Below are 104,572 nucleotides of genomic sequence, written 5' to 3' on the forward strand. Positions count from 1 at the left end.
AGCTCGTCCCAAGTCGCCGGCGGCTTGTCGAAGCCGGCGTCCTTGAGCATGCACTTGTTGTAGAACAGCAGCCCTGAATAGTTGTCGAAGGGCAGGCCGTAGAGCTCCTTGTTCCAGGTGCCGAAGCTTTCCAGCAGAATCGGGAAGAAGCCTTTCAGGTTCAGGTTCGGGTCGGCCAGTGCCGGATCCTCGGTGAAGGTCTTGAGCGGCACCAGCCAGCCGCTGTCGGCGTATTCGCCGATCCAGACGACATCGGTCAGCACCACATCGATCTCGCCGCCCGCCGTGAAATCAAGCACCTCGCGCTCGCGGCTGTTCTCATAGGGCAGGATCTCGTATTCGACCTTGATCCCGGTCTCCTGCTCGAATTGCGGCAGCAGCTGGATCGCGGCGCGATAGCCCGGCCGGTCAAGGAAGATCGCCTTGATCGTGGTGCCCTTATACGGCTCCGCCGCCTCCTTCAGGCTCCAGGCCATGGCTTGGCCGGTGGTCAGCAGCGCGGCGATCGCGGCACCGGAAAACAGAAGTTTCTTCATGAGGTTAGCCTCCCTTTCTGACACATCATGCCCGGCCGGTGCCGGCCGGACGGTTCTCCCGCCCGTTCGGATGGACGATGCTCTTCATCGCGTGGTCGCGATAGTCCGCCTGCATGGCAAACGCCTCCGCCGTCTGGTCGAGGTCGAAATGATGGCTGACCAGCGCATCGACATCGACCCGGCCGGCGGCAACCAGCGCGATCGCCCGCGGATAGACGTTGCCCATCCGGCGCGAGGTCTTGATCTTCAGCCCTTTGCGGCGGATCAGCGACGCCTCGACCGTGTAGCGATCGCCCTCCGGGATGCCGACCAGCACGATCCGACCGCCGATCGCCGCCGCCTCCGCCGCGTGCTGGAAGCCTTCCGGCGCATTGGTGGCCTCGATCACCAGATCGGCACCGCGGCCGTCGGTGTCGTCCAGCACGGCCCGATAGGACGGCGCCGTCGCATCCGCGCCCAAGCGCCTGGCCGCGGCAGCGCGGTAGTCGAGCGGGTCGATCGCCCAGATCCGGCCGACGCCGGACAGCTTGAGGAGCTGCAGGATGCCGAGGCCGATCGGGCCGCAGCCGAGCACCGCCACGGTCTCCAGGAGGCGCGGCTTGGCCAGGTCGATCGCATGGATAGAGACGCCCAGCGGCTCCAGCATCACCGTCTGGGTCGGGGTGAAGCGCTCCGGCACCGCGAGGATCTGGTCGGGCCGGGCGGTGATCCGTTCGGTCATGGCGCCGTTCTGCGGCGGCGCGCCGGCGAAGACGGTGTCGGGACAGAGATTGTGGTGGCCGCGGTGGCACCATTCGCAACGGCCGCAGGGCCGGGCCGGATCGACCGCCACGAGCTGGCCGGCGGCAAGGCCGAGATCCGGCCGATCCTCGGCCAGCCGGGCGGCGAATTCATGGCCGGGGACGAAGGGCCGGCGCACCTGCGCGGCCCCGATTCCGCCCTCCAGATAGTAGTGCAGGTCGCTGCCGCAGAGGCCGACGGCGCTGACCGTCAGCAGCACGTCGCCCGGCTCCCGCGCCGGCAATTCGAGCTCGCCCAGGCGGATATCCCGGATTCCATGCAGAAAGGCGGCTCGCACGCTGCGCTCTCCTCCCGCGCCGTCGAAGAACTTTTGTATCTCGTCTGATACAATCGTCCAGCAATCGTGCGAGAGTCAAGCCGGGCCGCTACCGCCGCAACACCGCGCGGCAGGCGCCGAGGCGCGACTGCCAGCCTTCGCGCTCCAGCTCCGGCACCGTCTCCTCCGTTTCCGGATAGCCGAGGCAGAGATAGCCGATCAGGCGCCAGTCCGGCGGCACCTCCAGCAGCGCCGCCACCGCCTGCGGGTCGAGAATCGAGACCCAGCCGAGCCCGACCCCCTCGATCCGGGCGGCCAGCCACAGCGTGTGGATCGCAGTGACCGCGGAATGGTCCAGCGCCTCCGGCATGGTCTGCCGCCCAAGCCCGTGCCCCTGCCCGGTCGAGCGGTCGCAGAACACCGCGAGCTGCACCGGCGCCTCCTCCAGCCCAGCCAGCTTGAGGCGGCGGTAATGGGCCGCCTGCTCGCCGCCATACCCCGCCGCGGCGGCGTCGTTGCAGCGGGCGAACACCGCCCGCACCGCGGCCCGCCGCGCCTCGTCCTCGACCAGGACGAAGCGCCAGGGCTGGCTGTTGCCGACCGATGGCGCGAGGCAGGCCAGGTCGAGCAGGCGACCGAGCAGGCCGGGCGGCAGCGGGTCGCGGCGGAAGCGGCGCACATCGCGGCGCCAGCGCAGCAGCTCGGTGAATCGGTCGCGGAACTCAGGTGGGAAGTCGGGGGCGGCCACAGCGGTCCTCCGGGCGGCGACGGCCCAGCTATAGCCGCCCGGTCACGGTCTGGGAAACAGCGCGTCGATGCGACCTGTCGCCCAATAGGCGAGAAGTCCAATCCATTCGTGCAGGGCGGTACTCAGCACGTCGATCTGCTCCCCCAGATCGGACCGGGGCAAGAGAGCCGGCGGCAGACCGCGATAATCGACCGGCCAGGGCACCACGGCCCATCCTGCCTTGGCGAACAGCCCCATCGCCCGCGGCATGTGGTAGGCGCTGGTGACCAGTACCCAATGCTGCCCGGCCTGGGGCTGCACCAGCTGCTTCAGCAGCAGCACGTTCTCATCGGTGTTGCGGGCCTGGCCTTCGAGCACCAGCCGCTCCTCCGGCAGCCCGGCCATCCGCATGACGTCGCGGAAGATGTCCGATTGCGCCGGGACGCCGTTCCACGAATCACCCAGCCCGCCGGAGAACACCACCTGCGCCTCTGGAAAGCGTCGGGCGAGGTCGAGCCCGGCAAACAGCCGCTCGGCGTTGCCGTTCAGCATCGGCTCGCCCCGCGCGCCGGACAGCACGGTCAGCTCGGCCCCGCCGAGGACGATGATACCTTCCACCGTGGCCGGAAGCTCGCGCGGCTTCGCGAAGCGATTCTCCAGCGGCAGGATCATCAGGTCGCCGACCGGCAGCAGGCAGATGACGGTGAAGGCCAGGGTCAGCGCGATCACCAGCCGCCGGGCCAGGCGCCGCGAACGATAGATGAAACCGGCCGTGGCCAGCAGCAGCGCCAGCAGCACGAGGCCCAGCGGCTGGATGAAGAACCAGATCAGCTTCGACAGGAAAAAGAACACTGGTCCCCCACCTGGCCCTACGGCCGAGGAATGGCGGATCGCAGCAGAAGATGCAACCGGCCGGTTCGGCGCGGCTTGAAGCGGAGGCACGCCATCCGCACATGGGCTAGGCTGCTGATCCCACGGCCACCGGAGTCCGCCGCCCGTTCATGGAGCTGTTTCCCACCGACCTTCTCGATCGGGCCGGCGAGCTGTTCGACCGTCGCATCCGTCTCGGCGTCACGGGGCTGAGCCGCTCCGGCAAATCCGTGTTCATCGCCGCCCTGGTGCATGGGCTGACCGACCCGCGGCGCTTCGGGCTGCTCGACGCCGTGGCCGAAGAGCGGCTGCGCGCCGCGGTGCTGCGGCCGCAGCCGCATCTCGATCTGCCGCGCTTCCCCTATGAGGAGGCGGTGGCCCGGCTGACCGGCGCCGGCGGGCATCCGGACTGGCCGGCCAGCACCCGCAACGTGGCGGAGCTGCGCCTGTCGCTGCGCTTCGCCCCGAAGGGCGGGCTGCGCAGCCTGCTGGGCGACCAGGTGCTGCATCTCGACATCTTCGACTATCCGGGCGAATGGCTGATCGACCTGCCGCTGCTGCAGCGCGACTACGCGGCCTGGGCGGAGGAGGCGCTGGCCCTCTCCGGCACCGGGGTGCGGGCGGCGCTGTCACAGGCTTGGCGCGACGCCATCGCCAAGCTCGACCCGGCCGGGCCGGCGAAGGAGACCGACGCGATCGAGGCGGCGCGGCTCTACACCGACTATCTGCGCGGCTGCCGCACCCATGCGATTCCCCTGAGCCGGCTGCAGCCCGGGCGCTTCCTGCTGCCGGGCGACCTGGAGGGGTCCCCCGCCCTCACCTTCTGCCCGCTGCCGCGGCCGCGGGAGGCCCCGCGCGGATCGCTGTGGCGGCTGATGGAGGAACGCTTCGAGGCCTACAAGGCGAAGGTCATACGCCCCTTCTTCAACGACCATTTCAGCCGGCTGGACCGCCAGATCGTGCTGGTCGACCTGCTGGCCCATCTCGCCGCCGGGCCGGAAAGCCTGCAGGATCTGGGTCGTGCCATGGACGACATCCTGACCTGCTTCAAGACCGGCGGCATCAATTGGCTGTGGCCGTTCGAGACACGGATCCGCAAGGTGCTGTTCGCCGCCACCAAGGCCGACCATCTGCCGCGCGAAGGGCATGAGCCGCTGGTCGGGCTGATGGACGAGCTGCTGCAGCAGAGCGTCCGCCGCACCGCCTTCCAGGGCGCCACCGCCCGGTCGATGGCGATCGCATCGCTGCGCGCCACCCGCGAGGTCGACGTCAAGCATGAGGGCGAGACTTTGCGATGTGTCGCCGGGGTGATCGAGCCGGGCGGCAAGCCTGTCGCTGCCTATCCCGGGGCGCTGCCGCGCAGCCTGCGCGAGGCCCGCGGCGGCGGCCGCTTCGGCGCCCAGCGCTTCCTGCCGCCGGCCGATCTCGGCGCCGACGGCCAGCCCTGGCCGCATATCCGGCTGGACGGGGCGCTGCAGTTCCTGCTCGGGGAGGACCTGGCATGAGCCGGCCGCCCTTCATCCTGGACCAGCCGCCGGAGCCGGAGCGCGAGCCGGGCCGGGCGCCGGCCGTGTTCGCGCTCGAGGAGGCCGAGACGGTGCCGGTGGAGGACGCCCCCGCCCCGGCCGCGCCCGAGCTGGTCGAGCCCGGTCTGCGCCGCCGCCGCAGCCCGGGCAGCGTGGCCCTGCGCATCGCCTTCGGCGCGCTGGTCGGGTTGATCGGGCTGGGCGTCGGCCTCTGGGTCGAGCGGCTGGTCACCGACCTGATGAGCCGGGGCGGTCCGCTGCAGGCGGCGGCGCTGGTGCTGCTCGCGGTCGCCGGGGGTGGGATCCTGGTCTGGGCCGGCTGGGAGCTGCTGGCGCTGCGCCGGCTCGGCCGGGTCGAGGAGATCCGCAGCCTGGGCCGGGCGGCGGCGGGCGGCGACGCCGCCGCGGCCGATGCGGTGATCGCCCGCTTCCGCCGGCTGCACAGCGATGGCCCGGCAGCCGATGGGCTGGCGCGGCTGGAGCGCGAGCGCGACGAGCTGCGCGACCCGGAGGAGCTGATCGGGCTTCTGGAGCTGCACGCCCAGCGGCCGATCGACGCCGCCTGCCGTGCCGCCATCGCGGCCACGGCGCGGCGCACCGCGCTGATCACCACGGTCACGCCCTTCGCCGTCGTCGACATGGTGGCGTCCGGCGCGCTGAACCTGCGGATGATCCGGCGGATCGCCGAGATCCAGGGCTTCCGCCCCGGCCTGTTCGCGACCCTGGCGCTGGTCCGGCGGGTGGCGACGACGCTCTTGATCGCCGGCGGCATCGAGGCCGCCAACGACTATCTCGGCGACTTCCTGGGTGCCGGCCTCTTGCGCGCCTTCGGCCGCCGCGCCGGCGAGGGCGCGATCAACGGCATCCTGACCGTGCGCATCGGCGTCGCCGCGATGAAGGTGTGCCGCCCCCTACCCTACCTGCGCGACACCCCGCCCGGCGCCATGGGCCTGGCCAAGGCGATCTTCGGGGTGGAGGCGGCGCCGAAGGGGAAGGGTTAGGTCGGAGGATCGCCGCGGGTGCCAGCAATCTCCTGCTGGAGTTCGTCCAGGCTCCTCGTGACTTCCTTGGCGGTGAGCCGCTGTCGGTTGGCCACCGCCGCCGCGAGCTGATCTTGGATTGTGGCCAGCCGAGCGTTCTGGCCTGCCTGAAAGCGGTCCATCGGCTTCATGCCGCCATCATCGCTTGAATCGCTGCACCCCTCAAGGCATCTCACATTAAAGATCGGCTCTCCGGCCCCTTCCCGTCATCGCGAGGTGCGAAGCACCGTGGCGATCCAGGGGGCCGGTGCCACTGGATGGCCACGCCCCTTCGGGGCTCGCCATGACGGGTTAGTAGTTTCGGTTGCCAGCCTCAGTTCTGCTTCATCCCCGCGACCAGGGTCGAAATGTTATACCGAAACATCTTGGCGTAAGTTGAAGCCGGTCCGTCCTCGGTCGACAGGGACTCAGCGTAGAGTTCGCCGCCCATCTGGGCGCCGGAGGCCTTGGCCACCTGCTGCACCAGGCGCGGGTCGGTCGCGTTCTCGATGAACACCGCCTTGATGTGCTCGCTCTTGATCTGGTCGATCAGCTTGGCGATGTCGCCGGCCGAGGCCTCGCTCTCGGTCGAGAAGCCGACCGGGGCGTGGAACTCGATGCCGTAGGCGGCGCCGAGATAGCCGAAGGCGTCGTGGCTGGTGATGACCTTGCGCTTGCCCTCGGGGATGGTCGCCACCTCGCGCCGGGCCCAGGCGTCGAGGTCCTTCAGCTCGGCCACATATTTGGCGCCGTTGGCCTGATAGGTCGCGGCATGGGCCGGATCCGCGGCCTCCAGCGCCTTGGCGATGTTGGCGGCGTAGATCGCGCCGTTCGCCGCGCTGTTCCAGGCATGCGGGTCGAGGCCCTCATGGTCATGGCCCTCGTCGTTGTGGCTCTCGTGGGCTTCATGAGCCTCGTGGCCTTCCTCTTCCGCGTGCAGGGTCGGCACCCCCTCGCTCGCGACGACCACCTTGGCCTTGGTGCCGGAGGCGGCGACCAGCCGATCCATCCAGCCCTCGAGCTCCAGCCCGTTGACGACGACAAGGTCGGCCTTCGCCATGGCCTCGGCATCCTGCGGCGTCGGCTCGTAGACATGGGCGTCGCCATTGGGGCCGACCAGGCTGCGGACCTCGACATCGGCGCCGCCCACCTGCCGCACCATGTCGGCGAGGATGGTGATGCTGGTCACGACCGACAGCTTCTCCGCTGCCATCGCCGGCAGCGACAGGGCGGCAAGGGACAGGCCGAGCAGGCCGGCACGGAACGATACTCTCATGCGATGGCTCCGATTGCGGAATGAACTACTGCGCGAAATGGGGCGTCGGCAGGTATCGGGCCCGCAGGCTGTCATGCGTCCCGAAGACCAGCGACAGCACGTAGAAGGCGCCGGCGGTCAGCACGATGCTGGGGCCGGAGGGCAGGCTGCCGTGATAGGAGACGAGCAGGCCGGAATAGCCGGACAGCAGCGCGATCCCGGCGGCCCAGGCGAAGAGCGACCACAGGGAGCGGCTCCAGAACCGCGCCGCGGCTGCCGGCAGCATCATCAGCCCGACCACCATCAAAGTGCCGAGCGCCTGGAAGCCGCCGACCAGATTCAGCACCACCAGCACCAGGAAGGCGAAATGCACCAGGGCGCCGACGCCGCCGACCATGCGGAGATAGCCGGGATCGAAGCATTCGACCACCAGCGGCCGATAGAGGAGCGCCAGCGCGATCAGTGTCACCGTGGCGATGCCGGCCATCAGCAGCAGCGCCGCGTCATCGACCGCGAGGATGGTGCCGAACAGCACATGGATCAGATCGACATTGCTGCCGCGGGTCGAGACGATCAGCACGCCCGACGCCAGCGCGATCAGGTAGAAGGCGGCGAAGGCGGCGTCCTCGCGCAGCGCCGTGACCCGGGTGACCGCGCCAGCCATCAGGGCAACGGCCAGGCCGGCGATCAGCCCGCCCAGCCCCATCGACCACAGCGACAGGCCGGAGACCAGGAAGCCGACCGCGGCACCCGGCAGCACCGCATGCGACATGGCATCGCCGACCAGGCTCATCCGCCGCAACACCAGCAGCACGCCGACCGGGCCGCAGCCGAGCGCCAGCGCCAGACAGGCCACCAGCGCCCGCTGCATGAAGGCGTAGTCGAGGAAGGGCCGGACCAGGAAGTCCCAGAGATCGATCACGCCGCGCTCCGCCGGCAGGGCTCGCCACGCTCGGACCAGGCCTCGGCCATGGCCCGGGCGCGCAGCAGGTTCTCGGCGCACAGCACGTCGCCGGTGCGGCCCCAGCCGACCGGGTCGCGGGCCAGCAGCAGCGTCTCCGGGCAGACCTCGCGCACCTGGTCGAGGTCGTGCAGCACGGTGATCACCGTCCGGCCCTCGCCATGCCAGCGCCGGACCACGTCGACCAGATCGCGCGTTGTCTTGGCGTCGAGCGCGGTGAAAGGCTCGTCGAGCAGGATCACCCGCCCGTCCTGCAGCAGCAGCCGGGCGAACAGCACGCGCTGGAACTGGCCGGCCGAGAGGCTGCCGATCGGCCGTGCCTCGAACCCGCCGAGGCCGACCGCCTCCAGCGCCTCGGCGGCGCGACGGCGCAGATCCTTCGACGCACCGCCGAAGATCCCAATCTTGGCCCAGCCGCCGAGCAGCACGGTATCGGCGACGGAGATCGGGAAGCTGCGGTCGATCTCCGCCAGCTGCGGCAGATAGGCGATCTCGCGCCGGCGCAGCCCGCCGAGATCGACATGGCCGGACAAGGGTGTCAGCAGGCCGGCGATGGTCTTCAGCAAGGTCGACTTGCCGGCCCCGTTCGGGCCGACGATGGCGGTCAGCGTGCCGGGCTCGAAGCTGCCGTCGACATGATGCACCGCCGGGTGCCGCTCATAGCCGGCGGTGAGGTTGGCGAGGCGGATACGGCCGGCGGTCATGGCGCCGCTCCGAACCAGCCCATGGCCCAGGCCACGGCGAGCCACAGCACGGCGATCAGCGCGAAGGCGACGAGCAGCCGCGCCCCGACCGGCGCGGCCAGCGCCGACGGCCCGATCTCCCCGGCCCGGCGGGCGGCGTGGGCGGGATGGTGATGCGTCACGGTCATGGGTCAGCCGCTGGCTTGAAATGGTCCGGCACCTTAGCGCCCGGCGGGCGCGGCACCATTGACGTTAATGTATAACATCTGTGCGATATCGGAAAGCGCCGGCCGGGCCGATCGGCTCGTTCCTGGGGAGAAGACCGGCGTCGCGCCGATTGCGGCGTCAGTCGGCCGGCTTGCCCGGCAGGTCCTTCAGGTGATGGATCCAGGGAAGCGCCGAGCGGCACCACATCTGCCGCTTCGGCACCAGCCGGTCGCGCTGGCGGATGCTGCCCCAGCGGATACCCCAGATCTCGGCATCGGCGCCCTCGCCGCTGGTGAAGAGCGGCGATCCGCATTCCGGGCAGAAGTACTGCAGCCGCCGGCGACCGCTGTCGCCGGTCTTGATATAGACCTTCGGCTCGTGCGCGGTCAGCCGGATCCGGTCGCGCGACGCGGTCACCGTGACCCGGAAGGGCGAGCCGGTCAGCATCTGGCAATCGGTACAGTGGCAGACCCCCACCCGCTCCGGGTCGATCTCCGCCTCGTAGGCCACATGGCCGCAATGGCACCGGCCGTCGATCCGCATCATGGCGCACCCCGCCCCGCATGGACCAGCGTCCCACCCTAGCCTATCGCCCGCCGGCCCGCAGCCGGCGCAGCACCAGATGCTTCAGGGCCGGTGGGATATGGCCGGGCGACGGCCAGTCCACCGCCAGGCCGAGGGCGGCGCATTCGGCCGCGATCTGCCGCCCGTTCTCGTAGCGGATCTGGCCGAGACGCGGCAGGGCGTCGGCGCGGCGATGATCGAAGGGGCGGCCGGACTGGGCCTCGCGGAAGCCGTGGTGGAAGTCGGGATGCACCAGCACCCGCCGCGCTTCCGGCCAGTGCCGGGCCAACCGCGTTGCGACATCGGACGGATCCATCATGGCCGCAGATCGACCAGCGCGGCACGGCCGCCGGCATCGCCCGCTGCCAGCCAGCGCCCATCCGGCGAGAAGGCCAGGGCCTCGACCGCCGCGCCGTTCGGGCGCAGCACCGGGACATAGCCACTGCCGTCGAGCGGCATCAGCGCGACGAAGCCATCCTTGGCGCCGGCGGCCGCGACCGGCAGCTGCGGATGCGCCGCGACGCGGGTGATCGGCACGCCGCGGGCCCAGCCGCTCTCGCTGGCGGTGCCGCCCATCGGGCCGTCGCGGCCGGCGAAGCGCCAGGACACCACGCCTTCGGAGCCCGAGGTCAGCAGCGCCTTTCCGCCCTCGGCCCAGGCCAGCGACCGCGGCTTGGCCGGATAGCCCGGCATCTGCATGTGCACGCCGTCCGACAGGCGCCAGGCGTGCAGCGCCTTCTCCTGCATTGCCGAGACGACGAAGCGCGACCGCGGATGCCAGGTGACGGCGAGATGCGCCCCCTGCCAGGCGAACAGCTTCGCGGTCCACTCGCGCTTGCGCGGCGTCCAGACGGTGACACCGCCGTAATGCGCCGCGGCGATGCGCCGGCCGTGCGGGTCGAAGGCGGCGCCGTCGATGGCGGCCGGGCCCTGCAGCTGCGTGACCGGTGCGCCCGCGGCGTCGAACACCAGCACCTCTCGCCCGGCGACGGCCAGGCGGCGCCCGGTGGCGGGGGCTGCATCGACGGTGACGATCCAGCGGCCCGGCACGGTGGCGATCTCCGCCACCGACCCGTCCGGCCCGATGCGCAGCAGGCGGCCGTCGTCGCCGCCGCTGAGGAAGCCGCCGGCGACATCCGGCCCCAGCGCCAGGACGGCACCGCCGTGTGCCGGCACGGCGGTCGCCTCCGATGCTGCGGGGTCCGCCAGCCGGACGGTACCATCGCCCAGGCCGAAGGCGACATTCCCGGCCGCATGGAAGGCGGCGGCCACGACCGGCGCCGGCCAGGCCCAGATCGTGCCCTTCTCCTCCGCCAGGGCCTTGGGCGGCAGCAGCAGGCTCATGCGACGGCGCAGCCCTCGAAGCCGGCGCGCAGCACGGCGGCCTCGAGCTTGCGGCCGATCAGCACGAGGCGGCTCTCCCGCGGCTGGCCAGGCCGCCAGGCCGGGGCGAAATCGCCCTCCTGCAGCATGTGCACGCCTTGGAACACGAATGGCCGGTCCTCGCCGGCGAAATCGAGGATGCCCTTGCTGCGGAGGATGTCGGCGCCGCGGATCGCCAGCAGCATGCCGATCCAGTCGACGAAGCGGCGGCCGTCGAGTGGCCGGTCGAGCCGGAACGAGACGCTGCCGACGCCCTCGTCGTGCTCGTGATGATGGGCATGGCCGTCGAGCAGGTCGGGGTCGAGCGCCAGCAGCCGGTCGAGGTCGAAGGCGCCGCTGCCCATCACCGCGCCGAGGTCGACGTCGCAGCGCCGCGTGCGCAGCAGCCGCGCCATCGGGTTGATGGCGCGCAGCCGCGCTTCGACCGCCGCCAGGCCGCCCTCGTCCGCGAGGTCGGTCTTGTTGATGAGGATCGTGTCGGCGAAGGCCACCTGCTCCTCCGCCTCGTCGCTGTCGTGGAGCCGGGCCTCGATGTGCCGGGCATCGACCACGGTGACGATCGAATCGAGGGCGGTGCGCTCGCGCACCTCGTCGTCGACCAGGAAGGTCTGGGCCACCGGGGCCGGGTCGGCCAGGCCGGTCGTCTCGATCAGGATGCCGTCGAACCCGCCCGCCCGCTTCATCAGCCCGCCGATGATCCGGATCAGGTCGCCGCGCACCGAGCAGCAGAGGCAGCCATTGTTCATGGCGAACACCTCCTCGTCGGCGCCGACCACGAGGTCGCAGTCGATGCCGATCTCGCCGAACTCGTTGACGATCACGGCGTAACGCTTGCCATGCGCCTCGGAGAGGATGCGGTTCAGCAGCGTGGTCTTGCCGGCGCCGAGATAGCCGGTCAGCAGCGTGACGGGGATGCGGGACATGACGGGCCTCAGGGTTCCGAATTTAATTGTTACTATATAACATATAGCAGAACGCAAGCCTATCGCCCATTGGCCGATGGGATGCTATGCACAGGAATGCATCCGGCGTCGGTCGCTGCATCGTGCCCCAGAATCGCCCAGATTTTCCGCGAGGCACGAGGCGGGACGGCCAGTTCCGCCGTCCCTGCAAGCCGAGGACCGACATGCCCGCTTCCGCCCCGTCCCGCCGCGCCTTCCTGTGCGGTTGCGCCGCCGGCCTGTCGCTGGCCCTGATGCGGCCGGTTCGGGCGCAGGACGGGGAGGCTCCGCCGCCGCTGGGGTTCCGCGAGCTGGCCGACGGCATCTGGCTGCACACGAGCTGGAAGAAGTTCGAGCAGGGGTGGGTCCCGACCAACGGCCTGGCCCTGGTCGGGCCCGAGGAGGTGCTTCTGATCGACACCGCCTGGACGCCGGTGCAGACCGTGATGCTGCTGGGGCGTCTGGCTGAGGTGGCGCCGAACCGGCCCGTCAATCTGGTGGTGACGCATGCCCATGACGACCGGCTGGCCGGGCTGGCGGCGGTGCATGCCCGCGGCGGCTGGTCGCTGGCCCGCGACGAGACGGTCAAGGCGGCCGAGGCCCAGGGCGCCGGCACGATCCAGCGCAGCTGGAGCGGCGAATCGACCACGATCACCGTGGGCGGCCGGGCGGTCGAGCTGTTCTATCCGGGTCCGGCGCACACCCGCGACAACACCGTCGCCTTCCTGCCGGAGAGCGCCCTGCTGTTCGGCAGCCGCATGATCCGGGCGGCCGAGGACAACACTCTCGGCACTATCGCCGAATCCGACATCTGCCGCTGGCCGCAATCGGTCGAGGCGGTGGTCGCCCGTTATGGCAAGGCGGCGAAGATCGTGGTGCCCGGCGATGGCGAACCCGGCGACGCCGAGCTGCTGGCCCACACCCATCAGCTGGCCAAGGCGGAAGCCGCGAAGAACTGCAGCCCGGCCGGCTAGACCGCAGCGGCCCCCGTGCGGGCGGCGCAGTCGCGGCAGCGGCCGAGGATCTCGATGGTGCGGCTGTCAGCGACGAATCCGATCCGCCCGGTCCAGGCTTCGATCAGCCGGTCGACCGCGGGATCCGTGATCTCCTCCACCCGGCCGCAGTCGCGGCAGATGGCGAATTGCGCCGGATGGGTGTGGTGGTGGTCCGGCCCGCCGCACACCACATAGGCGTTGAGCGATTCGATCCGGTGCACCAAGCCGCGGTCGAGCAGCCCCTTCAGCGCCCGGTACACCACCGGCGGCGCGGTGATGCCGTCGCCCTTCATCTCGCGCAGGATATCGTAGGCGCTGGCGGGCTCGGCGCTGGCCCGCACCAGGTCGAGCACCCGCTGCTGCCAATGCGACAGGCCGGCGCGCGGGGGCCGGCCCCGGCGGGCGGTTTTCGGTACCGCGGCGGCCTTGCCCTTCGGCGCCGCCGGCGAGCCTTCCAGCTTCTGTCTCATGCTGCGAGTGATAGCATGCGGCATCGCCCGAGCGCCACGTTTCGCCGATCTTGAAACCGACCGGTCACCCCCCAATTTCCTTACTAACGGGAGAGGGATGCCGCGTGGTCCTTCTCCGCAGGCGCCGGGGAACCGGGCCGCCCGAGCCGGGGGTTCCGGCAGCTCGCTCTCAGGAGGAGTGACCATGACGCGGGTGTCGCTGTTCAACAGCCCGCTCCTGCTCGGCTTCGAGCAGTTCGAGCGGACGCTCGACCGGATCGGCAGGACGCCGAGCGACGGCTATCCGCCCTACAACATCGAGCAGATTGGTGAGGACCAGCTTCGCATCACCTTGGCTGTGGCCGGCTTCACCGATGCCGACTTGTCGGTGCAGATCGAAGACAACCAGTTGGTGATCCGTGGCAAGCAGACCGACGACAAGGAGCGAGTTTTCCTGCATCGCGGCATCGCCGCCCGCCAGTTCCAGCGCGCCTTCGTGCTGGCCGAGGGCATCGAGGTGACCGGAGCGTCGCTCGACAACGGGCTCCTGAACATCGACCTGCGCCGGCCAGTGCCGGAGGCCAAGGTCCGGACGATCGCCATCAACCGCGCCGCGGCGAAGCCCAACGGCAAGACCGCGATCGACGTCACCACCGACGTCGAAGGGTGAACCGAAACCGGTGACAACCATCATGAACACCAACGCCATTCCCACCTTCACCGAGATGTCGCCGACCGACTTCGCGGCGCTGGGCCTGAACCAGATCGCCTTCGTCAAGCCGGTGGTGGTCGATGATCAGCCCGCCTTTGCCGTGCACGGCGCCGACGGCACCCCGCTGGCCGTGGTCAAGGACCGCGACCTGGCCTTTGCCGTGATCCGGCAGAACGATATGGAGCCGGTCAGCGCGCACTGACCCGCAGCCCTCCCGCTGAACCGACACGAAAGCCCCGCCGCCGGCGGGGCTTTCTATTTCACGGCGCCCGCGGTCAGGCCGGCGATGAACCAGCGGCCGACGATGCCGAACAGCAGGACCACCGGGATGGTCGCCAGCGTCGCCCCGGCCAGGAGCAGGCCCCAGTCGATCTGGTACTGGCCGATGATGCCGGCGAAGCCGACCGGCAAGGTGCGGTTGGCGTCGGACAGGATCAGCACCGAGGCGAAGAGATATTCGGTCCAGCTGGCGATGAAGGCGAAGATGGCGACGCTGGCGATGCCGGGCGCGGCCAGCGGCACCATGATCCGGACCAGGATGGCGAGGTGCGAGGCGCCGTCGATCAGCGCCGCCTCCTCCAGCTCCGCCGGGATCGCGGCGAAGAAGCTGCGCATCATCCAGATCGCGAAGGGCGAGGCGAAGGTGACGTTGACCACCACCAGCGCCGCCGGCGTATCGATCAGCGCCGCCTGCGACATCATCCCGTAAAGCGGGATCAGGATCAGGATGCCGGGGAAGGCATAGGCCACCAGCACGGCGCGGAACAGCAGCTCACGCCCGGGAAAGCGCAGCCGGTAGAAGCCGTAGGCGGCGAGCACGGCAAGCAGCACGGTGATCGCGGTCGAGCCGAGCCCGACCACGAGGCTGTTGCCGAGATAGCGCGGATAGTCCGAGGCGCCGAGCAGCTTCTCGAAATGCCGCAGAGTGAAGGATTCCGGCACCAGCGTCGGCGTGCGGGCGATGATCTCCCGCGGCGCCTTGATCGAGCCGGTGATGATCCACCAGAAGGGCAGCAGCACCAGCACGGCGAGGCCGAAAAGCCCACCGCCGATCGCCAGGCCCCGGCCGAGGCTTCGCCTCACCCCTCCGAGGCTCCGCCTCACCCCTCCCCCTTCGGCGCCAGGGCCCGGGTCAGGAGGACGGCCAAGACCATCAGCAGCAGACTGACCAGCACCGACATCGCCGCCGCCTGCCCCAGCCGGTAGGACTTGAATGCCGTCTCGTAGATCAGCACCGGCAGGGTCTGGGTCGCGCCGGACGGGCCGCCCGCCGTGGTCAGCCAGATGATGTCGAATACATTGAAGGACAGCAGCGTGCCGACGACGCCGAGCACCAGCATGGTCGGCTGCAACAGCGGCCAGGTGATGCGGCGGAAACGCTGCCAGGGCCCCGCCCCGTCGATCGCCGCGGCCTCATGGAGATCGGCCGGGATGCGCTGCAGCCCGGCCAACAGCATGACCGCCACGAAGGGGAACCAGCGCCAGGAATTGATCACGATCAGCGAGGCCATGGCGCTGCCCGGCCCGGCGAAAAAGCCGACCGGTCGATCGGTCAATCCGAGCGACACCAGGAGATAATTCACCACGCCGCCCGAGGTGCCGAGCAGCCAGCGCCAGATGATGACGACGACGATGGTCGGCACGATCCATGACAGGATCACCCAGACGCGCACCAGCCGCACGCCACGAAAGTGCTGGTTCAGCAGCAGCGCGGTGCCAAGGGCGAGCAGCGTCTGCAGCACGGCGTTGCCGGCCACCCAGATCAGGCTGCGGCCCAGCGCCGTCCACAGCCGGGCCATGCCGAGAACGTCCGCGTAGTTGCCGAACCCGACGAACCCGCCGTCCGAGCCGATGACGCGGATGTCGCGCAGGCTGATCGCGACCGCGGCGCCGAGCGGATATAGGATGGTCGCCGCCAGCCAGACCAGCACCGGCGCGACCATCAGCCCGCCGGCGATCGCATCAGACCGGGCTCGTGTTCGCGAAGACCTCATGGGCCGGTGCCGCCCCCTCACCCGGAACCGCTGACGCGGTTCCGACCTCTCCCCAGGGAGAGGTGTGGAGCCGGTGCCCTGTTCCCCTCTCCTCGGGGAGAGGGAGGGGCCCGGCCCGTCAGGGCCGGGAGGGTGAGGGGGTGGAGCGGAACCACCGGTAGTCCGCTCCCCTTACCGAACCGCCTCCTGCATGCGGGCTTGGCCTTGCTTCACCGCCTCCGCGGCGGGCACCTCGTCGATCACCACCTTCTGCAGCGTCTCGGCCAGGATGTTCTGGGCCGAGATGGCGGCGATGCTGGGGAAGGTGTGCCCGCCGGTGAAGCCGAACAGCGCGCCGTTGCGGCTGTTCTCGATCATCGCCTCGATCTGCGGCCGGTACTTCACCACCAGCGGGTCGTTCCACAGGCTTTTCGCCTTGGCGCCGTCGGCGGTGACGGGCAGGAACAGCCCCGGCTCCATGTTCAGGAAGCGGCCATAGGTCTCCGGCTCCAGCAGCCAGGCGATGAAGGTCTCCGCCGCCTTCCGCTTGGCCTCGTCCTTAGCCAGGATCATCACCGCGTTGGAATAGGCGATGGTGCCCGATTCCTTGCGGTCGTCGGCATGCGGGATCGGGGCCACGCCGAGATCCTGGGCGTCGCCCTCGGCCTGGCTGTCATAGGTGCTGATGACGGTGAACTGCAGGATCATGCCGCAGCCGCCGCTCGCGAAGCAGGCCTCGGCTTCGCCCCAGGTCCAGCCCGGCGCGTCGGCGGAGGAGAACTGGTAGAGCTCCTTGTAGAAATCGTAGGCCTGCACCGTTTGCGGATTGTCGAAGCGCAGTGTGCCGTCGGGATTGTAGATGTCGGCGGCGCCGGCATTGACCATCAGGTCATAGACGGTCTGGTCGGTGTAGAGATGCTTGTTGGCCGGCAGGCCGATGCCGAAGCGGCCGTCCGCGGTCAGCTTCTCCGCCGCCGCCTTCCATTCGCTCCAGGTCTTCGGCGGCTTCAGCCCAGCCTCTTCGAACACGCTCTTCCGGTACCACAGCGACATCGCCATGTTGTACAGCGGCACCGCCCAGACGCCGCCGTCATAGCTGTAGGGCGCCAGCGCGCTGGGCACGAAATGGTGCTGGGCGTCGAGCTGCTTGACGAAGCCCTCGACCGACTGCAGCGCGCCGAGATCCTTCAGGATCGGGGTGAAGTCCGGGATCGCGAACAGCAGGTCCGGCGCGTTGCCGGCAGCGAGCGCGGCCGGCGCCTTGGCGTAGATCTCGCCCCAGCTCTGCGGCTCCTGTTTCACCGCGATATCGGGATGGCTCTTGTTGAAGGCGTCGATCAGTTCCTGCACCCGCGCCACCCGGTGCGGCGGCTGCTCCATGTGCCACAGCACGAGTTGCACCGGCGCCGCCTGAGCGGCAGCGCTCCAGACCAGCACAGCCGCGGCCATGCCTGTCACGATCGACCATTTCGTCGCCATTACCTCTCTCCCCTGTTTGTCCCGCGGCCCGGATCCGGCGCTCGTTGGCCGAGCGTCCGCCGAGGCCGTCTGTTGTTTCGTTACAGATGCGGGTTCCGCGTCCGGTAACGTTCCACTAGCGCGGCGTTACGCTCCTTCGCCCCTGGCATGTTGGCGCTGACATAGGCCGGCGGCACCTCGCCCGACCGGACCAGCCGCGCCACAGTCTCGGTCAGCACCGCGTTCCAGATGGCGGCGCCCAGCACTGTCGAGATTGGCCCGACCGTCAGCCCTTCCGCCGCCGTCACCGAGGCGTCGCCGGGCGGCCCCTGGTTGTCGATGGCGATGTCGGCGGTCTCGGCCAGGGTCGGGCGGCCGGCGGCCGCGGCCCGGGAATAGGCGATCGAGGTCACGGCCACCACCCGGGCCCCCTTCTCCCGACCGTAACGCGCGGCCTCCACCGGCACGGCGTTGACGCCGCTGTTGGAGAAGACGAACAGCGTGTCGTCCGGCCCGATCGGATAGCGGCCGAGCAGCGGAGCGGCCAGGCCGGACATCCGCTCCAGCGCCCCCGAGACCACCGCCCCTTCGTGCAGCATCACCGAGGAGGCCAGGATCGGCACCACGCAGGCCAGCCCGCCGGCGCGGAAATGCCCTTCCTCCGCCATCAGATGCGAGTGGCCGGTGCCGAAGATGTAGATCAGCCCGTCGCGCCGGATGGTCTCGACGCAGGCCGCGGCCGCGGCGCCGATCGCCTCGCCCTGGGTCGCGGTCAGGGCGGCGATGCGGTCGGCGATGCCGGCGAGATAGGCGGCGGCGCCCGAAAGCGTAGCGGCTGCGGTCATGGCTCCGTGGTGTCCGGTGGGGAAAGACGCGCCCGCATCTTGTAGCGGTCGCCGCGATAGGCGGAGCGGACGAATTCGATGACCTGGCCGGCGGCGTCGACGGTGTGCCGGGTGAAGACCAGGATCGGCGCGCTGCGCGGGATGTCGAGGGCGCCGGCGGTCATGGCGTCGGGCAGGTCGGCCTCGACCGTCTGCTCCGCCTGCCAGGGCACCAGGCCGTAGTCGCGGCGCAGCACCTCGTATAGCGATGCGCTGCGGAAATCGTGACGGTCGAGGATGCCGGGCACCAGCGCCTCCGGCAGCCAGGTGATCTCGAAGGCCATCGGCACGGCATCGGCCAGGCGGACGCGCTCCAGCAGCACCAGCGGTGCCCCTTCGGCCACGCCCAGCGCCTCGCGCGGCTCGCCTGTCGCCGGCACCACGGCCTGGCGCAGGATCACGCTGGCGGCGCGGCGGCCGAGGCGGGCCATGTCCTCGCTGAAGCCGGTCAGCCGCTGCAGCCGCTGGTCGACCTTCGGCCGGGCGACGAAGCAGCCGCGGCCGATCCGGCTTTCGATCAGCCCGGCATCGGTCAGGCTCTTGAAGGCCTGGCGCACAGTCATCCGGCTGATGCCGAGCTGGTCGGCCAGATCGCGCTCGGAGGGCAGCCGGTCGCCGACGGCGAAGCCGCCGCGGCGGATGCGGTCGGCCAGATCCTCGGCGATCTGCTGATAGATCGGCTTGTCCGTCGGCGTGGGCTGTAGGTCGGTCATGGCAGGCCCTGGTGGTCTAGACCACAATTGGCATGATGGAACTCGATCCGCACCTCGTCAAGAAAGGTCGGACATACCGGCAGGCATGCGCAGCAAAGCGTCACGATGTCCGCCGTAGCGCATATAGGCGGCATCGTATTCCTCCCGCAGCGCCGGATCGGGACGATGCGTGCGCCGGATGGTGCGGACCCGGCGCGACGCTTCGCCGATCGAGGGATACCACCCGATGCCGGTCCCGGCCAACAGGGCCGCGCCGCAGGCCCCGTATTCGCCGCCGTCCGGGATCTCGACCGTCAGGCCGAGCACATCGGCGATCATCTGCGCCCAGAAGCGGCTGCGGGCGCCGCCGCCGGACAGCAGCACGCTCTGCGGCCGCTCGGTCATCACCGCGAAGCAGTCGCGAATGGCGTAGGCCAGCCCTTCATAGACGGCGCGGACCAGCTCGGGCCGGCCATGCCCCGGGGCCAGCCCAGCGAACTGGGCCCGGGCGGCCGCCGAGACCGCCGGGGCGATGATGCCGACCTCGCTGAGATAGGGCAGATAGACGGCGCCGCCGGCGCCCGGCCGGGCGGCTTCGGCCAGCGCCTCCAGCGCGGCATAGGGGTCGGGGTCGCGGGCCAGATCGGGGCACAGGCTGCGCAGGCACCAGTCGAGATTGCTGGTGCCTGCGACATTGACCATGCAGCGCAGCCACAGCCCGCCCGGCAGGCTGAATAGCAGGCCGAGATCGGGCGGATCGAAGGATGGGGCGGCGAGGACGATGCCGTTGAGGCAGGTGGTGCCGAGCACGGTGCAGGCCGAGCCGGCGGCGAGCCCGCCCGAGCCGATGATGCTGGCGGCGACGTCGCCGGCGCCGGTGACGACCGGCGTGCCGGGGTGCAGCCCGGTCTCCGCCGCCGCCTCCGCGGTGACCGCACCGGCGATCGATTCCGAGGGCAGCACCGGCGGCAGCAGGTGGCGATGCGGGCCGAGGCCGAACAATTTCAGCATCGCTTCGCTGCGGCCCTGGGACCGGGCGTCGCCAGGCGCGACCGCCGCCTCGGTCGGATCGGTCGTGCGCGTCCCGGTCAGGCGGAAGCGGAGATAGTCCTTGCAGCCGAAGACGCAATCGGCCTCGGCCATGACCTCGGGTTCGTGATCCAGCAGCCAGCGCAGCACCGGCAATGTACAGCCCTGCTGCATGACCGAGCCGGAGGAGGCGAAGATGCGCGACAGGAAGCCGGGATCCCGGGCCCGCATCGCTTCGATCCAGGGCTGGCTGCGGCCGTCGTCCCACAGGATGCCGGGGCGCAGCGGCCGGCCTGCGGCGTCGATCACCCAGGCCCCGACCATGGCTCCGGTGACGCCGATCGCGGCAACGGCGGTCCCGTCCACGCCTGCCTGGGCCAGCACCTCACGGATGACAGCGGCCGTAGCGGCCCAGGCGGTCTCCGGATCGCTCTCCGACCAGGCGGGCTGCGGGTGCGAGATCTGCGTTCGCCGGGCCGCGGCGGCCTGCTGCCGGCCGTCGCGCCCGAACAGCGCGGCCTTGATGACCGAAGTGCCGGCGTCGAGGCCGAGCAGGAACGGCGGCATGGCGAAACCGCAGGCGGGGACCGATCCGCTTCGGCTAGCGGAGCGGAGGCCACCGGGTCAAGCGGCGTTCACCGACTCGCTCTGGGACAGGAGGGCATAGATCGCGTCCGCGCTCTGGCAGCCGCGCAGCTTCTCGCACAGGCCCTCGTCGCGCAGCATGCGGCTGATCCGGGCCAGCGCCTTCAGATGGTCCGCCCCGGCCCCTTCCGGGGCCAGCAGCAGGAACACCAGATCGACCGGCTGCTCGTCGACCGCGTCGAAATCGATCGGCCGCTCCAGCCGGGCGAAGGCACCGAACACCCCCTGCAGGTTGGGCAGCTTGCCGTGCGGGATGGCGATGCCGCGGCCGACGCCGGTCGAGCCCAGCCGCTCGCGCTCCAGCAGCACGTCGAAAATGAAGCGTTCGTGCTGGCCGGTCAGTTCGGCGGCACGGCGGGCCAGCTCCTGCAGGGCCTGCTTCTTGCTGGCAGCCTTCAGATTGGCGAGAATCGCCTCGGGGCGAAGGAAATCGATCATGACGGATCGGATGCGCCACCCTCAGGCGGCGACATCCTCGGTCCCTTTCGGATCGACCCAGCCGATGTTCCCGTCGGGACGGCGGAACACCATGTTGAGCCGGCCATGGGCCTGGTTGCGGAACATCAGCGCCGGCAGGTCGCCGAGGTCGAGACGCATCACCGCCTGCAGCACGGTCATGCTCTCGATCGTGGTCGAGACGTCGGCGATCACGATCGGCTGGTTCGGCTCCTCGCCCTCCAGCCACTCTTCGGACTCGGCCTCGAGAATGTAGGCTTGAGCCGGCAGCGTCGGCTGGGCGTCGCCGTTGTGGTGGTCGCGCAGCCGACGCTTGTACCGGCGCAGGCGCTTGGCCAGCCTGTCGGCGGCGGTGTCGAAGGCGTGGTACGGGCTCTCGGCCTCCGCATTGCTCTGCAGGAGGATGTTGCGGCCGACATGGACCGAAACATCGCTCCGGATCAGATGGGCGTTGCGGGAAAAAACGACATTCGCCTCGATCGCGTTGTTGAAGTACTTCGCGGTCGTGCTGGTGAGGGCGTCGCGGACATGGGTGCGCAATGCGTCACCCACGTCGATCTGCTTGCCTCGGACGGTCAGTTGCATGGCTGTCGCTTCACTGCTGCACGATGAAAAATCGGCGCCCAAAAACAACGGGGCGGCCGTGGGGGGCCGCCTTCGGGCGGCGACCATAGGGACGGGGCGCCTTCCTGTCAACGAAGGGGGCCCGGCTCCGGGCTGCGGAGGAATCTGGGGGAGCACTCATCGGCTCAAACCCTTCTCACGCCGTCGCTGGACGGAGGATGGTATCCGCATCCCCTCACGGTACTTGGCGACGGTCCGCCGTGCAATGTCGATCCCCTCGCCGCGCAGGATTTCGACGATCCGGTCGTCGGACAGGACCGCATCCGCCGGCTCGGCATCGATCAGGGCCTTGATGCGGTGCCGCACCGCCTCGGCCGAATGCGCGTCGGCGCCGTCGGCCCCCTGGATCGCCTGGGTGAAGAAGTATTTCAGCTCGAATACGCCGCGCGGGGTAGCGATGACCTTGTTGGTGGTCACCCGGCTGATCGTGCTCTCGTGCATGTCGACCGCCTCGGCCACGTCCTTCAGCGTCAGCGGCTTCAGATGCTGCACGCCGCGGACGAAGAAGGCGTCCTGCCGGCGCACGATCTCGGAGGCGACCTTGAGGATGGTGTTGGCGCGCTGGTCGAGGGCGCGCACCAGCCAGTTGGCGTCGGCGAGGCAGGTGCCGACATAGTCGCGCTCGACCTTGCTGCGCGTGCCGCGGCTGATCTCGGCATGGTAGCGGCGGTTGACCAGCACCCGGGGCAGCGTATCGGCGTTCAGCTCGATCACCCAGCCGCCTTCCGGCTTCGGCCGCATCAGGATGTCGGGGATCAGGGTCTGTGCCACCTCGTGGTCGAAGGCGGCGCCGGGCTTGGGATCGAGGGCGCGGATCTCGGCGATCATCTCGGCGAGGTCCTCGGCGTCGACGCCGCACAGCCGCATCACCGCCGACAGGTCGCGCCGGGCCAGGAGGTCGAGATGATCGAGCAGCGTCTGCATCGCCGGGTCCAGGCGATTCCGCTCGGCCAGCTGGATGGCCAGGCATTCGGCCAGGTTGCGGGCGAAAATGCCGGGCGGGTCGAGCCGCTGGCAGCGACGCAGCACCGCCTCGACCCGCTCAGGCGGGCAGCCGAGGCCGGCCGCGACCTCCTCGACCGAGACGCCGAGATAGCCCGTCTCCTCCAGCAGATCGACAAGGCGCGCCGCGATCAGCCGGTCGGCCGGGCCGGGGATCTCGATCGCGATCTGGCTCAGCAGGTGGTCGCGCAGACTCGGCCGCTCCGCCAGCGTCTCCTCGAGGCCCGGCAGGTCGTCGGCGAAATCCGTCCGGCCGCGCCCGGTGCCGGCGAACTGAGCCTCGCCGCCGTAGTCGTCGTTGCGGTCGGTGGCGCTGGACCCGGTGAACACGTTGCTCCAGTCGGTGTCGAGCGGGGCGTCCTTCGAGACGATGGCCGGCGGCTCCGGCGCGGTCAGCGCGACATCGGCCGCCACCGGCCCCCCCGATACGAAATCAGGGGGCTCGGTTTCGATCCGGTCGCCGGTGCTGTCGCCGCCGTCTTCATCGCGCTCGCCCTCCTCCCGTTCCAGGAGCGGGTTGCGCTCGAGCTCGGCCTCGACGAAGGCCGAGAGCTCGATATTGGACAGTTGCAGCAGCTTGATCGACTGCTGCAGTTGCGGCGTCATGACCAGCGCCTGGCTTTGCCGAAGCCCGAGGCGTTGCGAGATGGCCATGGTCGCCCGATGGTTTACAAGCTGAAGCGTTCGCCCAGATACACGCGCCGCACCTCCTCATTGCCGACGATGTCGGATGGCTTGCCCTCATCCAGGACACGCCCATCATGGAGGATATAGGCCCGATCGACGATATCGAGCGTTTCGCGCACGTTGTGGTCGGTGATCAGCACGCCGATGCCGCGGTCGCGCAGATGCGCCACCAGGTCGCGAATATCGCCGACGGCGATCGGGTCGATGCCGGCCAGCGGCTCGTCCAGCAGCATGAAATGCGGATGGCTGGCCAGCGCCCGGGCGATCTCGACGCGCCGGCGCTCGCCGCCCGACAGGGCCAGGGCCGGGGTCCGGCGCAGATGGCTGATCGAGAACTCGGCCAGCAGGTCCTCCAGCACCGCCTCCCGCGTCGAGCGGTCCGGCTCGGAGATCTCCAGCACGGCGCGGATGTTCTGCTCGACCGTCAGGCCGCGGAAGATCGAGGCCTCCTGCGGCAGGTAGCCGATGCCGAGCCGGGCCCGGCGATACATCGGCAGCTCGGTCAGATCCTGGCCGTCCAGGAGGATCGTGCCGTAATCCGGCTGGATCAGCCCGGTGATCATGTAGAAGCAGGTGGTCTTGCCGGCGCCGTTCGGGCCGAGCAGGCCGACGGCCTCGCCGCGCTGCACCTGCAGGCTGACGCCGCGCAGCACCGGGCGCTTCTTGTACTGCTTGCCGAGATTGCGGGCGACGAGCCCGTCATTCTTCGCGACGAGGCGCGGCGTGGCTGTGGTCTCGGGGGAATGCGGCGGAGTGATCGGTCTGGCCATGCCCGCCCCCTACTTCTTCGGCGCCGGCTGAGCCGGCGCGGTCTGGCCCGGCGCCGCGGGCTGCCCGGGTGTCTTCTGGTTCTCGTCCGGCACCAGCAGGGCCCGGGCGCGGCCGCCCTGACCCGGCCGGGTCAGCAGCCTGCTGACGCCGCTGGCCATGTCGACCTCGGCATAGTCGCCGTTCAGCTGGTTGCCGCCGCGGGTCATGCGCACATTGTCGGTGATGGTCGCGAACTGGCTCTTGACGTCATAGCGGCCGGTCTGGCCAGTGACCACGTCGGTCGCCGTGGTCAGCTTGACATTGCCCTCGGCGTCGACCACCGACAGCTCCTTCTCGCCCTTCTCGTTCGGGGCGAAATGGCCGATCAGCGTGTCGGCGCGTAGCGTCTTCTGCTCCTTGGCGCGCACCGCCGTGGCGTTGCCGCGGGCGATCGCCACGTCCTCGGCCTGGCGGTACTGCATGCTGTCGGTCGCGGTGATCACGTCGTCGTTGTTGACGAATTTCAGGTTGCCACCGGTCAGGGTGACGGTCTGGGCGTCGACCTCGTAGACCGCCTTGCCGCCGGTGGCGCTCGTGGTCTCGCCACGGGTGATCAGCACATTGCCCTCGGCCGTGGCCCGGAAGATCTCGGTGCTCTTGTCCGGCAGCTCGCGATAATAGGCGGTCAGCACGTCGGCCTTCACCGTCAGGTCGCCGCGCTTGTACACGGCGTTGCCACGGGCGATGTAGGTCTTGTCGTTCTGGTGCCACTCCAGCGCGTCGTCGGCCTGGATCTCCGACGGCTCGCCCTTGCCGCCGCCGAGCTGCAGCTGCTGTTGCGCCGCGGCCGGCACGGCCACGGCGGCGAGCAGGACAGCGAGAATCAGCGGACGGATCATTGCGACGTTCCCTGGAAGGCCTTGTCGGCACCGGACTTGAGCAGCAGCTTGGTCGGCCCGGTGAAGATGATGACGTCGCCCTGCTGCTCGACCTTGAAGCCCCCGGCCGACAGCGTACCGAAAGGCCCCTCCGCCGTCACGGGCGTGCTGCTGCGCGCGCCCTTGTCGGCCAGATCGATATCCGCGGCGTCGGTGACCATGGTGGTCCCGTCGCTGCGGCGCAGGGTGACGTTGCCGCTGAGATGCACCGATTTGGCGCCGCGGTCCAGCTTGCCGGTCTGGGCATCGAGATTCAGCACCAGGCCGCTTGGCAGCTTCATCTCTCCCTTGGGACGGTTCAGGTCGAACACCTCGTCCTGCACCTGCTTCGCCAGCGTCGCCCAGACGGTGTAGGGCCGGGCCGCCTCGTCGATGCCGCTGTAGCGCGGATTCTGGATCTCGCCCGCGGCGGCGGCCGGGCGCGGGGTGCCGTCGGAGATGTCGACCTGGGTGTGCTGCAGCTCCGGCCACAGCACGATCAGGGCGACGATCACCAGGCCGATGGCGGGCAGCGCGTATTTCAGCACACCGACCATGCGGCTGTAGGACCGGCTGAGGCTGCCGGCGCGGCCAGCCGCGGCCAGGCGCGCGCGCCGGCCCGCAGCGGTCGCGCTGCGGTTTGCCCCGTCCGGGCCTGGCGTCTGCGGCGCCACCACCATGCCTAGCTCAGCCCCGCCCGCAGGCAGTCATGCACCCTGAGGATGCCCACCGGCCGATCCTCCGTCGTGACGAAGAGGTTGGTCACCTTGTAGCGGTTCATCAGCCCCAGCGCCTCCGCCGCCAGCGCCGTCGGGCGGATGGTGCGCGGACCTGGGGTCATCACCTCGCCGGCGATCTGGCCGAGCAGGCCGGCGCTCATGTGCCGGCGCAGGTCGCCGTCGGTGATGACGCCGACCAGCCGGCGGTCGCCGTCGACCACGCCGACGCAGCCGAAGCCGACGCGGCTCATCTCGATGATCGCCTCGTCCATCCGCGTCTGCGGGGCGACCAGCGGCAGCTCGGCCGCGGCATGCATGATGTCCTGCACCCGGATCAGCCTGGTGCCGAGCGAGCCGCCGGGGTGGAACACCCGGAAATCGTCAGAGGAGAAGCCGCGGCGCGTCATCAACGCCACCGCCAGGGCATCGCCCAGCGCCATCATCATGGTGGTCGAGGTGGTCGGCGCCAGGCCGGTCGGGCAGGCCTCCGGTGCCGGCGGCAGCAGCAGCACAGTGTCGCACTGGTCGGCGAGCGTCGAGGGTACGCGGCTGGTGATGCCGATCAGCGGGATGGCGAAGCGGCGGGTATAGGCAATCACATCCGCCAGTTCGGCGGTGTTGCCGGAATTGGACAGCGCCAGCACCACGTCCTGGTGATGGATCATGCCGAGGTCGCCGTGGCTGGCCTCGGCCGGATGCACGAACAGCGCTGCAGTGCCGGTCGAGGCCAGCGTCGCCGCGATCTTGCGCGCGACATGGCCGCTCTTGCCGATGCCGCTGACCACGACCCGCCCTTCGGCGCCAAGGATCGTATCGATGGCCCGGTCGAAGCTGGCGTCGAGCGATTCGGCGAGGCGGTCGAGCGCGTCACGCTCAACCAGCAGCGCCTTGCGGCCGGCCTCGATCCCTGCAGTTGCCACCATGCCTTCTCCCAAATGGTTCACGCCGCGGCTGCTGTAGCCGGTCTGGAAGGCGTGAACCACGAACCATCGATTCCGGATCGAACCGGACGAAACCTGCCGCCCGGCCGACCCACGTACCGCCACAAGACGGCACGAATGTGACCCCATATCGGGCTAGTGGGCGAAGATATCCAGATCCGCCCAGCCGCCGAGGTCGAGCGCCGCGCGCGCCGGCAGGAAGTCGAAGCACGCCTGGGCCAGCGCTTCCCGCCCCTCGCGCCGCAGCATCTCGTCCAGCTTCGCTTTCAGCGCGTGCAGATACAGGACGTCGCTGGCGGCGTAGCGCAGCTGTTCGGGCGTCAATTGGTCGCTGCCCCAGTCCGAGCTCTGCTGCTGCTTCGACAGCTCGACCCCCAGCAGGTCGCGGCACAGATCCTTCAGCCCGTGCCGGTCGGTGAAGGTGCGCACCAGCCTGGAAGCGATCTTGGTGCAGTAGACCGGGGCCGTGACCACGCCGAGATAGGCCTGCAGCGCGGCGATGTCGAAGCGGGCGAAGTGGAACAGCTTCAGGCGCGCCGGATCGGTCAGCAGCGCGGCCAGGTTCGGCGCATGATAGGCGCCGCGGCGGAACTGGACGAGATGGACCTCGCCGTCGCCGGCGCTGAGCTGGACCAGGCACAGCCGGTCGCGCACCGGGTTCAGCCCCATGGTCTCGGTGTCGATCGCGATCACGTCGCCAAGATCGAGGCCGTCGGGCAGATCCCCGTCATGCAGAATCGGTTCGGACACCGGTCGCCACCTTCCGTCTTCGGCCGCGGCACCTGTATGGCCGCGGCGCATATCCGGCCGCGGCCCTGGGCCTCCCCCGAAGCTGGGCGTCGGCCCCAAAAGGAAAGACCCGCTTGGACAAGCGGGTCGTTGCCACTACATCGCATCGTCGGGCCCATCAGGAAGATGGTGCCCAGGAGAAGACTCGAACTTCCACGACCTCTCGGCCACAGGTACCTGAAACCTGCGCGTCTACCAATTCCGCCACCTGGGCGATGCGGCGGGCCGTGATGTAGGATGCCGCCCCACCCCCTGTCAACAGGGGAATTCGCGCTTTGTGAAAGATTGGTGATTTTGCCGGCGAAGGCGCTCGTCCCTTCGCGTCGCATCGCTTGTTCCCCCGGGGCCGCATGGGTACGGTACGGGCGGATTCGGCGACCGGGCCGGCACGGACCACCTCTGGAACAGGCGCATGATCGTCATCGACCCTCTCTTCCGCATCATCGACATCGTGCTGCAGATGTATGTCTGGGTGGTGATCGCCGCCGCCATCCTGAGCTGGCTGGTCGCCTTCAACGTCGTCAACGCCCGCAACCAGGTGGTCTACCAGATCGGCAACGCTCTCTATCGGCTGACCGAGCCGGCGCTGCGGCCGATTCGCCGCTTCCTGCCCAATCTCGGCGGCATCGACATCTCGCCCGTGGTGTTGCTGCTGATCATCTATTTCCTGCAGATGGTGCTGCGGAACATCTACGTCGAACTGATGACGGGATGAGCTGGCTGTGGCCAGCCCGCTCTTCGTCGCCGGACCGCGCGGCGTGCGCGTCACGGTACGGCTGACGCCGCGGGCCGGGCGCAATGCGGTGACCGGGCGCGCGGTCGACGCCGATGGTGCGCCGCTGCTGAAGGCCGCGGTGACGGCGGTGCCGGAACGCGGCGCCGCCAACGAAGCGTTGATTGCGCTCCTGGCCAAGAGCTGGCGCCTGCCGAAGACAGCGCTGGCCATCGTCGGCGGCGCCACCGACCGCACCAAGCTGATCGAGATCGACGGCGACGACGACCTCGCCGCCCGACTCGAAGCCTGGGCTGACAGCCTCGGCAGTTAGACTGCCGGGCTACAGCCGGGCGGTGGCCCGGCAGCGGTGCACCGTCCCGTCGTCAAGGTCGCCACGGTCGCCGACCCAGCGGACGGTGCAGTTCATCACATCCGGCGCCGCGGCCAGCGGCGAGGAGAAGATGGTGACGCAGCTGTCGCCGACCTCGCTGCGGCTGAGCCGGCCGGTGCAGACGGTGCCGTCCTCGAACCGCCAGTTGCCCTCGCGCTGCAGGACCGGTCGGCCGTTCGCGTCGAAAGAGCTGAGCGTGTACTTGCCGTTGCGGCGGTATTCGAACAGGCGGTCCGGCCCGCCGAACACGCCCTGCACGAGGAACGGCCGGCCCAGCACCTGGCGGTCGAACTCCGCCCTGGTCATGCGGACATATTGCGGGTTGGTGTCGAGCGCCGAGGGCGGCGTGCAGGCGGTGAGCCCGAGAACGATCGCCAGCCCGGCGACCATCGCGACCGAACGCATCTTGGCCTCCATTCACGTCCCGCCTTTTCGGAGCGGTGCGGCAATTATCTTACGCCGCGCTCCACGTCGGCACCAATATTTCAATAAGCGCCTCTCAGGGGCAGCCTTCATTCATCAGACGATAAATTGACAAGCACCCCGCGGAACAGGACCATAGGTGCAGCACAACCTCAGCCTGTAATCGATTGCATTGCACGTCACCCAGACGGGACGTTAGGCTCGGACGGTCAACGCATCGAACAATTCATCGCCCAGGGAGGAGGTGCTACGGCACCCCACGGAGGAGGAAGACATGAGAGAGATCAAGGGACCGGCCATCTTTCTCGCCCAATTCGCCGGCGACTCACCCCCCTTCAGCAGCCTCGACGCGATTGCCGGCTGGGCCGCGGGCCTCGGCTACAATGGGGTGCAGATCCCGTCCTGGGACGCCCGGCTGTTCGACCTGAAGCGCGCGGCCGAAAGCCAGGATTATTGCGACGAGGTGCTGGGCACGCTGAAGAAGCACGGCTTGGCCCTGACCGAGCTGTCGACCCATCTGCAGGGCCAGCTGGTCGCGGTGCATCCGGCCTATGACGAGGCCTTCGACGGATTCGCGGCGCCGGAGGTGCGCGGCAACCCGAAGGCGCGGCAGGAATGGGCGGTGCAGCAGCTGCGCTATGCCGCCCAGGCGTCTCGGCGCCTCGGCCTCAAGGCCCATGCCACCTTCTCCGGCGCGCTCGCCTGGCCCTATGTCTACCCCTGGCCGCAGCGCCCGGCCGGGCTGATCGAGACCGCCTTCGACGAGCTGGCGCGGCGCTGGACGCCGATCCTGAACGCCTTCGACGAGGCCGGGGTCGATGTCTGCTACGAGATCCATCCCGGCGAGGACCTGTTCGACGGCCACACCTTCGAGATGTTCCTGGAGCGGGTCGGCAACCATCCGCGCTGCAACATCCTGTACGACCCGAGCCACTTCGTGCTGCAGCAGCTCGACTATCTCGGCTACATCGACCGCTACCACGAGCGGATCCGCGCCTTCCATGTGAAGGATGCCGAGTTCAACCCGACCGCCAGCCAGGGCGTCTATTCCGGCTACGCCTCCTGGGCCGACCGGGCCGGGCGGTTCCGCTCGCTCGGCGACGGCCAGGTCGATTTCGGGGCCATCTTCTCGAAGCTGACGCAGTACGGCTTCGACGGCTGGGCGGTGCTGGAGTGGGAGTGCTGCATCAAGCATCCCGAGCAGGGCGCGGCCGAGGGCGCCGACTTCATCGCCTCGCATCTGATCCGCGTCACCGAGCGCGCCTTCGACGATTTCGCCTCCGGCGGCACCGACGAAGCGGCGAATCGCCGCCTGCTCGGCATCGACCGCTGAGCGGCCAGAGATAGGCCAGGAACTAGGGAGGACACCATGGTTTCCGGAACCGCGGAACGGGCGCCGAGCCGGCGCCTGCGTCTGGGCATGATCGGCGGCGGCCGCGACGCCTTCATCGGCGCGGTGCATCGCCTGGCGGCGCGGATGGACGACCGCTGGGAGTTCGTCGCGGGGGCGCTGTCGAGCGATCCGCAGAAGGCCCTGGCCTCGGCCGCCGACCTGCGGCTCGAGCCCAGCCGCGCCTATCCGAGCTGGCAGGCGATGCTGGAGGGCGAGACGAAGCTGCGCGACGGCGGCGGGCCGGCGATCGATGCGGTCGCCATCGTCACCCCGAACCACGTCCACCACGCCCCGGCCAAGGCCTTCCTCGAGGCCGGCTTCCACGTCGTCTGCGACAAGCCGATGACGACCACGGTGGCCGACGCCGAGGACCTGGTGGCAACGGTGCAGAAGAGCGGCCAGGTCTTCGCCCTGACCCACAACTACACCGGCTATCCGATGATCCGGCAGGCCCGGGCACTGGTGGCCGAGGGTGCGCTGGGCAGGATCCGGCTGGTCCAGGCGGAATACGCCCAGGACTGGCTGGCGACCAAGACCGAGGACACCGGCAGCAAGCAAGCCGAGTGGCGTGTCGACCCGGCCCGCAGCGGCCCGGCCGGCTGCGTCGGCGACATCGGCACCCACGCCTACAACCTGGCCGGCTTCGTCCTCGGCGAGGCGGCGGAATCACTCGCGGCCGACCTGCAGAGCTTCGTCCCCGGCCGGCGCCTGGACGACAACGCCCATATCCTACTGCGCTACGGCAGCGGCGCCCGCGGCATGATCTGGGCCAGCCAGGTGGCGAGCGGCAACGAGAACGGGCTGCGCCTGCGCATCTATGGCGAGAAGGCCGGTCTCGAATGGGCGCAGGAGAACCCGAACTACCTGACCTTCATGCCGCTGGGCGAGCCGCATCGCCGCCTGACCCGCGGCGGCCCCGGCAGCGGCCCGGCCGCGGCCCACGCCACCCGCGTGCCGCCCGGCCATCCCGAGGGCTATCTGGAGTGCTTCGCCCAGATCTACAGCGACGCGGCAGAGCAGATCCTGGCCCGGCTGGAGAAGCGCGACCCGGCGCCGGACAGCCTCCTGGTGCCGACCGTGGCGGACGGCCTGGCCGGGGTGCGCTTCATCGCCGCCTGCGTCGCCTCGTCCCAGAAGGACGCGGCCTGGACGAAGATCTGAGGCCGCGCATCGGGGAATGTCGTGGGTTGGGTTCGCCGGATGGCGAACCCAACACCCCGCCGTCGGTGCTTGTGACTGTTGGGTTCGCTGGCGCGAACCCAACCTACGCCTGCCATGCGGTCACCGCCGCCGGTCGAGGACGCCGAGCTCCTCCCACATCCAGGAGAAATCGTAGCTCACCAGCGCGTCGTCCGAATCGCGGTGGCTCTCGAGATATCTCAGCCAGGTGACGACCTTCTCCTTGCCCTCGGCTGTCCGCGCCGCCTCGCGCGGGGACATCCCGCCCAGCATCCTCATGGGCAGGTCGAGCATCTCCCGGTAATACGCGTCCAGCTCGTCACGGAAGCGCTCATCGGCCTCGGATGACAGGTCGCTCGGTTCGGGAGCGTCGTTGACGATCGTCGGCCACTGCAGGCCGAGCAGGCGCGGTATATTGTGCTCGAGCCAGACCCGGCTGAACACCGGCGCCGCGCGCATGCTGACGAGTATCTGCGACGCGCTCCGCGCGGCGGCAACGGACTGGGGCTTGCCGGCGTTCTTCGCGATTTCCCCGAGTTCCTGCTGCATCCGCTTCTGCATCTCGGCGAGAACATCGAGGAGCCGGTCCGCGGCCTCGGCATCGAACACCAGCACGCCGCCGGTTGTTATGGTCCTGCCGCCGTATTCGATCAGCCGAGCCCCGATCCTGTCCCCGCGCTCGGGCGTACGGATCTCGCGGCGCTCGCTGACACGGATCGGTTCGCCGCCGCCCCGGATCAGGTCGCGGGCAAGAAAGGAATTGCCCGGGACGATATCGCTGACCTCGTAGAGGCCCAGCGAGGTTTCGAGCTCCCCTATGTAGCGCTTCGTGGGCACCGTCTCCCTCCAGCCCCGGCGCTTGATGTAGTCGGCGGCGATCGTCTGCCCGTCCGACTCGCGGCTGCGGGTCAGGAAGTCCTCGAAGGCGCATCGCCACAGCATCATGAAATGATGCTCACCGATGATCGCCATGAGCTCGTCCGGCTCCAGATCGAACGAGTCGCAGCCCGGCCGGACGTGCTCGAGGAACACGTCCTCCCAGAGAGCTTTCCAGTCGTCGCGCTGGCCCCACTTGATCAGGCCCGAGATATCGATGCCGGTCGCCATGGGAGATCCCTCGTCAGAGGTCGGGGGAGTCCGGTAGCATGCAAAGCCACGAGCTTCCAGACCCCGATCTCGATCCACCGGCCCGGTTGCGTCGCGGCGGCCTCTGTGGTTCGGTGCCGGCGATCTTGTCCCCCAGACCAGAGAGCCGAGCCGATGAGCGCCTTCAAGACCCTCGACGACGTGGATGTGCGCGGCAAGACCGTGCTGGTGCGCGGCGACCTGAACGTGCCGGTCGAAGACGGCCATGTCAGCGACACCACCCGCCTGGACCGGCTGGCCCCGACCATCGCCGAGATCGCCGACAAGGGCGGCCGTGTCGTGCTGCTGTCGCATTTCGGCCGGCCCAAGGGCGTGACCCCGGAGTTCAGCCTGAAGACCATCGTGCTGCCGGCGCTGGAGGAGGTGCTGGAGCGGCCGGTCGCCTTCGCCGAGGATTGCGTCGGGCCGCAGGCCGAGGCGGCGGTGAAGGCGCTTAAGGACGGGCAGATCCTGCTGCTGGAGAATGTCCGCTTCCATCCGGAGGAGGAAAAGAACGACCCGGCCTTCGCCAAGGCCCTGGCGTCGCTCGGCGACCTCTACGTCAACGACGCCTTCTCGGCGGCGCACCGCGCCCATGCCTCGACCGAGGGCATCGCCCACCACCTGCCGGCCGTCGCCGGCCGGCTGATGCAGGCCGAGCTGGACGCGCTGACCGCGGCGCTGGAGGCGCCGAAGCGGCCGGTGCTGGCGATTGTCGGCGGCGCCAAGATCTCGACCAAGCTGGACCTGCTCGGCAACCTCGTCGCCAAGGTCGACCAGCTGGTGCTGGGCGGTGGCATGGCCAACACCTTCCTGGCCGCCCGGGGCGTGAATGTCGGCAAGAGCCTGTGCGAGCACGACATGGCCGACGCCGCGCGGACGATCGCGCAGAAGGCCGCAGCCGCCGGCTGCGAGATCGTGCTGCCGGTCGACGGCGTGGTCGCCCGCGCCTTCGAGGCCGGCGCGCCGAACGAGGCGGTCGACGTCTCGGCCATCCCGGCCGATGCGATGATGCTGGATGTCGGGCCGAAGACCGTGGCGCTGCTGCGCGACCGGCTGGCCAAGGTCGCGACCGTGGTCTGGAACGGGCCGCTGGGCGCCTTCGAGAAGCAGCCCTTCGACGCCGGCACCGTGGCGGTGGCGCGGGCGGCCGCGGACCTCACCCAGGCCGGCAAGATCCTGACCGTGGCCGGCGGCGGCGACACCGTCTCGGCCCTCGGCCATGCCGGGGTGGAGGACCGCTTCTCCTACGTCTCCACCGCCGGCGGCGCCTTCCTGGAATGGCTCGAGGGCAAGGACCTGCCCGGGGTCGCCGCGCTGAAGCGCTGACCGCGACGGGGAGGGCCCTGCCCTCCCCCTACTCCTGCCGGCCGAACTGTCGGTCGAGCCAGTCGAAGGCTTCCGCCTGTTCCTCGGCCCGGAAGATATGGGCATTCGGCCAGACCTTGGCGGCGAAATGCTCCGGCGCGCCGGCATCGGCCCACACCTTCTCCATCCTGGCGAAGGCGTCCCGCACCGCGGCCACCGGGAACAGGTGGTCGGTCTCGCCGGCATAGAACAGCATCGGCTTCGGCGCCGCGATCGAGGCCGCGTCGGGGTAGTCGAACCAGCGGAACATGCCGGGGTGGAGCATGTTGAAGGCCGACTGGCCCTTGAGCTGGTTGTTGCCGGGCACCATCAGCCCGTCCAGCGTCGCCATCCAGTTGACCGCGACGCCGGCCGTGACCGCATCGGTCAGGGCCGCGATCTGCCAGGCGCGGAAGGCGCCCATGGAGAAGCCGATCGCGGCGACCCGGTCCTTGTCGACCTCCGGCAGCGCGGCGAGATAGCGGGCGGCGCGGACATCCTCCACCGCGATGGTGCCGGCCAGGGACGAGCCGAGGTTGAACAGGTTCGAGGCCAGCGCCTGCTGCGACTCCCGGCCGTTGTTCTGCCGGTCGCCCCAGCCCAGCGCGTCGGTCGCCAGCACGACATAGCCGCGGCGGGCGAGGTCGTCGCCGATGAAGCGGCCGGAATAGTACTTCTCGACCCAGGCCTTCGCCGAGGCCAGCCGCGCCTCGTCGCCCCAGGGCTCGACCATCTTCTCCTTGCCGATGTTGAACTTGCCGCCATGGTCGTGCAGCACAAGAGCGGCCGGGAACGGCCCCTGCCCCTTCGGCACCAGGAGGATGGCGGCGACGCGGCTGTTGCGGGTGATCGACAGGACGATCTTCCGCGCCACATAGGCGCCGCGGTCCTGCTCCTCGACCACCTGCGCGTCGAGGGGCGTCTGATCGTCGGGCTGGATCAGCAGGTCCCAGAACTTCGCCCGCGCCTCCGCCCGCCAACGCGAGAAGTCGCCGCCGCCGGCCTGGTCCCAGGCCAGGGCGAAATGCAGCTGGTCCTTCAGCTTCTGATAGAAGACCGGGAGGTTGTTCTCGGTCACCCCCTTCGTCTCGTGATCCGCCTCGGCCGCCATCGCTGCCTCACTCGCGATCAGCAGGGCCGCGGCCGCGGCAACCCGCAGAAGATCCCGGAAGCACATCGGACATTCCTCCCCTCGCTATCCTGCCATACCCATGGCACTCGGATTCAGGGCGAGACCGTGCGCCCCCCTCACCCTCCCGCCGCCTTCGGCGTCGGGCCCCTCCCTCTCCCCGAGGAGAGGGATTTCGAAGCAGCACTGGCTTCACCTCTCCTCGGGGAGAGGTCGAAATCGCGGCAGTGATTTCGGGTGAGGGGGCGGCGCCGGCCCCTCCATTCAGTTGAACCCCTCCCCTATTGCGGCGTCGGCCGCATGACGCCGTCGGGGCCGCGGCGCAGCGGCGCGGTCTGCTTTGGCAGCGGCGCGCCCGGGGCGTCGGCGATGGTGACGCCGTGCGGCCAGTCGGCCGGGGCGATGGCGATGTAGCGGGCGTAGCCGCCGGTGCCGCCGAGCGGCTTGGCGAAGCCGATCGTGATCAGCGCCCCGGCCTCCGGCACCTGGTCGAGATTGGCCACCCCTTCCGCCTGGGTGAAGTGGTTGTGCATCAGCCAGGCCTCGCCCTCCAGAGTCGGCGTGGCGTCGGTGTCCAGCGGCTCGTGCCCGTGGAACAGGATGCGGCGCTCGAGATGCAGGAATTTCAGCGCGTCCAGCGACACGCCGGGAAACGGCTTGTCGTTGAAGTGCTCGACGTCCTCCCACTTCTTCGACCAGTCGGTGCGGACCATGACGACGCTGCCTTCCGGAATGGTGCCGTGCTTGCCCTCCCAGGCGGCGATGTCCTCCACCGTCATGGCGTAGCTGGGGTCCTTCGCCACCTTCTCGTGGATGTCGATCACCACAAGGGGCCGCACCGCGAAGGTCGGCGGCAGATCGCTGATCGTGGCGCCGTATTCGTCCCAATGCGCCGGCGGGTCGAGCTGGGTGCCGTACTGGTCGGTCGGCAGCGCATAGGCCGAGGCGACGAAGCCGTGCTTGGCATAGGTGAACTCGTCGCCCTTCTTGGCGTAGTTCGGCAGCTCGTTGCCCGCGATCGCAGGCTTGAACTCGGCATTGCCGAAGCCCGGCCAGACCGGCTGCACCGGCGCGAAGGCATGGGTCAGGTCGATGTATTTCGCGCTCTTCAGCGTCGAGTCATAGACGCTCCACAGCCCCTCCGCCGCCTGCGCCGCCGGCGCGGCCGCGAGCACGAGGGACAGGACGGCCGTCGCGGCCGGGATCCGCAGCATGGAAGCCCCCTTCGATGGTTCGCGCGGACGAGCATCGCCCGAGCTCCGGCCGCGCTCCAAGCACGAAGTCGCGGGCTGGCTTGACGCCCCGCCCCCGTCGGCATAAGGCTTGAGGCGTCCCGTGAACGGCCCGGAAAGGAGGGTGTGACGATGACTGTCCTTGTCCGCGCGCTCCGCGCCTCCCTTCGCCGCGCCGCCGTTCCGACCGTCTGAACATCCAGGGTCCATCGGCCGGCGCCTGACAGGCTTCCGATCGAGGATCCGACATTGATCGACCACTATGGCTGGAGCCCGGCGCTCCAGCACGATTTCCGTCCCTTCGCCGCCCGCGGCCTCCAGCCCGCGCGCGTCACCGTGCAGCAGCGCGGCGCCTATCGCCTCGTCACCCCTCTGGGCGAGATGACCGGCCAGCTCTCCGGCCGCTTCGCCCATGAGGCGCTGGAGGGCGACTATCCCGTGGCCGGCGACTGGGTGGCCGCCGCCCTGCGCCCCGAGGAAGGCGGCGCCACCATCCAGGCGCTGCTGCCGCGGCGCAGCGCCTTCACCCGCAAGGCCGCCGGCCCCGGCCGGCCGACCGGCCAGGTGGTGGCGGCCAATGCCGACGTCGCCTTCCTGGTCACCTCGCTGAACGCCGATCTCAACGCCCGGCGGATCGAGCGCTACCTGGCCACCGCCTGGGAAAGCGGCGCCGCCCCCGTCGTGGTGCTGACCAAGGCCGATCTGTGCCCCGACCGCGACGGGACGCTGGCCGAAATCGAGGCGGTGGCGCTGGGCGTGCCGGTGCATGTCGTCTCTGCCGTCACCGGCGAGGGTATCGAGGGCCTGCGCGACGGCTTCGCACCGGGCCGGACGGCGGTGCTGCTGGGCAGCTCCGGCGTCGGCAAGTCCAGCCTGGTCAACGCCCTGGCCGGGACGGCGCTGATGGCGACGGCCGCGATCCGCGAGGACGATGCCCGCGGCCGTCACACCACCACCCATCGCGAGCTGGTGCTGCTGCCCGACGGAAGGCTGGTGCTGGACACGCCGGGCATGCGCGAGTTGGGGCTGTGGGACGCCGGGGACGGCGTCACCGCGACCTTCGCCGATATCGAGGCGCTGGCGGCGGAGTGTCGCTTCGCCGACTGCCGGCACGAGACCGAGCCCGGCTGCGCCGTGCGCGCCGCCCTGGAGGACGGCCGCCTGGACCCGGAGCGCTGGCGCGCCTGGGGCAAGCTGCAGCGCGAGCTGGCGCATCTGGAGCGCAAGGAGGACCCGCTGGCGCGGGAACGGGCGCGCAAGGTCTGGATCCAGCGGCACAAGCAGTACCGCGCTGGCAAGAAGCGGGGAGACTGGGGCTGAAGCACGGGTGGGCCGTCATGTGCGCATAGCGAAGCGATCCAGGGCCCGCACTGGCCCTGGATATGGCTTCGTCGGCTTCGCCTCCTCACGATGGCGGCGAGGAAGGATGGCTTGAAGGGTCTCGGCCCTGGAATGGCGGACGGACCGCGGGCCGCGTTCAGCCGCTGCCCGGTTTCGGCAGCCAGGGTGCGCGGTCGAGCCGTTCGCCGGTCTCGATGTCGTACCAGCCCTGGACCGGGATCTTGTCGCTCGCGTCGAGATGCCAGTAGCGGCCGGCATCCGGGCCGTCCTCGGGCCACCAGGGCACGGGAGGCTTGTCGCCGTCCTTTCCGTCCTTGGCCGCCTTCTTCCGCCGTCCGAACCAGTCGGCGCCGGAATACTCCGGGTCCAGCCAGGCCGGGTCGGGGCGGATGCGCAGGTCGCGGCAGAGCTGGAAGACGATCGCCTCCAGCGAATGCTCGGAAAGGGCGAGGTCGGCGTCGATCACCGGGTCGTCGACCAGCCGCTTCCACATCGCGGCGATCTGCGCCTCGCAGGTCTCGGCATCGAGGTCGCGGTTGGCGGCGACCGAGCAGGCGACGGCGCGGGCCACCCGGTGGCGGCGCGTCTCCTTCGCCGCGGCGCTGTCGCGGGCGTGGATAGCGGCCTTTTCCGCCATCTCCTGGCGCTTCCGGGCGAGATGAAGCTTGAGCGCCAGCATGCGGCTGACACCGCGGCCGGCGCGCTCGAAAGCCAGCCCGAACTCCCTGGCCTTGGCGGCGTCGTCGGCCTTGATGGCGGCCATGGTGGCCTGATGCATCGCCTCCGCCTGCTCCATCGCCATCTCGGCCAGCCGGTCGAGCATGCGCGAAGCCTGCTCGGCATCGGCCCGATCGGGGGCCGGCGCGGCGAGCTGCGGGGTGGGGATGGAGTGCGGCTTGTTCATGGAACATATCATGAACGAGGTGCGCGGAGTTAAGCAATGAACATTGCGTTAACCCGCGCGCAAGGCCGTCCGGAGCGCCATACCCCAGTATCGCCGCGGCCCTCTAATGGTGCTGGCCACGGATCGCCGGAACCGTGAACGAAACGGCCTTGCCAGTGATCACGCGGTGCTCAGGCGTGGCAATCTCGATCAGCACCTTGTGCTCGCCTGCCGGGAGCCCCGCCAGGACAATGGCGCCCGTGGCACCGGCGTCAGCCCAGTGCCAGGGCAGATCATCGACCGTGACATGCAGATGGCCCGCTCGGGGCGATACATCGCTTGCGCCTGAGCCGAAGATAGGCAGGATCCGGAAGTTCTCCGTCCGATACGGGATGATGGCCGTTCCGCCGGTGGCGAGCGGTTCGGCGACGGGCTGGTCGACGTGGAGTTTCGGTTCGGGCTCGTTCTGGATGGGAAGATACTGCGTCGGCCCGCTGCTCGGTGTTTCAGCCTGGACCGCCGAGCCCGCCACGATCAGAAGGGCGGTTGCGGCGAGTCCGAGGGCGGTGATCATGGCAAGCTTCGACATCTCAGTGCTCCTTGATCTTGCGTGTCGGCAGGCCCAGTAACGGGCTGCCGCGAACGGCGAAGATCTGGGCTCGCCAAAGATGGGCCGGTACCTGGAGGAAATGAGAGCCAGCCTCTCGGTTCGCCTCGCCGCATCGGACTTGTCGGATCCGAGAGGTTGCCTCTCACATTCCTGCTCTCCGGCCTGGGGACGCGATGCGCGATATTCGGTGCCGACCAGCCGCCGGATCGCGAACCGTCGTGTTCAACGACGGCAGACTGGTCTCATCGGCATCAGCAAACGTCCGTGAGGGAGACATGAACACGCAATTGAAACGGAAAATCGCCTTCGCTCTGTCGATGGGCATCGTGACGACGGGAATCATCTCCTTCGTCCTTCTGGGTCTCAATTTGGGATTCCCGGAAGGATTCGCCCTGACATGGCTGCGTTCCTGGGCCACCGGGTATGTGATCGTCATTCCCGCCATCCTGCTGATCGGCCCGCGGCTGCAAGCGCAACTCGATCGCCTGATCAGCTGAGCTGGTCTCCGGAGGGGATCCGACATGCCAATGCCAAGTGGATTTGGCGAGCCCAAGACCCCGACTCTCGACTGCAGCTAAAGCGGCCCCGAAAGATCGTTGAGCCCATAACTGCCGCAGGCCGCGCGAAGCCGCGGCAGGGCCCAGTCGATGAAGGCGCGCACCTTCAGGGCGAGAAGCCCTTGGCGCGAATAGATCAGATGGATCGGCCTCGGCTCGCCGCCATAACCTTTCAGGATCGGCACGAGCGCGCCTGAGGACAGCTCCTCGGGGATCTGATAGTCGAACAGGCGCGCGACACCGACGCCGGCCAGCGCCACGGCGACACAATTGGCCGCGGTATTGACCTCGATCCGGCCGCGGGGCACGGCTTCGATCTGCTCACCGTCGACATTGAACGCCCAGAAGAACGATCGGTTGTTGAACATGATGCCGTGATGGTTCGGCAGATCGGTGGGGTGTTGGGGCACGCCATGCCGATCCAGATAGGCCGGGCTGGCACAGGTCAGCAGGCGGAATTCGCCGGCCTTGACGGCGTAGAGGGAACTGTCGGCGAGCTCGCCGAGCCGAATGGCGATATCCACCTGCTCATTCACGAGATGGACGGAGCGATCTAACGACAGCAGGTTCAATGTCACGTCCGGGTGCTGATCCATGAATTGCAGCGCAATCGGCAGCACATACCGGGCGCCGAACTCCACGGGCATCGTAATCGTCAGCGTGCCACGCGGCGCCTGATATTCGCCGGTGGCACGACGCTCGGCCTCCTCAAGGTCTGCCATGATTTTCCGAGCGGCTTCGACATAGTCGCGCCCCGCGTCGGTGAGTTGCAGGTTACGACTCGTGCGAATGATGAGGTTTGTGCCGAGGTGCCGCTCAAGATCAGCGACCTTGCGACTGACGCTGGGCAAAGGAGCGTTCAGCCGCCGGCTGCCAGCCGATAAGCTGCCGGCTTCAACCACCGCAAGCAGAACCCGCATCGCATCGAATCGATCCATCCGGCCCCGACGACTGGATTTTGATCGTCAAGGTAGCCCGATCGACTGTCGACGCCTAGGCTCGAGCGGCGGCCGGGCGGTCGGTCGTAAGATGGCTCCTCATGTGAAGCGTTCGATGATGCCGCAAAGACGGTCGCATGATCTCGCGAGGTGTTTTTGTGGCGCCGTCGCGATGCCCAAGAGCAGGCCGGACCGCGCGGAAGCCGGCGACGCGTACCAGAGCGACAGCGGGACGGGCGCCAATCCGAAGGCCAGCGCCTCCCTGGCGATGGACAGATCCGGTGTGCCGGCCGGCAGCCACAACAGCACGGCCAGTCCGGCGACCGCGACCTCCCCGGCGCGCGGCCGAAGGCAGTCCAGCAATGCGTCGCGTTGGGCGGAATAGAGGCGCTTCGTCCGCCGGAGATGCCGTAGATAGTGGCCCTCGCGCATGAACGCCGCGGTTGCCAGCTGTATTCCTGGCCCAGGGGCCGGGGAGAGACACGCCGCGACCTCGGCGAACCGGGCCGCCAGTTGCGCCGGGGCGACGACAAACCCCAGGCGCCAGGTCGGGCTGATGGTCTTGCTGAAGGAGCCGATGTGAATCACGCGGCCGGCGCGGTCGAGCGAGGCCAGGGCCGGCGTGGCCCGCCCCTTCAGCTGCAGCTCGCCCAGATAGTCGTCCTCGATCACCCAGGTGCCTTCCTGGGCCGCCCAGTCGAGAAGGCGGAGACGCCGAGCCAGCGACAGGGTCGAGCCGAGAGGCGCCTGCTGACCCGGAGTGACGACAGCCAGCGCTGCATCCGGAGCGTGCTGCAGACCGTGGTCGACATCGATGCCATCGGCGTCGACCGGGATCGGCGCGAGCGACAGCCGCGCGAGTTCCAGGCCATGCCGGGTGAACGGGAAACCGGGATCCTCCATCCAGGCCTTCCGCCCCTCGAGGCCGAGCACGCGGAGCGCCAGCCCGAGACCGCTGCTGTATCCGGCGGTGATGACGACCTGGGAGGGCGAGCACTCGACGCCGCGCGCGACGGCAAGGTAGGCGGCGATTTCCCGCCGCAGCTCGAACTCGCCGCGAGGATCGGGGTACATGGCCGGGGCGCTCGATTCCGCGCGAATGGCGTGTGAGCGGATCCTGGCGAAGAGCTTGGCGGGCAAGGTCTCCTGTGCGGGCACGCCCATCTGGAAGATCGCCGGCCCCGCGGTGAGTTCCCGATACATCTCCATGAACGACCCGGGATCGGGCGGTTGCTCCTGCCGGACACCAAGGGGCGGCCGATCCGCGACGCGGGTGCCTGTGGCGCGCGACGCGACGATGAGCTGTGCGGCCGACAGCCTTTCATAGGCCGAACGCACCGTGCCTCGGGCCACGCCGAGCTGAGCCGCCAGGTCGAGCCAGGACGGCAGACGCGCTCCCGGCGCCAGCACGCCGCTCTCGATCGCGGCGCTGATGCCCTTGCGGATCTGCTCGGCCAGCGGCGTCTTCGCGGATCGATCGAGCTCCAGGGGCAGGGTCTCGGTCATGGTTCCTTGGTACACGAGTTTTGTCGATTCCTGGTGCTGTTTTATGAACCAGGCAGAGGTCACCTACGCGGGGGAAAGGAGAACCACCGCCATGACCATCAAATCGATCATCCTCGCGGCCTCTCTCGCCGTCGCCGCGCCGGCTGCGGCCCACGGCCCGGGCGAGACCGTCACGACGAATTTCGAGCACGCAATCCCCAACATCCCGGGCAAGTCGCTGGTCGCCCTGGTCGTCGACTACGCGCCGGGCGGGGCCTCGCCGTCCCACATCCATGCGAAGTCGGCGTTCATCTACGGCCATGTCCTCTCGGGCGAGATCGAGTCCCGCGTGAATGACGGGCCCAGCCGGGTCTACCGCGCCGGCGAGAGCTTCTACGAGCCGCCGGGGTCCAGCCATCCCGTCAGCCGCAATGCGAGTGCGACCCGGCCTGCAAGGCTGCTCGCCGTGTTCATCGTCGATACCGACGACAAGGTCCTGACCACCCCCGTCAACTGAATGCCGTTTCGCAAGGAGTGCGGTCACATGAGCAAGCGTCTCGACTACAATCAGATTGCGCCGGCAGGCGTGAAGGCTCTGGACGGCGTCTATGGCTACGTCATGCAGAGCGGCCTGCCCGCGACGCTCGTGGAGCTGGTCTACCTGCGCATCTCGCAGATCAACAACTGCGCCTACTGCCTCGACATGCACATGCGCGACCTGCTGAAGAAGGGGCAGAAGATCGAGAAGCTCGCGCTGGTGCAGGCCTGGGCGGAAGCCGGGAAGCTGTTCGACGAGCGGGAGCGTGCCGCCCTCGCCTGGGCCGAGACGGTGACGCGCGTCTCCGAGACCGGCGTGCCCGATGAGGCCTACGAAGCCGCGCGTGCGGTGTTCGAGGAGCGGGAGCTCGTCGATCTCACCATCGCGATCGGCCTGATGAACACCTACAACCGCATGGCGATCAGCTTCCGCAACACGCCCCAGGCGGTCCTGGCCGCTCAGTAACAGGGAGGTGCTCGTGAAGATCTTCGTTGCAGGCGCCACGGGCGCCATCGGCTTGCCGCTCGTGCGCGCGCTGTGCACGCTCGGCCACCAGGTGACCGGCATGACCCGGGCCGGCCGGGGCGTGGATCGGCTGCGCGAGCTGGGGGCCACGGCATCCTTCGCGGATGCCTTCGACCCGAAGGCCGTGCGAGCCGCGATCGAGGCAGCCTCGCCCGATGTCGTGATCGACCAGCTGACCTGGCTCCCCGCCAATCCCGCCGACATCATCAAGTCCCTGCCGAACGACACGCGGCTCCATCGCGAGGGCGGCGGCAATCTCCTCGCCGCCGCCCGGGAGCTGGGAGTCGGACGCTACATCCTGCAGTCCCGCGGCTTTTACCTGGATGCTCCCGCGGGCCGGCTCGCCGATGAGAGCGCCAGGCTCAGATACGATGCGCCCGGCGAGATCGGCGAGGGCACGCGCGTCATGGGCGAGTACGAGGACCGGGTCCTCGGGGCGCCGTCGATGGACGGGGTCGTCCTGCGCTACGGCTTCTTCTACGGCCCCGGCACCTGGTACCGGCCGGACGGGGCGATTGCGGATCAGGTGCGCAAGGGCGAGGCGAGGATCATCGGAGACGGAAATGCCGTCTGGTCGTTCGTCCACATCGATGACGCGGTCGCGGCGACCGTCGCCTCGCTGACGGCCGATCCGGGCGTCTACAATGTCGTCGACGACGATCCGCAACCCGTCGCGGAATGGCTGCCGGCCTTCGCCCGCTGGGTCGATGCGCCGGAGCCGCCGCGGATGAGCGTGGAGGAGGCACTGACGACCGCCGGCGAAGAAGCCATCTATTACCACACGCGCCTGACCGGGGCTTCCAACAGCAGGGCGAAGACGGAACTCGGGTTCAAGCCGCGGCCGCTGCTGTGGAAGTGGTCTGGGGCATAGACGGAGTTGTCGGGCGCGGGAACCACCCGTGCCGTCCTTTCCAGATCATCCTCCGCTTACGAGCGGAGAACCGGATCGGGCGTTGTCGCCTCGACTGGGCGCCAACTAGGCCCGGCTCAGGACATCCCGGAGCGGTCGGGGCTGGCGGTCGAGGTCCAGCGCGAGAACGAAGAGGCTTGCGTAGCGCAGCTTCCGGCGTGCGCCTGCCCCCAGGAATCTGCGAAACTGATCGACGAAGCAGGCGTCCCGCCATGCGGCTTGCCTCTGGAGCGTGCGAAACGAAGCAAGGTCTCCCTCTTCCGCCAGTATCGTTTCAATGGCGTCGGGTCCGACCGCGCGAATGAGCTCGTCTTCCAGGTCGCGGTCGCAAACGAAGAATCCCTCTCTTTCGAGTTCACTGCGTGTATCGGGCTGCGCGTAGCCAGCCCGCGCCAATTCACGGCAAAAGTGCCGCTCTTCGGCAGCATCACACAAGCCGCTGACGCGCAGTCCGACGCCAGTCGGCCCGAAACGAGCAAGGAACCTCGACACCGACCGAGCGCCGCCGATGGGTACCACGACCACGCCTTCCTTCGTCAGGTCTCTTGCCTGGAGGCTTGCCAGAGTCTCGACTGCAATCTGGTCGCTGATCCCCTCGACCAGCACAATGGAACGAGCGTGTCGGGCGCATTCCAGCGCAGCTGCGGTTGCTCGAAGCGGAGCATCAGCCCCGCTCGCGTATCCGGGAACGGAAAGCTCCCGGCGGCGGCGCCCCGCGCCGGTGAGGTGGCCCCTCGATCGCGTCGGCGCCATATCTGCGGCTTTACTGGTCAACCCGGCCCCCCTTGCTTTCCGACGGGTTCGGAAATGTACATATCTCGGGGGCCCCCTGGCTACGGATGAGGGGATCGAAAGTGCTCGGCTGGTCTCACAGCCCCCATGCGCGTCGCCCTGGCGCCGCTCTCTAGTACTTCGACCAGATGGCGGTCTAGCTCGTGATCGTTTCAGGCCAAAGCGATGACGCTTCGGCCTGAAACCACGAGGAAGGTCCGATCAAGGGCTCGTCGGCCTCACACCGGATTCGAGATCTCGATCAGGTTCTCGTCCGGGTCGCGGAGATAGACCGAGCGGATCGGGCCGGTGGCGCCGGTGCGGGGGACCGGGCCTTCCTCGATGGCGATACCGAGGCCCTGGAGATGGGCGATGACCTCGTCCAGCGGCGTCGCGGCGATGAAGCAGAGATCGGCCGAGCCCGGCGTCGGCCGCAGCGCCTTCGGCTCGAACTCACGCCCCGCCTGGTGCAGGTTGATCTTCTGGTCGCCGAAGCGCAGCGCCTTCCGGCGACTTCCTTCCGGTGTGTTGGGGCCGAAGGTCTCGACCGTCATGCCGAGCGCGCTTGTGTAGAAGTCGCAAGTCCTCTCGATGCTGGCCACGGTCAGCACCAGATGGTCGAGATGGTCGATCCGGATCATGCGGGTGTTCCTTCAGCGGTCCGATACCTCGAAGGTGGCGAAGCCTCCTTGCGAGCACTACCCCGCTGCGACCGTCAGCGCCACCGGCCCTCGCGGCGGAACACGTCGCCCCCGACCTCGAGCACCCCGTCGGCGACGGTGCCCAGGGCGGTGAACCCGGAATCGTCGGCGAAGAAGAGCTGGCCCGGACCTCGGATCTCCCAGCGGCCGGTATAGGCGCTGCGCCGGGCGCCGCGCGCCTCATCGTAGCGGCCGCCGGGCAGCAGCTCGAGCCGGATGTGACCGTTCTCGGTCACCCACATGCCGACGAGATCGGCTTCGAAGACAGGGCGGTCGGAGCTGGTCATGTCGATGGCCTGCGCTGGAATGGTTTGGGACCGGGCCTCGGCGGCCGGAGCGGACAGCGCCGCCCAGGCTGCCAGGGCGATGCGGGAGAACGCCACCGCGGCCTCCTCAATAGGCCTGGGCGGTCGGGCGCACGACCAGCTCGTTGACGTCGACCTCCGGCGGCTGGCCGATCGCGTAGCCGATCGCGCGCGCGATGGCCTCGGCCGGAATCAGGTCGCGCCGGTAATCCTCGATCGCGGCCTGGCGCAGCTCCGGGTCGGAGATGCCGTTGGCCAGCTCGGACTCCGTGGCGCCGGGCGCCACCACCGTGACGCGGATGCCGCCGCCGACCTCCTGCCGCAGGCCCTCGGAGAAGGCGCGGACCGCATATTTCGTGGCCGAGTAGACGGCGGCCGTCGGGACCACCCGGCGGTCGGCGATCGAGGTGACGTTGACGACGTGGCCGGAGCCCTGGGCCTGGAACACCGGCAGCGCTGCGGCCACGCCGTACAGCACGCCCTTGAGATTGACGTCGACCATCCGCTCCCATTCCTCGACCTTGAGGTCCGAGACCGGGGACAGCGGCATCACCCCGGCATTGTTGACGATGACGTCCAGGCGCCCGAACTGCGCCACCGCGGCCTGGACGAAGGCCGCGACATCCTCCCGACTGGTGACGTCCAGGCGCTGCAGCGCCACCCGCCCGCCATCGCGGCGGATCTCTTCGGCGACCGCCGCCAGCCGGTGCAGGCGGCGGGCGCCAAGCATCACCGCGGCGCCGGCCCTGGCGAGGTGCCGGGCTGTTGCCTCGCCGATGCCGCTCGACGCGCCGGTGATGGCGACGACTTTGCCTTCGATGCTCGACATGGGGTTCTCCATCAGCCGCGGCGTCCTTCGCCGCTGCCGGGATCCTATGGCTTGACCAAGCAGGACACGAGCGCATAGTGGACATCATTTCGATGACTGAAAATCGTGCTCATGACCTTCGACGGGCGCCTGCTGAGCGGGATCAGCGCCCTGGCCGCTGTGGTCGAGGCCGGCAGTTTCGTGCGGGCGGCCGACAGCCTGGGCCTGACCCAGTCCGGCGTCAGCCGCGCCATTGCCCGGCTGGAGGCACGCCTGGGCGTGCGCCTGTTCGACCGCACGCCGCGCGCGATCACGCTGACCGAGGAAGGACGTCGCTTCTATGACGGGGTGATGCCGCATCTGACCGGCATTGAGGAGCGGGCGGCGGAGGTTTCGGGCGGCGCCACGGCGGTGCGCGGGCGACTGCGGGTCAATGCCGACGCCGCCTTCGGCCACACTGTCCTCGCGCCGCGCCTGGCCGCCTTCATGGCGCGCCATCCGGAGATCCAGCTGGAGCTGGTGGTCCGCGACCGCATCGGCGACCTGGTGGCGGAGGGCTTCGACATCGCCCTGCGCTTTGGCGAGCCGGAGCCCTCGGGCCTGAACAGCCGCCTGCTGCTGGAGACGCGGGTCCTGACCTGCGCGTCACCTGACTATGTCGAGCGCCGGGGCCGCCCGCGGCACCCGGAGGATCTGGTCCGCGACGGCCATGAATGCATCCTGGTGAAGGAGGCCGCCACCGGCCGGCCCTATGAGTGGGAGTTCCGGCGCAGGACGGAGGTGGTGTCGGTGCCGGTGCGGGGCCGGCTGACGGTCAACGATTCCGGCAGCCTGATCGGCGCCATGCTGGGCGGGCAGGGCATCGGCCAGCCGCTGGAGTTCAGCGTGCGCGACCTGCTGGCGTCGGGGCAGCTGGTCCGGCTGCTGCCCGACTGGTCGGACGAGCGCTTCCCGGTCTACGCCTATCACCGCTCGCGCGGCCTGCCCCCGGCCCGGGTCCGCGCCTTCCTCGACTTCGTCTTCGAGATCACGGTGTAGGCAAAAGAAGGGGCGCCGAAGCGCCCCTTCCCGTCTCGTTGTCAGGCTGCGGCGGCGAGTGGCTGGGGTTCGAGCACCAGCCCGTCCTCGCTCGCGGTGACCTTGACCGTGCTGTCGTCGGCGACGCGGCCCTCCAGGATCGCGGTCGCCAGCGGGTTCTGCAGCTCGCGCTGGATCACTCGCTTCAAGGGCCGCGCCCCGTAGATCGGGTCGTAGCCCTGCTCCGCCAGCCAGCCCTTCGCCCGGTCGTCGAGCTCGAGCACGATCTTGCGGTCCTCGAGCAGCCGGCGCAGGCGGCCGAGCTGGATCTCGACGATGCCGGTCATGTTCGCCCGGGTGAGCCGGCGGAACACGATCATCTCGTCGAGCCGGTTCAGGAACTCCGGCCGGAAGTGCTGGCGCACCGCCATCAGCACCTTCTCGCGGCTGACGAAGTCGATCTCGCCCTCGTCGTCCTGTTCGATCGAGGCCACGGCGAGATGCTCCGAGCCCAGATTCGAGGTCATCACGATCAGCGTGTTGCGGAAATCGACCGTCCGGCCCTGGCCGTCGGTCAGGCGGCCGTCGTCCAGCACTTGCAGCAGCACGTTGAAGACGTCCGGATGGGCCTTCTCGACCTCGTCGAACAGCACCACCTGGTAGGGCCGGCGCCGCACCGCCTCGGTCAGCGCACCGCCCTCGTCATAGCCGACATAGCCCGGGGGCGCGCCGATCAGCCGGCTGACCGCGTGCTTCTCCATGTATTCCGACATGTCGACGCGGACCATCGCCGCCTCGTCATCGAACAGGAACTCGGCCAGCGCCTTGGTCAGCTCGGTCTTGCCGACGCCGGTCGGGCCCAGGAACAGGAAGCTGCCGATCGGCCGGTTCGGGTCCTGCAGCCCGGCGCGGGCGCGCCGCACCGCATTGGAGACCGCGGTTACCGCCTCGTCCTGGCCGACGACGCGGCTCTTCAGCTTCTCCTCCATGTGAAGCAGTTTCTCGCGCTCGCCTTCCAGCATCTTGTCGACCGGCACGCCGGTCCAGCGGCTGACCACCGCGGCGATGTCGTCGGCCTGCACCTCCTCGCGCACCATATGCGAGCCCTGCGCCCCATCGGCCTCGGCGAGCTTCTTCTCGAGATCCGGGATCACGCCATAGGTCAGCTCGCCCGCCCGCGCCCAGTTGCCGGCGCGCTGCACCTGCTCCAGCTCGGACCGGGCCTGGTCCAGCTGCTCCTTCACCTTGGTGGCGGCGGACAGCTTCTCCTTCTCCGCGGTCCAGGCGGCGGTCAGGGTCGAGGACTGCTCCTCCAGCTCCGCCAGCTCCTGCTCCAGCTTGGCGAGGCGGTCCTTCGACGCCGCGTCGGTCTCCTTCTTCAGGGCCTCGCGCTCGATCTTGAGCTGCATGGCGCGCCGGTCCAGCGCCTCGATCTCCTCGGGCTTGCTGTCGACCTGCATGCGCAGCCGCGAGCCCGCCTCGTCGACCAGGTCGATCGCCTTGTCCGGCAGGAAGCGGTCGGTGATGTAGCGGTGCGACAGGGTGGCCGCCGCCACGATGGCGCCGTCGGTGATGCGCACGCCGTGGTGCAGCTCGTACTTCTCCTTCAGGCCGCGCAGGATCGAGATCGTGTCCTCGACCGTCGGCTCGGCCACGAAGACCGGCTGGAAGCGCCGGGCCAGGGCCGCATCCTTCTCGACATGCTTGCGGTACTCGTCGAGCGTCGTCGCGCCGACGCAATGCAGCTCGCCGCGCGCCAGGGCCGGCTTCAGCATGTTGGAGGCGTCCATGGCGCCTTCCGCCTTGCCGGCGCCGACCAGCGTGTGCATCTCGTCGATGAACAGCACGATCTCGCCGGCCGCGGCCGTCACCTCCTGCAGCACGGCCTTCAGCCGCTCCTCGAATTCGCCGCGGAACTTGGCGCCGGCGACCAGCGAACCGAGGTCGAGCGCCAGCAGGCGCTTGTTCTTCAGGCTCTCCGGCACGTCCCCGTTGACGATGCGCAGGGCGAGGCCCTCGACGATCGCGGTCTTGCCGACGCCGGGCTCGCCGATCAGCACCGGGTTGTTCTTGGTGCGGCGCGACAGCACCTGGATGGTGCGGCGGATCTCCTCGTCCCGGCCGATCACCGGGTCGAGCTTGCCCGACCGCGCGGCCTCGGTCAGGTCGCGGGCGTATTTCTTCAGCGCGTCGTACTGGCTCTCGGCCGAGGCGCTGTCGGCGGTGCGGCCCTTGCGCATGGCGTCGATGGCCCGGCTCAGCGCCTGCGGCGCGATCCCGGCCTGGGCCAAAGCACGGCCGGCCTCGGTGTCCTTGGCGATGGCGAGCGCCAGCAGCAGGCGCTCGGCCGCGACGAACTGGTCACCGGCCTTCTTCGCCTGCTCCTGTGCCTGGTCCAGCACGCGCGCCAGCTCGCGGCTCAGATAGACCTGGGCGCCGCCGCCCTCGACCTTGGGCTGCTTGGCCAGCGCCTGCTCCACCGCCTGGGCCGCCGCTTCGGGCCGGCCGCCGGCGCTGCGGATCAGGTTGGCCGCCAGGCCTTCCTCGTCGTCCAGCAGCACCTTGAGCAGATGCTCGGGCAGCAGCTGCTGGTGGCCGCGGGTTACCGCCGCGGTCTGAGCGGCCTGGAGGAATCCCTGGCTGCGCTCGGTGAACTTCTGAAGGTCCATAAACTCTGTCTCCACTGTCCGGCAGGATCGTCTTGCACGAAGCCCGACCCCGCCTTGATCCACGTCAGTGCGATCCGGGAGGATGCAGGACTGATGTAGGGGTGTGACCCTATGGCCACAAGAGTTGCCATGGGCGCCGCGCCGCGACCGGTCGGTGCGAAGCCGTTCCCATTCGCGCATAGCGGCGATCCTCGGTGCGCTGATTGTTTCCGCCCGGTATATCGCGCTAGGGTCTTCGTCCGATCCGTTGCCAGCCAGCGCCATCATGACCGTCGCCCGCCTCGCCGCCCTCTTCCGCTATCCCGTCAAGGGCCTGGCCGGGCAGAAGCTCGCCGCCACCGACCTCGCCCCGGGCGAGACGCTGCCGCACGACCGGCGCTTCGCCATCGTGCACGGCGCCAGCCAATGCGACCCGGCGGCGCCCACGTGGCAGCCGAAGCGGCAGTTCCTGCAGCTGATGACGGACGAGCGGCTGGCCCTCTTGGGCATCGACTATGACGACGCCACGGAGGCGCTGACGCTGAAGCGCGACGGCAAGCAGGTGGCGCGCGGCCTGCTGTCTCTGCCGATCGGGCAGGAGCTGATCAACCAGTTCCTCAACGCCTTCATGAAGGACCCGCGTGGTGCGCTGAAGATCGTCTCCGCCCCCGGCGTCGCCTTCACCGACAAGCCGGAGAAGCTGGTCTCGCTGATCAACCTGGCCTCGGTGAAGGACATCGAGCGGGTGACGCGCGCGCCGGTCAACCCGCGCCGCTTCCGCGGCAACCTCGATCTCGAGGGCGTGCCGGCCTGGGCGGAGTTCGACTGGATCGGGCGTGAGCTGACGATCGGGCCGGCGCGGCTCAAGGTCGTATCGCGGATCACCCGCTGCGCCGCCCCCAACGTCAATCCGGACACCGGCGACCGCGACCTCAACATCCCCAAGGCCCTGATGACCGGCTTCGGCCACGCCGATTGCGGCGTCTATGCCGAGGTGATCGGCGGCGGTCGGATCGCGGAGGGGGATGCGGTGACGGTGGCGTAGATCTCCGAAGGCAGCGTCTTGACCAGATCACGGCCGATCGCATGTTATTACGCATGTGATCACCGATGAGGTTTCCATGGTCGCCCTCAAGCTGCGCGCCATCGGCAATTCCGTCGGGGCGGTCCTGCCCAAGGACGTTCTGAACCGGCTGCACGTCCAGGAGGGCGATACGCTCTATCTGACCGAGGCGCCCGACGGATACCGCCTGACCCCCTACGACCCGGAATTCGAGGGGCAGATGGAAACGGCGCGCAAGGTCATGAAGAAGCGCCGCAACCTGCTGCGGGAGCTGGCGAAATAGGTGGACGAGCCGCGCTGGATCAGCCGCGCGGTCGTGCTCGCGCTGCATGACGAACAGCTGGCGGAGCATGGCGGCGCTTCTGGGCTGCGAGACCCCAGCCTGTTGGAATCCGCACTCGACCGGCCCCGGAACCTGTTCGCCTACGGCCAGCCCGATCTCGCCGCACTTGCCGCCGCCTATGGCTTCGGCCTGATCCGCAACCATCCCTTCGTCGACGGCAATAAGCGCGTGGCCTTCGTCGTCACGGAAACCTTCCTGGCACTCGCGGGGCAGGAGATCGCCGCAGACGACGCCGAATGCCTGGCCATCTGGCTGTCACTGACAGCCGGCGAGGTATCGGAGGCCGAGCTCGCGGCCTGGCTGCGGCCGCGGCTCAAGCCTTTGGCGTAGGTTACGGCCGCACCGGCCCGGTGCCGGCGCCGGTGCGCTCGATCGCGGCAGCGATCTCGTCGAGGTCCTCCGCCGTCAACTCCAGCGTCGCGGCGTCGAGCCAGCCGTCGACCTGGGCTGGGCTGCGGGCGCCGACGATGGCGCCGGTGACCGCCGGCCAGGCCAGCGTCCAGGCCACCGCCACCGCGGCGACTGAGGTGCCATGCCGCGCCGCGACCGGCTTCAGCGCCTCGGCCAGCGCCAGGTTGCGGGCCAGGCCCTCGCCGGTGAAATGCGGCGAGCGCGAGCGCCAGTCGTCCTGCGGCAGCGCCACCGCGCGCTCCGCCGTGAAGGCGCCGGTCAGGAGGCCGGACTGCATCGGGCTGTAGACGATGACGCCGGTCCGGTGCTCGGCGCACCAGGGCAGCTCCGCCCCTGCGATGTCGCGGCGGATCGCCGAGAAGGGCGGCTGCAGCGTGTCGACATGGCCGACCGCCTCGGCCCGTGTCAGCAGCTCGGCATTGTGGTTGGACAGGCCGACAGCCCGCACCTTCCCTTCCTTCTTCAGGTCGAGGAAGGTCTGCCAATAGGTCTCGACCGGAGTGCCGTCATCGACCGGCCAGTGCAGCTGGTACAGGTCGATGCGCTCGACCCCGAGCCGGCGCAGCGAGGCCTCGACCTCGCGCCGCAGGCTGTCCGGTGCGCCGATGCGCTTCGGCGGCGCGGTGCGGTTGGCCTCGTCCCAGATCAGCCCGCCCTTGGTGAAGACATAGGGCCGCCGGTCGGCCGGGATCTCGCGCAGGGCACGGCCGACGATCTCCTCGGAATGGCCGAGGCCGTAGACGGCGGCGGTGTCGATCCAGTTGATGCCGACCTCCGCGGCGTGGCGGATCGCCGCCACCGAGGCGTCATCGTCCTGGCTGCCCCAGGACGCCGCCCAGCCGGCGCCGCCGATCGCCCAGGCACCGAAGCCGACCCGGGTGATCGCCATATCGGTGGTGCCGAAACGCCGCGTCGGCAGATGGGTGTGGCCGTTGGTCTCGCTCATCGTCGCCTCCTTCATGTCGGACATAGGATGGCGCCGTCGCATTCAGCGTTCCAATTGAATGTTCAGATCGCATTCAGCATGATTGGAGAACAATTAGCCGATCGGGCGGGATCATGGATCTGAGGCAGCTGGAGCATTTCCTGGCGGTGGCGGAGGAGCAGCACTTCACCCGCGCCGCCCGGCGGGTAAACATCGTCCAGTCCGGCCTGTCGGCCTCGATCCGGGCGCTGGAGGAGGAACTGGGCGCGCCCTTGTTCATCCGCAGCACAAGGCGGGTCGACCTGACCGCCGCCGGACGGGTGCTGACCGAGGAGGCGCGGCGGGTGCTGGCGGCGGCGCAGGGCGCCCGCGACGCCGTCGCCGCGGTGCAGGGGCTGGCGCGCGGCCGCCTGGCGATCGGCACCACCCACAGCCTGGCGCCCTTCGTCGACCTGCCGGCTTTGCTGGCCCGGTTCCACGCCGCCCATCCCGGAGTCGAGATCCGGCTGTGCCAGGGCGGCTCCGACCGGCTGTTCGAAAAGCTGCGCGACAGCCGGCTGGACCTGGCCTTCGTGCCGATGCAGCCGGCGCCGCCGCCCGACATCCGGGCCACCATGCTGGCCTGCGAGGAGCTGGTCGCCGCCTGCAGCCGGGATCATCCGCTGGCAGGAAGAAGGAACGTGCCGCTGAGCCGGCTGGGGCGCGAAACCTTCGTCGACTTCCAGACCGATTGGGGCACGCGGCAGCTGGTCGACCAGGCCTTCGCCCGGATCCGGGTGGAACGCCGCACCGGCTTCGAGGTCAACGACCTGCCGACCGCGCTGGACCTCGTCGCCCTCGGCCTCGGCATCGCCCTGGTGCCGGAGGCGATCATCGCCGCCCACCCGGCCGACCCGCATCGGCCGCCTTTGGCGGTGGCGACGCTGGCGCCGCCCGAGATCTGCTGGGAGCTGGGCGTCGCCCATGCCGAGCGCGGCGCCCAGGACGGCCCGGTCAACCCCGCGGCGCGGGAATTCCTGGCGCTGCTGCTGGACTCACACCGTGTCGCCGCGGCGGCGTGAGCGGCCTCAGGCCACCTGCACCAGCGGGCCGGACCACTCGGAGACGATGTCGGACAGGGCCGGGCGCGGCCGGTCCTCCATCGGCTCGGACGGGGTGCCGAGATAGATGAAGCCGAGGATCTTGTCGGTCGCCGGGTTGTGGCCCAGCAGCTCGATCACCTGCGGGTGGAAGGCGGGCCAGCCGGTGATCCAGCTGCCGCAATAGCCCTGGGCATGCGCCGCCACCAGAATGTTCTGGCACAGCGCGCCGCCGGACAGGATCTGCTCCAACTCCGGGATCTTGCCGGGCTGGGGCTTGTGGGTGACGACCAGCAGCAGCGGAGCCAGAGCCGGCTTCTGCCGCATCGCCTCGATCTGCGCCTCGTTGGCGTCGGCATTCTCGCGGGCAAAGATCTCGGCCATCGCCTCGCCCAAACGGCGCTGCCCGTCCTTGCGCAGCACCTGGATGCGCCAGGGCGCCAGCTTGCCATGGTCCGGCACCCGCGTGCCGGCCCGCAGGATCCGCTCGAGCGCCGCCGCATCCGGCCCCGGCTCGACCATGTTGCGGGCCGGCACCGAGCGGCGCTTCAGCAGAAGATCCATCGCATCCATGCTTCGTCTCCGATAATCCGCCGCCTCGACGGCGCTATCTAAGAATCACTCGCAACATCACACATAGGACGCGCCGGGTCAGAAATCCAGGTCGCGGTAATGCGCCGGCGCCGGGATGCCGGGGACGTGGTCCTCCAGCAACGGCCGGAAGCTGGGCCGGGACTTTATGCGCGAATACCACTGCCGCGCCTCGGGATGGGCGTCCCAGGGCACGTCGCCGAAATAATCGACCACGGAGAGATGGGCGGCGGCGGCGATGTCGGCCATGCTGAACTCGTCGCCGGCCAGCCAGCGCCGCGTCTCGGCGAGGTAGGAGATGTATTCGAGGTGGTAGTGCACGTTCTGCCGGCCGGCGCGGATCGCGTCGGAGCTGGGCGGCTGCCCCGTGCGCATCACTCGTTTCATGAACTTCTCGCCGACCAGGTTCTCGGTCACCTCGCGGCCGAACTTCTGGTCGAACCAGACCAGGAGGCGCCGGGTCTCGGCCCGCGCCAGCGGCGTGTCGCCGAGCAGCGGCACCTCGGGGTGCATCTCCTCCATGTATTCGACGATGACCCAGACATCCGTCAGGGTCGTGCCGTCCGGCTCGATCAGCAGCGGCACCTCGCCCGTCGGGTTGAGGGCGAGGAACTCCTCGCGTCGCTCCCAGACCCGCTCGACCTTCATGTCGCAATGCAGGTCCTTCTCGGCCAAGAGCAGCCGGACGATGCGGGACTGGGCGGAAAGCCAGATGTGATAGAGGGTTCGCATGGCGCGCGAACTCTAACCGATGCCACGGTATTTCGGTAAGGGCTGCGTTGCGGTGCGGCGACACATGCCACCCCCGCGCCGCGGCCGGGAACCATCCGGCGGGGCCGCGCCTTTGGTCAGGTTGCCACGACGGCTCACGCCGCGACCGGCAGGCGGAAGGCGGCGGCGAGGCCGCGCAGGGCGGCGGCGAGACCGGGGTCGGCCAGCCGCGAATGCAGCATCACGTCGGTCGAGGCCAGGGCCGGCAGGCCGAGGCGCGGACCGACATCGACGGTGCCGGGCGGCGCCGTCCGGCGCGCCAGCGGCGACACGCCGAGCCCGGCCATGGCCGCCGCCGCGACAGCGGCACCGCCGCCGCCGACGAACACCTCGACCCAGGGAATGCCGGCGGCGTCGAGCACGCGCAGCGCCGCGACCCGCACGCCGCACCGCTCCCTGTGAGTGACGAGCGGCAGAGGCTCGCCCGGCCGATGATGCCAGCCGGTCGAGGCGAACCAGCCGAATTCATCGCGGAACAGCACCTCGCCGTCGCGGCGGCCGGCGTCGCGGCGGACGATCACCGCGTCGAGTGACCCGGCGTCGTATTCCCGGAGCAGGTCCAGCGACGAGTCGAGACGGACCTCCAGCGCCAGCCCCGGCCCCTGCCCCGCCATCCGGGCCAGCAGCCCCGGCAGCTCCGGCCCCGCGACATGGTCGCTGATGCCCAGCACCAGGCGCCGCGGCCGGTCCGAGACCGCGGCGACGGCCTCGTCCTGCGCCTCCAGCAGCCGCCGCGCCCGCGGCAGGAAGGCCTCGCCCTGCGGCGTCAGCCGCACGAGCCGCGGCGTGCGTTCGACCAGCCGGGCGCCGAGCCGATCCTCCAACCGCTTCAGCCGCAGGCTGATGCCGGACTGGGTGGCGCCCAGCGCATCGGCGGCGCGGGTGAAGCTGCCGTGATCGGCGACCAGGACGAAGGCCCGGACGGCATCGAGGTCGAGGGATCGCATGGCTTGATCATTTCAGTCTAAAATCACTGATAGTGATATCGAGTTTATTCCGAAATGATCAAGCCGGCGCTACATCCTAGGCGTCGCGGCACCCGCCGCAAATCTCGGAGGTAACCCCATGCCCCTCATCCGCATCTCGCTGCGCAAGGGCAAGCCGGCCGGTCATATCGCAGCCATTCGCGACGCCGTCTACCTGTCCCTGCGCGAGACCTTCGACGTGCCGGAGAACGACCGCTTCGTGCTGGTGCATGAGCACGACGAGACCGGCTTCGACTACGACCCGACCTATCCTGACATCGCCCGGACCGACGATGTGGTGTTCATCCAGGCCACCGTCAGCAACACCCGGGCGCTGGCGCAGAAGCAGGCGCTGTATCGCCGCATCGCCGACCGCCTGGCCGAGAATCCGGGCCTGCGCCGCGAGGACGTGTTCATCAACCTGATCGAGGTGGCGAAGGAGAACTGGTCCTTCGGCAACGGCATCGCGCAGTACGTCTGAGGCCTCCGGCCCTCTTGCCGCCGCCGGCCCGCCACATTCCCGCGTTCTTTCCGGTGATACGATGCCCGGCGAGGCGATGCGGGGGGAACCATGGCCGGGAGGGGATCGACACGCCGGCGCGTGTTGGCGACAGGCGCCGTGGCGCTGGGCACAGCGGCGCTGGGAGGCGTGGGCGGAGCCTGGCTGCAGCGGCTGGCCGAGGCAGCCCGGCTGCCGCCCCCTGCCCCGCTCCGGTCCCTGCTGGACGATGCCAGCGGCCTGAACCCCACCCCGGTGCGCGGCGTCGCCTTCGCGGAGGCGACCCCGGACGCGACGGCGGAACGGCTGGCGCCGCTCTTGCGCCGGATCGCGGCCGGACAGGAGCCGGCCCTGGCCGTGTCCGGAGCGCGCCATTCCATGGGCGGGCAGAGCCTGATGCGCGACGGCTGGGTGCTGGACGCGCTGCCGCTGAGCGGCCTGGCGATCGATGCCGAAGCCCGGGTGATGCGGGTCGGCGGCGGGGCGCTGTGGCGCGACATCGTGCCGGCGCTGAACGCTGCCGGCTTCTCCCCCGCCGTGATGCAGTCGAACAACGACTTCAGCATCGGCGGCACGCTGGGCGTCAACGCCCATGGCTGGCACGCGAACAGTCCGCCGGCGGCGAGCACCGTGCGGCGGCTGCGGCTGCTGACCGCGGACGGCGCGGTGGTGGAGTGCGGCCCGGACGACGAGCTGTTCGGCCTGGCGCTGGGCGGCTACGGGCTGTTCGGCGTGATCCTGGAGGCCGAGATCGCGGTGCTGCCGAACGTGGTCTACACGCCGGATTTCGCCACGATGCCGACCCGCGACTATGCCGCGGCCTTCGCCGAGCGCGTCTACGCCCCAGGATCACCGGTCGAGATGGCCTATGGCCGGCTGTCGGTCGACCCGGACCGGCTGTTCGAGGAGGCGGTGCTGGGCTGCTACGTGCCGGTGCCTCAGACGCGCGGCGCCGTACTGCCCCTGCCCGCCCTGACCCATGGCGGCATGCAGCGCCTGGTGTTCCGCAATGCCGCCGGCAGCGACGCCGGCAAGGCGCTGCGCTGGTGGCTGGAGCGCGAGGCCGGGCCCTGGCTGGCCGAGCGGGTCAGCCGCAACAGCTTGCTGAACGAGCCGGCCGCGGTCTTCGCCAACCGCGAGGCCGGGGCGACCGACATCCTGCACGAATACTTCGTGCCCCAGGCCCGGCTGCGGGACTTCGCCGACGCCGCGCGGCGGATCATCCGGCGCGACGAAGGCAACCTGCTGAACGTCACCGTGCGTGACGTCCGGCGCGACGACCGCAGCGCCCTGGCCTATGCCCGCGAGGACGTGTTCGGCCTGGTGATGCTGTTCGTGCAGGAGCGCTCCGCCGCCGGGGAGGAGCGGATGCAGCGGATGACCCGCGGGCTGATCGACGCCGCGATCGACGCCGGCGGCACCTACTACCTGCCCTACCGGCTGCACGCGACCGGGGAGCAGCTGCGCCGCGCCTATCCCGCCTGGGACGAGGTGATCGCGGCGCAGCGCCGGCACGACCCGAAGGGAGTGTTCCGCAATGGGCTGTTCCAGCGCTACGCCGAGGCCTGACCGGTCATTCCAGCAGCTTGAAATATTGACCCGTCATGGCGAGCCCCGAAGGGGCGCGGCCATCCAGGGCGGCTCGCACCGGCCCCTGGATGGCCACGGCGCTACGCGCCTCGCCATGACGGGGGAAGAGGACCGACGAGTCGATCTCAAAGGCCACCGGTATCACTCCGCCGGGATGCGCGCCGCCTCCTCCTCGCGGATCGGGTGCTGCAGCCGGTGCACCATCTCCTTCGGCACCACCTGCCAGAACTTCGCCCGCTCGATCGCCCAGTCGTGCAGGATCGAGGTCGCCCAGGCGCTCTGGGTCTCGCGCACATGCTCGGCGATCAGGGCGCGGACGAGATCGTCGTAGTGCCGGGTCTCGATCCGCTGCCAGAGCACGCTCTCCGGATTGACCCGGCGGGCGAAGCTGCCGTCGCCGTCATAGACGAAGGCCATGCCCCCGGTCATACCAGCGGCGAAGTTGTCGCCAACCGGCCCCAGTATCACGGCGGTGCCACCGGTCATGTACTCGCAGCCGTTCGAGCCGCAGCCCTCGACCACCACCGTGGCGCCGGAGTTGCGCACCGCGAAGCGCTCTCCCGCCTGACCGGCGGCGAACAGCTTGCCCGCGGTGGCGCCGTACAGCACGGTGTTGCCGATGATCGTGTTCTCGTTGGTCTTCAGCGTCGACGCCGCGAAGGGCCGGACCACGATGGTGCCGCCGGACAGGCCCTTGCCGACATAGTCGTTGGCGTCGCCGAACACCTCGAGCTTCAACCCCTGCACCGCCCAGGCGCCGAGCGACTGGCCGGCATTGCCGCGCAGCCGCACCGTCACATGGCCCGGCTGCAGCCCGGTCATGCCGAACTTGCGGGTGATCATCGCCGACATCCGCGTGCCCACGGCGCGGTGGGTGTTGCGGATCGAGTAGGTCAGCTGCGTCTTCTCGCCCAGCTCGAACAGCGGCCGGGCGTCGGCGATCATCTGCGCGTCCAGCGTATCCGGCACCGGGTTGCGGCCCTCGAGCGTGCAGTACATCGCATGCTCGCCCGGATCGGCCTTGGCCAGGAGCGGGTTGAGGTCGAGATCGTCGAGATGGGCAGCGCCGCGGCTGACCTGGCGCAAGAGCTCGGTCCGGCCGACGATCTCGTTGATCGAGCGGTAGCCGAGCTGGGCCAGGATCTCGCGCACCTCCTCGGCGATGAAGCTGAACAGGTTCACCACCTTCTCGGGCGAGCCGGTGAACTTCGCCCGCAGCTCCGGATCCTGGGTGCAGACGCCGACCGGGCAGGTGTTGGAATGGCACTGCCGGACCATGATGCAGCCCATGGCGATCAGGCTGGCGGTGCCGATGCCGAACTCCTCGGCGCCGAGGATCGCGGCGATCACCACGTCGCGCCCGGTCTTAATGCCGCCATCGGTGCGCAGCCGGATGCGGTGGCGCAGCCGGTTCAGCGTCAGCACCTGATGCACCTCGGACAAGCCCATCTCCCAGGGCACGCCGGCGAACTTGAGCGAGGTCTGGGGCGAGGCGCCGGTGCCGCCGACATGGCCTGAGATCAGGATGATGTCGGCGTTTGCCTTCGCGACGCCGGCGGCGATGGTGCCGATGCCGGTGCGGCTGACCAGCTTGACCGTGACCTTGGCGTCCGGGTTGATCTGCTTCAGGTCGTAGATCAGCTGCGCCAGATCCTCGATCGAGTAGATGTCGTGATGCGGCGGCGGGCTGATCAGCATCACACCGGGGGTGGAGTGGCGCAGCTTGGCGATCTCCACCGTCACCTTAAAGCCGGGCAGCTGGCCGCCCTCGCCGGGCTTGGCGCCCTGGGCGACCTTGATCTCCAGCTCGCGCGCCTGGTTCAGGTACTCCGCCGTGACGCCGAAGCGGCCCGACGCGACCTGCTTGATCGCCGAGTTCCAGTTGTCGCCGTTCCGGTCCGGCCGGAACCGGGCTGGATCCTCGCCGCCCTCGCCGGAGTCGGACTTGGCGCCGATCCGGTTCATGGCGACATTCAGCGTGCCGTGCGCCTCAGGGCTCAGCGCGCCGAGCGACATGCCCGGGGTGACGAAGCGCTTGCGGATCTCGGTGATGCTCTCGACCTCGTCGATCGAGATCGGCTCGCGCACCGGCACGAAGTCCAGCAGGTCGCGCAGCGCCACCGGCGCCTGGTGCCGGACCATGTCGGAGTACTTCCGATACAGCGAATAGCTGTCGGTCGCCACCGCCTGCTGCAGCATGTGGATCATCCGCCCTTCCCAGGCGTGACGCTCCTGCCCTTGGCGGTAGCGGTAGAAGCCGCCGATCGGCAGCGTGACGACGTTCTTGTTCCACGCCGCCTCGTGCATCTCGATCGCCTTCATCTGCAGCCCGGCCATGCCGAGACCGGAGATGCGGCTGGGAATGCCCGAGAAGTATTCGGCGACGAGCGACCGCGACAGGCCGACCGCCTCGAAGTTGCACCCGCCGCGGTAGGACGAGATCACCGAGATGCCCATCTTCGACATGATCTTGAGCAGCCCGTCATCCACCGCCTGGCGGTAGCGCTTCATGCAGGCGTCGAGCGACAGGTCGCCGAACAGGCCGCGGCGCTGCCGGTCGGCGATCGCCTCCTGCGCCAGATAGGCGTTCACGGTGGTGGCGCCGACGCCGATCAGCACCGCGAAATGGTGCACGTCGACGCATTCCATCGAGCGCACGTTCAGCGAGGTGAAGGTGCGCAGCGACTGGCGGATCAGGTGAGTGTGGACCGCGCCGGTGGCGAGGATCATCTGGATCGCCACCCGGTCCGGCCCGACATGCTCGTCGGTCAGGACGATATGGGTGGCGCCGCCGCGCACCGCGTCCTCGGCCTCGCGGCAGACCCGGCGCAGCGCGTCGCGCAGCGCCTGCTCACCGCCGTTGCGGTCGAAGGTGCAGTCGATCTCCGCCGCGGTCGAGCCCATATAGGCCCGCATCGCCTCATATTCGGCGTTGGTCAGCACCGGGCTGTCGAGCTGCAGCAGGTCGCACTGGCTGGCATCCTCGTCGAGGATGTTGCCGAGATTGCCCAGTCGGGTGCGCAGGCTCATCACCCGCCGCTCGCGCAGGCTGTCGATCGGCGGATTGGTGACCTGGCTGAAGTTCTGCCGGAAGAAGTGGTGCAGCGGCCGGTTCAGGTCGGACAGGATGGCGATCGGCGTGTCGTCGCCCATCGACCCGACGGCCTCCTTCGCCTCCTCCACCATCGGGTGCAGGATCAGCTCCAGGTCTTCCATGGTGATATTCATGGCGACCTGGCGCCGGCGCAGCTCCTCGCGGCTCATCGCGGCGCCGGTGTCCTCGCCGCCGGCACGGATCAGCCCGTCGATCACCTTGATCCGCTTCGTCCAGTCCTGGAAAGGCTGCCGCGCGGCCAGCACCTCCTTGATCTCGCGGTCGTGGTAGAGGCGCCCCTCCTGCAGGTCGACCGCCAGCATCTGGCCGGGGCCGAGCCGCCCCTTCTCGACGATGCGGCTGTCCTCGAGCCGGACCATGCCGGCCTCCGACCCCGCGATCAGCAGGCCATCGTTGGTGATGGTGTAGCGCATCGGCCGCAGGCCGTTGCGGTCCATGCCGCCCATCACCCAGCGGCCATCATACATGGCCAGCGCCGCCGGGCCGTCCCAGGCCTCCATCACCGCGTTGCAGTAGCTGACGAAGGCGCGGTGCGAGGTGGGGATGTCGGCCTCGACCGGCGTCGCCTCCGGCACCAGCATGGCCTTGACCATCGGCGCGTCGCGGCCGGCGCGGACCATCACTTCGAACACGGCGTCGAGCGCCGCGGAATCCGAGCTGCCGCCCTGGATCACCGGCTTGATGTCCTCGATCGCGTCGCCGAACACGGGGCTGGCCATGCGCGTCTCATGCGCGCGCATCCAGTTGGTGTTGCCCTTCAGCGTGTTGATCTCGCCGTTATGGGCCAGCATGCGGAAGGGCTGGGCCAAACGCCAGGTCGGGAAGGTGTTGGTCGAGTAGCGCTGGTGGTAGATCGCGAAGTTCGAGACGAAGCGCTCGTCCAGCAGGTCCGGGTAGAAGGCGGTCAGCTGCGCCGCCAGGAACATGCCCTTGTAGATGATCGACCGGCAGGACAGCGAGCACAGGTAGAAATCGGCGATGCCGGCACCTTGAGCCGCCTTCTCGATCCGCCGGCGGATGACGTAGAGGTCGCGCTCGAACTCCTCCTCCGACACCCCCTTGGTGTTGGCGATCATGATCTGCTCGATCTCCGGCCGGGCGGCATTCGCCTTGTCGCCGATGATCGCCACGTCGATCGGCACCTGCCGCCAGCCGTAGATGTAGTAGCCGAAGCTGAGGATCTCGCCCTCGACCAGGCAGCGGCACTTCTCCTGCGCCTCCAGGTCGGTGCGCGGCAGAAAGGCCTGGCCGACCGCGATCAGCCCGGGCAGCGGCCGGTGGCCGACGCGCTCGACATGCTCGTGGAAGAACTGCTGCGGGATCTGGACATGGATGCCGGCGCCGTCGCCGGTCTTGCCGTCGGCGTCGACCGCGCCGCGGTGCCACACTGCCTTCAGCGCGTCGATGCCGGCCTGCACCACCTCGCGCCGCGGCTTGCCGTCGAGGGTGGCGACGAAGCCGACACCGCAGGCGTCGTGCTCCTCCGCCGGGTCATAGGCATGGGCCTCGATCAGCCGGGCGAGATTGGCGTCGTATTCCTCGACGAAGCGCTGGCCGGGGGACTTGGGCTCGAACTGGCTCATGGCTGGCTCCTTCCGGCTCGCTTATTCCGCCGCGACCGCCGGCAGGGCGGCCTTGGCGGCGAGGTAGCTGTCGATCGCGGCGGCGGCGTCGCGGCCGTCGCGGATGGCCCAGACGACGAGGCTGGCGCCGCGGACGATGTCGCCGGCGGCGAAGATGCCGTCGACGGCGGTCATCATGGTCTTGTGGTCGACCTTGACCGTGCCCCATCTGGTCACCGGCAGGCCCGGCGCGTCGAAAAGGGTCGGCAGGTCCTCGGGGTCGAAGCCGAGCGCCTTGATCACCAGGTCGGCCTCGATGGTCTGGGCCGAGCCTTCGATCACCACCGGTGTCTGCCGGCCGGTGGCGTCGGCGACGCCAAGATGGATCGAATGGGCGCGCACGCCGGTGACGGCATCGTCGCCGTTGAAGGCTTCCGGCGCCGCCTGCCAGACGAACTCCACGCCCTCCTCCTCGGCGTTCTGCACCTCGCGCTGGCTGCCCGGCATGTTGGCGCGGTTGCGGCGGTACAGGCACTTCACCGAGACGGCGCCCTGGCGCACCGCGGTGCGGACGCAGTCCATCGCCGTGTCGCCGCCGCCGATCACCACCACCCGCTTGCCGGCGGCGTTCAGCGAGCCGTCGGCGAATTCCGGCACGTCGTCGCCGAGGCCGGTGCGGTTCGAGGCGGTGAGGTAGTCGAGCGCCGCGACGATGCCCTTGAGGCCGGAGCCCGGGGCCTGGAAATCGCGCGCCTTGTAGACGCCCGTCGCGATCAGCACCGCGTCGTGGCGCGCCCGCAACTCCTGCAGCGTGGCGTCGCGGCCAACCTCGAAGTTGAGATGCAGCGTGATGCCGGCATCGGCCAGCCACTGCGCCCGGCGGGCGACGATCTCCTTCTCCAGCTTGAAGCTGGGGATGCCGTAGATCAGCAGCCCGCCGACCCGGTCGTAGCGGTCGTAGATGTGGACCTGGTAGCCGAGCCGCCGCAGTTGCTCCGCCGCGGCGATGCCGGCCGGGCCGGCGCCGATGATGCCGACCGACTGGCCGCGCTCGACCCGCGGCGCCGGCGGCTTGACCCAGCCCTCGGCCCAGGCGGTGTCGGTGATGAATTTCTCGATCGACCCGATGGTGACCGCGCCGTGGCCCGACTGCTCGATCACGCAGTTGCCCTCGCACAGCCGGTCCTGCGGGCAGATGCGGCCGCAGATCTCGGGCATCGAGTTGGTGGCCGAGGAGATCTCGTAGGCCTCTTCCAGCCGGCCCTCGGCGGTCAGCTTCAGCCAGTCCGGGATGTTGTTGTGCAGCGGGCAATGCACCTGGCAGAACGGCACGCCGCATTGCGAGCAGCGCGAGGACTGCTCCTCCGCCTTCTGCCGGACATAAGGTCCGTAGACTTCGAGCCAGTCGTGCCGGCGGATCTCGGCAGTTCGCTTCGTCGGCATCTCGCCGGCGGTCTTCACGAACTGCAGCATCTTCGTCGCCATGGGCGGGCCCCCTCGTCGCACGGAGTCGAACAAGCCCCGCAGCGGGCGGGGCCGACGCGACATTTACGGATTTCGGCAGGCCCTGGCGAGCAGTTTTTCGCGATTAGGTCACATTTGTTGACTAATTTCGAGTTGTTAAGAGCGATTCGCAGCTAAGACGGCGGGGGCGATCGATTGTTTCAAGAAAAATAGGACCGATTTGGAACCATCGAGAGAATCGACCTTTCCGAGCCATGCAGAGCGGCACTTTCGAACCCTGCCGAGCCGGCTTGACCTCAAGCCGGCTTGAACCTTTACCAGGGTGGCTCCTGCCTTATCGGAGAACCGATTCATGACCGCCACCGATGCCGCCGCAGCGGCCAAGCCTTATGTCTCGATCAGCGTGATCACGCCGAAGCCCGGCCGGTTCGAGGAGTTCATGGAGCTGCAGCTGGCCCAGCACCACCGGGTGCGCGGCCAGGTCCCGGGACTGCGCGGCGGCCGGCTGTTCCGCTCGCTCGATGGCCGCAGCGTCGTGCTGGTCACCGCATTCGAGACGATCGAGGACTCGAAGCGGTTCCGGGAGAACCCGCTCCTCACCGAGCACATGGCGCGGATCCAGCCGCTGCTGGAGAGCGCCATCCAGGCCGGATACGAGACGGCTTACGAGGTGGGCGAGGTTTGACCCCGCAGGTCGAACCGCCAGCCCGCCAAGGCGAGCGCAGCGAAGCCATTCGGCCTGCGACTGCGGAATAGGAGGCGCTTCGGCAGCGTCATTGTCTCGAGGCCGCATCCCGGAACGTTCGCTCGGGTCGGCCGTTTCAGTGGGGAGCGGGTTCAACCCCGTGCCGACAGGCGAGTTTCGAGATGTCGAAGATACTGAAATGCGCAGTGACCGCTGCTGCACTCCTCCTTGTCCCCGCCGTTGCCATGGCCGATCCATGGAAGGACGAGAGCGGCCATGGCCGCTACGGCTGGGGCTGGGGGGATGGAGACTACAAGCAGGAATGGCGCGACGGCCGCTGCAAGTACGAGCGCAAATGGGATGACGGGGAATACAAGGAAGAGATGAAGTGCGATGGTCCGCGGCGCTACCGGCCGCGGGTCTACTATGAGCGTCCGCCCGCCTATTACTATGAGCGTCCGCCGGTGGTGGTCGCCCCGACGCCGCCCCCAGGCATCACCGTCACCATCCCGTTCGACTGATCCGGCGCGGCCGCATTAGCGGCCGTCGACGCCAAGCGCGATCCAACCCCAGGCCAGCGGCATACGAAGAGGTAATTGGACACCGGCCCCCGCCGGGCCTATCGGCTCGGGCCGGTCCAACCTGCCGCCTTCCGCCGATGTCGATCGCGATCAGCGCCCCGCTCCGCCGCTCCGGCGGCGACACCCGCGACCTCCTGCTGCTGCTGGCCGCGCATGTCGTGGTGTGGACCGGCTTCTGCCTTTTGTACCTGGCGCCGTCCGACCTGCCGAACGACATGACCGAGGCCTTCTCCTGGGCCCGGGAACCGCAGCTCGGCTACTACAAGCACCCGCCCTTCTATGCCTGGGTGGTGCGGGCCTGGTTCAGCCTGATGCCCGCGACGGACTGGGCCTTCTATCTGCTGTCCTCGGTCAATGCCGCGATCGGCCTCGCCGCGGTCTGGGCCATCGCCGGCCGGTACCTGTCCGGCCCGTCGCGGCTGGCGGCGGTGCTGCTGCTGGAAGCCCTGCCCTTCGCCACGGTCCAGTCGCTCAACTTCAACGCCAACTCGGTGCTGCTGTCGCTATGGCCGTTGGTCGTGCTGCTGTTCCTGCGCGGCATCGAGCGACGCGACCTGTCGAGCGGCGTGGCGCTGGGTCTGGCGGCGGCCGCGGCGATGCTGGCGAAATACTACAGCGGCGTCATCCTGGCCTGCTGCCTCCTGGCGGCGCTGGTCCATCCCGATCGTCGCCGCATCTTCGCCAGCCCGGCCCCCTATGTCGCCCTGGCGGTGTTCGCCGCCGCGATGGCACCGCATGTGCTATGGCATATCGGCGCCGCCGTCGGGCCGATCCAGTACCTGGCCAGCAAGGGCAGCTCGAAGCCGCTGCAGATCCTCGGCAAGTCCGGGCTGTTCGTCGTCGGCTGCGCCGGCCTGCACGCGCTGCTCGCGGCCGCACTGGCTTGGCTGCGGCAGCGCGGGCGGGACGCCCCGCCGGACAGCCCGCCCCTGGCGCCGTCCGTCGGCCACGGCCGCGCGCTGGCGATCTTCGCCCTCGGGCCGTTCCTGCTGACGGTGCTGATCGCCCTCCTCTTCTCGGTGCGGATCAACACCCATTTCGCCATCCCGATCTTCAGCCTGTCGCCGCTGGCTGCGATCGTCCGGCTGCGCCTGGCGGTCGATCGGGCGGCGCTGCGCCGGCTGGCCCTTCTGGCCGTCGGCGGGGCGCTGCTGCTGCTCGCGGCGGCGCCGCTGGCCGGCGCCTGGACCCTGCGGCACGACATCCAGCAGGCGGCCGAGCCGCGGCGGCTGGTGGCCGAGCAGGTGACGGCGCTGTGGCACCGGCAGATCGGGACGCCGCTCGCCATCGTCGCCGGGACCGAGAGCTACGCCCTGGGCGCGACCTTCTACAGCCCCGACCACCCGACCGACTTCACCGCCTTCGCCCGCGCCTACGCCCCCTGGGTCGACGCCGACCGCCTGCGCCGCGCCGGCCTGGCGGTGATCTGCCGCAAGGACGACGCCTGGTGCCTGGGCGAGGCTGAGAAATATGACGGGCTGGACACATGGCGCACCGGGTTCACCGTCGCCAAGAGGATGTACGGCCTGACCGCGCAGCCCTTCGACTTCGTCGTTATCTTCGTGAAGCCCGGGCAGACCCTGCCGCTCGACCCGATCAGGCTTCGCCCGTTCTGAACGCGGGGATGCGGCCCCCTCCGACTCGGTCTAGGGTGACGGCACAACCCACGGGAGGGGACACCATGCGTAAGAACCAGGCCGCCCCGCGCGGGCGGGTCGAGAGCATCACCGTCGACAGCCGGGTGCTACGGGGCAACCTGCTGGGCGATCCGGCGGAGCGGCGGGTCGACCTCTACATCCCCGCCGGGCATGACGGGCGTGGCCTGCCACTGCTGGTGGACCTGGTCGGCTTCACCGGCAGCGGCCCGTCGCACACCAACTGGAAGAATTTCGGCGAGAACGTGCCGGAGCGCGCGGATCGGCTGATCGCCGAGGGCAAGCTGCCGCCGGTGGTGATCGCGTTCCCGGACTGCTTCACCCGCCTCGGCGGCAACCAGTACATCAACTCCGCCGCCATGGGCCGGTGGGAGGATTTCCTGATCGACGAGATGCTGCCCGCGGTCGAGGCGCGGCTGGGCTGCGGCGGGCCGGGGCGGCGCGGCGTGTTCGGCAAGAGCTCCGGCGGCTTCGGCGCGATCATCCACGCCATGCGCCGGGCCGATGTGTGGAGCGCCGCGGCCTGCCATTCCGGCGATATGGGCTTCGAGCTGGTGTATCTGCAGGACATGCCGAACGTGCTGCGGGCCCTGGCCAAGCACGAGGGCTCGATCGAGCGCTTCGTCACCACGCTGGAGACGGCGAAGAAGACCGCGGATCCGGACATCCACGTGCTGATGCAACTGGCAATGGCCGCGACCTACGACCCGGACCCGTCGCAATTCCTCGGCATCCGCCTGCCGGTCACCCTCGACACCTGCGAGGTGATCGAGGAGCGCTGGGCCAACTGGCTGAAATGGGACCCGGTGCTGATCGTCGATCAATGCGCCGAGGCGCTGCGGTCGCTGAAGGGCCTGTACATCGATTGCGGCGACATCGACCAGTACAACCTGATCTACGGCGCCCGCCGGCTGCGCCGCTCGCTGGAGCGGCTGGGCGTGCCGCACCACTACGGGGAGTTCCCGGACAACCACAGCTCGGTCGACTACCGGATGGACGAGAGTCTGCCCTTCCTGGGCCGGGCGTTGACCGAGTGACGGTCGCGTGGGTTGGGTTGGCCGGTGGCGAACCCAACCCACAGACCAATTGTGTCAGGCCACGCGGTGGCTGCCGCTGCCGAAGCGGCCGCCGGGGCGGTAGCGGTCGAGATAGCTGGGCAGGATCAGCTCGGCCGGGGTCGGCCGGATGCCGAGATCGGCCAGCGTTTTGGCCCCAGGCGACACGACATTATCGATCTTCAATTGCGCCACCTGGTCCGGCGTCAGCAACGGCTTCGGCAACAGGCTGAGCAGTCGCGCCTCCAGCGACGCCACGCCCCAGGACAGCGAGACCAGGCGCTTCCTGCGGCCGGTCTGCTTCAGCGTCAGCTCCATCAACTCGCGGAAAGTGTAGACCCGCGGCCCGCCGAGCTCGTAGGTCTGGCCGGCGGTGCCGTCCTGCTCCAGGCAGGCGACGACCGCCGCGGCGACGTCGCGGACATAGACCGGCTGGAACCGGGTGGTGCCGCCGCCGAACAGCGGCAGGAAGGGCGCGGTGCGGGCCAAGGTCGCGAACAGGTTGAAGAAGCCGTCCTCCGGCCCGAAGACGATGCTGGGCCGCAGGATCGCGGCGCCCGGGAAGGCCGCGCGCACCGCCGCCTCGCCGGCCGCCTTGCTGCGGGCATAGGCCGAGGGGCTGTCGGCCGAGGCGCCGATCGCCGAGATATGGACGACGCGGCTGGCGCCGGCCGCCGCCGCCGCCCGGGCGACGCGGGCCGCGGCCTCGGCATGGATCGCGTCGAAGCGCTGCTTGCCGCGCTCGAACAGGATGCCGACCAGGTTGACCACGGCGTCGGCACCGGCCACCGCGGCCGCGACCGAACCCTCGTCGCGGATGTCGGCGAAGACCGGAACCACCTGGCCGACAGCGCCCGCGGTCTTCAGCGGCAGGGCCCGGTCGGGATGGCGCGAGGCGACGATGATGCGCCAGCCGCGCTGGGCCAGGAGCTGCGCCACGTAGCGGCCGATGAATCCGGTGCCGCCGAAGAGGGTGACCGTCTTTTGGCCGATGAAGTCCGTCATGGTCCTGCCTGCAAACCGAACCGGCCGCCACGGCTGCGGCCCGGCCCCCCTTATATCCGAGCCGCCGCGGGTTTCAAACGGACCGCGCGGAAAAACGACAGGCCCCCGGATGAGGCGCTTGACAAGCCATGATGCGGACACGATATTCCGCGCCGTTCGCCGGGACGCCCAACCGCCCGGGTCCGACTTCGTGGGGCTGTAGCTCAGTTGGGAGAGCGTCTCGTTCGCAATGAGAAGGTCAGCGGTTCGATCCCGCTCAGCTCCACCATCTCCCTCACCTGACGATACGCTGAAGACGCCAACGGCCGAGCGCCCCTGCCGAGACGCCCGGCCGTCGAGACTCGCCCTCAATGGATCGCGCTAGCCGCGTCGCATCAGGCCGGCGACCAGCGTGATCACGAAGATCACCAGCGCGACCCAGAACAGGATCTTGGCGCCGGCCATGGCGGTGCCGGCGACGCCGCCGAAGCCGAACAGGGCCGCGACCAGCGCGATGATCAGGAAGACGACGGCCCAGTGGAGCAGACTGCCGAACATGCGGGCACCTCGTTCTTGTGAGCCGGCCGGCCGACAGCGCCGGCGCGGACGATCCAAGACGAGAACAGGCCCTGCCGCCCGGCAGTTCCCGCTTCGTTCAGCCCGTGGCGATGTATTCCCGGAGGCTCTCCGCCTCGCTCTCGATCTCGTCGAGCCGCGCCTTGACCACGTCGCCGATGCTGATCATGCCGCACAGCAGCCCCTGATCGTCCACCACCGGAAGATGGCGGAAGCGGCGCTGGGTCATCAGCCCCATCAGCTCCGCCACCGTGTCGTCGAGGCCGCAGGTGATGACCGGCCGCACCATGATGGCGGAGACCGGCTCGTCCAGCACGGACGGCCCGCGATCGGCGATGCGGTGGACGACATCGCGCTCGGACAGGATGCCGTCGATGCGGCGGCCGTCGCCCGAGACCACGACCGCGCCGATGCGCTTGTCCCGTAGCAGCGTCACGGCCTCGGCCAGCCGCAGGTTCGGCGCGATATGGATGACGCTGTTCCCCTTCACGTTCAGAATACGGGCAACGTTCATGGCGATTCCCCGATCTGTTCTGAATTTTGGACTATGTTTTTGGGGAATCATAACACGCCTGCGCCGGACAGCGACTCGGCAGATTCCCGGCCTTGTCCTAAAGGCCGGGGCGGTCCTTCGCCATCAGCAGGACCGGGCCGCCTGTATCGTCCAGCCGGTGGAACCCAGCCCCTTCCAGGCAGCGGATGGCGCGATGGTTGGCCCGCGCCGGCCGGGCGAGGATGCGCAGGGCGCGGCCACCCTTCAGCAGCCGGTCGGTATAGGCGCCGAGGAAGGCGGTGCCGAGCCCCTTGCCGACATAGCTCGGCTCGCCGATGAACAGGTCGATGCCGAAGCTGCCGGGCTCGGCATCCCCGCCGGGCGCCGCCGAGACCGCGTCATAGGCCTGCAGATAGCCGATCTGCCGCCCCTGCCAGGCGACCAGCATCGGCTCGGCCCAGTCGGCGGCCATCAGCCGGCGGATCTCACGGATCGCGGTGTCCGGATCGCCCCACCAGGCGCGGACATGCGGCATGGCCAGCCACAGGCGCAAGCGCGGCAGGTCGGAGGGGCGGATCGGCGTGAAGGTGAACATCCGCGCCAGTCTAGCGGGGTTTTCCTGCCGTCACGACCGGAGCCGCTTCAGCTCCGCCGGCGCAGATGCGGGGTCAGCTTCCACTCCACCGCCCGGACGCCCTGGGCCACCACGAAGTTCATGGCGAGGTAGAGGATGCCGGCGGCGGTGAACACCTCGAAGGGCGCGAAGGTGCGCGAGTTGATCTGCTTGGCGATGCCGGTGATCTCCATGATGGTGATGATCGAGGCCAGGGAGCTGGCCTTCACCATCAGGATGATCTCGTTGCCATAGGCCGGCAGCGCCTGGCGGATCGCGATCGGCACGGTGATGCGGCGGAACACCAGCGTCCGCGACATGCCGCAGGCGCGCGCCGCCTCGATCTGGCCGAAGGGCACGGACTGAAGGCCGCCGCGGATGATCTCGCTGGTATAGGCGGCGGTGTTGAGGGCGAAGGCGATCACCGCGCAGGGGAAGGCCTCTCGCAGCGGCCAGTCCCAGACGCCGAGCATCTCCCAGAACGGGCGGAACTGGCCGAGGCCGAAATAGATCAAGAAGATCTGCACCAGCAGCGGCGTGCCGCGGAACACGAAGACGTAGCCGCGGGCGAAGCGCGACAACACGCCGTTGCTGGACATCCGCATCACCGCCAGCAGCATCGCCAGGACGATGCCGATGGCAAGGGCCGGCACGATCAGCTGGATCGTCACCAGAGCGCCGCCCAGCAGCCGGCTGAAGGTGTCGAGGATCAGATCGAGATCCATGGTCAGCCGGCCCGCCGCACGCCGCGGCCGTAATGCGCCTCGGCCCTGCGGAACATCTTGGTCGAGAGGGTGGTGATGACCAGGAACAGCACTGCCGCGGTGATGAAGAACGGGAACGGCTCGCGCGTCGACCGCGCCGCCACCTGGCTGATGCGCATCAGCTCGGTCACGCCGACGACGGAGACGAGGGCCGTGTCCTTCAGGATCAGCTGCCAGATGTTGCCGAGGCCGGGCAGTGCGAGGCGGATGGTCTGCGGCAGGATGATGCGGCGGAACACCATGAAACCGTGCATGCCAAAGGCCCGGCCGGCTTCGATCTGGCCGTGCGGGATGACCTGGATGGCGCCGCGCAGCACCTCGGTCGAATAGGCGCCCGAGATCAGCCCGACGGCGAGGACGCCGATCACGAACTCGTTCAGCCGGAACGGCTCGGTGACGCCGAGCATGCCGAGGATCGCGTTGATCGCCCGCTCATTCCCGAAGAACAGGAGATAGATGATCAGCAGCTCCGGCACGCCGCGGACGACGGTGGTGTAGACCTCCATCAGCCCGCGCAGCACGAACCCACCCCAGACCTTGAGGCAGGCGGCGATCAGCCCGACCACGAGCCCGAAGATGTAGCTGGCGGTAGACAGCAGCACGGTCATCACCGCGGCCTGGACGAACTCGTCCCCCCAGCCCTGGTCGCCCCAGGAGAAGAGCTGCGCCCAATGGAGCAGCGAATCCATCAGTCCTTGCATCCTTGCCGCTGCTGGAACGGAACGGGCGGCCGATCAGACCGCCCAAGGTTTCTTAGTTGCCGGGAACGGCCAGCGGATCGTAGCCGAACCACTGGATCGCCAGCTTGGACAGCGATCCGTCGGCCTTCATGGACTCGATCGCCTTGTCGAGCTTGGCCTTGAGCGCCGTGTCCTCCTTGCGCAGGCCGATGCCGACGCCCTGGCCGAACAGCGGGTTGTCCTTGCCGGTCATGGACGGCCCGAAATGGGTGAAGCCCTTGCCGTTCTCGCTGCCCAGGAAGGCCCCCCAGGACACGCTGTCGTTCAGCCCGGCGTCGATCCGGCCGTTGACCAGGTCGAAATTGAGGTCGTCGACCGTGTCGTAGAGCTTGATGTCCGAATCCTTGAACTCGGCCTCGAGGAAGTTCTGGTGTGTGGTCGAGCGCTGCACGCCGATGGTCTTGCCCTTCAGCGCCGCCTTCACGTCTTGGAGCGTCTTGGCGTCCCTCAGGATCCCGTCCTTGGCGCCGACGAACCAGGCCGGCGTGTCGCTGTAAGGCACCGAGAAGGCGATCTGCTTCAGCCGTTCCTCCGTGATCGACATGCCGTCCATGATGCCGTCGTAGCGCTTGTTCAGCAGCGCCGGGATCATGCCGTCCCAGTCCTGCTGCACGACCTCGCAGGTCATGCCGGTGCGGCGGCACAGCTCGTTGGCGACGTCGACCTCGAAGCCGACGATCTTGCCGCTGGAATCGGTGTTGTTGAAGGGCGGGAAGGCGCCCTCCATGCCGATGCGGAACGTCGCCGCCGCGGCCGTGCCGGCGGCCAGCGCCAGCGCTGCCGCCCCGACCAGGGACAACCAGATCTTCGTCATAGCCTTATCCGTTCTGGAACCTCGGGGGCCCGGTTGGGGCCAGGCGCGGCGAAGACCGCCGCGCCCCCCGTCCTTATTCCTTGATCGAGGTGTCGAAGCCGAACCACTGCACCGACAGCTTGGTCATCGTGCCGTCGGCGTTCATCGAATCCAGCGCCTTGTCCAGCTTCTCCTTCAGCGCCGTATCCTCCTTGCGCAGGCCGATGCCGACGCCGAGGCCGAAGATCGGGTCGTCCTTGCCGGTCAGGCCGGGACCGAAATGGTCGAAGCCCTTGCCCGCATCGCTGGCCAGGAAGTCCTTCCAGCCGAGGCTGTCGGCCAGGCCGGCGTCGACGCGGCCGTTCTGCAGGTCGAGGTTGAGATCGTCCTGGGTATCGTAAAGCCGCACTTCGGCGCCCGGCACCTTGGCTTCGAGGAAGTTCTGGTGGATGGTCGAGCGCTGCACGCCGACCGATTTGCCCTTCAGCGCCTCCTGGATGTCGGCCAAGGTCTTGGCGTCCTTCAGCACGCCGTCCTTCGGCCCGACGAACCAGGCCGGGGTGGTGCTGTAGGGCTTGGAGAAGTTGATCTGCTTCAGCCGCTCCTCGGTGACCGACATGCCGGCCATGATCGCGTCGTAGCGCTTGTTCATCAGCGCCGGGATCATGCCGTCCCAGTCCTGCTGGATGATCTCGCACTTCATCTCGACGCGCTTGCACAACTCGTTGGCGAGGTCGATCTCGAAGCCGACCAGCTTGCCCGAGGCGTCGGTGGCATTGTACGGCGGATAGGCGCCCTCGGTGCCGACCCGCAGCGTGTCCTGGGCCGAGGCCGTGCCGGCGGCCAGCACGAGCGCCGCGGCGCCGATCAACGACAACCAGCTCTTCATCATGAAGTCTCCCGTTCAGATCTGGGACCCAGCGGTCCCGGGTTGGATGGGCCGATTTCCGCGAAACCGCCACGCTTGGTCAAGCTTCGCGGAGAAACGGTTCCCATCAGTGCTGCGCCTTGAGGAACTGGCGCACCCGCTCCGACCGCGGGTTGTCGAACACCTCGGCCGGCGTCCCCTCCTCCTCGGTGCGGCCCTGGTGCAGGAAGATCACCTTGCTCGACACCTCGCGGGCAAAGCGCATCTCATGGGTGACGAGGAGCATGGTGTTGCCCTCCTCCGCCAACTGGCGGATCACCCGCAGCACCTCGCCGACCAGCTCGGGGTCGAGGGCCGAGGTCGGCTCGTCGAACAGCATCACCTTGGGTTGCATCGCCAGCGCCCGCGCGATCGCCGCGCGCTGCTGCTGGCCGCCGGAGAGATGGCTCGGGTAATGGTCGCGCTTGTCGGCGATGCCGACCTTGGCCAAGAGCGCCTCGGCGCGCTCGATCGCCTCCTGGCGCGGCACCTTCAGCACATGCACCGGCGCCTCGATCACGTTCTCGAGCACGGTCATGTGCGACCACAGGTTGAAGCTCTGGAACACCATGCCGAGCGAGGCGCGGATCCGATCGACCTGCTTGCTGTCCTCGGGCTCGGCCTCGCCGGAGCGCAGCTTCTTCATCCGGATCAGCTCGCCGTTGACCCAGACGCGGCCGTCATTGGGGATCTCGAGCAGGTTGATGCAGCGCAGCAGCGTGCTCTTGCCCGAGCCGGAGGAGCCGATGATCGAGATCACGTCGCCTTGCCGCGCCTGCAGCGACACGCCCTTCAGCACTTCGAGCTTGCCGAACCGCTTGTGCAAATCCTCGACGACGATCGCCGCGCTCGACGGCGCCGTGGCGGCCTCAGCAACAGAAACCACGATGGGAAAGCCTCACCCAATTCTTATTTTGTCGAAACAAGCATTGTTTCGCGGCGCCGGTCAACCGCGGCCCGAGGCCGCGTCGCCGCAGCCGTGGGAGCGAAAGTCCAGGGCCGGCTTTCATAACGATTGTTGCGAATACGGGGCCCGTTCCGGTCATCCGGCGCCAGGGGCCGGCAGCTGGACGATGCGCTGCTCGATCGCCCGGCGCTCCGGGCTGCCCTCCTGGAACTGGTCGCGCATCTGCCCCCACAGGCGCCGCGCCTCCTCCGGCTGCCCCGCCTTCTGCGCGGCGACGCCGAGGAACCAGAGGGCGACGAGGTCGTTCGGATCCGCCGCCAGCACCCGGCGCAGCCCGGCCTCCAGCACCGGCGGCACCTCCTCGCCCCGGCCGGCGGCCAGCAGCGCGTCGGCATAGGCGCGGGCGAGGCCGGCGTCGTCCGGCGCCAGCGCCGCGGCGCGGGCATAGGCGTCGGCGGCGGCATCGACCTCGCCCAGCACGCGACGGGCGCGGGCCAGGCGGACCCAGCCTTCGAGATCGTCCGGCGACTGCTGCAGCCGCGCCGCGAGGCCGTCGACCATGCCGCGGATCGCCTTCGCCTGCTCGTCCGGCGGCAGCGACGCGATGGCCGCGGCCGCCCCGTTCGCCGGGGGGGTGGCCCGGGCCGTGGGCGGCTGCGGCTCCGGGATCGCGGTCTTCGGGTCGAGGCCGAGGCGCTGCGCCGTCTCGGTCAGGTGCTGTCGGACCGAGGGCAGCCAGGGTGCGTCGGCCGGCGAATCCCGCATCAGCCCCTGCCACAGCTCCAGCGCCGCGCGGTTGTCGCCGGCCTGGGCGTTGCCGAGCGCCAGGAAGTAGCGGGCGCGGATATCGCCGGGACGCAGCTTCAGCGCCTGCTCGAAGGCGGCGCGCGCGGTGTCGGTGACGGTGCCGCCATTGGCGCCGACCAGGGCCTCCCCGTAACGGCCGGTCAGCTCCGGATCCGCGCCGCCGAGGCCGATGGCGCGGCCGTAGGCGTCGGCCGCCTTGGCGCTGTCACCCAGCTCGCTCCAGCGTCGGCCGAGCTCGATCCAGCCGTCGCGATCCTGCGGCGACGCGGCCAGGCGCTGCTCCAGCGCCCGCGCCTCCGCTACCGCTGTCTGGATCGCCTGTCGCTCGCCCGGATCGCGGCTGGCGAAGGGCTGCGACGGCAGGCCGGGAGCGCCTTCCGCCAGATAGATCGCCAGAGCCGCCGCCGGCAGCAGCACGGCGAGGCCGAATGCGACCCGCCGCAGCGGGACCGCGGTCGCCGGCGCCTGCGGCTTGGCCTCTCCGGCGGCGGCCAACAGACGTCGGCCGATCTCGGCTTTCGCCGCCTCGGCCTCGGCCGGGCCGATCTCGCCGGCTGCGAGCTCACGCTCCAGCTCCTTCAGCTGGTCGCGGTAGATCGCGGCGTCGGAGCCGGACGGAAGCGACGCATCCGTGGCGAACAGCCGGCGCAGCAGCAGCGCCACGGCGCCTGCGGTCATCAGCGCCGCGACGATCCAGAACATCCACCCGGTCACGGCGCCGACTCCTCGTCCAGCAGCCGGGCTAGGCGGCGGCTCTCCTCCGGCGACAGCGGCGGCGCCTCGGCCGGGCGCCGGCGGCGGCGCAGGATCAAGAGGGCGATAGCGGTGAACAGCAGCACCACCGGGCCGAACCACAGCACCAGCGTGCCGGGCTTGAGCGGCGGCCGCAGCAGGACGTAGTCGCCGTAGCGGGCGGTGATGTAGCCCAGAACCTGGTCGTCGGTGTCGCCGGCCGTCAGCCGCTCGCGCACGATGCGGCGCAGGTCGCGGGCCAGGTCGGCGTTGGAATCGTCGATCGACTCGTTCTGGCAGACCAGGCAGCGCAACTCCTGGCTGATGGTGCGGGCGCGCGCCTCCAGCGCCGGGTCGGCCAGCTGCTCCTGCGGCTCGATCGCGCCGGCCGGAGCCGCTGCGACGACTGCCAGCAACAATGCCGCGAGGATGGCTCGCCAGGTCACTTCGCCAGCTCCGCCAACAGCGGCCGGATCTCGCGGTCGACGATGTCGGGTGTCAGCGGGCCGGGATGCCGGTAGCGGATGCGGCCCGCCTTGTCGATGACGAAGGTCTCCGGCACGCCGTAGGCGCCGAGGTCGATGAAAGTGCGCCCGTCGGTATCGGCGCCGATCCGGCGGTACGGGTCGCCGTTGCGCTTGAGCCAGGCCAGCGCGTCCTCCGGCTTGTCCTTGTAGTTGATCGCCAGAACCGGGATGCCGTCCTCGCGGCCGAGCTTGGTGATTACCGGATGCTCGGCCAAGCAGGGCACGCACCAGCTGGCGAAGACGTTCAACAGCATCGGCGCGCCGCCGAAATCGGTGCTGGCCAGGCCATCCGACCGCCCCGGCAGCGGCGCCAGCGAGAATTCCGGCAGCGGCTTGTCGATCAAGGCCGAGGGCAGCGATTGCGGATCGCTGCCGGACAAGAGCTTCGTCCCGATCCCGACGGCCAGGGCAGCGAGCAGAAGCAGCGGCAAAAGAAACAGCAGACGGCGCATCGATGATCCTTCAGGCCGGCGATCCCACGGCCGGCGCCACGGCCCGCCGCGGCGCGCCGACACGCAGCCGGCGGTCGCTGAGCGAGAGCGCGCCGCCGAAGGCCATGACCAGGGCGCCGCCCCAGATCCATGGCACCAGCGGGTGATGGTACAGCCGCAGGCTCCAGCGTCCGTCCGCCTGTTCCTCACCCAGCGCGGCATAGACGTCGCCGGTCAGGGTGGTGTGGATCGCCACCTCGCTGGTCGGCATGCGGGCCACCGGGTAGAAGCGCTTCTCCGGCGCGAGATCGGTGACGAAGCCGCCGTCGCGCAGCAGCTTCAGGTCGCCCAGGCGGGTCTCGTAGTTCGGCCCCCGCCCCGCCGTCACGCTGTCGAACTCGACCGCATAGCCGGCGGCGAGGTCGAAGCGGTCGCCGGGTTCGGCGACCACCAGCCGCTCGGTCGACCAGTAGCTGGAGGCGATCATGCCGAGCAGCGCGATGCCGAGCCCGGCATGGGCGAAGGCGGTGCCCCAGGCGCTGCGCGGCAGGCCCAACGCGCGGGACAGGCTGTCGCGCAGAGGGATGCGGAACAGCCGCACCCGCTCCGCGATCTCGGTTGCCGCGCCGAGGACGACCCAGGCGCCGAAGCCGATGCCGAGCAGCGCCAGCACCGGCCCGCCGCCCTGCAGCCACAGCGCGACCAGGATCACGACCACGGTGCCGGCAGCGGCGAATTTGAGGCGGCCGAGCACACCGGGCAGATCGCCGCGCTTCCAGGCCATCAGCGGTGCGATCACCATCACCGCCACCACCGGCACCATCAGCGGCACGAAGGTGAGCTGGTAATAGGGCTTGCCGACCGAGACCGTCTTGTCGAGCAGCGGGTAGAGCGTGCCGATGAACACTGTCACCGTGGCGGTGCAGATCAGCAGGTTGTTCAGCACCAGCGCCCCTTCCCGGCTGATCGGGGCGAAGACGCCGCCCAGCTTCAGCCGCGGCGCGCGGACGGCGTAGAGCGTGAAGGCACCGCCGACGGTGAGCGCCAGCAGCAGCAGGATGAAGACGCCGCGCTCCGGGTCGACCGCGAAGGCGTGCACCGAGGTGATGATGCCGGAGCGGACCAGGAAGGTGCCGACCAGGCTGAGGCCGAAGGTCAGGATGGCGAGGAGGATGGTCCAGCTCTTCAGCGCGTCGCGCTTCTCCACCACCAAAGCCGAATGCAGCAGCGCGGTGCCGGACAGCCAGGGCATCAGCGAGGCGTTCTCGACCGGGTCCCAGAACCACCAGCCGCCCCAGCCGAGCTCGTAATAGGCCCAGTAGGAGCCGAGGGCGATGCCGACGGTCAGGAACGCCCAGGCGGCCAGCGTCCAGGGCCGCACCCAGCGCGCCCAGGCCGGGTCGACCCGCCCCTCGATCAACGCCGCGACGGCGAAGGAGAAGGCCATCGAGAAGCCGACATAGCCGAGGTAGAGGAAGGGCGGATGGAAGGCAAGGCCGGGGTCCTGCAGCAGCGGGTTCAGGTCCTGGCCGTCGAGCGGCGCCGGGTCGAGCCGCAGGAAGGGGTTCGAGGTCAGGATGATGAAGGCCAGGAAGCCGACCCCGACCATGCCCTGCACCGCCAGCACCCGGGCCCGCAGCGTCGGCGGCAGGTTGCCGCCGAACAGCGCGACCGCTGCGCCGAACACCGCCAGGATGAGGACCCAGAGCAGCATCGAGCCCTCGTGGTTCCCCCAGACGCCGGTGACCTTGTAGAGCAGTGGCTTGAGCGAGTGGCTGTTGCCGGCGACCACCGCGACCGAGAAGTCGGAGACGACATAGGCCCAGGTCAGCGCCGCGAAGGCGATGGCGATGGCGGCGAGCTGCAGCGTCGCCGCGGGTTCGGCGACCGCCATCAGCCCCGGATGCCGCCTGGCCGCGCCCCACAGCGGCAGGATCGACTGCACCAGGGCGAGGAGCAGCGCCAGGACCAGGGCGTAATGGCCGAGCTCGGGGATCATTGCGCAACCACCGTGCCGGCGGGCAAGGCGGGCTTGCCGGCGGCGCCGGGCGCGCCGGGATGGCCAGCGTCCTGCAGGGCCTTGGCGACTTCGGGCGGCATGTATTTCTCGTCGTGCTTGGCCAGCAGCTCGTCGGCGACGAAGACGCCGTCCGGCCCGACCCGGCCATGCGCCACCACGCCCTGCCCTTCGCGGAACAGGTCGGGCACGATGCCAGCGTAGCGCACCGGCACGTCATAGGCCGTGTCGGTGACCGTGAAGGTGATGGTCTGCCCGTCGGGCAGGCGCTGCAGCGAGCCCTGCACCACCAGCCCGCCGAGACGGAAGCGCTGGCCTTCCGCCACCTTGCCGTCATGCAGCTCGGTCGGGCTGTAGAAGAACAGCAGATTGTCCTGGAAGGCGGTCAGGGCCAGGGCGGAGGCGGTGCCGAGGCCGAGGGCGGCGAGGCCCAGCAGCATCAGACGGCGGCGCTTGCGGGTCATGCCCGTCTCCCGCGGCCGCGCAGCTGCTCCAGCGCCTCGAGGCTGCGCCGGCTGCTGCGTCGGCGCGCCAGGGTGGCGGCGACCAGGCCGGCCAGCACGACGACGGCGGCGCCATAGGCGGTCCAGACATAGGCGGCGTAGCCGCCCATCGCGAAGAATTCCGTCATCCGACCGGCTGCTCCAGCCCCGGCGCCTCGTCGCGCCGGGCGGCCATGGCGGTGGCCAGGCGCAGGGCGCGGATCCGGCGCTCGGCGATCTCGGTCTCGGTGCGCAGCAGCACCAGCCAGACGAAGAGCGCGGTGAAGGCGACCGCCATCAGCAGCAGCGGCCACAGCATGGCGGGGTCGAGTGAGGGGCCGCCCAGCCTCGTCACCGAGGCCGGCTGGTGCAGCGTGTTCCACCAGTCGACCGAGAACTTGATGATCGGCAGGTTGACCGCGCCGACCAGGGTCAGGACCGCGCCGGCCTTGAGGCCGCGCTGCGGGTCGTCGAAGGCGGAGACCAGCACGACGTAGCCGAGATAGATGAAGAACAGGATCAGCACGCTGGTCAGCCGCGCGTCCCACACCCACCAGGTGCCCCACATCGGCTGGCCCCAGAGCGAGCCGGTGAGGAGGCACAGCGCGGTGAAGCCGGCGCCGAGCGGCGCCGCGGCCTTGGTGTAGAGCTCCGCCACCGGATGTTTCCAGACAAGGCCGACGGCCGATGCCACCGCCATGCTGGCGTAGACCATCATCGCCATCCAGGCCGAGGGCACGTGGACATACATGATCCGCACCGTCTCGCCCTGCTGGTAGTCCGGCGGCGAATCGAACAGCGCCAGCCACAGCCCGGCCGCCAGCGTCAGCAGGGCGACGCCGAGGGCCCAGGGTCGCAGGGCGGCGCTCAGGCGCAGGAAGCGGGCCGGGTTGGCGAAGCGGTGCATGGCGTGGCGTGGCGGTCGTTGGGTCCCAGGATAGACAAAGCTAGGCCGCGTGTCCGCCGGCTCAATTGCCGCGCCTTGCGGCCGCGCCCGCCCGGATCAGGTCGCGGAGATCGGGGTGGAAGGCGCCGTAATCGCAGGTCAGCTCCTCCCCCGCCGCGATATCTCGCCGGGCGATGCAGACCTCGCCCACCGTCTCCAGAGTCGGGTCGTCGCTGTGGTTCATGAAGCGGGCGTCGTCGAGGTTCAGCGACAGCCCGCCCGGCAGATCCGGCGCCGGATAGGCGTAGCGCTCGAGATAGTCGCGCGCGGGCTCCGGCAGCGTCGCGATCTCCGCATCCGGCACGAAGACGTCGAACACCGGGTGCCAGCGCCAGACCTCGGTGCCGGCGGCCATCGGTGCGGCGGCGAACAGGCCCAGCCCTTCGATCCGGCTGGGCCCGACGGTGGTGGGGACGAGAAGCATCGGCCGGGTTCCTTTTCCCCAAGCATTACGCGAGGCCGGTCGCCGCGTCACCCCGGACGAAGGGCCGAAAGGCGTTATTGCTGCGCCTGGCGCAGCGCCGCGGCAGCGGCGATCGGGGCCAGCGGCAGGGCGGCGGCGAGGCAGCCGCCGAGCAGCAGCAGATGCGGGCGCGCGGTCAGGCCGGTCGCCACCGCCTCCACCGCCGCGGCGCCGAAGATCAGCACCGGGACGAAGAGCGGCAGGATCAGGAGGGCCAGCAGCGCCCCGCCACGCCGGGCGCCGAGGGTCAGGGCGGCCCCGACCGCGCCGATCAGGCTGAGGCAGGGCGTGCCGAGCAGCAGCGACAGCATCAGCACCGGCCAGGCCCGCGCCTCCAGCCCCAGCATCGCCGCCATCAGCGGCGACAGCAGGATCAAAGGCAACCCGGTCAGCAGCCAATGGGCCAGCGCCTTGGCCAGCACCGCTGCCTCGAGCGGCAGCGGCGACAGCATCAGGAGGTCGAGCGACCCGTCCTCGTAGTCCTGGGCGAACATGCGGTCGAGCGCCAGCAGGGTCGCCAGCAGCGCGGCGACCCAGACCACGCCGGCGGCGATCCGGGCCAGCAGCGCCAGCTCCGGCCCCACCCCGAGCGGGAACAGCACCACGGTGATGACGAAGAAGGCCAGCACGGCGGCGACGTCGCCGCCCGAGCGCAGGGCGAGGCGCAGGTCGCGCCAGATCAGGGCGAGAAAGGCGCTCATGCCGGCGCCTCGGCGGCATAGTCCTCCAGCGCCAGCCGGCCGGCGCCGTCGAGCGCCAGCGGCACATGCGTCGCCAGCATCACCAGCCCGCCCGCCGCCCGGTGCCGGGCGATGCGGTCCTCCAGCCGCGCGACGGAGGCGGCGTCGAGGCCGAGGGTCGGCTCGTCCAGCAGCCACAGCCGGGATTGGCCGAGCTCCAGCCGGGCCAAGGCCAGACGACGGCGCTGGCCGGCGGAGAGGTAGCGGCACGGCAGGTCGTCCAGCCCTTCGAGCCCGACCGCGGCGATCGCGGCCGCGAGCGCCTCCGTATCCAGCGCCGCGCCGGACAGGGAACCCCAGAAGCCCAGGGCCTCGCGCGGAGTGAGCGCCGGCTTCACCGCGTCCTGATGGCCGAGATAGGCGATCGAACCCGGCCCGCCGGTCCAGTCCAGCCGGCCGGCGAAGGCCGGCACCAGCCCGGCCACCAGCCGCAGCAGGCTGGACTTGCCGCTGCCGTTCGGCCCGGTCAGCACCAGCGCCCCGCCGGGGCCGAGCCGGAACGACAGCCCGGCGAAGACCAGCCGCCCACCGCGCAGGCAGGCCAAGCTCTCTGCAGTCAGGCTGGCGGCAGTCAGGCCCGGCTCGGGCATGGTCGGCTCGTGGCGGTCATCCTCCGCCAATAGCAGCCGGACGGCCCCAAACGGAAGGGGCAGGACCGCGGAGGCCCTGCCCCATGCTACCGCGCCGCCCCAGCACGGCCTCCCCCCAACCCTCAGTAGCGCGGGTTGTTGGCGTTCGAGCTGCCGACGATGTCGAAGCGCTGGCTGGCGCCGCCGGTGCAGTTGCGGATCTGCAGCCGGGTGCCGATCGTGCTGTCCACCACGTCGGCGCAGCGGCCGTTCATTCCGATCAACCGCCCGTCCGGCTGCAGCTGCCACTTCTCGCTGGCGCCGCCGTCGCAGTCCCAGATGTGCAGCCGGTCGCCGTGGTTGCCGTTGCCGCCCTCGATGTCGAAGCAGTACTCGGCATTGCCGACCGCGCGAAGCTGGGTCTCGTCGCTGTAGATCCACTGCTGCGGCACGCCGCCGGTGCAGCTGCGCTGATTGAGGTCGGAGCCGTTGGCGTAGAGGCCGCTCTGGATCTCGACGCAGTAGCCGCTGAGCGCGCTGCGCAGAGTGAAGCCGGTCCAGACCGAGCGGCGGACGCCGTTCACCGGCAGCTTGCCGGACCAGGTGTTCAGGCCCTCGCGGCTGATCATCGAGGCGCCCCAGCCGACCGCCAGATACATCTGGTGGAATGCGTCGAATTGCGATTCGGTGCTGGACCAGAGATTGACAATCTGGCCGTTCTGCTGCGCGGTCAGCGTGTCCTTGTACCAGTACTTCACCGCCTCGTGGTTGCCGCAGACGACCCATTTGTTGGTGTTCGGGTCGTCGAAGTCGTTGGCGTTGCCGTTCCAATAGAAGTCGTTCGGCTCATGCGCTTCGGGGCAGACGAAGATCTGCGCCGCGCTGCCGAACTGGTTCACATACTCTTCCTGGGTGTCGTTCTTGTCGCCGATCGGTCCGCCCATCATCAGCACCAGGATGCGGCCGCGCAGCGAATCGATGCTGGGCCAGCCGGCGCGGTAGACACCCTCGCGCAGCGAGGCGTAGCCGGTGAAGGCGCGCAGATTCTCCGGCCTGTAGACCTTGGCCCCGAATTCCTGGCTGACCAGGGAATTCAGCCCGGCCATGTAGCTGCTGTCCCAGCCCCACAGGCCCTGGCTGGGCTTGAGGTCGAGCTGCACCGTGATCGGCAGGTGGTCGGGATGCGCGTCGCTCCACGCCTTGATGTCGCGCAGGCAGTCCTGCAGCAGGCCGCCGGCGCCGCCCTTGCAGTTGTTGTCGGTGTTCGAATCGCCGGGATCGTGCTTCACCGGGAAGCCCGAATTGTCATAGACGTCGATCTCCACCACTTGGTTGCCGCGGTCCAGCACGTCGGTCAGCCTGGCGAAATGCGCCTTCTCATAGGCGTTGTGCGGCCGCGACCAGTAGGCGGCGTTGTAGGCCGTGGTCCCGGCCAGCGGCTGGCCCGCCGGCACGTCGGCCAGGGCCGGCGCCGCGACCGACAGCAGCAGGGCGGCGACCGCCCCGGACAATGCACTCCGTCCCATCGGATCCCCCTTCTTCGGGCGCAACGGTCCGGCCGACCCGGCCCGGCGCGCGGCGATCCTAGGGGCGTTCGATGACGGTCCAGCGACGATTTGAACACGTGTTCATGACGATACGTGACAACCCGCCGAAACGGCCCAAGCGGAAGGGGCAGGACCGAAGACGGCCCTGCCCCTGCGGCCGCACCGTCAGGAGACGGAAACGGCGGACGCCACCTTTCAGCGGTGCGGGTTATTTTCGTTCTAGTTGGCCTTGATGCGGAAGGACTGGCTGGCGGCACCGGTGCAGTTGCGGATCTGCAGCCGACGGCCGAGGACGGTGTCCACCACGTCGGCACAGCGGCCGTTCATGCCGATCAGCCGGCCGTCGGGCTGCAGCTGCCATTTTTCGCTGGCGCCGCCGTCGCAATCCCAGATGTGCAACTGGTCGCCGTTATTGCCGTCACCGCCCTCGATGTCGAAGCAGTATTTGTGGTTGCCGACGGCTTGCAGCTGGGTCTCGTCGCTGTAGATCCACTGCTGCGGCACCGCATCGGTGCAGCTGAACTGGTTGAGATCGGAGCCGTTGCCGTAGACGCCGCTCTGGATCTCGACGCAGTAGCCGGAATGCTCGCTGCTCAGGGTGAAGCGGGTCGGGACCGACCGGCGGACGCCGTTCAGCGGCAGCTTGCCGCCCCAGGTCTCCACGCTCTCGCGGCTGATCATCGACGCGCCCCAGCCGACCGCCAGATACATCTGGTGATAAGCATCGAACTGCCAGTGGTCGTCGGACCACAGATTGACGAGCTGGCCGTTCTGCTGCGCCGTTATCGTGTTGCGGTACCAGTACTTCAGCTCCTTCATGTTACCGCAGACGACCCATTGGTTGGTTGCCGGATCGTCGAAATCATTGGCGGGGCTGCTCCAGACAAAGTCTGTCGGAATATGGGCTTCCGGGCAGACGAAGATGTGGGCATTGGCGCCGAACTGCTTGACGTATTCCTCCTGGGTGTCGTTCTTGTCGCCGATGGGGCCGCCCATCATCAGCACGATGATGCGCCCCCGCAGGGCGTCGACGGTGGGCCAGCCGACCCGATAGACGCCCTCGCGCAGCGAGGCGTAGCCGGTGTAGGTCCGCAGCACCTCCGGCCGGTAGAGCTTGAGGCCGAGTTCCTGGATGACCGTGGAGTCCAGCGCGGCCATAAACTGCCCGCCCCAGCCCCACAATCCTTCACTGGGCTTGAGGTCGAGCTGGATCGTGATCGGCAGGTGGCCGGGATGGGCGTCGCTCCAGGCCTTAATGTCGCGCAGGCAGTCCCGCAGCATGCCGCCCGCTCCGCCCCGGCAGTTGTTGTCGGTGTTCGAGCCGTTCCAATCGTGCCGCACCGGCAGGCCCGAATTGTCGTAGACGTCGAGCTCGATCACCTGGTTGCCGCGGTCCAGCGCGTCGGTCAGCCGGGCGAACTGCGACCGCTCATAGGCGTTGTGCGGCCGCGACCAGTAGGCCGCGTTGTAAGGCGTCGTCCCGAGCAGCGGCTGGGCGTTCGGCACCGGGGGTATGGGCCTCGGCGTGAAAATCATCCCCGGCGGTCGAGGGGATGGAATAAGCCTTTGGGCCAGGGCCGGCGTCGCGGCCGACAGCAGCAGGGCGGCCGCGACGACCGCCCCGAATATCAGACTCCGTCTCATCGCATCCCCTCCGTCAGGCGCCACGATCCGGCGCGACGGCGATGCTAGGCGGCTTGGGAGACGACCGGATGACGGTTTGAACACGTGTTCATGAAGATTGGATACCGTGTTCGCGGGGAATACAATGGGGCGGGAGGACCGCCGGATCGCGGCCCTCCCCGCAGATCAAGGGGCCGGCGGCTCGCTGCGGGCGGCCTCAGCAGCTGCCGGTGTCGCGGCGTACCAGTCGACCCGGCGCGTCACGTACATCACGCCGCTAAGCGCCAGGAACAGGCCGATCGAGCCGAGCAGCAGGGCCAGATCCTCCAGCTGCATCAGTGCGTAGAGAGCGCCGTACAGGATCGCCAGCAGCGCGCCCAGCACCAGGCTGCGCTTCCAGGTGCCGAGCACCGGCCTGCAGTACAGCACGATCTGCGCCACCGCCGCCGCCGCGCCCACGCCATAGGCCGGGGCAAAACCGATCTGCTCGGCGAAGGACAGCAGCAACAGATAGAACAGGCATAGCGACAGCCCGACCAGCCCGTACTGGAAGACGTGGATGCGCAGCCGCGCCACCGCCTCGAACAGGAAGAACAGGGTGAAGGTGAAGACGATAAACAGCATGCCGTATTTGGCCGAGCGCTCGGTCTGCTGATAGGCGTTGACCGGCTGGAAGAAGCGCACGCCGAAGGCGGAGCCGGAGACGGCGGAGAGATAGTCGCCCTCCCCGCCCACCCAGGCCTGGGGATAGCCGCGGCCGAAATAGGACAGCTCCCACTCCGCGGTGAAGCCTTGCGGTCCGATGGTGGAGCGCACCGGCAGGAATGCGCCGTCGAAGCTGGGGTCCGGCCAGTTCGAGCCGGCGGTCACCCGGGTGGAGCGGCCGAGCGGCAGGAAGTCGAGGCGCTGGCTGCCGTTCAGCCGCAGCATGGTGGAGAACGGGATGGCCGATTGCGCCGACGCCGCCGACAGGCCGGGCACGCGAAGGGTCATGCCGGCGCCGAAGCGCTGGCCGAGCTCGCCCGGCGCACCGGGCTGGAACGGCAGGTCGCGCCCGTCCCAGCGCAGCGACGTGCCCTCGCGGATGCTGCGCGGGTCGGCCACGCCGACGTAGAGATAGGCCGACGCCCAGTCGATCGTCGCCTCCGGCCCGGCCAGGGCCGCGGCGTCGCCGATCAGGAACTGCCCGGACAAGGCGAGGTCGACGGTGTAGACCACGGCCTCGAACAGCCCGCGCTTCCGCGTTTCCGGCGCCACCTGGGCCTCCACCTCGTAGCGGTCGGGCAGGATGACGAGCTGGCGTTCGAGCGGCGGCAGCGGCGTGCCGTCGGCGCGGGGCTCGGACGGCACCCGAAACGGCACCACCAGGATCGGCCCGGTGACGCGCTGCGGCCCGCCCCAGCTGCCGCCGATCTCCGCCACCACAGAGCGGTAGCGGTCCTCGCGCTCGCCGATCACGTCATAGACCAGGAAGACCGGCAGCAGGAAGGCGATGGTCAGGAGGACGATGGCCAGAACCTTCAGCGCCGGCGATCCGGCGCGGAGGCGCCGGAGAGGCAGGGCGGCGGGCGGGGCGGGGTCGGTGCTCATGGCGGGCTCGCTCGAGGATACGAAGCCCGCACGGTCGGCGTCGTCGATGGCCGCTTCGTGGCGGCGCGGCGGAAAGCTGGGGGCGCTGCGCCCTGCGCGCCTAGTAGTTGGAGCGCAGCCCTGGCGTCGCCAGCTCGATCGCATGGCCATCGGGGTCGCGGAAATACAGGCTGGTGCCGCCGAGCCGCCAGCGGGATTCGCCGGCCAGCGGGATGCCCTCGCGCTCCAGCCTGGCTCGCCAGGCTGGCAGGTCCTCTGACGCGACGGCGAAAGCCATGTGCAGCCGCCCCTGCCCCTCATGGCCGGGGATCGTGCCCTCCTCGTCGACCATGCCATCGGAAGTCAGGCCGTGGCGGAACAGCAGCAGCGCGCCCTGGCGCCCGGCATCCAGCGCCACCAGGCGTGGCGAGCGATACAGCACCTCGAGCCCCAGCACCCGCTGGTAGAACTCGGCCGAGCGGTCGACGTCTTCGACATAGAGTGAGGTCTCGGCCAGCCCGTTGATCCGCGGTGTCGTCTCCATCCCTCGGCGTCTCCTTGCGGTTGGAAAGCCAGGGTGGAGCGGCGGCAGTGGCCCGTCCAATCGCGGTTTCTCACCCGCGGATGAGACAGGCTCATGCGCCTGGCCGGATGCTCAGTCGGGCAGCACCTCGAACACCAGCACCTTGGTCACCTGCAGCGGGTTGAAGTTGTCGTCGGACAGCACGACCAGGCTGCGGTGGCCGTTGGCGAGATCCGGCCCCCAGCCCATCGCCTCGAAATTGTCGAGGCCGACGCCGAGCGTGCCGAAATCGAGCAGCAGGGTCTTCGGCATGGCGAGCCAGCTGCTGTCGAGCAGCGAATCGAGCGATGCGACATCGGTGCCGAGGGCCGGGTCGACGCGGTACAGCCGGATCGAGTTGCCGCGCCCCTGGGCATAGGCGCGCTCCAGCACCAATAGCGTGCCGTCGCCGGCCGGAAGGATCTCCGACACGCCGTTGTCGGCATGGCCGCCCAGCAGCGGCGCCATGGGGATCGGGTCGGTTATATAGACGCGCTCCGGCCCCGGCCGGCCGGTCGCGGCGTCGAAGCTGGCGATGCGCACCGGGCTGCCCTCGGCCAGTGAGGCGACAGGCCCGTCCTGGACCAAGGCGCTTTCCATGGAGACGAAGAGCGTCCGACCGTCGGGCGCGAGCGCCAGCCCTTCGAAGGTCAGGTTGTCCCGCGGACCGCCGCCCCTGTCCTCAGACACCCGGTAGCGCCGCGGCAGGTCGAAGCCGCGCCGCCAGCGTCCGTCCGGCGCGGCGACGCCGAGTGCCGGGTCGACCCCGGCCTTCACTCCGCCTTCGCTGCTCCAGTACAAGAGTCCGGTGGCAGGGTCGAGTCGGATCGCCTCGGGATCGACACTCTTCGGCGGGAAGCCCTGCCCGGCCGCGTCCTGCAGCGTGGTCATGCCGGTCACGGAAATGCCGCGGACCGCCTCGGCGTCATAGTCGATCGACAGGGTGTAGAAGCGGGCCGGCGCCTTCTCCGATCGGTCGTCGCTGAGGGCGATCCACTGCCGGGCCGCCGGGTCCCAGTCCAGCCCCGACAGGCCGCCGACGGTTGTGCCCTCATAATCCAAGCCCTTCGGCAGCGTTGCCTCGCCGATCAGCCGCAGACGGCCGATCCCCTCCGCCTGCGCCGGCAGCACGGCACAGGTCAGCAGCACGCCGAGCACGATTCCGAACCTGGCCATTTCCCACTCCCCCTGCGCACCCCTGTTGACCACGGCGGCGCGACAACGGCATGACGACTGTATGTTGCCTTGATGACGGAGCGGCGGATGGACAACCCGGCGGCCACCCCGGCGAAGGACTCCGCCGCGCTGCGGCGCAGCGACGGTTTCGTCCGCGTCGACGGGCACAGCCTGTACTGGCAGCGCCTCGATCCGCCCGGCAGCGCCGGGCGCCTCCCCATCCTTCTTCTACACGAAGGGCTCGGCTCCGTCGCGCAGTGGACACGGCGCGGCGTCGATGTCGTGGCCCGCCTCGCCGCCGCCACCGGCCACCCGGTGCTGGCGCATGACCGGCTGGGCTTCGGCCGGTCCGATCCGCTGCCGGGGCCGCGCGGCACGGACTACCTGTACCGCGAGGGGCGCGAGGCGCTGCCGCGGGTGCTCGATGCCTTCGGGATCGACCGTGCCGGGCTGGTCGGGCACAGCGACGGCGGCAGCATCGCCCTGATCTTCGCCGCGATGCAGCCGGACCGCACCGCCTGGGTCGTGACCGAGGCGGCGCATGTCATGGTCGAGGACGAGACCCTGGCCGGCATCGCGGCCGCGCATGCCGCCTACCACGCCCCGGAGTCGAAACTGCGCGCCGTCCTGGCCCGTTATCACGGCGAGAAGACGGACTTCACCTTCGCCAACTGGGCCGAGCTGTGGCCGACCCCCGGATTCCGCAGCTTCGACATGCGCGATCTGCTGCCCTCGATCCGCTGCCCGATCCTGGCGATCCAGGGGGTGGAGGACGAATACGGCACGCCGGCCCAGCTGGACGCCATCAAGGCCAGGGTTTCCGGCCCCTGCGAGACCTGGCTGGTGCCGGATTGCCGGCATGCGCCGCATTTCGAGGCGGCCGACCGGGTGCTGCCGCGGATCGCCGCCTTCGCAGTTGCGAACGGTTCTTAACCCGTTGCATTTGAACGGCTTGCGCGGACGCGCTACATGAAGGCCGCACAGCCCATCGCGACCAGCCTTCGACCGAAGGAGCCCTTCCGTGACCTTCACCGGACATGACACGCTCAAGACCCGCCGCCAGCTGACGGTCGACGGCAAGAGCTACGATTATTTCAGCCTCGAGGCGGCCCAGGGCCAGCTGGGCGACGTCGCCCGCCTGCCCTTCTCGCTGAAGGTGCTGCTGGAGAACCTGCTGCGCTTCGAGGACGGCCGCTCGGTCACGGTCGACGATGTCAAGGCGATGGCTCAGTGGCTCAAGGACCGCCGCTCCGACCGCGAGATCGCCTACCGCCCGGCCCGCGTCCTGATGCAGGACTTCACCGGCGTGCCGGCAGTGGTGGACCTGGCCGCGATGCGCCAGGCGATGGTCTCGCTGGGCGGTGACCCGCAGCGGATCAACCCGCTCTCCGCCGTCGACCTGGTGATCGATCATTCGGTGATGGTCGACGCCTTCGGCACCCCGACCGCCTTCCAGAAGAATGTCGATCTGGAGTTCGAGCGCAACCACGAGCGCTACGCCTTCCTGCGCTGGGGCCAGACCGCCTTCGACAATTTCCGCGTGGTCCCGCCCGGCACCGGCATCTGCCACCAGGTGAACCTGGAATACCTGGCGCAGACCGTGTGGGTGGAGAAGGACCGCAACACCGGCAGCCAGGTCGCCTATCCCGACACGCTGGTCGGCACCGACAGCCACACCACCATGGTCAACGGCCTGGCGGTGCTGGGCTGGGGCGTCGGCGGCATCGAGGCCGAGGCGGCGATGCTGGGCCAGCCGGTGTCGATGCTGATTCCCGAGGTGATCGGCTTCAAAATCACCGGCAAGCTGAAGGAGGGCCGCACCGCCACCGACCTGGTGCTGACGGTCACCCAGATGCTGCGCAAGAAGGGCGTGGTCGGCAAATTCGTCGAGTTCTACGGCGAGGGCCTGGACCACATGCCGCTGGCCGACCGCGCCACGATCGGCAACATGGCCCCGGAATACGGCGCCACCTGCGGCTTCTTCCCGATCGACGCCGAGACGCTGCGCTACCTCGAATTCTCCGGCCGCGACCCGCACCGGGTGCGCCTGGTCGAGGCCTATGCCAAGGCCCAGGGCATGTGGCGCGACGCCGGCACGCCGGACCCGGTGTTCACCGACACGCTGGAGCTGGACCTCGGCGACGTCGAGCCGTCGCTGGCCGGGCCGAAGCGGCCGCAGGACCGGGTCGCCCTGAGCCAGGCCGCCAGCGCCTTCACCAAGCTGCTGGCCGACACCAGCACAGCCCCGGCCCCGACCAAGGTCGAGGGCATGGACCATGAGCTCGATCACGGCGACGTGGTGATCGCGGCGATCACCAGCTGTACCAACACCTCGAACCCGTCGGTGATGGTCGCGGCCGGCCTGGTCGCCCGCAAGGCGCGGGAGAAGGGCCTGACCCGCAAACCCTGGGTCAAGACCTCGCTGGCCCCGGGCAGCCAGGTGGTGACTGAGTACCTCACCGCCTCCGGCCTGAACGCCGATCTCGATGCCATCGGCTTCAACACCGTCGGCTATGGCTGCACCACCTGCATCGGCAATTCCGGCCCGCTGCCGGACGCGATCGCGGCGGCGGTCGAGAAGGGCAACCTGAACGTCGCGGCGGTGCTGTCCGGCAACCGCAACTTCGAGGGCCGGATCAGCCCGCATGTGCGGTCGAACTACTTGGCCTCGCCGCCGCTGGTGGTCGCTTATGCCCTGCTCGGCAGCATGACCAAGGACATCACCACCGAGCCGCTAGGCACCGGCAGCGACGGCCAGCCGGTCTATCTGAAGGACGTTTGGCCGACGAGCCAGGAGATCGCCGAGACGATCGAGAAGTGCCTGACACCGGAGATGTTCCGCCGGCGCTACGCCAACGTCTTCGAGGGCCCGCAGGAGTGGCGGGCGATCGAGACGGCGGAGAGCGAGACCTACAACTGGAACCCGGGCTCGACCTACGTCCAATATCCGCCCTTCTTCACCGGCATGCAGAAGGAGCCGGAGCCGGTGACCGACGTGCGCGGCGCCCGGCTGCTGGCGGTGCTGGCCGACAGCGTCACCACCGACCACATCTCACCGGCCGGCTCGATCAAGAAGGACAGCCCGGCGGGCGAGTACCTGCTGGAGCACCAGGTCCAGCCGCTCGACTTCAACAGCTACGGCGCCCGCCGCGGCAACCATGAAGTGATGATGCGCGGCACCTTCGCTAACATCCGCATCCGCAACGAGCTGGTGCCGGGCGTCGAAGGCGGCTTCACCAAGCACCAGCCCTCGGGCGATGTGCTGCCGATCTACGACGCCTCCATGCGCTTCCAGGCCGAGGGCGTGCCGCTGGTGATCATCGCCGGCAAGGAGTACGGCACGGGCTCGAGCCGCGACTGGGCGGCGAAGGGCACCCGCCTCCTCGGCGTCAAGGCGGTGGTGGCGGAGAGCTTCGAGCGCATCCACCGCTCGAACCTGGTCGGCATGGGTGTGCTGCCGCTGCAGTTCACCGGCGGCACCACCCGCCTGGACCTGAAGTTGGACGGCACCGAGACCTTCGACATCCTCGGCATCGCCCGGGGGCTGAAGCCGCGGCAGGAGATGGTGCTGACCATCACCCGCGCCGACGGCAGCCGCCAGGACGTGCCCCTGCTCTGCCGCATCGACACGCTGGACGAGCTGGAATACTTCAAGAACGGCGGCATTCTGCAATACGTGCTGCGCAGCATGGTGAAGCAGGCAGCGTAAGCGTCCGTCCGCACCGTCTTTCGGAGGAGCCCGGCCCCGGCCGGGCTTTTCTCTTTGGGGCGTCCTGGTGGCGGCCGGACCGCAGCAACAGGAGCGACCATCCGGCGCACCATGCGCCGATCAGGGAACCGAACCGCCGCTCAAGCCTTGAAGCGCGGTGGAGATGCCGGGCCGGGGGGTGATCGTCCAAAAGGATGATCCCGGGCGGAATAGGCGTCGCCGCCCGGACGTCCTTGGAGGGTGACCGGACAGCAACAACAGCAAGAGGGGGCCGGATGCCCATCGATGAAATCGGCGCGGCGCTGGCGACACCAAACCAGGTTCTCGAGGTCACGACCGCGATCGTGGCCGCCCATCTCCGCACCACCGCAACATCGACGGCGCATGTGCCGGAGATCATCCGGCAGGTCTATGATGCCCTGACCGAGTTGGTCGAGGGGTCTTCGGGGGCGGCGGAGGCGCCCCGCCCCGTCGTCGACGACGCGGCAGTGCGCCGCATCATCGCCGAGCCGGTCGCAGCATTGCCGTGGCGCGAGCCGACCGCCCTGCGTGGCGCCCGCGCCGGCACCCGGATCGGCGAGGCGCCGCGTGAGCGGTTCCGATCGCGGCATCGCTGACGCGGATCGCCGCAGCGATCCAAACGAAAAGGGCGGCACCCTCGCGGATGCCGCCCTTTCGATTCAGCGCTCGCTGCGGACCGTCAGGAGACCTGCAGGTTCGCCGCCGACTCCCGGCCGTCGCGGCCGCGCGCCAGCTCGAACGTGACCTGCTGCCCCTCGTTGAGGGATCGCAGGCCAGCGGCCTCGACCGCCGAGATGTGGACGAACACGTCCTTGCCGCCGTTGTCCGGCTGAATGAACCCGAAGCCCTTGGTGGTGTTGAACCACTTCACGGTGCCAGTCGCCATACGTCTTACTCCAGTGGGCGGCCGAAGCCGCCGTCGTTCACGGCCGAATGAGATCCCGGCCGGCCGGCCAAGTGGGCCGAAGCCAATCAAATAGGGACCGTGGCGACGATCGCCTAGACGCCAAGCGCGGATTCGACCGAAACTTGCGCGGACGGGCGGCGCAGCGGCGCAAGCCGCAACCGACTGGAATATCTGCATATGCCAGGCGACGTATCCAACTGAATATGGAAGTGCGAGCGGCTAGCCTCCGGCGGATGGTGACGCAGGAATCCTCATGCGACTGCGCCGAGCGGCGGCCACTCCGATCGCACGCGTGCTGTCGGCGGTGCCCGCCGCGGCGACGAAAGATGCCCTGCCGAAGGCCTATCGCCTGGCGCTGATCATCCTGCCGGCCCAGTCGATCCGCGTGGAAGCAGGTTTCGATACGTCGACGCCCCCCCGAACACTCACCCTCCGGCGGCCGAGTCTGGTTTCAGATTCGCTCCCATGAGGCCGAGGAGCCAATTTTCGAGATTCGATCGTCAGAAAATCGCGTTTCCGTGGAAACTGTCTCAACGGTTGCATCTCGGACACAGCTTTCAGTTCGCGCCTCGCGACGCCAGAGTGGCAGCCATGTACAGCGATTTAAGAAATTTCCGCCAAAATGCGCAATACATTATTCTCAGATTTCACACCAAACTCCACGTGTAGACATAGGGGAAATCTTGTGATGATTCATGCAACGGTCATGATTCTGAGTATTATGCCTCCTGGGCATAAGGTTTCCCGCATAAAGGAGTAGTCAGACATGCCAAATCTGATCGTCGGAGGACTGGAGGACGACATCCTTGTCGGCGGCACGGGTGACGATCTGATCGTCGATCCCTGGGGCCACGACCGGATCAACGGCGACCTCGGCAACGACGTCATCCGGGCCGGGTGGGGCAATGATGTCGCCAAGGGCGGTAGCGGCCACGACAACGTCGATGGTGGCTCGGGCAACGACCTGATCCGCGGCGACGATGGCAACGATGTCCTCAACGGCAATCTCGGCGATGACACCGTCCGTGGCGGCGCCGGGACCGACAACATCAACGGCGACCAGGGCAACGACACCGTTTATGGCGACGACGGCGACGACTTCGTCTTCGGCGGCCAGAACATCGATCACGTCTATGGCGGCGCCGGCAACGACCACGTCTTCGGCAGCGAGGGCAACGACGCCGTCTATGGCGGCATCGGTGACGACGTCCTCGCCGGCGACAACGGCCGCGACACGGCGCGCACCAATGTCGGCGAGGGCAACGACAAGCTCTACGGCGACTCCGGCGCCGATACGCTGATCAGCGGTGACGGCAGGGATTATCTCACCGGCGGCGCCGGCGACGACACCTTCCTGTTCCGCTTCCATGACCCGAAGTTCGGTTCGACCCAGGGCTTCACCACCGTCAGGGATTTCGACCCGACCCATGACAGCTTCGCCTTCGACGCCGCCGGCCTCGGCCGCGACGGCGAGGGTGCCAACTTCGTCGACAACGGCGACGGGACGTCGGGCGGCGCGGCGGAAAGCTTCTTCAGCGGCGCCGCAGCCGATGCGAACGGCCAGGCGGTGGTGGTGGTCACGGACAAGAGCTTCGTCTCGGCCGATGCCGCCGCGGCGGGGATCTCGGGCGAGGCCGCCGGCGACATCATCGCCTATTACGACAGCGCCACCGGCACCGGCAACCTGGCCTATGTCACCTCGGCCAACCATGCGGACACCTTCGTCGAGCTGTCGAATGTCCACAGCGTGGCCGATTTGGCGGCGCTGGGCCTGACCGCGTCGGACTTCACCTACGTCTGATCGGGCCCCGCCCGGCAGAACCGCGCCCCGCCTTCCCGGCGGGGCGCTTTCCTTTTGGGCTACTTGCCGCGGGCCATGGCGCCGAGGCGCAGGCGCAGCGCGTTCAGCTTGATGAAGCCCTGCGCGTCGCGCTGGTCGTAGACCGAATCCTCCTCGAAGGTGACGTAGTCGAGGCGGTAGAGGCTGTTCGGGCTCTTGCGGCCGGCGACGATGACATTGCCCTTCCACAGCTTCAGCCGGACCGTGCCGTTGACCCGCTCCTGGGTCTTGTCGATCAGCGCCTGGATGGCCTCGCGCTCCGGCGAGTACCAGAAGCCGTTGTAGATCAGCTCGGCGTAGCGCGGCATCAGCTCGTCCTTGAGATGGGCGGCGCCGCGGTCGAGGGTGACGGACTCGATCGCCCGGTGGGCGGTCAAGAGCACGGTGCCGCCCGGGGTCTCGTAGACACCGCGGCTCTTCATCCCGACGAAGCGGTTCTCGACCAGGTCGAGCCGGCCGACGCCGTTCTGGCCACCGAGCTCGTTCAGCCTGGTCAGAAGGGCCGCCGCCGACAGGCGCACGCCGTCGATGGCGACGGCGTCCCCCTTCTCGAACTCGATCTCGACATAGGTCGGCTCATCCGGCGCCGCGGCCGGGTTGACCGAGCGGGTGTACATCGCCTCGTCCGGCTCGACCCAGGGGTCCTCCAGCGCCTTGCCCTCGTAGGAGATGTGCAGCAGGTTGGCGTCGGTCGAATAGGGCGGCTCGCCGCGCTTGTCCTTGGCGATCGGGATCTGCCGCTCCTCGGCATAGGCGAGGAGGCGGGTGCGGCTGGTCAGGTCCCACAGTCGCCAGGGCGCGATCACCTTGATGTGCGGGTTCAGGGCATAGGCCGAGAGCTCGAACCGGACCTGGTCGTTGCCCTTGCCGGTGGCGCCGTGGGCCACGGCATCGGCGCCAACCTCGGCCGCGATCTCGACCAGGTGCTTGGAGATCAGCGGCCGGGCGATCGAGGTGCCGAGCAAGTAGACGCCTTCATAGAGGGCGTTGGCGCGGAACATCGGGAACACGAAGTCGCGCACGAACTCCTCGCGCACGTCGCGGATGAAGATGTTCTCCGGCTTGATGCCGAGCAGCTCCGCCTTCTTCCGCGCCGGCTCCAGCTCCTCGCCCTGGCCGAGATCGGCGGTGAAGGTCACGACCTCGCAGCGATAGGTCTCCTGCAGCCATTTGAGGATGACCGAGGTGTCGAGCCCGCCCGAATAGGCGAGAACCACCTTCTTGACCTGCTGCTGCCCCTCTTGCCGACCTTCCGCCGCCATGCCTGCCTCCACAAGAAAAAACCGCCGGACATTAGGAGCATCGCGGCGGGCGAGCAACATGCGAGCCATGCGGCGCGATCAGGGCGCGAACGCGTCCGCGCCCTGATCGGCGTGGAACGGCTAGCCCCCGGCCGCGGCGAGCTTGTCCTGGGTGCGGGTCTCGAAGTCGCTGGCGTCGTGGCGCTCGTGCAGCTGCTCCGACGGGTCGCCGGTCATGCGGTTGACGATGCGGCCGCGCTTCACCGCCGGCCGGGCGTCGATCGCCCTGGCCCAGCGCTGCACGTTCTTGTAGCTCTGGACATCGAGGAATTCCGCCGCGCCATAGGCCCGGCCCAGGGCCAGGCCGCCATACCAGGGCCAGCACGCCATGTCCGCGATCGTGTACTCGTCGCCCGCCACATACTCGCTTTCGGCCAGGCGCCGGTCGAGCACGTCGAGCAGGCGCTTGGTCTCCATGGCGTAGCGGTTGATCGCGTATTCGATCTTGACCGGGGCATAGGCGTAGAAATGGCCGAAGCCGCCGCCGAGGAAGGGGGCGCTGCCCATCTGCCAGAACAGCCAGGACAGGCATTCGGCGCGGGCGGCGCCCGAAGCCGGCAGGAAGGCCCCGAACTTCTCGGCGAGATGCATCAGGATCGCGCCGGATTCGAAGACCCGGACCGGGGTCGGGCCGCTGCGGTCGACCAGCGCCGGGATCTTGGAGTTCGGGTTGATCTCGACGAAGCCGCTGCCGAACTGGTCGCCGTCGCCGATCCGGACCGGCCAAGCGTCGTATTCGGCGCCGCTGTGGCCGGCGGCCAGCAGCTCCTCGAACAGGATCGTAACCTTCTGGCCGTTCGGCGTGCCGAGCGAATAGAGCTGGAAGGGATGGCGGCCGACCGGCAGCTCCTTCTCATGCGTCGGCCCGGCGATCGGGCGGTTGATGCTGGCGAACTGGCCGCCGCTCGGCTTGTCCCAGGTCCAGACCTTCGGCGGCACGTATTCGGACGAGCTCGTCATTCTCAATGCTCCTGATGGGCGGAGAGGCAATCGCGGCGTTCGATCGGATTCCAACCCTAGACCGCGATCGTTTCAGAATGAAGCGTTTCCGTTGCCATCGCGTTCACGTTCTGGGTCTGTCCCGTTCGCAAGGCGAGGGCGGCGCCCGGTCGGCGGCGGTGTAGCGCAGCAGCAGGCGCTGCAGCCGGCCGCGGCTGCCGTCGGCGGAGAAGTCGACCGCGGTCAGCGCCACCTGGGCCGAGGGGAGGCGCCACAGCCGGGTGACCAGGCCGGTCTCGACCACGCAGCTTTCGGCCGGCGGCCCCAGCCGGGCGTGCAGGTCGTTGACGAAGGCCTGCAGCTCGGCCGGGCCAGGGATCGGCGACCGCCGCTCGAACAGGATCTGGACCAGCCGGCCGTCCTTGCGCGCCAGCTCCGGCACCAGGTCGAAGGCGATGCCGCCGACCACCACGTCGCGCACCATCCGGTCGGCATAGAGCGGGCCGAAATCCCAGGGCGGGGACAGAGGCACCGCCTGCGGCAGCGCGGCCCGCACCTGGTCCGCGGTCATGCCCCAGGTGAGGCCGTCCCAGCCGCGGATGTCGGCTTCCGCCGCCGCGGCGCCGGACCAGACGGCCAGCCAGGCCAGGACCAGCGCCGGGCGGAGCCGCCTCATCCGCGGTGGACGACGTGCGGCCGCGGCCCGTCGATGCGCGGCCAGCGGATGAAGGCGATGACCCAGAGCACGATCACGTCGAGATAGGGCACCAGCAGCAGGATCGACCACAGCGGCGTCACCCGCGCCTTCACCAGCGCATAGGCGGCGAAGCTCATCAGCAGGACGATGTAGACGCCGATGACGAGGTTGGCGCCCCAATGCGGCAGCGCCGTCATCCAGGCGGGGCCGTAGAGCGCCGACAGCGTCTCGAGCACGCCGCTCATCGCTTCCCCTCCCCGGCCGCCGCGACCGCCGGCCAGCGCCGGAACAAGAGCACGGCAAAGACCAGCAGCACGCCGAAATGCGGCACCAGCGCCAGCAGGGCCCAGCCGCGGGCGAGGCCAGCGCGGCCGAGCATGCGGGCCAGCGCCGGCATCGCCAAGAGGGCGAAGAGCAGCGCCCAGGCGCCCGGGGTGCGGAGGAACTCGGCGACGGTCATCTTTTCAGAAGGCCCAACCCACGCTGTCATCGCGAGGAGCGAAGCGACGTGGCGATCCAGGGGCCGGTGCCGCTGGATGGCCACGCCCCTTCGGGGCTCGCCATGACGATTTGGGGGATTGCGGAAGGGTCTCGGTCATCGGCGACGGATCAGTGCACCGCCGCCGTGGCCGCCGCGGCGCGGGCCGAGGCGCGCTGGCGCACGCTGTCGGACTTCAGCTGGCCGCAGGCGGCCAGGATGTCGCTGCCGCGCGGCGTCCGCACCGGGCTGGCGTAGCCGGCCTCCATCAGGATGTCGGCGAAGCGCTCGATCGCCTCCGGCGTCGAGCACTCGAAAGGCGCGCCCGGCCAAGGGTTGAAGGGGATCAGGTTCATCTTCGCCGGGATGCCCTTGAGGATGCGCACCAGCTCGCGCGCATCGGCCGGGGTGTCATTGACGCCCTTCAGCATCACATATTCGAAGGTGATGCGCCGGGCGTTGTTGACGCCGGGATAGTCGCGGCAGGCGTCCAAGAGCTCCTTGATCGGGTACTTCCGGTTGATCGGCACGATCTGGTCGCGCAGCTCGTCCGTCACCGCGTGCAGCGACACCGCCAGGTTGACGCCCAGCTCCTCGCCGCAGCGCTTCATCAGCGGCACCACGCCGGCGGTGGACAGGGTGATGCGGCGGCGCGAGAGGGCAATGCCCTCCGGATCCATCACCAGCTTCAGCGCCCGCTTCACGTTCTCGAAATTGTAGAGCGGCTCGCCCATCCCCATCATGACGATGTTGGTGAGCTGGCGGTCGTCCCCTTCCCGCCCCCAATCCTCGAGCACGTCGCGGGCCAGCATGACCTGGCCGACGATCTCCGACGCCTCGAGGTTGCGCACCAGGCGCTGGGTGCCGGTGTGGCAGAACTTGCAGGTCAGGGTGCAGCCGACCTGGGAGGAGACGCAGAGGGTGCCGCGATCCTCCTCCGGGATATGGACCGATTCGATCTCCTGCCCGTCTTCCATCCGGGCCAGCCATTTCCGGGTGCCGTCGAAGGATTGCTGCTGCCGTACCACAAGCGGCCGGTCGAGGGCGAAACCGTCCGCCAGCTTGGCGCGCAGGCCCTTGGCCAGGTCGCTCATCGCCTGGAAATCGGTGGCGCCGCGCTTGTAGATCCAGCCGAACAGCTGGCGCGCGCGGAACGCCGGCTCGCCCAGCGCCGCCAGCGTCTCCGCCAGCTCGGCGCGGTCGAGGCCGACCAGGTTGATGCGGCCGTCGGCGCGGGGCGCGGGCGGCGCGAAGGTGGTGGCGTGCGTCTCAATACCCATCGGGACCTCCGGAGGACCCTGAAATGGCGACGGCCCCTCCCCAAGGGAAGGGGCCGTGGGATTGTAAAGGGACCTGCGGTCAGGCGCCGCAGGCTTTGTTGATCTCGCCCAGCGCCGCCGAGATGCCGGCGAGGGAGAAGGTGTAGCTGGTGGCGGTGCCGCGCGAGGAGGTGGCCTTGACCGTCATGGTCGAGCCGGCCTTCATCGCGCCGACCAGCGCGTCGTCGGCCGCCGCGTCGCGCGACCAGGCGGTGTTGCCGTCGGTGAAGAGCTGGAAGTTCTTGCCGCCGATGGAGGCGGTGACGTCTGCCCCCTGCTTCAGCGTGTAGCCGACCTGCAGGCTGACCACGTTCTTCTGCTTCTCCGCCGGCCGGTTGGTGACCAGGATGAACACGTCGCCGTGGCGGACATTGGCCGGCTCGGCCTTGGTCGGCTTCGAGGCGATGTAGCAGGCCTTGCTGCCGTTCTCGGTGAACTGGAAGGCGTGCCAGTCGCGGCTGGAGGAGATGTACTGCACGTTCTGCGCCGAGGCCGCGCCCGGCAGAGCAACGCCGGCCGCGAGGGCGAGGCCGGCCATGGCACCGAGGAAAGACTTGCGACGACGGGTTCTCAGCATAGCGCCACTCTGATTCGGGGTTGCAAGGCAGGACGACGCGGCCCGAGGCGACCCCAGGACATACATGGATTTGCGCGCGACGGGAACTACCCGAACGCATGCGGGGTTATTAAACCCGTCCCATCGGAAGCCAGCCCGACGCGGGGCGCCGGCCGGCGCCCCGCTCTCCTCCCTCCCGCCGATGCCCGATCAGCCCGTCACCCGGGCGTGGAAGCCGGCCCGGTCGATCGCCGCGGCCACGGCTGCCGCGTCCGGCGCCGCGCCCGAGGGCGACACCGTCACCCGGCCGCCGGCCAGGTCGACCGCGACCTCGGTGCCGGGCGCCGCCGCCCGGACCGCGCGCTTCACCGCCTCGGCGCAGCCGCCGCAGGTCATGCCTTCAACTTTGAGTTCCATTCCGTCCTCCTGGAGCTTTCTCCTTCTGAGATGGAGCTTCCAACAGTGGGAAGGTCAAGCCCCCGGGATGTCATCCGGGGCCGGGCCGCGTATAGGCGCGCGGACCGCGCAGACCCCTCCCCTTCCCTCCTTCCGCAAGGGGAGGAGGAGAATGGAAGGCTGCGGATGCGGGTGGAAGGGCCGGGCATGATCCGCACCGGCGCTCAACTGCTGTCCGGCTTCGGGAGCGCGGACGACGGACGGTCGTCCTTGAGTTGATCCAACTGCTCAGGCCAACCCTCACCGGGCTTGTGATCACCAGCGACGCTCCCGGCGGCCTCCGCCGGCGGGCCGCCGCAGACGTTGTTGTCATTGGCCCGGACGACGTCGTCCCAGCCCTGCGGCAGCCGGCTAGGATCCAGCCGGCAGCCGAGCCAGCGGCAGACCTCGCGCACGAATTCATCGGCCGACAAGGTGTCGAGCTGGACGTCCAGCACCTCGTCCTCGGTCAGCTTCTCCCACACCTCGGACCGCAGGCGTTCGGTTTCCTCGGGATCGACGGTCTCGCCGGCCGCGGCGAGGTCCGCGGCCTCGGCGGCCGTGACCGCCTCGACCACGGCCGGCCTGCTCCCGCCGCCGGCGGCGGCGCTCCAGCGCCCCCGACTCCTCGCCTTCGGCCCGGCGGTGCAGATAGTCGCCGCGGATCCGCTCGGCCATCGCGATCGACAGCCGGATCGAGCGGGACAGGCGCGACTGCATCAGCGGGAAGTCCGGCGTCTCCGGCCCCGCCAGGGTGGCCTGCTGCTGCCGCTCGGTCAGTCGCTTGCAGCGGATGTCGATCTCGACCACTTCGCGCAGCTTCTCCAGCGCCCATCCCGTCCAGTTCAGGTCGGGATCGGACGGCCGGGCCTCGCCCGCCTCGCCATCGGTCTGCGCCATGTCCATGGAACATATCATGAACAGATCTGCGGATTAAGTCTACACAGGTTGCGCCCGCGAGGACGGATCACCTTTTCGCGACCCGGCCGCCGCGGGGGCGCCTCGGCAGGAGCCGGTCCGGAAAGGTGCAGAGCGGACATCGCGCGATTACCTGTGCTGCCAGACCTTGACGGCCGAGACGACGAGGATCGCCGCGAGGATCGGCAGCAAAATTGCACTCGGCACCACGCCGAGGAGCAATCCCCCGATATAGCTGCCGACGATGGAGCCAACGGCCATCACCAGCACGAAAAGCCGATTGCGGCCGAGCACGCTGAAACTCTGGTCCCGGCTGTAGCGCGTGAAGCCGACCAGCATCGTCGGCAGGCTCACAGCAAGGGAAAGGCTCCCCGCGAGCTTGATGTCCGCCCCGAACAACAACACCAGGGTGGGAATGAGGAGCTCTCCACCTGCGACCCCAAGGATAGCCGCGAAGATGCCGATGCCGAAACCGGCGGCCACACCCGCGACAAGCTGGGCCGGGCCGCTGAACAGCGCTGCACCACCTGTGATCTGATGTTCGAGCAGAAGCACGACGGCGATGACGACCAGGAGAACGGCAATCACCTTGTACAGCGTCTCAGAGCGAAGTCGGGTTGCCCAGCCTGCGCCGAACCAGGCCCCGAGAAGGCTGCCGGCCAGCAGGTTGACCACTGCAGGCCACTGGGAGAGCACTTCATCGAGTGGAACGGCCCGCGTTCTGAACAGCAGTGCCGACGCGACGACGACGAGGCTCATAGCCTTGTTGAGGATGACCGCTTCGAGCGCGACGAAACGGAACAGCCCAATTAGCAGCGGCAGCCTGAACTCGGCACCGCCGAGCCCGATCAGCCCGCCGAGCGTTCCAATCCCAGCTCCTCCGAGGAAACCGGCGGGGAGGCTGCGCTGGGCAGCGGCGGGTTGAGTCGAGGGCATGCGATATAGTTAGCTGGACATAACGCACCGGCACAAGCAAACGCGATTGACCGCAGGGAGCGGGAAGCGGAACCGACCGATGCTGCCCGGTCGAATCCGCCGACAGAGGCCGTCAGAGATTTCTCGGAATCGAGGACGCCTTAGGATCGCGAGAGCGGCCACGGCTGGGGCTGGCGCGGCGGAGACTACAAGCAGGAATGGCGCGACGGCCGCTGCAAGTACGAACGCAAATGGGACGACGGCGAGTACAAGGAAGAGGTGAAGTGCGACGGACCGCGCCGGTACCGGCCGCGGATCTATTATGAGCGTCCGCCGGTGGTGGTGGCCCCGACCCCGCCACCGGGGATCACCGTCACGATCCCGTTCGACTGACGCGCCTCCGCCATCGCCCGGTGCGCCCGCTCGCTTGCGGTGTCGGCGATGGCCTTTCTGCCCGGCCGCGGGATAGCGGCCCGGGCGCACGAGACGCCCGAGCCGGCCTGAGTCAGAGCACGAAATCCGCCGCGGTCAGGGCATGGTCGGCGATCACGTTGATGATCGCGTCCGGGTTCCTGTCGCCGTTGACGTCGAGATAGACGCCCTGGCGGCCGTCCGCGAACGCGACGATCCGCACTTCCGCGCCGGCGCCGGTGAAGCCGCCGGTGCCGAAGGCGAAGGCGGTGTCGCCGTTGCCGGCGTCGCCGTCCGCATCGATCGCCGACAGGTCGATCCTGTCGCCGGCCGCGAAGTCCGCGATCGTGTCCTTGCCCGAATAGGCGACCGTGCTCTGTGC

The 104,572-nt window shown here is 69.3% G+C and carries 115 protein-coding genes and 2 tRNA genes (1 of these 117 running past the window's edge); 32 read left to right on the forward strand and 85 right to left on the reverse strand.

Annotation, left to right across the window (positions count from 1 at the left end):
* The 4 genes from KXR53_RS13565 to KXR53_RS13580 form a co-directional block, all read right to left on the reverse strand.
* A protein-coding gene (locus tag KXR53_RS13565) for an ABC transporter substrate-binding protein (protein WP_437375706.1) crosses the window boundary here: on the reverse strand, positions 1-536 show its beginning. It extends 793 nt beyond the left edge of the window; only the first 536 of its 1,329 coding nucleotides appear in the window; its start codon is at positions 534-536; its stop codon lies beyond the left edge, outside the window.
* 25 nt (positions 537-561) lie between these two features.
* A complete protein-coding gene (locus KXR53_RS13570) occupies positions 562-1,614 on the reverse strand; it encodes a zinc-dependent alcohol dehydrogenase (protein ID WP_437375707.1) in 1,053 nt (350 codons plus the stop codon).
* Positions 1,615-1,702: 88 nt separating this feature from the next.
* Positions 1,703-2,341 carry a 5,6-dimethylbenzimidazole synthase gene (bluB, locus tag KXR53_RS13575; protein WP_437375708.1) on the reverse strand — a complete coding sequence of 213 codons (639 nt, stop codon included), beginning with the start codon at positions 2,339-2,341 and terminating at the stop codon, positions 1,703-1,705.
* A 42-nt stretch (positions 2,342-2,383) separates the two neighbouring features.
* Positions 2,384-3,172 (reverse strand): YdcF family protein, encoded by a 789-nt coding sequence (locus KXR53_RS13580; RefSeq protein ID WP_437375709.1) that lies wholly within the window; start codon positions 3,170-3,172, stop codon positions 2,384-2,386.
* A gap of 149 nt (positions 3,173-3,321) precedes the next feature.
* Between KXR53_RS13580 and KXR53_RS13585 the strand changes: the two genes are divergently transcribed.
* Positions 3,322-4,695, forward strand: a complete 1,374-nt coding sequence (locus KXR53_RS13585) for a YcjX family protein (RefSeq protein ID WP_437375710.1) — start codon at positions 3,322-3,324, stop codon at positions 4,693-4,695.
* Positions 4,692-5,717, forward strand: a complete 1,026-nt coding sequence (locus tag KXR53_RS13590) for a TIGR01620 family protein (RefSeq protein WP_437375711.1) — start codon at positions 4,692-4,694, stop codon at positions 5,715-5,717. Before KXR53_RS13585 ends, KXR53_RS13590 begins: the two co-directional genes overlap by 4 nt.
* On the opposite strand, the gene KXR53_RS13595 is transcribed toward KXR53_RS13590, so the two are convergent.
* From KXR53_RS13595 to KXR53_RS13635, 9 genes are all read right to left on the reverse strand, one after another.
* Positions 5,714-5,887, reverse strand: coding sequence for a hypothetical protein (locus tag KXR53_RS13595; protein ID WP_437375712.1), 174 nt, complete (start codon positions 5,885-5,887; stop codon positions 5,714-5,716). The two genes, KXR53_RS13590 and KXR53_RS13595, sit on opposite strands and share 4 nt — an antisense overlap.
* A gap of 182 nt (positions 5,888-6,069) precedes the next feature.
* The gene (locus KXR53_RS13600; protein ID WP_437375713.1) at positions 6,070-7,011 is read right to left on the reverse strand and encodes a metal ABC transporter substrate-binding protein; all 942 of its coding nucleotides are present in this window, start codon (positions 7,009-7,011) and stop codon (positions 6,070-6,072) included.
* A gap of 25 nt (positions 7,012-7,036) precedes the next feature.
* Positions 7,037-7,912: a metal ABC transporter permease gene (locus KXR53_RS13605; protein WP_437375714.1), complete on the reverse strand. Its 876-nt coding sequence runs from the start codon at positions 7,910-7,912 to the stop codon at positions 7,037-7,039.
* Positions 7,909-8,655, reverse strand: a complete 747-nt coding sequence (locus tag KXR53_RS13610; RefSeq protein WP_437375715.1) for a metal ABC transporter ATP-binding protein — start codon at positions 8,653-8,655, stop codon at positions 7,909-7,911. Before KXR53_RS13610 ends, KXR53_RS13605 begins: the two co-directional genes overlap by 4 nt.
* Entirely contained in the window at positions 8,652-8,822 is a 171-nt protein-coding gene (locus tag KXR53_RS13615) for a hypothetical protein (protein WP_437375716.1), read from the reverse strand. The genes KXR53_RS13610 and KXR53_RS13615 overlap by 4 nt, the downstream gene beginning before the upstream one ends.
* Positions 8,823-8,979: 157 nt before the next feature.
* Positions 8,980-9,387: a GFA family protein gene (locus tag KXR53_RS13620; protein ID WP_437375717.1), complete on the reverse strand. Its 408-nt coding sequence runs from the start codon at positions 9,385-9,387 to the stop codon at positions 8,980-8,982.
* Positions 9,388-9,427: 40 nt separating this feature from the next.
* On the reverse strand, positions 9,428-9,724 hold the full coding sequence (locus tag KXR53_RS13625) for a hypothetical protein (protein ID WP_437375718.1): 297 nt from the start codon (positions 9,722-9,724) through the stop codon (positions 9,428-9,430).
* The gene (locus KXR53_RS13630; protein WP_437375719.1) at positions 9,721-10,749 is read right to left on the reverse strand and encodes a WD40 repeat domain-containing protein; all 1,029 of its coding nucleotides are present in this window, start codon (positions 10,747-10,749) and stop codon (positions 9,721-9,723) included. The genes KXR53_RS13625 and KXR53_RS13630 overlap by 4 nt, the downstream gene beginning before the upstream one ends.
* On the reverse strand, positions 10,746-11,711 hold the full coding sequence (locus KXR53_RS13635; RefSeq protein WP_437375720.1) for a CobW family GTP-binding protein: 966 nt from the start codon (positions 11,709-11,711) through the stop codon (positions 10,746-10,748). The genes KXR53_RS13630 and KXR53_RS13635 overlap by 4 nt, the downstream gene beginning before the upstream one ends.
* Positions 11,712-11,914: 203 nt before the next feature.
* Between KXR53_RS13635 and KXR53_RS13640 the strand changes: the two genes are divergently transcribed.
* On the forward strand, positions 11,915-12,703 hold the full coding sequence (locus KXR53_RS13640; protein WP_437375721.1) for an MBL fold metallo-hydrolase: 789 nt from the start codon (positions 11,915-11,917) through the stop codon (positions 12,701-12,703).
* Here KXR53_RS13640 and KXR53_RS13645 read toward each other — a convergent pair.
* Positions 12,700-13,194, reverse strand: coding sequence for a Fur family transcriptional regulator (locus KXR53_RS13645; protein WP_437375722.1), 495 nt, complete (start codon positions 13,192-13,194; stop codon positions 12,700-12,702). The two genes, KXR53_RS13640 and KXR53_RS13645, sit on opposite strands and share 4 nt — an antisense overlap.
* Positions 13,195-13,378: 184 nt before the next feature.
* Here KXR53_RS13645 and KXR53_RS13650 point away from each other — a divergent pair, with 184 nt between their 5' ends.
* Together KXR53_RS13650 and KXR53_RS13655 are read left to right on the forward strand one after the other, a co-directional pair.
* Positions 13,379-13,843: an Hsp20 family protein gene (locus tag KXR53_RS13650; protein ID WP_437375723.1), complete on the forward strand. Its 465-nt coding sequence runs from the start codon at positions 13,379-13,381 to the stop codon at positions 13,841-13,843.
* Positions 13,844-13,865: 22 nt separating this feature from the next.
* Positions 13,866-14,087: a DUF1150 family protein gene (locus KXR53_RS13655; protein ID WP_437375724.1), complete on the forward strand. Its 222-nt coding sequence runs from the start codon at positions 13,866-13,868 to the stop codon at positions 14,085-14,087.
* Positions 14,088-14,140: 53 nt separating this feature from the next.
* Here KXR53_RS13655 and KXR53_RS13660 read toward each other — a convergent pair whose 3' ends face one another.
* From KXR53_RS13660 to KXR53_RS13730, 15 genes are all read right to left on the reverse strand, one after another.
* On the reverse strand, positions 14,141-14,968 hold the full coding sequence (locus tag KXR53_RS13660; RefSeq protein ID WP_437375725.1) for a carbohydrate ABC transporter permease: 828 nt from the start codon (positions 14,966-14,968) through the stop codon (positions 14,141-14,143).
* Between the two features lie 17 nt (positions 14,969-14,985).
* Entirely contained in the window at positions 14,986-15,828 is an 843-nt protein-coding gene (locus tag KXR53_RS13665; protein ID WP_437375726.1) for a carbohydrate ABC transporter permease, read from the reverse strand.
* Positions 15,829-16,050: 222 nt separating this feature from the next.
* Positions 16,051-17,337 carry an ABC transporter substrate-binding protein gene (locus tag KXR53_RS13670; protein ID WP_437375727.1) on the reverse strand — a complete coding sequence of 429 codons (1,287 nt, stop codon included), beginning with the start codon at positions 17,335-17,337 and terminating at the stop codon, positions 16,051-16,053.
* Positions 17,338-17,417: 80 nt separating this feature from the next.
* Positions 17,418-18,161 carry an SIS domain-containing protein gene (locus tag KXR53_RS13675; RefSeq protein ID WP_437375728.1) on the reverse strand — a complete coding sequence of 248 codons (744 nt, stop codon included), beginning with the start codon at positions 18,159-18,161 and terminating at the stop codon, positions 17,418-17,420.
* Positions 18,158-18,913 carry a GntR family transcriptional regulator gene (locus KXR53_RS13680; protein WP_437375729.1) on the reverse strand — a complete coding sequence of 252 codons (756 nt, stop codon included), beginning with the start codon at positions 18,911-18,913 and terminating at the stop codon, positions 18,158-18,160. Before KXR53_RS13680 ends, KXR53_RS13675 begins: the two co-directional genes overlap by 4 nt.
* A 57-nt stretch (positions 18,914-18,970) precedes the next feature.
* Positions 18,971-20,488 (reverse strand): FGGY-family carbohydrate kinase, encoded by a 1,518-nt coding sequence (locus KXR53_RS13685; protein WP_437375730.1) that lies wholly within the window; start codon positions 20,486-20,488, stop codon positions 18,971-18,973.
* A 57-nt stretch (positions 20,489-20,545) separates the two neighbouring features.
* Positions 20,546-21,004: a PTS IIA-like nitrogen regulatory protein PtsN gene (gene ptsN / locus KXR53_RS13690; RefSeq protein ID WP_026872398.1), complete on the reverse strand. Its 459-nt coding sequence runs from the start codon at positions 21,002-21,004 to the stop codon at positions 20,546-20,548.
* A 21-nt stretch (positions 21,005-21,025) separates the two neighbouring features.
* A complete protein-coding gene (gene hpf / locus KXR53_RS13695) occupies positions 21,026-21,607 on the reverse strand; it encodes a ribosome hibernation-promoting factor, HPF/YfiA family (RefSeq protein WP_437375731.1) in 582 nt (193 codons plus the stop codon).
* 156 nt (positions 21,608-21,763) lie between these two features.
* A complete protein-coding gene (gene rpoN / locus KXR53_RS13700; RefSeq protein ID WP_437375732.1) occupies positions 21,764-23,302 on the reverse strand; it encodes an RNA polymerase factor sigma-54 in 1,539 nt (512 codons plus the stop codon).
* 14 nt (positions 23,303-23,316) lie between these two features.
* Positions 23,317-24,105 carry an LPS export ABC transporter ATP-binding protein gene (gene lptB / locus KXR53_RS13705; RefSeq protein WP_437375733.1) on the reverse strand — a complete coding sequence of 263 codons (789 nt, stop codon included), beginning with the start codon at positions 24,103-24,105 and terminating at the stop codon, positions 23,317-23,319.
* 9 nt (positions 24,106-24,114) lie between these two features.
* Positions 24,115-24,984: an LptA/OstA family protein gene (locus KXR53_RS13710; protein WP_437375734.1), complete on the reverse strand. Its 870-nt coding sequence runs from the start codon at positions 24,982-24,984 to the stop codon at positions 24,115-24,117.
* On the reverse strand, positions 24,981-25,682 hold the full coding sequence (lptC, locus tag KXR53_RS13715; RefSeq protein ID WP_437375735.1) for an LPS export ABC transporter periplasmic protein LptC: 702 nt from the start codon (positions 25,680-25,682) through the stop codon (positions 24,981-24,983). The genes KXR53_RS13710 and lptC overlap by 4 nt, the downstream gene beginning before the upstream one ends.
* A gap of 2 nt (positions 25,683-25,684) precedes the next feature.
* Complete coding sequence (locus KXR53_RS13720) at positions 25,685-26,644, reverse strand: KpsF/GutQ family sugar-phosphate isomerase (protein ID WP_437375736.1); 960 nt, start codon at positions 26,642-26,644, stop codon at positions 25,685-25,687.
* Between the two features lie 153 nt (positions 26,645-26,797).
* The gene (locus KXR53_RS13725) at positions 26,798-27,412 is read right to left on the reverse strand and encodes a ribonuclease D (RefSeq protein ID WP_437375737.1); all 615 of its coding nucleotides are present in this window, start codon (positions 27,410-27,412) and stop codon (positions 26,798-26,800) included.
* 166 nt (positions 27,413-27,578) lie between these two features.
* Positions 27,579-27,665: transfer RNA gene (locus KXR53_RS13730), tRNA-Leu, on the reverse strand.
* Between the two features lie 198 nt (positions 27,666-27,863).
* Between KXR53_RS13730 and KXR53_RS13735 the strand changes: the two genes are divergently transcribed.
* Positions 27,864-28,166, forward strand: a complete 303-nt coding sequence (locus KXR53_RS13735) for a YggT family protein (RefSeq protein WP_437375738.1) — start codon at positions 27,864-27,866, stop codon at positions 28,164-28,166.
* A gap of 7 nt (positions 28,167-28,173) precedes the next feature.
* Complete coding sequence (locus KXR53_RS13740) at positions 28,174-28,497, forward strand: DUF167 family protein (protein ID WP_437375739.1); 324 nt, start codon at positions 28,174-28,176, stop codon at positions 28,495-28,497.
* Between the two features lie 9 nt (positions 28,498-28,506).
* Here the strand turns inward: KXR53_RS13740 and KXR53_RS13745 are convergent, their stop codons facing one another.
* The gene (locus tag KXR53_RS13745) at positions 28,507-28,962 is read right to left on the reverse strand and encodes a hypothetical protein (protein ID WP_437375740.1); all 456 of its coding nucleotides are present in this window, start codon (positions 28,960-28,962) and stop codon (positions 28,507-28,509) included.
* A 292-nt stretch (positions 28,963-29,254) separates the two neighbouring features.
* On the opposite strand from KXR53_RS13745, the gene KXR53_RS13750 reads away from it, so the two are divergent.
* On the forward strand, positions 29,255-30,313 hold the full coding sequence (locus KXR53_RS13750; RefSeq protein ID WP_437375741.1) for a sugar phosphate isomerase/epimerase family protein: 1,059 nt from the start codon (positions 29,255-29,257) through the stop codon (positions 30,311-30,313).
* A gap of 36 nt (positions 30,314-30,349) precedes the next feature.
* Positions 30,350-31,534, forward strand: coding sequence for a Gfo/Idh/MocA family protein (locus KXR53_RS13755; RefSeq protein ID WP_437375742.1), 1,185 nt, complete (start codon positions 30,350-30,352; stop codon positions 31,532-31,534).
* Positions 31,535-31,654: 120 nt separating this feature from the next.
* Here the strand turns inward: KXR53_RS13755 and KXR53_RS13760 are convergent, their stop codons facing one another.
* Positions 31,655-32,659 (reverse strand): hypothetical protein, encoded by a 1,005-nt coding sequence (locus KXR53_RS13760; RefSeq protein ID WP_437375743.1) that lies wholly within the window; start codon positions 32,657-32,659, stop codon positions 31,655-31,657.
* 153 nt (positions 32,660-32,812) lie between these two features.
* On the opposite strand from KXR53_RS13760, the gene KXR53_RS13765 reads away from it, so the two are divergent.
* Positions 32,813-34,006: a phosphoglycerate kinase gene (locus tag KXR53_RS13765; RefSeq protein ID WP_437375744.1), complete on the forward strand. Its 1,194-nt coding sequence runs from the start codon at positions 32,813-32,815 to the stop codon at positions 34,004-34,006.
* A gap of 28 nt (positions 34,007-34,034) precedes the next feature.
* On the opposite strand, the gene KXR53_RS13770 is transcribed toward KXR53_RS13765, so the two are convergent.
* Both KXR53_RS13770 and KXR53_RS13775 read right to left on the reverse strand, forming a co-directional pair.
* Positions 34,035-35,201: a dienelactone hydrolase family protein gene (locus KXR53_RS13770; RefSeq protein WP_437375745.1), complete on the reverse strand. Its 1,167-nt coding sequence runs from the start codon at positions 35,199-35,201 to the stop codon at positions 34,035-34,037.
* A gap of 233 nt (positions 35,202-35,434) precedes the next feature.
* Positions 35,435-36,367, reverse strand: a complete 933-nt coding sequence (locus KXR53_RS13775) for a cyclase family protein (protein WP_437375746.1) — start codon at positions 36,365-36,367, stop codon at positions 35,435-35,437.
* Between the two features lie 267 nt (positions 36,368-36,634).
* On the opposite strand from KXR53_RS13775, the gene rsgA reads away from it, so the two are divergent.
* Complete coding sequence (gene rsgA, locus KXR53_RS13780) at positions 36,635-37,705, forward strand: ribosome small subunit-dependent GTPase A (RefSeq protein ID WP_437375747.1); 1,071 nt, start codon at positions 36,635-36,637, stop codon at positions 37,703-37,705.
* A gap of 157 nt (positions 37,706-37,862) precedes the next feature.
* Here rsgA and KXR53_RS13785 read toward each other — a convergent pair whose 3' ends face one another.
* The gene (locus KXR53_RS13785) at positions 37,863-38,630 is read right to left on the reverse strand and encodes a hypothetical protein (RefSeq protein ID WP_437375748.1); all 768 of its coding nucleotides are present in this window, start codon (positions 38,628-38,630) and stop codon (positions 37,863-37,865) included.
* 103 nt (positions 38,631-38,733) lie between these two features.
* Positions 38,734-39,198, reverse strand: a complete 465-nt coding sequence (locus KXR53_RS13790) for a DUF6130 family protein (protein ID WP_437375749.1) — start codon at positions 39,196-39,198, stop codon at positions 38,734-38,736.
* A 296-nt stretch (positions 39,199-39,494) separates the two neighbouring features.
* Between KXR53_RS13790 and KXR53_RS13795 the strand changes: the two genes are divergently transcribed.
* The gene (locus KXR53_RS13795) at positions 39,495-39,716 is read left to right on the forward strand and encodes a DUF2798 domain-containing protein (protein WP_437375750.1); all 222 of its coding nucleotides are present in this window, start codon (positions 39,495-39,497) and stop codon (positions 39,714-39,716) included.
* A gap of 77 nt (positions 39,717-39,793) precedes the next feature.
* On the opposite strand, the gene KXR53_RS13800 is transcribed toward KXR53_RS13795, so the two are convergent.
* Both KXR53_RS13800 and KXR53_RS13805 read right to left on the reverse strand, forming a co-directional pair.
* A complete protein-coding gene (locus KXR53_RS13800; protein WP_437375751.1) occupies positions 39,794-40,714 on the reverse strand; it encodes a LysR family transcriptional regulator in 921 nt (306 codons plus the stop codon).
* A gap of 99 nt (positions 40,715-40,813) precedes the next feature.
* Positions 40,814-42,220 carry a PLP-dependent aminotransferase family protein gene (locus tag KXR53_RS13805; RefSeq protein ID WP_437375752.1) on the reverse strand — a complete coding sequence of 469 codons (1,407 nt, stop codon included), beginning with the start codon at positions 42,218-42,220 and terminating at the stop codon, positions 40,814-40,816.
* 91 nt (positions 42,221-42,311) lie between these two features.
* On the opposite strand from KXR53_RS13805, the gene KXR53_RS13810 reads away from it, so the two are divergent.
* Genes KXR53_RS13810 through KXR53_RS13820 form a run of 3 tightly spaced genes read left to right on the forward strand, consistent with a single transcriptional unit; the run spans position 42,312 to position 44,133 of the window.
* Positions 42,312-42,716: a cupin domain-containing protein gene (locus KXR53_RS13810; RefSeq protein ID WP_437375753.1), complete on the forward strand. Its 405-nt coding sequence runs from the start codon at positions 42,312-42,314 to the stop codon at positions 42,714-42,716.
* 27 nt (positions 42,717-42,743) lie between these two features.
* Positions 42,744-43,202 carry a carboxymuconolactone decarboxylase family protein gene (locus KXR53_RS13815; RefSeq protein ID WP_437375754.1) on the forward strand — a complete coding sequence of 153 codons (459 nt, stop codon included), beginning with the start codon at positions 42,744-42,746 and terminating at the stop codon, positions 43,200-43,202.
* Between the two features lie 7 nt (positions 43,203-43,209).
* Complete coding sequence (locus KXR53_RS13820) at positions 43,210-44,133, forward strand: NAD-dependent epimerase/dehydratase family protein (RefSeq protein ID WP_437375755.1); 924 nt, start codon at positions 43,210-43,212, stop codon at positions 44,131-44,133.
* A 105-nt stretch (positions 44,134-44,238) separates the two neighbouring features.
* On the opposite strand, the gene KXR53_RS13825 is transcribed toward KXR53_RS13820, so the two are convergent.
* From KXR53_RS13825 to KXR53_RS13840, 4 genes are all read right to left on the reverse strand, one after another.
* Complete coding sequence (locus KXR53_RS13825) at positions 44,239-44,946, reverse strand: TOPRIM nucleotidyl transferase/hydrolase domain-containing protein (RefSeq protein WP_437375756.1); 708 nt, start codon at positions 44,944-44,946, stop codon at positions 44,239-44,241.
* A gap of 236 nt (positions 44,947-45,182) precedes the next feature.
* The gene (locus KXR53_RS13830) at positions 45,183-45,584 is read right to left on the reverse strand and encodes a VOC family protein (protein WP_437375757.1); all 402 of its coding nucleotides are present in this window, start codon (positions 45,582-45,584) and stop codon (positions 45,183-45,185) included.
* Between the two features lie 74 nt (positions 45,585-45,658).
* Entirely contained in the window at positions 45,659-46,027 is a 369-nt protein-coding gene (locus KXR53_RS13835) for an Atu4866 domain-containing protein (protein WP_437375758.1), read from the reverse strand.
* Between the two features lie 10 nt (positions 46,028-46,037).
* A complete protein-coding gene (locus KXR53_RS13840) occupies positions 46,038-46,778 on the reverse strand; it encodes an SDR family oxidoreductase (protein ID WP_437375759.1) in 741 nt (246 codons plus the stop codon).
* A gap of 111 nt (positions 46,779-46,889) precedes the next feature.
* On the opposite strand from KXR53_RS13840, the gene KXR53_RS13845 reads away from it, so the two are divergent.
* Positions 46,890-47,795, forward strand: coding sequence for a LysR family transcriptional regulator (locus tag KXR53_RS13845; RefSeq protein ID WP_437375760.1), 906 nt, complete (start codon positions 46,890-46,892; stop codon positions 47,793-47,795).
* Between the two features lie 41 nt (positions 47,796-47,836).
* Here KXR53_RS13845 and clpB read toward each other — a convergent pair whose 3' ends face one another.
* Entirely contained in the window at positions 47,837-50,443 is a 2,607-nt protein-coding gene (gene clpB / locus KXR53_RS13850; protein WP_437375761.1) for an ATP-dependent chaperone ClpB, read from the reverse strand.
* 265 nt (positions 50,444-50,708) lie between these two features.
* Here clpB and KXR53_RS13855 point away from each other — a divergent pair, with 265 nt between their 5' ends.
* The 3 genes from KXR53_RS13855 (at position 50,709) to KXR53_RS13865 (ending at position 52,158) form a co-directional block, all read left to right on the forward strand.
* On the forward strand, positions 50,709-51,467 hold the full coding sequence (locus KXR53_RS13855; RefSeq protein ID WP_437375762.1) for an MOSC domain-containing protein: 759 nt from the start codon (positions 50,709-50,711) through the stop codon (positions 51,465-51,467).
* Between the two features lie 76 nt (positions 51,468-51,543).
* Positions 51,544-51,768 carry an AbrB/MazE/SpoVT family DNA-binding domain-containing protein gene (locus KXR53_RS13860; RefSeq protein WP_437375763.1) on the forward strand — a complete coding sequence of 75 codons (225 nt, stop codon included), beginning with the start codon at positions 51,544-51,546 and terminating at the stop codon, positions 51,766-51,768.
* The gene (locus KXR53_RS13865) at positions 51,769-52,158 is read left to right on the forward strand and encodes a type II toxin-antitoxin system death-on-curing family toxin (RefSeq protein ID WP_437375764.1); all 390 of its coding nucleotides are present in this window, start codon (positions 51,769-51,771) and stop codon (positions 52,156-52,158) included. It abuts the gene before it with no gap.
* Between the two features lies 1 nt (position 52,159).
* On the opposite strand, the gene KXR53_RS13870 is transcribed toward KXR53_RS13865, so the two are convergent.
* A complete protein-coding gene (locus tag KXR53_RS13870; protein ID WP_437375765.1) occupies positions 52,160-53,185 on the reverse strand; it encodes an aldo/keto reductase in 1,026 nt (341 codons plus the stop codon).
* A 113-nt stretch (positions 53,186-53,298) separates the two neighbouring features.
* Between KXR53_RS13870 and KXR53_RS13875 the strand changes: the two genes are divergently transcribed.
* Positions 53,299-54,225 carry a LysR family transcriptional regulator gene (locus tag KXR53_RS13875; RefSeq protein WP_437375766.1) on the forward strand — a complete coding sequence of 309 codons (927 nt, stop codon included), beginning with the start codon at positions 53,299-53,301 and terminating at the stop codon, positions 54,223-54,225.
* A gap of 6 nt (positions 54,226-54,231) precedes the next feature.
* Here KXR53_RS13875 and KXR53_RS13880 read toward each other — a convergent pair whose 3' ends face one another.
* From KXR53_RS13880 to KXR53_RS13890, 3 genes are all read right to left on the reverse strand, one after another.
* Positions 54,232-54,816: a nitroreductase family protein gene (locus KXR53_RS13880; RefSeq protein WP_437375767.1), complete on the reverse strand. Its 585-nt coding sequence runs from the start codon at positions 54,814-54,816 to the stop codon at positions 54,232-54,234.
* 78 nt (positions 54,817-54,894) lie between these two features.
* Complete coding sequence (locus KXR53_RS13885; RefSeq protein WP_437375768.1) at positions 54,895-55,566, reverse strand: glutathione S-transferase family protein; 672 nt, start codon at positions 55,564-55,566, stop codon at positions 54,895-54,897.
* A 134-nt stretch (positions 55,567-55,700) separates the two neighbouring features.
* Positions 55,701-56,552 (reverse strand): LysR family transcriptional regulator, encoded by an 852-nt coding sequence (locus KXR53_RS13890; RefSeq protein ID WP_437375769.1) that lies wholly within the window; start codon positions 56,550-56,552, stop codon positions 55,701-55,703.
* 118 nt (positions 56,553-56,670) lie between these two features.
* Between KXR53_RS13890 and KXR53_RS13895 the strand changes: the two genes are divergently transcribed.
* Positions 56,671-57,051, forward strand: a complete 381-nt coding sequence (locus tag KXR53_RS13895; protein WP_437375770.1) for a tautomerase family protein — start codon at positions 56,671-56,673, stop codon at positions 57,049-57,051.
* Between the two features lie 138 nt (positions 57,052-57,189).
* Complete coding sequence (locus tag KXR53_RS13900) at positions 57,190-58,638, forward strand: FAD-binding protein (protein ID WP_437375771.1); 1,449 nt, start codon at positions 57,190-57,192, stop codon at positions 58,636-58,638.
* Between the two features lie 4 nt (positions 58,639-58,642).
* Here KXR53_RS13900 and KXR53_RS13905 read toward each other — a convergent pair whose 3' ends face one another.
* From KXR53_RS13905 to KXR53_RS13915, 3 genes are read right to left on the reverse strand one after another with little or no spacing between them, the layout of a single operon-like run.
* A complete protein-coding gene (locus KXR53_RS13905) occupies positions 58,643-58,795 on the reverse strand; it encodes a hypothetical protein (RefSeq protein ID WP_437375772.1) in 153 nt (50 codons plus the stop codon).
* A gap of 5 nt (positions 58,796-58,800) precedes the next feature.
* Positions 58,801-63,357: a glutamate synthase large subunit gene (gene gltB, locus KXR53_RS13910; RefSeq protein ID WP_437375773.1), complete on the reverse strand. Its 4,557-nt coding sequence runs from the start codon at positions 63,355-63,357 to the stop codon at positions 58,801-58,803.
* A gap of 21 nt (positions 63,358-63,378) precedes the next feature.
* Positions 63,379-64,821, reverse strand: a complete 1,443-nt coding sequence (locus KXR53_RS13915) for an NAD(P)-dependent oxidoreductase (protein WP_437375774.1) — start codon at positions 64,819-64,821, stop codon at positions 63,379-63,381.
* A gap of 331 nt (positions 64,822-65,152) precedes the next feature.
* Between KXR53_RS13915 and KXR53_RS13920 the strand changes: the two genes are divergently transcribed.
* From KXR53_RS13920 to KXR53_RS13935, 4 genes are all read left to right on the forward strand, one after another.
* Positions 65,153-65,485 (forward strand): antibiotic biosynthesis monooxygenase family protein, encoded by a 333-nt coding sequence (locus tag KXR53_RS13920; protein ID WP_437375775.1) that lies wholly within the window; start codon positions 65,153-65,155, stop codon positions 65,483-65,485.
* Positions 65,486-65,730: 245 nt separating this feature from the next.
* On the forward strand, positions 65,731-66,006 hold the full coding sequence (locus KXR53_RS13925; protein WP_437375776.1) for a hypothetical protein: 276 nt from the start codon (positions 65,731-65,733) through the stop codon (positions 66,004-66,006).
* A 137-nt stretch (positions 66,007-66,143) separates the two neighbouring features.
* Positions 66,144-67,682: a glycosyltransferase family 39 protein gene (locus KXR53_RS13930; protein WP_437375777.1), complete on the forward strand. Its 1,539-nt coding sequence runs from the start codon at positions 66,144-66,146 to the stop codon at positions 67,680-67,682.
* Between the two features lie 65 nt (positions 67,683-67,747).
* Positions 67,748-68,758, forward strand: a complete 1,011-nt coding sequence (locus KXR53_RS13935; RefSeq protein ID WP_437375778.1) for an alpha/beta hydrolase — start codon at positions 67,748-67,750, stop codon at positions 68,756-68,758.
* A 54-nt stretch (positions 68,759-68,812) separates the two neighbouring features.
* Here the strand turns inward: KXR53_RS13935 and KXR53_RS13940 are convergent, their stop codons facing one another.
* Complete coding sequence (locus KXR53_RS13940) at positions 68,813-69,781, reverse strand: complex I NDUFA9 subunit family protein (protein ID WP_437375779.1); 969 nt, start codon at positions 69,779-69,781, stop codon at positions 68,813-68,815.
* Between the two features lie 192 nt (positions 69,782-69,973).
* Between KXR53_RS13940 and KXR53_RS13945 the strand changes: the two genes are divergently transcribed.
* Positions 69,974-70,049: transfer RNA gene (locus KXR53_RS13945), tRNA-Ala, on the forward strand.
* 92 nt (positions 70,050-70,141) lie between these two features.
* Here KXR53_RS13945 and KXR53_RS13950 read toward each other — a convergent pair.
* The 23 genes from KXR53_RS13950 to KXR53_RS14060 all read right to left on the reverse strand — a co-directional run bounded on the left by KXR53_RS13950 (position 70,142) and on the right by KXR53_RS14060 (position 89,744).
* Positions 70,142-70,306, reverse strand: a complete 165-nt coding sequence (locus KXR53_RS13950) for a DUF1328 domain-containing protein (RefSeq protein ID WP_437375817.1) — start codon at positions 70,304-70,306, stop codon at positions 70,142-70,144.
* A 109-nt stretch (positions 70,307-70,415) separates the two neighbouring features.
* On the reverse strand, positions 70,416-70,850 hold the full coding sequence (locus KXR53_RS13955) for a CBS domain-containing protein (protein ID WP_437375780.1): 435 nt from the start codon (positions 70,848-70,850) through the stop codon (positions 70,416-70,418).
* A gap of 97 nt (positions 70,851-70,947) precedes the next feature.
* A complete protein-coding gene (locus KXR53_RS13960) occupies positions 70,948-71,424 on the reverse strand; it encodes a GNAT family N-acetyltransferase (protein WP_437375781.1) in 477 nt (158 codons plus the stop codon).
* A 47-nt stretch (positions 71,425-71,471) separates the two neighbouring features.
* On the reverse strand, positions 71,472-72,167 hold the full coding sequence (locus KXR53_RS13965) for an ABC transporter permease (RefSeq protein ID WP_437375782.1): 696 nt from the start codon (positions 72,165-72,167) through the stop codon (positions 71,472-71,474).
* Between the two features lie 2 nt (positions 72,168-72,169).
* Positions 72,170-72,895, reverse strand: a complete 726-nt coding sequence (locus KXR53_RS13970) for an ABC transporter permease (RefSeq protein WP_437375783.1) — start codon at positions 72,893-72,895, stop codon at positions 72,170-72,172.
* Between the two features lie 64 nt (positions 72,896-72,959).
* Positions 72,960-73,760, reverse strand: a complete 801-nt coding sequence (locus KXR53_RS13975; RefSeq protein WP_437375784.1) for a transporter substrate-binding domain-containing protein — start codon at positions 73,758-73,760, stop codon at positions 72,960-72,962.
* Between the two features lie 73 nt (positions 73,761-73,833).
* On the reverse strand, positions 73,834-74,631 hold the full coding sequence (locus KXR53_RS13980) for a transporter substrate-binding domain-containing protein (RefSeq protein WP_437375785.1): 798 nt from the start codon (positions 74,629-74,631) through the stop codon (positions 73,834-73,836).
* A gap of 103 nt (positions 74,632-74,734) precedes the next feature.
* Complete coding sequence (locus KXR53_RS13985; RefSeq protein WP_437375786.1) at positions 74,735-75,532, reverse strand: ABC transporter ATP-binding protein; 798 nt, start codon at positions 75,530-75,532, stop codon at positions 74,735-74,737.
* A gap of 156 nt (positions 75,533-75,688) precedes the next feature.
* Positions 75,689-77,074, reverse strand: coding sequence for a c-type cytochrome biogenesis protein CcmI (gene ccmI / locus KXR53_RS13990; protein ID WP_437375787.1), 1,386 nt, complete (start codon positions 77,072-77,074; stop codon positions 75,689-75,691).
* The gene (locus tag KXR53_RS13995) at positions 77,071-77,538 is read right to left on the reverse strand and encodes a cytochrome c-type biogenesis protein (RefSeq protein WP_437375788.1); all 468 of its coding nucleotides are present in this window, start codon (positions 77,536-77,538) and stop codon (positions 77,071-77,073) included. Before KXR53_RS13995 ends, ccmI begins: the two co-directional genes overlap by 4 nt.
* Positions 77,535-78,071 (reverse strand): DsbE family thiol:disulfide interchange protein, encoded by a 537-nt coding sequence (locus tag KXR53_RS14000; RefSeq protein WP_437375789.1) that lies wholly within the window; start codon positions 78,069-78,071, stop codon positions 77,535-77,537. The genes KXR53_RS13995 and KXR53_RS14000 overlap by 4 nt, the downstream gene beginning before the upstream one ends.
* A gap of 10 nt (positions 78,072-78,081) precedes the next feature.
* Positions 78,082-80,049 (reverse strand): heme lyase CcmF/NrfE family subunit, encoded by a 1,968-nt coding sequence (locus KXR53_RS14005; RefSeq protein ID WP_437375790.1) that lies wholly within the window; start codon positions 80,047-80,049, stop codon positions 78,082-78,084.
* Positions 80,046-80,531 (reverse strand): cytochrome c maturation protein CcmE, encoded by a 486-nt coding sequence (gene ccmE, locus KXR53_RS14010; protein ID WP_437375791.1) that lies wholly within the window; start codon positions 80,529-80,531, stop codon positions 80,046-80,048. Before ccmE ends, KXR53_RS14005 begins: the two co-directional genes overlap by 4 nt.
* Positions 80,528-80,698, reverse strand: a complete 171-nt coding sequence (gene ccmD / locus KXR53_RS14015; protein ID WP_437375792.1) for a heme exporter protein CcmD — start codon at positions 80,696-80,698, stop codon at positions 80,528-80,530. The genes ccmE and ccmD overlap by 4 nt, the downstream gene beginning before the upstream one ends.
* Positions 80,695-81,456, reverse strand: coding sequence for a heme ABC transporter permease (locus KXR53_RS14020; RefSeq protein WP_437375793.1), 762 nt, complete (start codon positions 81,454-81,456; stop codon positions 80,695-80,697). The genes ccmD and KXR53_RS14020 overlap by 4 nt, the downstream gene beginning before the upstream one ends.
* Positions 81,457-81,517: 61 nt before the next feature.
* Entirely contained in the window at positions 81,518-81,919 is a 402-nt protein-coding gene (locus tag KXR53_RS14025) for an SET domain-containing protein (RefSeq protein ID WP_437375794.1), read from the reverse strand.
* Positions 81,920-81,993: 74 nt separating this feature from the next.
* Complete coding sequence (gene ccmB / locus KXR53_RS14030; RefSeq protein WP_437375795.1) at positions 81,994-82,659, reverse strand: heme exporter protein CcmB; 666 nt, start codon at positions 82,657-82,659, stop codon at positions 81,994-81,996.
* Complete coding sequence (gene ccmA, locus KXR53_RS14035) at positions 82,656-83,324, reverse strand: heme ABC exporter ATP-binding protein CcmA (RefSeq protein ID WP_437375818.1); 669 nt, start codon at positions 83,322-83,324, stop codon at positions 82,656-82,658. Before ccmA ends, ccmB begins: the two co-directional genes overlap by 4 nt.
* An 86-nt stretch (positions 83,325-83,410) precedes the next feature.
* Positions 83,411-84,793, reverse strand: coding sequence for a Ca2+-dependent phosphoinositide-specific phospholipase C (locus KXR53_RS14040; RefSeq protein WP_437375796.1), 1,383 nt, complete (start codon positions 84,791-84,793; stop codon positions 83,411-83,413).
* A gap of 240 nt (positions 84,794-85,033) precedes the next feature.
* Positions 85,034-86,458: a Ca2+-dependent phosphoinositide-specific phospholipase C gene (locus tag KXR53_RS14045; RefSeq protein ID WP_437375797.1), complete on the reverse strand. Its 1,425-nt coding sequence runs from the start codon at positions 86,456-86,458 to the stop codon at positions 85,034-85,036.
* 165 nt (positions 86,459-86,623) lie between these two features.
* Positions 86,624-88,027, reverse strand: a complete 1,404-nt coding sequence (gene creD, locus KXR53_RS14050; protein WP_437375798.1) for a cell envelope integrity protein CreD — start codon at positions 88,025-88,027, stop codon at positions 86,624-86,626.
* A gap of 100 nt (positions 88,028-88,127) precedes the next feature.
* Complete coding sequence (locus KXR53_RS14055; protein WP_437375799.1) at positions 88,128-88,550, reverse strand: VOC family protein; 423 nt, start codon at positions 88,548-88,550, stop codon at positions 88,128-88,130.
* Between the two features lie 111 nt (positions 88,551-88,661).
* Positions 88,662-89,744, reverse strand: coding sequence for an esterase-like activity of phytase family protein (locus KXR53_RS14060; RefSeq protein ID WP_437375800.1), 1,083 nt, complete (start codon positions 89,742-89,744; stop codon positions 88,662-88,664).
* An 87-nt stretch (positions 89,745-89,831) separates the two neighbouring features.
* On the opposite strand from KXR53_RS14060, the gene KXR53_RS14065 reads away from it, so the two are divergent.
* The 3 genes from KXR53_RS14065 to KXR53_RS14075 all read left to right on the forward strand — a co-directional run bounded on the left by KXR53_RS14065 (position 89,832) and on the right by KXR53_RS14075 (position 94,070).
* Entirely contained in the window at positions 89,832-90,677 is an 846-nt protein-coding gene (locus KXR53_RS14065) for an alpha/beta fold hydrolase (protein WP_437375801.1), read from the forward strand.
* Between the two features lie 88 nt (positions 90,678-90,765).
* Positions 90,766-93,453: an aconitate hydratase AcnA gene (gene acnA, locus KXR53_RS14070; RefSeq protein ID WP_437375802.1), complete on the forward strand. Its 2,688-nt coding sequence runs from the start codon at positions 90,766-90,768 to the stop codon at positions 93,451-93,453.
* A 275-nt stretch (positions 93,454-93,728) separates the two neighbouring features.
* Positions 93,729-94,070 (forward strand): MucR family transcriptional regulator, encoded by a 342-nt coding sequence (locus KXR53_RS14075; protein ID WP_437375803.1) that lies wholly within the window; start codon positions 93,729-93,731, stop codon positions 94,068-94,070.
* A gap of 83 nt (positions 94,071-94,153) precedes the next feature.
* Here the strand turns inward: KXR53_RS14075 and KXR53_RS14080 are convergent, their stop codons facing one another.
* Positions 94,154-94,360, reverse strand: coding sequence for a cold-shock protein (locus KXR53_RS14080; RefSeq protein ID WP_138887178.1), 207 nt, complete (start codon positions 94,358-94,360; stop codon positions 94,154-94,156).
* 274 nt (positions 94,361-94,634) lie between these two features.
* Between KXR53_RS14080 and KXR53_RS14085 the strand changes: the two genes are divergently transcribed.
* Both KXR53_RS14085 and KXR53_RS14090 read left to right on the forward strand, forming a co-directional pair.
* The gene (locus KXR53_RS14085) at positions 94,635-94,850 is read left to right on the forward strand and encodes a hypothetical protein (protein WP_437375804.1); all 216 of its coding nucleotides are present in this window, start codon (positions 94,635-94,637) and stop codon (positions 94,848-94,850) included.
* A 297-nt stretch (positions 94,851-95,147) separates the two neighbouring features.
* Positions 95,148-96,182 carry a calcium-binding protein gene (locus KXR53_RS14090; RefSeq protein ID WP_437375805.1) on the forward strand — a complete coding sequence of 345 codons (1,035 nt, stop codon included), beginning with the start codon at positions 95,148-95,150 and terminating at the stop codon, positions 96,180-96,182.
* 59 nt (positions 96,183-96,241) lie between these two features.
* On the opposite strand, the gene KXR53_RS14095 is transcribed toward KXR53_RS14090, so the two are convergent.
* From KXR53_RS14095 to KXR53_RS14145, 11 genes are all read right to left on the reverse strand, one after another.
* Positions 96,242-97,483 (reverse strand): argininosuccinate synthase, encoded by a 1,242-nt coding sequence (locus KXR53_RS14095; protein WP_437375806.1) that lies wholly within the window; start codon positions 97,481-97,483, stop codon positions 96,242-96,244.
* 120 nt (positions 97,484-97,603) lie between these two features.
* A complete protein-coding gene (gene yghU / locus KXR53_RS14100) occupies positions 97,604-98,482 on the reverse strand; it encodes a glutathione-dependent disulfide-bond oxidoreductase (protein ID WP_437375807.1) in 879 nt (292 codons plus the stop codon).
* Between the two features lie 103 nt (positions 98,483-98,585).
* Positions 98,586-99,137 carry a hypothetical protein gene (locus KXR53_RS14105; RefSeq protein WP_437375808.1) on the reverse strand — a complete coding sequence of 184 codons (552 nt, stop codon included), beginning with the start codon at positions 99,135-99,137 and terminating at the stop codon, positions 98,586-98,588.
* The gene (locus tag KXR53_RS14110) at positions 99,134-99,403 is read right to left on the reverse strand and encodes a hypothetical protein (protein WP_437375809.1); all 270 of its coding nucleotides are present in this window, start codon (positions 99,401-99,403) and stop codon (positions 99,134-99,136) included. The genes KXR53_RS14105 and KXR53_RS14110 overlap by 4 nt, the downstream gene beginning before the upstream one ends.
* Positions 99,400-99,618: a hypothetical protein gene (locus KXR53_RS14115; protein ID WP_437375810.1), complete on the reverse strand. Its 219-nt coding sequence runs from the start codon at positions 99,616-99,618 to the stop codon at positions 99,400-99,402. Before KXR53_RS14115 ends, KXR53_RS14110 begins: the two co-directional genes overlap by 4 nt.
* Before the next feature lie 149 nt (positions 99,619-99,767).
* Positions 99,768-100,916, reverse strand: a complete 1,149-nt coding sequence (gene rlmN / locus KXR53_RS14120; protein ID WP_437375811.1) for a 23S rRNA (adenine(2503)-C(2))-methyltransferase RlmN — start codon at positions 100,914-100,916, stop codon at positions 99,768-99,770.
* 79 nt (positions 100,917-100,995) lie between these two features.
* The gene (locus tag KXR53_RS14125) at positions 100,996-101,532 is read right to left on the reverse strand and encodes an invasion associated locus B family protein (protein WP_437375812.1); all 537 of its coding nucleotides are present in this window, start codon (positions 101,530-101,532) and stop codon (positions 100,996-100,998) included.
* 189 nt (positions 101,533-101,721) lie between these two features.
* Complete coding sequence (locus KXR53_RS14130; protein WP_437375813.1) at positions 101,722-101,928, reverse strand: cation transporter; 207 nt, start codon at positions 101,926-101,928, stop codon at positions 101,722-101,724.
* Positions 101,929-102,131: 203 nt separating this feature from the next.
* Entirely contained in the window at positions 102,132-102,524 is a 393-nt protein-coding gene (locus tag KXR53_RS14135) for a hypothetical protein (RefSeq protein ID WP_437375814.1), read from the reverse strand.
* Between the two features lie 469 nt (positions 102,525-102,993).
* Positions 102,994-103,800 carry a sulfite exporter TauE/SafE family protein gene (locus KXR53_RS14140; protein ID WP_437375815.1) on the reverse strand — a complete coding sequence of 269 codons (807 nt, stop codon included), beginning with the start codon at positions 103,798-103,800 and terminating at the stop codon, positions 102,994-102,996.
* Positions 103,801-104,284: 484 nt separating this feature from the next.
* A partial coding sequence (locus KXR53_RS14145) for a hypothetical protein (protein WP_437375816.1) occupies positions 104,285-104,572 on the reverse strand: 288 nt, incomplete at its 5' end.

Origin of the sequence: Inquilinus limosus (assembly GCF_051487185.1) — a bacterium.
Taxonomy (GTDB): domain Bacteria; phylum Pseudomonadota; class Alphaproteobacteria; order DSM-16000; family Inquilinaceae; genus Inquilinus; species Inquilinus limosus_F.

Excerpts from the sequence above, each read along its gene's own strand:
- KXR53_RS13585 (WP_437375710.1), top strand. The coding sequence starts at position 3,322 with ATGGAGCTGTTTCCCACCGACCTTCTCGATCGGGCCGGCGAGCTGTTC.
- KXR53_RS13590 (WP_437375711.1), top strand. The coding sequence starts at position 4,692 with ATGAGCCGGCCGCCCTTCATCCTGGACCAGCCGCCGGAGCCGGAGCGC.
- KXR53_RS13595 (WP_437375712.1), bottom strand. The coding sequence starts at position 5,887 with ATGAAGCCGATGGACCGCTTTCAGGCAGGCCAGAACGCTCGGCTGGCC.
- KXR53_RS13600 (WP_437375713.1), bottom strand. The coding sequence starts at position 7,011 with ATGAGAGTATCGTTCCGTGCCGGCCTGCTCGGCCTGTCCCTTGCCGCC.
- KXR53_RS13610 (WP_437375715.1), bottom strand. The coding sequence starts at position 8,655 with ATGACCGCCGGCCGTATCCGCCTCGCCAACCTCACCGCCGGCTATGAG.
- KXR53_RS13615 (WP_437375716.1), bottom strand. The coding sequence starts at position 8,822 with ATGACCGTGACGCATCACCATCCCGCCCACGCCGCCCGCCGGGCCGGG.
- KXR53_RS13620 (WP_437375717.1), bottom strand. The coding sequence starts at position 9,387 with ATGATGCGGATCGACGGCCGGTGCCATTGCGGCCATGTGGCCTACGAG.
- KXR53_RS13625 (WP_437375718.1), bottom strand. The coding sequence starts at position 9,724 with ATGATGGATCCGTCCGATGTCGCAACGCGGTTGGCCCGGCACTGGCCG.
- KXR53_RS13630 (WP_437375719.1), bottom strand. The coding sequence starts at position 10,749 with ATGAGCCTGCTGCTGCCGCCCAAGGCCCTGGCGGAGGAGAAGGGCACG.
- KXR53_RS13635 (WP_437375720.1), bottom strand. The coding sequence starts at position 11,711 with ATGTCCCGCATCCCCGTCACGCTGCTGACCGGCTATCTCGGCGCCGGC.
- KXR53_RS13640 (WP_437375721.1), top strand. The coding sequence starts at position 11,915 with ATGCCCGCTTCCGCCCCGTCCCGCCGCGCCTTCCTGTGCGGTTGCGCC.
- KXR53_RS13645 (WP_437375722.1), bottom strand. The coding sequence starts at position 13,194 with ATGAGACAGAAGCTGGAAGGCTCGCCGGCGGCGCCGAAGGGCAAGGCC.
- KXR53_RS13650 (WP_437375723.1), top strand. The coding sequence starts at position 13,379 with ATGACGCGGGTGTCGCTGTTCAACAGCCCGCTCCTGCTCGGCTTCGAG.
- KXR53_RS13655 (WP_437375724.1), top strand. The coding sequence starts at position 13,866 with ATGAACACCAACGCCATTCCCACCTTCACCGAGATGTCGCCGACCGAC.
- KXR53_RS13665 (WP_437375726.1), bottom strand. The coding sequence starts at position 15,828 with ATGGTCGCGCCGGTGCTGGTCTGGCTGGCGGCGACCATCCTATATCCG.
- KXR53_RS13670 (WP_437375727.1), bottom strand. The coding sequence starts at position 17,337 with ATGGCGACGAAATGGTCGATCGTGACAGGCATGGCCGCGGCTGTGCTG.
- KXR53_RS13675 (WP_437375728.1), bottom strand. The coding sequence starts at position 18,161 with ATGACCGCAGCCGCTACGCTTTCGGGCGCCGCCGCCTATCTCGCCGGC.
- KXR53_RS13680 (WP_437375729.1), bottom strand. The coding sequence starts at position 18,913 with ATGACCGACCTACAGCCCACGCCGACGGACAAGCCGATCTATCAGCAG.
- KXR53_RS13685 (WP_437375730.1), bottom strand. The coding sequence starts at position 20,488 with ATGCCGCCGTTCCTGCTCGGCCTCGACGCCGGCACTTCGGTCATCAAG.
- ptsN (WP_026872398.1), bottom strand. The coding sequence starts at position 21,004 with ATGATCGATTTCCTTCGCCCCGAGGCGATTCTCGCCAATCTGAAGGCT.
- hpf (WP_437375731.1), bottom strand. The coding sequence starts at position 21,607 with ATGCAACTGACCGTCCGAGGCAAGCAGATCGACGTGGGTGACGCATTG.
- rpoN (WP_437375732.1), bottom strand. The coding sequence starts at position 23,302 with ATGGCCATCTCGCAACGCCTCGGGCTTCGGCAAAGCCAGGCGCTGGTC.
- lptB (WP_437375733.1), bottom strand. The coding sequence starts at position 24,105 with ATGGCCAGACCGATCACTCCGCCGCATTCCCCCGAGACCACAGCCACG.
- KXR53_RS13710 (WP_437375734.1), bottom strand. The coding sequence starts at position 24,984 with ATGATCCGTCCGCTGATTCTCGCTGTCCTGCTCGCCGCCGTGGCCGTG.
- lptC (WP_437375735.1), bottom strand. The coding sequence starts at position 25,682 with ATGGTGGTGGCGCCGCAGACGCCAGGCCCGGACGGGGCAAACCGCAGC.
- KXR53_RS13720 (WP_437375736.1), bottom strand. The coding sequence starts at position 26,644 with ATGGTGGCAACTGCAGGGATCGAGGCCGGCCGCAAGGCGCTGCTGGTT.
- KXR53_RS13735 (WP_437375738.1), top strand. The coding sequence starts at position 27,864 with ATGATCGTCATCGACCCTCTCTTCCGCATCATCGACATCGTGCTGCAG.
- KXR53_RS13745 (WP_437375740.1), bottom strand. The coding sequence starts at position 28,962 with ATGCGTTCGGTCGCGATGGTCGCCGGGCTGGCGATCGTTCTCGGGCTC.
- KXR53_RS13750 (WP_437375741.1), top strand. The coding sequence starts at position 29,255 with ATGAGAGAGATCAAGGGACCGGCCATCTTTCTCGCCCAATTCGCCGGC.
- KXR53_RS13755 (WP_437375742.1), top strand. The coding sequence starts at position 30,350 with ATGGTTTCCGGAACCGCGGAACGGGCGCCGAGCCGGCGCCTGCGTCTG.
- KXR53_RS13760 (WP_437375743.1), bottom strand. The coding sequence starts at position 32,659 with ATGGCGACCGGCATCGATATCTCGGGCCTGATCAAGTGGGGCCAGCGC.
- KXR53_RS13765 (WP_437375744.1), top strand. The coding sequence starts at position 32,813 with ATGAGCGCCTTCAAGACCCTCGACGACGTGGATGTGCGCGGCAAGACC.
- KXR53_RS13770 (WP_437375745.1), bottom strand. The coding sequence starts at position 35,201 with ATGTGCTTCCGGGATCTTCTGCGGGTTGCCGCGGCCGCGGCCCTGCTG.
- KXR53_RS13775 (WP_437375746.1), bottom strand. The coding sequence starts at position 36,367 with ATGCTGCGGATCCCGGCCGCGACGGCCGTCCTGTCCCTCGTGCTCGCG.
- KXR53_RS13785 (WP_437375748.1), bottom strand. The coding sequence starts at position 38,630 with ATGAACAAGCCGCACTCCATCCCCACCCCGCAGCTCGCCGCGCCGGCC.
- KXR53_RS13790 (WP_437375749.1), bottom strand. The coding sequence starts at position 39,198 with ATGTCGAAGCTTGCCATGATCACCGCCCTCGGACTCGCCGCAACCGCC.
- KXR53_RS13795 (WP_437375750.1), top strand. The coding sequence starts at position 39,495 with ATGAACACGCAATTGAAACGGAAAATCGCCTTCGCTCTGTCGATGGGC.
- KXR53_RS13800 (WP_437375751.1), bottom strand. The coding sequence starts at position 40,714 with ATGGATCGATTCGATGCGATGCGGGTTCTGCTTGCGGTGGTTGAAGCC.
- KXR53_RS13805 (WP_437375752.1), bottom strand. The coding sequence starts at position 42,220 with ATGACCGAGACCCTGCCCCTGGAGCTCGATCGATCCGCGAAGACGCCG.
- KXR53_RS13810 (WP_437375753.1), top strand. The coding sequence starts at position 42,312 with ATGACCATCAAATCGATCATCCTCGCGGCCTCTCTCGCCGTCGCCGCG.
- KXR53_RS13815 (WP_437375754.1), top strand. The coding sequence starts at position 42,744 with ATGAGCAAGCGTCTCGACTACAATCAGATTGCGCCGGCAGGCGTGAAG.
- KXR53_RS13830 (WP_437375757.1), bottom strand. The coding sequence starts at position 45,584 with ATGATCCGGATCGACCATCTCGACCATCTGGTGCTGACCGTGGCCAGC.
- KXR53_RS13840 (WP_437375759.1), bottom strand. The coding sequence starts at position 46,778 with ATGTCGAGCATCGAAGGCAAAGTCGTCGCCATCACCGGCGCGTCGAGC.
- KXR53_RS13845 (WP_437375760.1), top strand. The coding sequence starts at position 46,890 with ATGACCTTCGACGGGCGCCTGCTGAGCGGGATCAGCGCCCTGGCCGCT.
- clpB (WP_437375761.1), bottom strand. The coding sequence starts at position 50,443 with ATGGACCTTCAGAAGTTCACCGAGCGCAGCCAGGGATTCCTCCAGGCC.
- KXR53_RS13855 (WP_437375762.1), top strand. The coding sequence starts at position 50,709 with ATGACCGTCGCCCGCCTCGCCGCCCTCTTCCGCTATCCCGTCAAGGGC.
- KXR53_RS13860 (WP_437375763.1), top strand. The coding sequence starts at position 51,544 with ATGGTCGCCCTCAAGCTGCGCGCCATCGGCAATTCCGTCGGGGCGGTC.
- KXR53_RS13870 (WP_437375765.1), bottom strand. The coding sequence starts at position 53,185 with ATGAGCGAGACCAACGGCCACACCCATCTGCCGACGCGGCGTTTCGGC.
- KXR53_RS13875 (WP_437375766.1), top strand. The coding sequence starts at position 53,299 with ATGGATCTGAGGCAGCTGGAGCATTTCCTGGCGGTGGCGGAGGAGCAG.
- KXR53_RS13880 (WP_437375767.1), bottom strand. The coding sequence starts at position 54,816 with ATGGATGCGATGGATCTTCTGCTGAAGCGCCGCTCGGTGCCGGCCCGC.
- KXR53_RS13885 (WP_437375768.1), bottom strand. The coding sequence starts at position 55,566 with ATGCGAACCCTCTATCACATCTGGCTTTCCGCCCAGTCCCGCATCGTC.
- KXR53_RS13890 (WP_437375769.1), bottom strand. The coding sequence starts at position 56,552 with ATGCGATCCCTCGACCTCGATGCCGTCCGGGCCTTCGTCCTGGTCGCC.
- KXR53_RS13895 (WP_437375770.1), top strand. The coding sequence starts at position 56,671 with ATGCCCCTCATCCGCATCTCGCTGCGCAAGGGCAAGCCGGCCGGTCAT.
- gltB (WP_437375773.1), bottom strand. The coding sequence starts at position 63,357 with ATGAGCCAGTTCGAGCCCAAGTCCCCCGGCCAGCGCTTCGTCGAGGAA.
- KXR53_RS13915 (WP_437375774.1), bottom strand. The coding sequence starts at position 64,821 with ATGGCGACGAAGATGCTGCAGTTCGTGAAGACCGCCGGCGAGATGCCG.
- KXR53_RS13920 (WP_437375775.1), top strand. The coding sequence starts at position 65,153 with ATGACCGCCACCGATGCCGCCGCAGCGGCCAAGCCTTATGTCTCGATC.
- KXR53_RS13925 (WP_437375776.1), top strand. The coding sequence starts at position 65,731 with ATGGCCGATCCATGGAAGGACGAGAGCGGCCATGGCCGCTACGGCTGG.
- KXR53_RS13930 (WP_437375777.1), top strand. The coding sequence starts at position 66,144 with ATGTCGATCGCGATCAGCGCCCCGCTCCGCCGCTCCGGCGGCGACACC.
- KXR53_RS13935 (WP_437375778.1), top strand. The coding sequence starts at position 67,748 with ATGCGTAAGAACCAGGCCGCCCCGCGCGGGCGGGTCGAGAGCATCACC.
- KXR53_RS13940 (WP_437375779.1), bottom strand. The coding sequence starts at position 69,781 with ATGACGGACTTCATCGGCCAAAAGACGGTCACCCTCTTCGGCGGCACC.
- KXR53_RS13955 (WP_437375780.1), bottom strand. The coding sequence starts at position 70,850 with ATGAACGTTGCCCGTATTCTGAACGTGAAGGGGAACAGCGTCATCCAT.
- KXR53_RS13960 (WP_437375781.1), bottom strand. The coding sequence starts at position 71,424 with ATGTTCACCTTCACGCCGATCCGCCCCTCCGACCTGCCGCGCTTGCGC.
- KXR53_RS13965 (WP_437375782.1), bottom strand. The coding sequence starts at position 72,167 with ATGGATCTCGATCTGATCCTCGACACCTTCAGCCGGCTGCTGGGCGGC.
- KXR53_RS13970 (WP_437375783.1), bottom strand. The coding sequence starts at position 72,895 with ATGGATTCGCTGCTCCATTGGGCGCAGCTCTTCTCCTGGGGCGACCAG.
- KXR53_RS13975 (WP_437375784.1), bottom strand. The coding sequence starts at position 73,760 with ATGACGAAGATCTGGTTGTCCCTGGTCGGGGCGGCAGCGCTGGCGCTG.
- KXR53_RS13980 (WP_437375785.1), bottom strand. The coding sequence starts at position 74,631 with ATGATGAAGAGCTGGTTGTCGTTGATCGGCGCCGCGGCGCTCGTGCTG.
- KXR53_RS14000 (WP_437375789.1), bottom strand. The coding sequence starts at position 78,071 with ATGCGCCGTCTGCTGTTTCTTTTGCCGCTGCTTCTGCTCGCTGCCCTG.
- KXR53_RS14005 (WP_437375790.1), bottom strand. The coding sequence starts at position 80,049 with ATGATCCCCGAGCTCGGCCATTACGCCCTGGTCCTGGCGCTGCTCCTC.
- ccmE (WP_437375791.1), bottom strand. The coding sequence starts at position 80,531 with ATGACCCGCAAGCGCCGCCGTCTGATGCTGCTGGGCCTCGCCGCCCTC.
- ccmD (WP_437375792.1), bottom strand. The coding sequence starts at position 80,698 with ATGACGGAATTCTTCGCGATGGGCGGCTACGCCGCCTATGTCTGGACC.
- KXR53_RS14020 (WP_437375793.1), bottom strand. The coding sequence starts at position 81,456 with ATGCACCGCTTCGCCAACCCGGCCCGCTTCCTGCGCCTGAGCGCCGCC.
- KXR53_RS14025 (WP_437375794.1), bottom strand. The coding sequence starts at position 81,919 with ATGCTTCTCGTCCCCACCACCGTCGGGCCCAGCCGGATCGAAGGGCTG.
- ccmB (WP_437375795.1), bottom strand. The coding sequence starts at position 82,659 with ATGAGCGCCTTTCTCGCCCTGATCTGGCGCGACCTGCGCCTCGCCCTG.
- KXR53_RS14040 (WP_437375796.1), bottom strand. The coding sequence starts at position 84,793 with ATGGGACGGAGTGCATTGTCCGGGGCGGTCGCCGCCCTGCTGCTGTCG.
- KXR53_RS14045 (WP_437375797.1), bottom strand. The coding sequence starts at position 86,458 with ATGAGACGGAGTCTGATATTCGGGGCGGTCGTCGCGGCCGCCCTGCTG.
- creD (WP_437375798.1), bottom strand. The coding sequence starts at position 88,027 with ATGAGCACCGACCCCGCCCCGCCCGCCGCCCTGCCTCTCCGGCGCCTC.
- KXR53_RS14055 (WP_437375799.1), bottom strand. The coding sequence starts at position 88,550 with ATGGAGACGACACCGCGGATCAACGGGCTGGCCGAGACCTCACTCTAT.
- KXR53_RS14060 (WP_437375800.1), bottom strand. The coding sequence starts at position 89,744 with ATGGCCAGGTTCGGAATCGTGCTCGGCGTGCTGCTGACCTGTGCCGTG.
- KXR53_RS14065 (WP_437375801.1), top strand. The coding sequence starts at position 89,832 with ATGGACAACCCGGCGGCCACCCCGGCGAAGGACTCCGCCGCGCTGCGG.
- KXR53_RS14075 (WP_437375803.1), top strand. The coding sequence starts at position 93,729 with ATGCCCATCGATGAAATCGGCGCGGCGCTGGCGACACCAAACCAGGTT.
- KXR53_RS14080 (WP_138887178.1), bottom strand. The coding sequence starts at position 94,360 with ATGGCGACTGGCACCGTGAAGTGGTTCAACACCACCAAGGGCTTCGGG.
- KXR53_RS14085 (WP_437375804.1), top strand. The coding sequence starts at position 94,635 with ATGCGACTGCGCCGAGCGGCGGCCACTCCGATCGCACGCGTGCTGTCG.
- KXR53_RS14090 (WP_437375805.1), top strand. The coding sequence starts at position 95,148 with ATGCCAAATCTGATCGTCGGAGGACTGGAGGACGACATCCTTGTCGGC.
- KXR53_RS14095 (WP_437375806.1), bottom strand. The coding sequence starts at position 97,483 with ATGGCGGCGGAAGGTCGGCAAGAGGGGCAGCAGCAGGTCAAGAAGGTG.
- yghU (WP_437375807.1), bottom strand. The coding sequence starts at position 98,482 with ATGACGAGCTCGTCCGAATACGTGCCGCCGAAGGTCTGGACCTGGGAC.
- KXR53_RS14105 (WP_437375808.1), bottom strand. The coding sequence starts at position 99,137 with ATGAGGCGGCTCCGCCCGGCGCTGGTCCTGGCCTGGCTGGCCGTCTGG.
- KXR53_RS14110 (WP_437375809.1), bottom strand. The coding sequence starts at position 99,403 with ATGAGCGGCGTGCTCGAGACGCTGTCGGCGCTCTACGGCCCCGCCTGG.
- KXR53_RS14115 (WP_437375810.1), bottom strand. The coding sequence starts at position 99,618 with ATGACCGTCGCCGAGTTCCTCCGCACCCCGGGCGCCTGGGCGCTGCTC.
- rlmN (WP_437375811.1), bottom strand. The coding sequence starts at position 100,916 with ATGGGTATTGAGACGCACGCCACCACCTTCGCGCCGCCCGCGCCCCGC.
- KXR53_RS14125 (WP_437375812.1), bottom strand. The coding sequence starts at position 101,532 with ATGCTGAGAACCCGTCGTCGCAAGTCTTTCCTCGGTGCCATGGCCGGC.
- KXR53_RS14130 (WP_437375813.1), bottom strand. The coding sequence starts at position 101,928 with ATGGAACTCAAAGTTGAAGGCATGACCTGCGGCGGCTGCGCCGAGGCG.
- KXR53_RS14140 (WP_437375815.1), bottom strand. The coding sequence starts at position 103,800 with ATGCCCTCGACTCAACCCGCCGCTGCCCAGCGCAGCCTCCCCGCCGGT.